Genomic DNA, 114,133 nt, shown 5'->3' with positions numbered 1-114,133 from the left:
CGAGCAAGGATTTCCCGAACACGGCGAGGCCGAGCGAGGCGACGAGCGAAGAGAACATGGCAATCTTCAACGTCCGGACTGCCCGGGTATACGCCTCCTTGAACCGCTTCCCGCCGACGTCGCGGGCAATCAATAGCTGTGTCCCTTGGGCGATGGCGACTGTGAACAAAAATGCGAGCATCGATAAGTTCATCACGTAGACGCGAGCAGCGAGGGAGGCGTCACCCATAGTCGCGATGAAGCCGGTGATGACAATTTGTGAAAACTGGTACGATAAGTTCTCTCCTGCCGAAGGAACACCGATTTGTAAGAGTGCTTGAATATCATCGCGTTTTGGACGAATCAACTCTTTGATCGGGAACCGCATCATGAGGCGTCGTTTGACGATCCAAAACAACAATACCATGGCCGACAAACGAGCGATGACGATGGCCCAGGCGACACCGGCGACACCCGTCACCGGGAGACCGAACCAGCCTGTCACGGCGAGCATGGCTCCTGCTGCCGTGATGACATCGATCAAAAGCGTCGCGAGCATGGCGTGTTTCGTCATGCCGTGGCTGCGTAACACCGCGCTGAGCGCCATGATGAGCGCTTCGGTGAAGAGCGATAAGCCGACGATCTGCAAGAACAACAAGCCGTAGTCGAACAGCTCATCCGACAGACCGAACAAGCGAAGGAACGTCTCGCCGAACAAGAAGACGACGACGACCATGACGACGCCGAGCCACATGTTCAAGCTGACGGCAGAGCGGGCAAAGTCCCGGCTCTTCTTCATTCGACCGGCACCGATCGCCTGACCGATCAAGATCGTCGCGCCGACCGAGGTGACGCTAAAGACGATTAAGAAGACGTTCAACAATTGGTTGGCGACGCCGACCGCGGAAGCGGCAGCATCGGAATACTGGGCGAGCATGAGCGTGGCGATGATCCCGGTCCCCATGTGGAGCGCGAGCTCGATGAAGATCGGCCACGAGATTTTAAATAGGCTGAGCTGTTCGGTGTCTTTGGTTGGCATGAATGTTCCCCTTTTGTTCAAAAATTCTTTATATGAAATATTTATCTTTTAAAAATTACAATGGTCATGTTACTCCTTTTGAAATGAAAAAGAAAGGGGGTTTACTAAATTATTTCCAACAAAAATAACCACCCAAGCAAATGGGTGGTCAAACGCCGTCATTTTAGTTTCAGAATGGAAGTGCCATACGGTGCAAGTTCGATTTCAAGTGAGTCTACGTCCCGGTCGTTCAGTAAATCGTGGGCACCACCTGTATGCCAGAGCGGGTTGAGCGTAGACACCGTATCTGAGTTATTGAAGTAGATCAAATACGTCTCGTCTTTCGAACTCCGTTCGACGATGAGGGCGTTGTCTTCATCGTCGACGAGGTTGAACCGGTACGATCCGCCGTTCGCGAGCACCGGGTGATCTTTGCGGAGCTGAATCAATTTCTGGACGAAGCGGAACAAGTTACGGTCTTCCTCGGCCTCGTCCCACGGCATGCAGCGGCGGCAGCCCGGATCTTGCTCGCCTTCGAGCCCGATCTCATCACCATAGTAAATACATGGGCTACCCGTATACGTGAGCATCGAAGTCATGAGGAGTTTGAACTTCCCTTTATGCCCTTTTGCCCGAGTGAGGGCTCGTGGGGTGTCATGAGAGTCGATCAAGTTGAACGTCACTTCGTTCACGTTCATCGTGTTCATCATCTCGACACGCGTCAACTCGTCCCGGAACTGTGACGCCGTCGTCCGATCGAGCGCGAAGTAGTTTAAGCTCGCGTTCGTGAACGGATAGTTCATGACCGCATCGAACTGGTCGCCTTGAAGCCACGGTTGGGCATCGTGCCAAATCTCACCGAGGATGTACGCTTCGGGGTTCGCTTCTTTTACAGTGCGACGGAAGTCACGCCAGAACGCGTGGTCGACCTCGTTCGCGACGTCTAAGCGCCAACCATCGATGCCGAACTCTTCGACCCAATAACGGGCCACATCTAATAGATAAGCTTTCAACGCCGGGTGTTCGGTGTTGATCTTCGGCATGTTCTTCTCGAAAGCGAACGTATCGTAGTTCGGCTTCGGTGCCGTCTCGATCGGGAAGTCGCGGAGATAGAACCAGTCCCGATACTCTGAATGAGGCCCGTTCTCGACGACGTCTAAGAACCAAGGATGGTTGTAGCCGACGTGATTGAATACCGCATCGAGCATGACTTTGATCCCGTTCTCATGAAGCAAGTCGACCAATTGTTTGAACTGCTCTTTCGTCCCGAACTGCGGGTCGATTTCCATATAATCGAGCGTGTCGTATTTATGGTTCGTCGTCGCTTTGAAGATCGGGCAGAAGTAAATGCCGGTGATCCCGAGTTCGACGATGTGGTCCATATGATCAATGATGCCTTGGAAGTCGCCACCGAAGAAGTTTGTGATCGTTGGCTCGGTGCTGTTCCAGGCGAGCGTCCCTTCAGGATCGAGTGACGCGTCTCCGTTCGCGAACCGGTCAGGGAAGATTTGATACCAGACCGTGTCCTTGACCCATGACGGGGCGTGGAAAATGTCGATCGGGTTGATGAACGGGACACAGAAGTAATAACCCGTATCGTCGAGCGGTTTATCTTCGAACCAGCCTTTTTCCGTATAGACGGCCGTCTCGTTGCCGTCATGGAGCCGGAACCCGTAACGGAGGCGACGGAACGGCGGCTTGATCGCGATGAACCAGTAGTCGTATTGGTCGTCGTGGCCGATTCGTTCCATTGGTGTCTCGAACGTGCGCCAGTAGCTCGGCTTGTCCGGGTCAAAGTTCCACATCGCCGGGTCTTCTGAATGCCAGTCGTATGGATCATTCCAAATTAAGTCAATAGATTGGATATCATTTCTTTTCGTATGAAACCGAATATGGATCGTTTCCCGGTCGTATTTATAAACGAAAGGGGACATGGCGCGATGATAAATAGCTTCTTTGATCAAGTGAAATCGTTCCTTTCTCGATTGGGGATTGTAACCATTTTACACTGTCTGTTCCGAAAAGAAATGACAGTTGCGAAAACGTTTGCTCAAGCAAAGGGTAATAAAGCGTTTACATTTTGTCAATCACTGTTCACGACAATTATTGAACAATTGAACGTATAAAAGTTAAAAAAGAGATAAATGGGATACCTACGAGAAAAAATCGAAAAAAAAAGTCTTGTAAAACGCTTACACAACTGTATAATAAAAATTGAGGTGAGGATGCAAACGTTTTCACTGAATGACTGATTTCGTAGCGGAGTTGATTAAAATCAGTCGTTCAGTACGTGTGCGCAAATCTGACCATACTAATTTCCTTGGGGAGGTTTTTCATCATGAAGATGAAAAAAATGGTAGCAGGACTTTCAACAGCAGTATTAGCATTCGGTGCACTTGCTGCATGTGGTGGCGGTACGGATAACGGTTCTACTAACGAAGGCGGTTCTACTAGCGAGAACAAGCCAGAAAAAATCGTAATTTGGGAAGATATTGAAAAGTCGGAAACGACGAAAGAAGTTGCGAAAGCGTTTGAAGAAGAACACGGCGTCGCAGTAGAAGTCGTCGAAGTTCAAATGACGGACCAAAAAGACAAGTTGGCGCTTGATGGCCCAGCTGGTAAAGGTCCAGATATCGTTCTCGTACCGCATGACCAAATCGGCACGATCGCTGACCAAGGTCACTTGGCACCGCTCGCTGACGAAGGTGCGCTCGAAGCGTTCACAGATGCTTCGAAATCGGCTGTCATGTTCGACGGACAAGCTTACGGCTATCCTAAATCAGTTGAAACACCAGTCCTCATGTACAACAAGGATTTGGTTTCAGAAGCTCCTGCTTCAATGGACGACCTTTACAAGTTGTCTACAGATCTTAAAGACAAAGGCGAGTACGGTTTCCTCGGTCTTTGGGATAACTTCTACTTCGCTCACGGTGTAGTTGCAGGTTTCGGCGGTTACGTCTTCAAAGAAGACGGCGGCGCGCTCGACCCAACCGACATCGGCTTGAACAACGAAGGCGCAGTCGAAGGATTCGACTACATCGGCAAATGGTACCAAGAAGGCCTCTTCCCTAAAGGATTGATCGGCGAGTCTGGCGGCCAAGCGATGGACCAACTCTTCACTGAGAAGAAAGCACACACAGTTATGAACGGACCTTGGGCTGTTGCTGGTTACGAAGATGCTGGCATCAACCTCGGAGCGGCGGCGATGCCGACACTTCCGAACGGTGAGCCAATCAAGACGTTCATGGGTGTGAAAACATATGCACTCTCTGCTTACACTGAGAACCAAGAGTGGGCTGAAATGTTCCTCGCAGAACTTACAAACGAAGAGAACGCATTGAAAATGTTTGAAGCATACAACGAGATCCCACCGGTAGCAGCACTCGAGTCGAATGAGACAATCACGGCGAACGAAGTTGCGAAAGCGGTATTCGATCAAGCGACAAATGCAATCCCAATGCCTAACATTCCTGAAATGGGACAAGTTTGGGAGCCAATGGCACAAGCGCTTCAGCTCGTAGCGACTGGCAAGCAAGATGCACAAAAATCAGCTGACGATGCTGTTAAAGTCATCGAGCAACAAATCCAAGCAAACAACCAATAAGGATGTGAAATGACGGGGTACGCCAAATGGCGTTCCCCCTCATTTTCTGAAATTGAGCAAACGCTTGCTCGATTGATTTGCTCAAATTGAAAGGAGAAATTGAGGATGGCTTCAATTCCGAACCCAAAAACACCGGAACAACGACCGGACAAACCGACCAATCATGCTCGGAACGCCGCATTACTCTCGATCATTCCGGGAGCGGGGCAGTTCTATAACAACCAACGTGCGAAGGCGATCGCGTTCTTTATCGTCATCATGTCTTATTTTGCAGTAAACTACGATCTGTTTTTCAAAGGGGCGGGCGCCGGACCTGGTGACCGTGGTGGCCTTTGGGGATTGATCACGCTTGGCGAAGTAGCAGGACCTCGTAACGACCACTCCATCTTCTTGATGGTAGAAGGTATTGTCGCAATAATCTTACTGTTCTTCGGTATCGCGTTCTACATTTGGAACATTCGTGACGCTTACCGAGTCGGTCGCATTCGTGATCAGCACCTAAACGTGCCAACGTTCCAAGTGCAACTTCGCAACTTGCGCGACCATGGATTCCCATACTTGATGTTGATCCCGTCGCTTATCTTGCTCGTCTTCACAGTCGTGTTGCCGCTGATCTTTACGTTCTTGATCGCGTTCACGAACTATCGTTACAACAACGCGCCACCGGCAAAACTCGTCGAGTGGATCGGGTTCGAAAACTTTACGCGCATCTTTGAAATCGACATTTGGCGCGACACGTTCGTCGGCGTTCTTGGTTGGACGCTCGTCTGGACGGTCGCTTCAACGGTCGGTGTCATCGCGATCGGGATTTTCCTTGCCGTTCTGTTGAACCAAGAAGGACTTCGGTTCCGTCGCTTGTTCCGTTCAATCTTGATCTTGTCATGGGCCGTACCAGCGTTCATCACGATCTTGATTTTCCGCTCGATGTTCAATGAGTCGTTCGGTGTGTTCAATACGACAATCCTGCCGGCCTTCGGTCTCGATCCGATTAACTGGATGACCGACCCGACAGCGACACGTAGTGCGCTCATCTTGATTCAATGGTGGCTCGGTTTCCCGTTCATCATGACGCTCATGACCGGTGTCTTGCAGTCGATCCCGGGTGACTTGTATGAAGCTGCGACGATTGACGGCGCGAACATCTTTGATAAGTTCCGTCTGATCACATTGCCGATGCTCTTGTTCGCAACAGCACCGATTCTCATCACGCAGTTCACGTTCAACTTTAACAACTTTAACATCATCTATCTCTTCAACGGTGGTGGGCCGGCTGTCCCAGGACAAACTGCCGGTGGTACCGACATCTTGATTTCATGGATTTACAAATTGTCGCTCGGGGCCAACCCGCAATACGGACTTGCGGCTGCGATCACGCTCATCTTGTCATTCTTCATCATGACACTAGCCGTCATCCAGTTCCGTCGGACAAAATCTTTCAAAGACGAGGATATGATCTGATATGAAAAAACAAAAACGAATCAATTTGGCGTTCTCTTATGTCATCTTGACGCTTGCGTCGATCATTATTCTCTATCCGATGCTTTGGGTAATGGGAACGTCATTTAACCCGGGTCGTACGATCACGTCGACGATCATCCCGTCAAACCCAACGCTCATTCACTACAAAAACTTGTTTGATCTAACAATTTCGGATTATAGTCTATGGTATGTGAATACGTTGAAGATCGCGTTCATCACGATGGCGCTCGCTGTAGTTTTAGTTACGATTACAGGTTATGTGTTCTCGCGTTATCGTTTCGTCGGACGGAAGAACTCGCTCATCTTGTTCCTCGTCTTGCAGATGGTCCCGCAATTCGTTGCCATCATCGCGATTTTTGTGTTACTCAACATGCTCGGCCTTCTTGATACGCATACAGCGCTGATCTTGCTGTACGCCGGTGGGGCGATTCCGATGAACACGTATCTGGCAAAAGGTTACTTCGATACGATTCCGAAGGAGCTCGATGAGGCTGCTCGGATGGATGGTGCCGGTCACCTCCGTATCTTCTGGCAAATCATTTTGCCGCTCGCGAAGCCAATTGTCGCAACGATTGCCTTGTTCAACTTTATGGGCCCGTTCAACGACTTTATCTTGGCATCGCTCGTCCTGCGTACACCTGAGAAGCAGACGCTAGCGGTTGGACTTTACAATATGATCTCGCGACAATTCGACAACAACTTTACGTTGTTCGCGGCAGGCGCCGTCCTTTCGGCCCTCCCGATTGTCCTCTTGTTCTTCATATTCCAACGTTACTTCGTCTCCGGTCTCACTGCTGGTGGTACGAAAGGTTAATACTCAAAAAGGGGGAAGCGATATGAGGCGAGGCGTCGTGCTCGTTCTCCTGTCGCTTCTTTTGTTTCCTACAGTCGTCGGAGCGAAAGAAGCAGCAACATGGGAACAAGAACGCATGTACTTTATTATGGTCGACCGGTTCGTTGACGGGAATCCTGACAACAACGACCAAGTCGACAAGGATGATCCAAAAGCGTTTCACGGAGGCGACATTCAAGGTGTGATCGAGAAGCTCGACTACATCGAATCGCTCGGATTTACGTCGATTTGGTTGACGCCGGTGTTTCAGAACATGCCGGACGGTTACCACGGCTACTGGATCAAAGATTTTTATGACATCGATCCCCAGTTCGGGACGAAAGAAGATTTGCAAGAACTCGTCGATGAGGCGCATAAGCGCGATATGAAAGTCATTCTTGACTTCGTCGTCAACCATGTTGGTCCGAAACATCCGTGGGTCGAGGAACGACCGGACTGGTTCCATGACGAGTTGCCGATCGTGCTTTGGCAAGACCAAGAGCAAGTCGAGACGCACTGGTTGTTCGACTTGCCGGACTTTAAAACGGAAGACCCGGAAGTGAAAGACTATTTGATCGACGCCGCTACTTATTGGATTGAAGAGACCGGCATCGATGGCTATCGACTCGATACGGTCCGCCACGTCGACAAACCGTTTTGGAAAGATTTTGTCGAAGCGGTGCGGGCGGTCGATCCTGACTTTTACTTGTTGGCCGAAGTGTTCGACCCGAATCCACAATACGTCGCCGAGTACGACAATTTAGGATTTAACAGCGTCACAAACTTTACGTTCTATGACCGCGTCTCGAAGACGATGACGCAAAAGCACGCCAACGTTGACGAGATCGACGTGGCGGCAAGCTACGCCGAGACGTTTTTCAACGATCCGAACCAAATGGCGACGTTCCTGGACAACCATGATGTCGAGCGGTTCATGCACGTCGCTGGACTTGGTGGAGCCGAGTCGGCAGAACGGCGACTTCGCCTAGCGCTGTTCACGCTCTATGCGTCGCCTGGTATGCCGATTTTATTCCAAGGGACAGAAAACGCGCAAACCGGTGGGGCCGATCCGGCCAACCGGGTGATGACGGATTTCCCAGGGAATGAAGAGTTACATGAATACGTCGCGACGATGAACCGGATGCGGGAAGACTATCCCGTCTTCGCCACTGGAGAGCAACGAATGATTGCCTCGAAAGACGGCATGGCCGTGTTCGAGCGTCGCGACGGCGATGAGGTCGCCTTGTACGCCATCAATATGAACGATGAGGATACAGAGATTGAATTCGAGGTAAGCGAAGTCGGTGAAGATCAACGGCTCCGCGGTCTCTTGTTCTCACAACTTGTCACGGAAAAACGTGGCACGTTCACTATCAAGCTCGCTGGCGAAAGCGCCAACGCCTATGTCGTCGAAGAATCGGAAGTGAACATGTGGACGATTGGTCTGCTCGTCGTCGCGATTCCGCTGTTCTTGACGGGTCTGGTCATGTGGAAGCGCCGCAAGAGCGTGAGCTGAATACCCTGTCGCAGGGAACAATGAATTAACGGAAGCAAGGGGGAGCACCATGCAAATCACGATCAAAGATGTCGCCAAACACGCCAACGTCGCACCGTCGACAGTGTCCCGCGTCATCGCCAACAGTCCGCGAATTAGCCAGAAAACGAAAGAACGTGTTCGTAGTTCGATGGAAGAACTCGGGTACCATCCGAACATCCATGCAAGAAGTCTCGCCAACCGCTCGACACAATCGATTGGTCTTGTCATGCCGAGCGCGGCGACGAAAATACTCCAAAATCCGTTCTTCCCGGAAGTGTTGCGCGGAATCAGTACGAAAGCCCATCAAAACGGTTATTCGTTGTACATGACGACCGGTGTGACCGAAGAAGAAGTGCTGTCGGGTGTCATCGAGATGGTCCAAGGTCGCCGGGTCGACGGTGTCATCGTCCTGTATTCACGCGAAGACGATAAAGTCGTCCAATATTTGCGCCAGACGAAGTTCCCGTTCGTCGTCGTCGGGAAGCCGTTCGGGGACGCCTCGTCGATCACGTACGTCGATACGGACAACTACTTGGCTGGCCGTGAAGTGACGAAGCACTTGTACAACCTCGGTCACCGCCGCATCGCTTTCATTGGCGGATCGGATAAATTGGCCGTCACGCAAGACCGTCGCAACGGGTACGCGACGGCGCTTATGGAAGCCGGGATCCCGGTACGGGAAGACTACATCGCTCGTGCCGAGTTCATGACGAAAGGCGGCGCTAAAGCGGTCCGGGAGTTGCTTCACGTCGATGAGCCACCGACGGCTGTCGTCGTCAGTGATGATATGATGGCGCTCGGTGTCATCAGCACGCTCAGTGAGATGGGTCTAAAAATCCCTGAAGACGTCGCTGTCGTCAGTTTCAATAACGTCTATATCGCCGAACATTCGAATCCGCCGCTCACGTCAGTCGAGATCAACATCTTCGGTCTCGGTTTCGAGGCGACGAACTGCCTGATCGAACAAATCGGCGATAGTGCACCACCGTACGGGAAACGTGTCATCGTCCCGCACTATTTAGTCGTCCGCCAGTCGTGTGGTCAAAAAAAGAATAGCCATGCGGCTGAATGAGTTGAAACCTTCCGTTTTCGTACGGAAGGTTTTTTTGTGCGGATTCTGATGCATATATAGGAAGAACGTTCAATCCGACAAAAGTCCTGGCGTTACAAACAGATTACAGTTGTGCGAGAAGCGGTTGAAAACAATGCGCGAGGGAACACTTATACTACCGGCAGAACAGCAAATCACAATAGAGCAGCCCGGCCAATAACCAAAAAATATAGAATTTGAAAGGGAGATACAATCATGGATAACAAACGTTACGTAGGGACTTACTATCAAGAAGCAGAGCTTGTTTCAAAAATTGATGAACTTCGCGCGGCGGGACACCGCGAGGACGACCTGTACGTTGTTGTAAAAGATAAATCGAACCTTTCGATGGTTCGCGGCGAAACGGATGCAGAAGTAAAAGAAACGAAAGCATCGTGGCTCGATCGCTTCTTCGGAGTCGCAGACGGCGGCGATGAAGTGCGCCATACGTTTGATAAACTCGGCTTCTCAGAAGAGGAGACGGCACGCCACCATCAAGATATCGAAAAAGGCGGCTTCGTCTTGTTATTAGATACAGACGACGGCGTCTTGGACAACGGTCGCAACGACACGTTCGAAGGCGGTCGCACGTCAGCGGGCTATGGTTCTGAAGGGAACGAGGCTGGAAACATGACGGCACGTGACCCGCTAACAGCGGCAGGAACGGGTGTCGGAGCAGCCGGCACTGGGCTTGACGCCACGGGAACGAATCATGATTCAACGCGTCACCATGACATGGACGAGGACATTCGCAACCGTACCGACTTGACGGACGAGCAAAAGCTTGAGCTTCACGAAGAGCGCCTCCAAATCAATAAAGAACGCGTTCAGACAGGTGAAGTCCGAGTCGAAAAAGAAGTCGTCGAGCATGAAGAGCGGGTCGACGTCGAAGTCGAGCGTGACGAAGTACACGTCGAACGACGTCAAGTCGACGGGGACCGTGAAGCGACGGGCCATTCGTTCGATGCGACGACAGATCGCGACGAGATTCGTGTGCCAGTCACAGAAGAGCGCGTCGATGTAACGAAGAAAGACGTCGTGGCCGAAGAAATTATCGTCGGCACAGACAAAGTGAAAGATACAGAGACGGTACGCGAGACGCTTCGTAAAGAAGAAGCCCATATCGAAGGCGAAAACAGCCATCAGAAACATGACGCTGACCATAAGCGCCGTGATGAGCGCGACCGGATCTAATTAGATGACCAAGCACCTCGACAAGGATGGCTCTCTCTGAGGGACCATCCTTTTTTTCGCCAATTCATCTTACAGGAGGAACGAATGTTATGAAACATGCCATCATCTCTGAAGTATTTGACCAGCCCGAGGTGTTGCTAAAGCGGACGGTCGATTTGAAGCAAGAAGGATATAAAGAAGAAGACATGTTCGTCTTCGTCAAACGAACTGAAACGGCTGACGCCATCCGACGCCATTCAAAACTATACGTACTCGTCGCGGATGAGCCGGATACGGTGGCGTCTCTCGTCACGTCAAGCGAACGCCCAATCGAGCGCTGGCTCGGCAGTATGCGGTTGACGCGCGAGCAGCGGGAACGATTCGTGGGTGAAGTAGAGCGAGGGCGGTTGTTCCTTTATGTCGATGCGGATCAAAACGAGGAGATGGCGGACATTAAACGATCGCCGCGCGCCTCTTCCAAGGAGCACGAAGAACAGACGCTTGAACTGCACGAGGAGCGACTCGCGGTTGAAAAAGAAACGGTGCAGACAGGTGAACTCGTCATCGACAAGCATGTAACCGAGACCGAACAGACGATTGAAGTACCGGTTCGGAGGGAACACTTACATGTAGAGCGCCATGCTGGTTCTGAAGATGTGATTGAAGACTACGACTTCGACAAACCCGGCATCCGGACGATTGACGAAGGGGACCAGCTACGTATCCAAGTCATCGAAGAGCGCGCCTTCATCGTCAAGCGTCCGGTCGTAGTCGAAGAGATCGTCGTCCGCAAGCAAGTGGATGAAGATACGAAGACGGTCACCGAGACGCTCCGTAAAGAAGAGATCGATATTAGGCAAGTGGGACAAGGCAAGATCACGATCGAGGACAATCCAACATCTAGAAAGGATGATAAATGATGAGTAACAAACGATTTGTTGATACGTACAAAGACGAGGCGGCACTCGTCTCAAAAATTGATCAACTGAGCCAAGACGGGTACGACGAGAAAGACCTTTACGTCGTCGCGAGAGACGAGGATAACGTGTCGCTCGTCAAACGGAACACTGACGCGAAAGTCGAGGAAGCGAGCGCTTCTTGGATGCAGAAATTCGCGGGCGTCGCCGAAGGAGAACAGGAAGTGAAACGGGCGCTCCTCGATCTCGGTTTGGCTGATGACGACGTCAACAAAGCGTACGGGGACATTATGGACGGTGGGTATGCCCTCATTCTCGATGAGCCCGATACCGGATTCAACGATGGCGACAACCCGGCCTTTGAAGGTCATGAAGCGAACGCCGCCTTCGGTCGCGATTCAGACGTGTGATATAGACATACCTACTTTGGCCCAATGCGCCAGGGTAGGTTTTTTTTCGTTCCAAAAGTGACAAAAAAAGAATGAAAAACTTTTATGCAAACGATTGCATTCTCGGTGTAGTCGTGTAAAATGAGAGGTGAGATTAAAAATACAGCGCTTTCATAGACAAGCGGTTGCACGATTCGGTTGTCTACTGACAAGTAGCCTTGTAGAGAAAAAGGAGTGGCAGACAGATGAAACGATTGTTTGCAGTCGACGAATGGAAAGTAACGGAAGAAGGGCTTCACTCGAACGAGAACCGTCTCGCAGAATCGATCACCTCGCTCGGTAACGGGCACATGGGGATGCGCGGGAACTTTGAAGAAGATTATTCAAACGATACGCACCAAGGATTTTACGTGGCGGGCGTCTACTATCCCGACAAGACGCGTGTCGGTTGGTGGAAGAACGGATATCCGGAATACTTCGCCAAAGTATTGAACGCGACGAACGTGGCCGGCCTGCGTGTCGCCATCAACGGGACGCCTGTCGACTTGGCGAAGTGGGAAGTCAAAGGCTTCAGACGCGAACTCGATATGCAGCGCGGTGTCCTCACGCGGACGTTCACGCTCGTGAACGGATCCGAGGAGACGAACGTCGAAGTCGTCCGCTTCTTCTCGATCGTCGACAAAGAGATTTTGGCGATTCGCTACAACGTCACGCCGGTGAACTATGAAGCGGAAATCGAATTCACTCCTTATCTAGACGGGGACGTCGTCAACGAAGACTCGAACTACGATGAGAAATTCTGGTTGCCGGTCGAACACGGCGTCGAAGAACGGTTCGGTTTCGTCACGACAAAAACGAAGAAACTTGATTGGCACGTCACGGCGTCGATGATCGCCGACGTCGAAGACGCACGCTGTGAAGTGCTCGATGCGACCGACCTCTACGTCGCTAACCGTTTCACGGTCAAAGCGGCAGCGGGTGAGACGGCAACGGCGTACAAGTACGTCTCGGTCGTCACGAACCGTGACCATGAAATTGACAATTTGCAAGGAGTCGGCATGCAGCGCGTCGAAGCCGCGTTCGAGAAAGGGTTCGAGACGCTCTTGGCGGAACAGACGGAAGCTTGGCTCGCCCGTTGGGAAAACGCGGACGTCCGCATCGACGGCGACGCGGAAGCACAACAAGGCATCCGTTTCAACATCTTCAACATGTATCAAACGTATACGGGTGAAGACTCACGTCTCAACATCGGACCGAAAGGGTTCACGGGCGAGAAGTACGGTGGCGCCACGTATTGGGACACGGAAGCGTATTGCCTCCACTTCTACTTGGCGACGACGAAGCCGGAAGTGTCGTGGAACTTGCTCAAATATCGTCATAATCAATTGCCGCAAGCGAAAGAGAACTCGGTCAAAAACGTCGGGATGAAGGGCGCCTTATATCCGATGGTGACGATGAACGGGGAAGAGTGCCACAACGAGTGGGAGATCACCCATGAAGAGATTCACCGTAACGGTGCGATCGCCCATGCGATCTTTAACTACACGAACTTCACGGGCGACAAGTCGTACCTAGGTCAATACGGACTTGAAGTATTGGTCGAGATCTCGCGTTACTGGGCTAGCCGCGTCAACTTTGTACCACACAAAGACGTGTACATGATCCTAGGCGTCACAGGTCCGAACGAATACGACAACAACGTCAACAACAACTGGTACACGAACTTGATCGCCGCTTGGACGCTCGAGTACACGCAAGAAGTGTACAACTACTTGAAAGAAGCAGAACCGGCACGACTCGACGAGTTGACAGCAACGCTCAACTTGACGGATGCGGAACTCGCGAAGTGGGCTGATATCCAAACGAAGATGTACTATCCGAAAGACGACCTCGTCCCGGACGTGTTTATGCAGCAAGACGGGTTCATGGATAAAGAACAGATCTTAGTGAAAGACCTCGATCCGAAACACTTGCCACTTAACCAAAATTGGTCGTGGGACCGCATCCTCCGCTCGAACTTTATCAAGCAGGCGGACGTGCTCCAAGGCCTGTACACGTTCAGCGACCGCTTCACGCTCGAGCAAAAACGTGTGAACTTCGACTTCTATGAGCCGCGCACGGTGCATGAGTCGAGCTTGTCGCCTTGTGTCTACTCGATCGTGGCAGCTGAAGTCGGTTATGAAGACAAAGCGGTCGAGCTGTACCAACGCTCAGCCCGACTCGACCTTGATAACTACAACAACGATACAGAAGACGGTCTTCACATCACATCGATGGTCGGTTCGTGGATGGCGATCGTCCACGGCTTCGCAGGAATGCGCGCCCTCGAGACCGAACTCACGTTCAGCCCGATGATCCCGAAAGATTGGGACGGTTACTCGTTCAACGTGCTCTGGCGCGGCCATCACTTGACGGTCACATCGACGCGTGAACAAGTGACGATCAAACAGACAAATGGAACGGACGTTACGATTCGTGTGTACGGAAACGCGGTAACGGTTCCAGCGAATGATTCAGTGACGATCGAGACAGTGAAAGCGTGACCAAACGTATCAGGTCAACAAGTCGGCTTCGGCCGGCTTGTTTTTTTGTGATACAGGCGGGCACATCGCAGTATTTTTGTTGTAGGCATGGCTTTGAATGTATGTTATCTTGATGCTTAGCTAATTTTGAAAGGGGAGACAGAACTTGACGGAATCCGTTAAAGAACACGCGCGCATCGGGATCGTTTCGATCATCGGGGGAGTGTTCGTTGCATTATCCATGACATTATTCTTAATCCCAGCGGGGGTTTACTCGACTGGGTTTACGGGCTTGGCCCAAATTTTCACGACCTTATTTGCCGGTACGCCGTTTGAGCTCGGTGAAGGCATTTGGTTCTTCATCTTGAACGTACCGCTCTTGATCGTCAGTTATTATATGCTCGGAAAGAACATGATGATCCATACGTTGATCAGCGTCGCCTCGGTCACCTTGTTCATTCGCGTGCTTCCGCAAACACCTCTCCTCTCGGACGATCCGCTGTTGAACGCCGTATTCGGCGGGGTATTGCTCGCCATCGGGTCAGGCATCACGATTCGGTTCGGTGCCTCGACCGGAGGGTTTGATATCGTCGCCCTCATCCTAGCGAAGTTCACGAACAACTCGGTCGGCGTCTACTTGTTCCTCATGAACATGATGATCGCGCTTGGGGCCGGTGCTTTGTTCGGATGGCCGACGGCGCTGTATACGATCGTCTTCTTGTACGTGACGTCGAAAGTCATCGATGAGATTTACACGAATACGCAGCGGCAGACGCTCTTCATCGTCACGAATCATCCGGACGAAGTGACGCAAGAGTTGCACCAACACGTGTTCCGCGGCATCACACTCATGCCGGCGATCGGTACGTATTCGAAAGTCGAGAAAGCGACGCTCATGATGGTCGCCCAACGCCACGAAGTCCGTGAGATCACACGTATCTGCAAAGATGCCGATTCACACGTCTTTATTAACGTCGTTCCGACTGAAGACGTTGAAGGGGCGTTCCGACGCTAAACAATTTAGAAACGTCAAAAAACCCGCTGAACGGTTTTCAGCGGGTTTTTGTTATGATTTGATGCCAAATTTCTCTTCGAGGTAGATGGCGATGCCGTCATCCATGTTCGAAGCGGTCACTTCGTTGGCGACGACTTTGAGCTGGCTGATGGCGTTGCCCATCGCGACGCCCGTGCCGACGTAGTCGAGCATTTCGAGATCGTTCTCTTCATCGCCGAAAGCGATGATGTTCTCACGGCTGATGTTCAAGTGCTTCGATACTTCGCGAAGGCCGAGCGCCTTCGATGTATTTTGGCTCATTACTTCGATCATGTGCTCGGGCATGCGCCATTGACGGTTCAAGACGGCTTCGGCGTGCACTTTGTTCAAGCTGGCCCGGACGTTGTCGACGTGTTCTTTCGTCGCGTGGATCAAAAGCGACGTCGGCTCGTCTTGCAAGTGCTTGAGCAAGTCACCAGACGTGACGCTGAGTGCCCGTTCGGCGTAAGGACCGTAAAATTCTTGCGGATCTTTATGGAAATAGACGTGGTCGGTCACTTCGACGACGATGTTGTGTGCTTTCGTCTCCGATACTTCTTCGATGATGTCGTGTGCTGTTTTAAGTGGGATCGGACGGTGTGTGACCGCGTAGGACGTATCTTTCGGGTGATGGACGAGCGCTCCGTTGAAATTGATCAAAGGCGTCGTCAAGCCGAGTTGTTCATAATACATGATCGAGTGGCGATGGGGCCGTCCTGTTGCGATCATGACTTCATGGCCGGCATCACGAGCCGCTTGAAGAGCGCGGATGTTCCGTTCGCTGATCGTCTTGTCATCTCGTAACAACGTACCGTCTAAATCGACTGCGATTAAATAACGTGACATAAGTCATCCTCTTTTCTACATTGTGTACTATTTCTCTGACCGTACCATATTTCACGTTTCGACGGAAAGAATATACAATCGAGGTCGCATATTGTACGGCAACAATGATATACTATTGCCGTATGGAATTTTATGAATCATCTGTGAGATGGAGGGGACTTTCGATGCGTTACTTAGTCACATTGTTCTGGGCGATCTTGCTTTCGAATACAGCAGTCTTTATCATTTCAGCTGTCGATGGCGTGACGTTCAATGCGGTGCTCGCAACAGCCTTTGGCGTGGTCATCACAATCTTTATCGCGCTCTTGGATACACTTAACCAAGACATGGGAATCAACGACGTCGCCCAAGAAAAGTAAGACGTCCACAACCAAACTGGCTCATATCCGAGTCAGTTCTTTTTATACACATTTAGGAGGGATCGACCATGAAAAACAGTGCCAAACGCGCCAACTTCATTACGTTCGCCATCATCGGTGCCATCATCGTGATCGGGATCGCGCTCTTATTCTTCTTGAATAATGCGAATGAAGAGACCGGCGTCAACGCCGTGTCAGCGAACGAGCTCGAACAGAAAATTGACGAAGAAGAAGAGGTCGTCGTCTATTTCTGGCAGACGGGTTGCGAATATTGTGAGCAAGTCAAACCGTATGTCGAACCACTCATCGAGGAGTATGACGCGGTCTCGATCAACTTGGCCGATCATGACGTCTGGACGACTTATGGCATTAACGGAACACCAACGATGATTCGTTTTAAAGACGGTCAAGAAACGGGTCGTGTCGAAGGGGCCGTCTCGGAACAACAATACGAAACGTTCTTTAAAAACGAGGAGGCCGCACAGTGATCAAAAGCCGCTTGTATCAGACGTTGTTTGAATTGAATGCGACACCGTTCATCGCCAAGCGGCTCCGTCAGTTCGCCGAGTCGAAAGCGAGCCGCGCGTTCATCCCGTCGTTCGCGAAAACGTATCAAATCGATATCGCTGAAGCGGCAGAGCCGATCGACGCCTATCCGAGTCTGCACGCCTTTTTCACGCGCCACTTGAAAGACGGGGCGCGCCCGATCGATGCAAACACGGACACGGTCGTATCACCGTGCGACGGACAACTGTCGATCGTGTCCGCCATAACAGACGAGAGTCGGTTTGAAGTGAAGGGGCAGTCGTATACGCTCGCCGAGATGCTCGGTTCACAGTCAGAGGCGAGACGGTATGCCGGCGGGACGGTTTGCGTGCTCTACTTGAGCCCGCGTGACTACCACCGTGTCCATGTCCCGCTCGCAGGCCGAGTGCTCAGCCATTACGAGCTCGGCGACCGTTCGGCGCCGGTGAATGAACTCGGTTTGACGGAGACGGTCCGCCCGTTGTCACGTAACTATCGCCGTGTCACACGCTTTGAGAGCGTGGCCGGACGTTACGAGCACATCATGGTCGGCGCTTTGAACGTCAATACAATCGAATGGACCCATGACGGCGAACGTGTCGATAAAGGGGCCGAGGTCGGTTACTTCTCGTTCGGCTCGACCGTCATCCTCTGTTTTGAGAAAGATCGTGTCGTCATCGACCCGGCGAAAATTGGTCCGGTCCGGCTCGGTGAAGTCATCGGTTCGATTCAATCGAACGCTTGACTGGTAAGTGAATAGACAACAATTTTCTGGCCGGTCAAACGAGACACTAGTCGTTTGGCCGGTTTTCGTATAACATAGAAGGGATATCAATACTTGTATAAGCTGTTGAATCGCTTTAGCTAATTGGAGGAATACAAACGTGTTTAATCGACTTTATCCGAAACAGTTCGTCGCGTCAGTATTTGACATCGACCTTGAAGACTTGAAAGACCGTGGTGTCCGCGTCATTTTGACGGACCTTGATAATACACTCGTGGCCTGGGACGTCCCGCACGCACCTGAGCTTCTTTTGCTATGGCTCGAGAAAGTGAAATCACATGGACTCGATGTCATCGTCGTCTCGAATAATAACGAGAACCGCGTGCGCACGTTTACGGAACCGCTCGGTCTTCATTATGTGGCGCGTGCGAAAAAACCGTTGCCGTCTGGGTTCAAGCAAGCACTTGCCAAGTACGGCTATTCAACCAAAGAAGCGATTTTCTTAGGCGATCAAATCTTCACCGACGTGCTCGGCGCCAATATGGCAGGCATTCACGTCGTTCACGTGCAGCCTGTCGTCAAGACGGACGGTCTCGTCACGAAGTTCAATCGCATGCTGGAGAAAGTCGTATTCGCGCATATGAAGCGTCGCGGGAAGTACGTGTTGATCACGAAAAAAGTGGAGGAAATCGCAGTCGATGCGAAGCGGGCCAAAGTGGCCGTCGCTGAAAAGATCGGCGAGGCGATGCACTCACGTTCAGAAGATTCACATAAAAAAGATAAATAAGGGCCTCGAACGCATAGGAAGAAGGAGGCTGTCTTGTACGGCGCGTAAGACGTCGGAATTAACGCTTCAGGAGTAGCGGCGAGGCGCTACGAAGAATGAAGAAGAGGAAACTTAAAGGACAGCACATACGAATATGGAAGAAACGAAACGTTATTGCGCCGGTTGCGGCGTTCTCATTCAAACAGAAGACCCGACAGCAGTCGGTTATGCACCAAAATCGGCACTGGATCGCGAGATCGTCATTTGCCAACGCTGCTTCAAATTGAAGCATTACAACCAGATCCAAGACGTCGAATTGACGGACGATGACTTCTTGCGCATCTTGAACGGGATCAGCGCCAAAGAAGCGCTCGTCATCAAAATCGTCGATATTTTTGATTTCAACGGAAGCTGGCTCCCGGGACTTCAACGTTCGGTCGGATCGAACGATGTCTTGTTAGTCGGGAACAAAGTCGATCTACTGCCGAAGTCGGTCAACCCGAACCGTATGGCGAACTGGATGAAGACCGAGGCGAAAGAACTTGGCTTGACGCCGGTCGATGTCCATTTGATCAGCGCTAAAAAAGGTCACGGCATCGACGAACTAGCAGAGAAGATCGAGTACTATCGCAAAGGGAAAGACGTCTACGTCGTCGGTTGTACGAATGTCGGGAAATCGACACTCATCAACCAAATCATCAAGCGCTTCGGTGCTGAAGATGAAGCGATTATCACCGTCAGTCATTTCCCGGGAACGACGCTCGACTTGATCGACGTCCCGCTCGACGATGATGCGAACCTGTACGATACGCCAGGGATCATCAACCGCCATCAAATGGCGCATTACGTCGACGCGCGCGATTTGAAGACGATCACACCTAAAAAAGAGATCAAGCCGCACGTGTTCCAATTGAACCCGCAGCAAACACTCTTCTTTGGTGGTCTGGCTCGTCTCGATTATCTGGAAGGCAATAAACGTTCATTCGTCGTCTACATGTCGAACGAGTTGAAGACACACCGGACGAAGCTCGACAAAGCAGATGAGCTTTATGAAAACCATATCGGCAAAATGCTTAACCCGCCGAACGAGAAGACGTTGCAATTGTTGCCGCCGCTCGTGCGTCATGAATTTAGTCTCCGTGACGGCGTCAAGACGGATATCGTCTTTAGCGGACTCGGTTGGGTCGCCATCCACGGAAAAGGTGGACGGATTGCCGCTTGGGCACCAAAAGGAGTCGTCGTCACATTACGCGAGGCGCTCGTATGAGACTGGCCGTCATCGGTCACCCAATCGCTCATTCGCTCTCTCCCTCCCTGCACGAGCAGTGGCTGAGAGCGTCTGGGCTTTTCGGGCGGTATGACGCGCTCGACGTCACAGCGGACGAGCTCGCCCCGTTGTTTCAGGCGATGCGGGACGGGGACTATGACGGGTTCAACGTCACGATCCCGTACAAGGAAGCGGTCATCCCGTTGTTAGACGACTTGGAGGATTCAGCCAAGTCGGCCGGTGCCGTCAACACCGTCTATAAGCGGGACGGCCGTTTGATCGGCGCGAACACGGACGGCGTCGGTCTTGTGACCGCACTCGACCCGTACACCGACTGGTCTGGTCGTGTGCTCGTCATCGGGGCGGGTGGAGCGGCCCGCGGGATCATCAGCGCGTTGCCGACCCGAAACGTCACGGTCACGAACCGGACGATCGACCGGGCCGAGCGTCTCGCGAAGACGTTCGGCATCGAGTCACAACCGCTCGGTGATGTCGACGTCGCCCGCTACGACGTCATCATCCAAACGACATCGGTCGGCATGGATGGAGTACAATCCCCGCTTCCGTTAAATGGATTACGACAAAACACCGTCATTTGTGATATCATATATCGTCCACTCGTCACACCGTTTTTAAGCGATGCCACAATCCGAGGCGGTAAAACCGTGAACGGGACTGCCATGTTCGTCGGGCAGGGAGCGTTGGCGTTCGAACGCTGGACAGGTGTGAAACCGGATCAAATTGTCGGAATGAAGTTAATTGAAAGCTTATTGGAGGAATAAAAATAATGTTATCAGGTAAACAGAAGCGATTTTTACGCGCCGAGGCACACAACCTCTCGGCCATCTACCAAGTCGGAAAAAACGGCGTCAGTGAAGCGATGTGCAAAGACATCGGCGATGCGCTCGAAAAGCGTGAACTGTTAAAAGTCCAAGTTCTTCAAAACTGTCTCGACACGCCGAAAGACGTGGCTGGAGAGTTGGCTGAAGGAACGAAGGCAGAAGTCGTTCAAGTCATTGGAAAAGTCATCGTCTTGTACAAACAGGCGAAAGAGAAAGAGAATCGCCAAATCAAGCTTCCATGAGTCGCATCGGGCTGATGGGGGGCACGTTCGACCCACCGCATCTCGGTCATCTGTTGATCGCCGAGCAGGCGAGAGAACAACTCGAGCTCGACGAGGTCTGGTTCTTACCGGCAGCAATCCCGCCCCATAAGGCCGGGTTCAGCCGGGCGGACGACCGGATCGAGATGACGCGACGGGCCATCTCCGGTCACCCGGATTTCAAGCTCAACTTGATCGAGTTCGAACGAGCTGAACCGTCATACACGGTCGAGACGATGAAACGGTTGCGGGAACAGTATCCGGCTGACACGTTCTTCTTCTTGATCGGGGCCGATTCACTCGACGCGCTCGAGAAGTGGCACGATTATGAGACGCTGACTACGCTCGTCACGTTCGGTGCGGTCGCCCGGCCCGGAAGTCGTTACCGGATCCCGAGCCGAGCTGACGTCCGTACGATCGACATGCCGCAGCTTGAGATCTCGTCGACCGACATTCGGGAACGTGCGAAACGGAACAAGTCGATCACGTATCTCGTCCCATGTGAAGTCGAAACTTATATCAAGGAGCACGATTTGTATGACGTATGAACAGGCACAGGCATTGATTGAACGAACGTTGCCTGAGAAACGGTACATCCATACGCTCGGTGTCGTCGAGACGGCAGAACGTCTCGCCCGAACGTACGGAGAAGACGTAGACCAGGCCCGGCTCGCGGCAATGTTGCACGATTATGCGAAGTACCATGACCGTGACGAGATGCGTCAAATCGTCTTAGACGAGCATCTCGACCCGTTGTTGCTCGAGTTTGATGACGAACTGCTTCATGCGCCGGTCGGAGCGGTCTTGTTAGACCGCGCCTACGACCTCGACGCTGAAGTCATATCGGCCATCAAAAACCACACGACCGGCGAACCCGGCATGTCGCGCCTCGATCAAATTTTATTTGTCGCGGATGCGATTGAACCGAATCGTCGGTATCCCGGTGTCGACGTGTTGCGCGATTTGGCAGACGTTTCACTTGAAGCGGCCGTCGTCGCGACACTGCGCCATACGATTAACTATTTATTGAAGAAGTCGGTGCGGATTTTCCCGCAGACGATTACGACATATAACTATTATTTGAACACACCTTAGGAGGGTCTATATGACTGTAAAAGAAGAACTTGAATTGATTGTAAAAGCTGTTGACGATAAACGTGGGGAAGACATCGTCGTCCTCGACATGGAAGGTATCTCACCGATCGCCGATTATTTCGTCATTTGCCACGGTAACTCTGAGAAGCAAGTCGAAGCGATCGCACGTGAAATCAAAGACGTGGCGGGCGAGAATGATTTGCCGCTTAAAAAATTCGAAGGCATGGACTCGGCACGTTGGGTGCTCGCTGACCTCGAAAACGTCGTCGTCCACATCTTCCACCGTGACGACCGTGACTACTACAACCTTGAAAAATTATGGGCTGACGCGCCGCACGTCGACGTGGAAGTCGGCTAATGACGTACGAAGGGTTCGCCTACGTATACGATGAGTTGATGAAAGATGCCCCGTACGCGGATTGGGTCGCGTTCGTGCGGCGCCACGTCGCGGACGGTGCATCGCTTGCCGACGTCGGATGCGGGACGGGCTCAGCGACGATCCGGCTGGCCGAGCATTACGACACGATCGGTCTCGACTTATCTGAGTCAATGCTCGAAGTCGCCCAAGAGAAAGCGCTTGAAGCGGGCGTCACGCTGCCGCTCTGGCAACAAGACATGCGTGAGCTCGAACTGCCGGCTCCGGTCGATGCCGTGACGATCCTTTGTGACTCGCTTTGCTACCTTGCAGACGAGGCCGACGTCGTCGACACGTTCGAGGCGGTATATGAGCAACTGAAGCCGGGCGGGACGTTCATCTTTGACGTCCATTCACCGAACAAGATGGAGACGCTCTTCAACCAGAAGACGTACGCGTCGAACGGGGAAGACTGTTCTTACATCTGGTTCGCTGACCCGGGCGAGAAGCCGCTCTCGGTCATCCACGATTTGACGTTTTTCGTCGCGCTCGAGGATGGCACGTACGAACGCGTCGAAGAGACGCACGAGCAGCGGACGTATGAGCCAGGGCAGTATATGCAATGGCTCATCGGTGCCGGCTTCCACGTGAAATCGGTCACGGCCGACTTCACGGATCAAGCTCCGGGCCGAAACGCCGAACGAATTTTCTTCGTCGCCCAGAAATAAACGAGACCCCACCGCGAGAAGCGATGGGGTCTTTGTCATATGGAAAAATGTATGTATTTGTTCGATGAGACGCGGAAATGGGAATAAGTCCGTAGAGACATTTTACAGAAAGAAGGCACGTATCATGAAGCTGACACGAGGACGACTGTTAGAATTCGGATTCGTCTTGTTCATGGGAATTATTCTCATCACGTCCATCATTCAAGGAGCGTGGTTTAACGCGAGTGTCGCCGGGGCGGGGATCGTCTCGGGACTGATTCCGTTCATGTTGGAGAAGGCGTTTAAAACCGAGTTCGATGCCAAGATGAAAATCGCCTATATTATTTTCCTGTTCGCCTCGCAATATTTGGGTTCGATCGTCGGATTATACAGCAATGGATGGTGGGACACGTTTTTGCACGTGTTGAGCGGGATATTTTTGGCGTTTCTTGGTTTTGACTTCTTTAGTCGTCTCGATGAAGACACACGGCTCGAGATGCCGAAGCGCTTTCTCTTCGTTTACATCGTCGTCTTCTCGATGGCGGGCGCGGCGTTATGGGAGATGTATGAGTTCACGTCAGACATTGTGTTGCAGACGACGATGCAAGGGAACGGGAACGATGACACGATGGTTGATATAATTGCCGGATCGCTCGGTGGGATCATCGCTGCCTTATTGGTGACAGAAATCCATCGGAAAGAGCAGATTAAAAAGAAGAATGGAACCACCTAAAAATAATAGCGCTTACAAAACGTTCGAGACGTCTCGAGCGTTTTATTTGTAATAATTATTATCTTTTAATATTATTAATTTAGTAATAATGATTATTAAGAGGAGGCAACAATATGGATCAACATCGTCATCTAACTACTAACCAAGGCGTTCCAATCGGGGACAACGCCAACTCCATCACAGCCGGCCGCCGCGGCCCAACGCTTCTCGAAGATTATCAGCTAATTGAGAAACTCGCCCACTTTGACCGTGAGCGCGTGCCGGAGCGGGTCGTTCATGCCCGTGGTGCCGGAGCACACGGTGTCTTCAAAGTTAAAAATAGCATGAAACGATATACGAAAGCCAAATTCTTGCAAGAAGTTGGCCAAGAAACACCAATTTTTGCCCGCTTCTCGACGGTCATCCACGGTCTCGGTTCACCGGAGACGCTTCGTGACCCGCGTGGATTCTCAGTCAAGTTCTACACCGAAGAAGGGAACTATGACTTCGTCGGAAACAACTTGCCGGTCTTCTTCATCCGTGATGCGATCAAGTTCCCAGACGTGATTCACTCGCTCAAACCGGACCCACGGACGAACCTTCAAGACCCGGACCGTTTCTTCGACTTCATGTCGCTCACACCGGAATCGACGAGCATGCTCGTGCACTTGTTCAGTGATGAAGGCATCCCGGCGTCGTACCGTCATATGCGCGGTTCATCGGTCCATTCGTTCAAATGGGTAAACGAATTTGGGAACACGGTGTACATAAAGCTCCGTTGGGTTCCGAAGCAAGGCATTAAAAACTTGTCGATGGACGAAGCAGCCAAAGTACAAGCGGAAGACTTCAACCATGCGACGCGCGACTTGTTCAACGCGATCGAAGAAGGCGACTTCCCGGAATGGGACCTTTACGTCCAAATCCTCGACCCGGCCGACATGGACAACTTCGACTTCGACCCGCTCGATGCGACGAAAGACTGGTTCGAAGACGTCATCCCGTATCAACTCGTCGGCACGATGACGCTCAACAAGAACGTCGACAACTTCTTCGCCGAGACGGAATCGGTCGGGTTCAACCCGGGCGTGCTCGTCCCTGGGATTCAACCGTCTGAAGACAAGATGCTGCAAGGCCGTCTGTTCTCATACTCAGACACGCAACGTTACCGCATCGGGGCGAACTATCTCCAACTCCCGATCAACTGCCCGTTCGCGCAAGTAGCGAACAACCAACGTGACGGCGCGATGCCGTTCAAACAACAGACGAGCCCGGTCAACTACGAGCCGAACCGTTATGAGGACACACCGAAACCGGATGCGGCTTATATCGAAACCGAGCAACCGATCACAGGAGTAACGGGTCGTCAGAAAATCGAGAAGACGAACGACTTCGGGCAAGCGGGCGAAGTGTACCGCCGCTACTCGCAAGACGAGAAAGATGGTCTCGTGCGTAACTTGGTCGCCCACATTAAAGAAGTCCGTCATGAGAAGACGGTCCTTCTCTTGATCTGCAACTTCTATCGTGCTGATCGTGACCTCGGGGAACGCCTGTCGAAAGAATTGAACGTCGATATCACGCCGTTCTTGAGTCAAGTAACGGAGTAAACGTTAGGAAGCAGAGTCGGCAAAACGCCGCTCTGCTTTTTTGCGTATACTAGGGAGTGGGGGTGATGAAATGAATGTGCGAAGTGCCGGGTATTTGCTAATCGAACGAACAAATCGAGCAGCGTATATGGACGAACGACTGATTCCGAAGTTGGTGCAATCTGCAAGTGTATGCATTTGTGAGCAACATCCAACGCTTGATGTGCTTTGGGGGACGTCAAAACATAGTAAAGATACGTATCGAGAACAATTGCGACTTACCGAAAAAGAGTACCTCATACTCATGGAATGGGTAGATTTGCATCAGGAGAGTGGGGAACTCGGATACCCTCAAACGTTTCAGACGATTGAACTCACAAAGAAATTTAGGGACCGCTTCTTCTCTCACATCGAACTCGACATCATTGAGCTCGGCCTGCCTGAGTCTTATGTTTCTGACTTTTTAGCAGAGGGGGAAGAAGGAGACAGCCCCGAGCGATACGGTGTTGAACGTTTCATTTTGCGACACGAACGCAATGAGCCGCTCGGACGATTTCTCGGTTACGAAGTGCTCGGGTATGAGAAAGGCACGTTTCATTCCTATCTATGTAATAGGTTAGAGCAAGATTTCGCCGAACGATTCCCGTTTCAGTTGAACGAGCGCGGCTTCATCCCGACGCTTGAAGAAGCGGAACGCTATTGTACATACAGTAATCAAGAAGACGTTGGGACTGAGCCTGTCTTGTGGTTGCCATGGGCCATCTTTAAAGTGGAGTGAGGTCTCTATCATTGTCGGAAACCTTCGCTCTGTGCCAAGATAAGAAAAAAGGGGGAAGCTGCATGAATCAAATCATCGAAACATTACTGAACCATCGCTCCGTCCGCTCGTTCACGGACGAGACGCTGACCGACGAGCAGATCCGTCTCATCGTCGAGAGTGCCCAACGCGCTTCGACGTCGAGCTTCATCCAGGCGTATTCGATCATCGGCGTGACCGACCCGGAGAAGAAGGCACGCCTCGCCGAGATCGCCGGCAATCAGCAGTACGTCGTCGACAACGGCCACTTCTTCGTCTTTTGTGCTGACCTTTACCGGCACGAACTGATCGGGCAACTGCAAGAAGCCGCCGTCAATCCGACGCTCGAGACCGATGAGAAGTTGCTCGTCGCCGTCATCGACGCCGCGCTCGCGTCACAGAATGCTGTCGTCGCCGCCGAATCGATGGGGTTAGGCATTTGTTACATAGGCGGGATCCGCAACGATATGTCGGCGGTCAAAGAGTTGCTCGGTTTGCCGGAGCGGGTGTTGCCGCTGTTCGGGCTCGCGGTCGGTGTCCCGGCGCACGTCGAGGATCAAAAACCGCGGCTCCCACTCGAGCATATCTATCATGAGAACACGTACGACGCTGATCCGATTCAACTGAAGCAAGAGCTCACAGCTTACGACCAGACGATTCACGACTACTATGTGGCACGTGGATCGAACCAACGAAGCGATACATGGACGGGCCAGATGGGACGGATGTTGTCGAAGCCGACCCGGCTCGATGTGAAAGACTTCTTGAAGACGCAAGGCTATTTGAAGCAATGAAAAAACCGCCGGCTTGAACTACCCCATTAAAAGTTGGATTTTCATGTCCAACTTTTTTGGTTCAGTTCAACTGGCGGTTTTTAGTTGGTTTTGGTATCGAGCCACGCTTTATCGATTGCACCGAACTGCTTGGCGACGATGACACCATTTTCATCGAGCACATACGTCGTCGGCATCGCTTGGATCCGGTAGGCGTTCCCGACGGCACCGTCCTCATCGTAGACGACTTGGAACGCGTCTTCATAAGGCGCGACGAACGACCGCGCCTCGTCGACGTCACGTTCGCTCGTCGTCGTGTTGACGGCGACAATCGTCACGTCATCTTGCTCGCGGGCAAACTTGGCCATGTCTGGCATCTCGGCCCGGCACGGCGGGCACCAAGACGCCCAAAAGTTGACGACGACACGCTCTCCGCGTAAGTCTTCTAAGTTAAGCGTCGTCCCGTCCGTTCGTTTCAATTCAAAATTAGGCGGAACTTGACCGATGTTCAGTCCTGCCGCTTGAGACGAGTCGGCAACGAGCGTTGGTGTCTCATCCGGTAAGCTCGCGTTGATGATCGCGAGCGCGACGAGGACACCGAGACCGGATTGGACGATGCGGCGTGACGGTTTGGCGACGTACCCGGCGAGTCCGACTAAAGCTGCGAACGGGATGAGCCACAGCAAATTCACCGTTGTCGTCGCATACGTGCTCACGAGCCAGATAGCAAACGCACCGACCGTCGTCCATAGCAAGGCACCGACCGATGGCGAGCGCATCCAGCGCCACGTCACAACGATTAAGCCTGCGATGAGCAGGGCAGTGTACAGATGGAGCGGTTGAGCGGTCGCGATAAACGGGAGCGTTCCGTACTTCGGCACGACGATCGTCACACCGAACCATAAAAGTAGGGCTGAAAATAGCCAATAGCCCCGAAGCCCGGGAGCAAGCCGGAAGACAAAAAATCCGATCGTTGCAATGGCGACGAGGATCGACCAGATACCGCCCGTCGCGTACAGCGATAGCGCCAAACTACCGGTCGAGGCGAGGCCGATGATGATGGCGCTCAGTTTCCAGGCGAGAAACCCGGCGAACCACGTCCCGAGGACGGCGTCGCGGTCTTTTTCCGTTAATCCGATTTTTTTGAAGCCGATGTAGAGACCGAGCAGACTGACCATGAAGACGAGCAGGTCGAGTCGCACGTTCAGTGGACCGATTGCAATCACGATATCCCTCCTAGAGAAAAAGCGCCCAAACGAGTGGGCGCTTTCTTTGTTTTTAGTATAGCATTAGCCGATTTGTTCTGCGTTGAGGACGGTCTTCATCGCAGCATAGCCACCGAGGATGTTTTGAATATCCTTGTAGCCGAGCGATTGAAGGACGCTCGCGGCCATACGTGAACGGACGCCTGACGCACAGTGGACGGCGATCGTCTTGTCTGTCGGTAGACCGTCGTGGTCACGCATGAGTTTACCGAGCAAGATGCGCTCTGCTTTCTCATAGTGACTCGCGTTCCATTCTGTCGCGTTGCGGACGTCAAGGACGAACACGTCGTTCTTCTCAGCTGATTCGATCGCTTGTTCAGCCGTCACGTCCGTGTACGTTTCTGTCAATAGTTCTTGACCGAGCTCTTCGACAGGGACGATGAAGCGGAGACGGTCTAGACCGATTGATTGAAGGTCTGTCTGCACTTCTTCGACGTCTTCCGCGCTCGCGATGAGCGTGATGTCTTTGTCGAAGTTAACGAGCCAGCCGGCCCATGAGACGAATTTTGTGTTGTAAGGGATGTTGATCGTCCCAGGGACGTGACCTTGCGCGAAGTCTTCGCCTCTACGTGTGTCGACGACTTGCGTCGCTTCGACGAGTGTGTCGAGACGGTCCGTGCCGACGACTTCTGGACGAGCGATCTCGTTCGTCACTTGGATGCCTTCTTTGTTCACTTTTTTCATCATCGCGAAGTAGTTCGGCGGTTCTGGTTGGTCTGTCGTCAACTCTTTGATGAATGCGTCTTTGTCCGTCATTTGGAGCGCCCAGTTCGTCGCTTTCTCATAACCGACCGTTGACGTTGGGATCGCGCCAAGCGCTTTCCCACAAGCGCTGCCGGCACCATGGCCAGGCCAGACTTGAACGAAGTCAGGGAGAGCCTTGAACTTGTTAAGCGAGTGGAACATTTGCTCGGCACCGATGGCCGTCGTTCCTTTCACGCCGGCCGCTTCTTCGAGCAGGTCAGGGCGTCCGATATCGCCGACGAAGACGAAGTCGCCTGTGAAAATACCCATCGGTTGCGTTTGGTTGCGGTCATAGAGCAAGAACGAGATGTGTTCCGGTGTGTGGCCTGGTGTGTGCATGACTTCGAGCGTGACGTTACCGACTTTGAACGTGTCGCCGTCTTTGACGAGTTTCGAGTCGATGTCTTTCGCGAACGCATATTTCCATGACGCGTCACCTTCATCTGACAAGTAGGCTGTCGAGCCAGTGCGTTTCGCAAGTTCGAGCGAACCTGAGACGAAGTCGGCGTGGATGTGTGTCTCAGCCGTCGCGACGATCGTCATGCCTTCTTTTTCAGCTTCTTGCAAGTACGGTGTGATGTTGCGAGCCGGGTCGATGACGACCGCTTCGCCGGTCATTTGGCAACCGACCATGTAAGATGCCTGTGCTAATTTTTGATCATAGAAATAACGTAATAACATATGATATACCCCCTAGAATAGTTGACTGTAAACGTTAGTTGTTGTGCTGCTTTATATTTAGAAGTGATTAAACCGTTTCGCCTGTCCAGCTCATCATGCCGCCGTCGACGTTGATGACGTCAAAGCCGAGTGAGTCGAGGTAAGCTGACGCGTTCATGCTGCGTCCGCCTGCCGCACAGATGACATGAATCGGTTTCGTGCGGTCGAGCTCATCGACTTTCGCACTGAAGTCAGACAACGGTACGTTTTTCGCTTGTTTGATGTGTCCGCCTGCAAATTCATCCGTTTCACGAACGTCGATCAAGTTGAGCGTTTCATCCGTGCTTAGCAATGTTTCTAATTCAGTCGTCGTAATCGTCTTCATGTGGTATTAATCCCCTTTTCTAATCAAGTTATGTTTAAAGTGAGTAACTTTCGTTGTTTTTAATATACCCCCTAAGGTATACTCAATGCAAGGAAAAGAATTGGAGGTCAAAAATTGCGTAAATTAACGATCATCTTATCGATTTTAGTGATTGTGACTGTCGGAATCGTAGTTTTCACTTCGAAAGAGGATGGAATCACCCAAATCGACGTCGAAACACTACAAAACAGATTGGAAAACGAAGAAATAACCTTGTTGGACGTCCGTGAACTAGAAGAATACGAGGGGGGGCATATCGAAGGAGCGGTGAACGCACCACTTTCTTCATTAAATGAAACCGAATTACCTTATGCGAAAGATGAACCGATCTATATCATTTGCCGCAGTGGCAATCGAAGCGCCCAGGCGGCCGAGTTGTTGCAGGATCGAGGTTATACGGAAATTTATGACGTCTCAGGCGGTATGATCGCTTGGGAACAGAAATAAAACTTACTTATCTAATAGGGTAGGAAACTGGAGGAGCTAGTATGGAGTTAGAGTTTATCATCACAATCTTTTTGATCGGCTTTATCGGATCATTCATCTCAGGGATGGTCGGGATCGGCGGGTCAATCATCAAATATCCGATGTTGTTGTACATTCCGCCGCTTCTTGGCTTCGCGGCGTTCAGCGCCCACGAAGTATCTGGGATCAGCGCGATTCAAGTGTTCTTCGCGACGATCGGTGGGATTTATGCGTATCGTAAAGGCGGCTATTTGAATAAACAACTCATCCTGTATATGGGTGTCGCCGTCTTGATTGGAAGTTTCATCGGGGGCTACGGCTCGACGCTGTTGTCGGAGAACTTGATCAACGTCGTCTATGCGGTCCTCGCGACGATTGCGACGATCATGATGTTCTTGCCGAAAGCGAACGTCGAAGACTTGCCGCTCGACCAAGTCACGTTCAATAAACTGATCGCGGCCAGTTCGGCGTTTATCGTCGGGATCGCAGCCGGGATCGTCGGAGCGGCCGGAGCGTTCATCTTGATGCCAATCATGCTCGTCGTGCTCCGTATCCCGACGAAGATGGCGATCGCGAGTTCGCTTGCGATCACGTTCATCTCATCGATCGGGTCGACAGCAGGTAAGATCATCACCGACCAAATCGTCTGGGAGCCGGCCTTCGTCATGATTATCGCGAGTTTGATTGCGGCACCGATCGGGGCGAACATCGGGAAAAACATGAAGACAAAGTCGCTCCAGATGATTTTGGCGTTGCTCATTTTAGCGAGTACGGTCAAGATCTGGATGGACATCATCGGCTAAATGAATCGTGTTTCAAAGGCTATCGAGTTCACTCGATAGCCTTTTTTAGATGAAGATTGCAATAAAAATGTTAAGTTTGTGTAGCATTGTAAACGTCAAAAAGTTGAATTAAGTTCAAAAGAACGTTAAAATACTCTTTATACGTCTGTACGTTTGTTAGTCGACGCACTAACTTACCATATGAAAATGACCTAAGGAGTGTTTGAATGAATCACACGAATCAATCGAAAGGGAAATTAGAGCGGTTCCGTCACGCGGCAAGCGACTCGTTCCGGACGCATCGCCTGTTTTGGATGTTTACGATCCTGTTATGGACGAAGTCACTGATTGCGTATCAGTTCTTCTTTAACATGCCACCTGAGAACGCGGTCCAAGCGTTCATTCTGTTCATCAACCCGTTAAGTTTCACGTTGTTCTTGTTTGCCTTTAGTTTCTTCTTCGGAGGCAATAAACGGAAGTGGGCGCTATACGGTCTTTACACGGTGTCCTCGCTCATCTTGTTTGCGGATACGACCTACTACCGTGAGTTCACGGACTTCTTGACTGTGCCGTTATTGTTCCAATCGTCGAACCTAGAGACGTTATCGTCGTCATTCCTGTCGTTGCTTGAATGGAAAGACTTGCTTCTGTTAGGAGATCTCGTCGTGCTTCCGTTCTTGCTCTGGAAACTAAAAGAGACAGGCAAAGCGTCACAACGCCGCGTGTTGCTCACGTTCGGTGCAGCTGCCGCCGTGTTCGGCTTTAACCTTGTCCTCGCAGAGACAGAGCGCCCAGAACTGTTGACGCGTTCGTTCGACCGTGAACTGCTTGTTAAAAACTTAGGCACGTTCAACTTCCACGTCTATGACGCGATGCTTCAAACGAAGACATCGGCGCAAAAAGCGCTCGCGGACGGTTCTGAACTCGATGAAGTCGAGAACTATACGCGTCAGAACTATGCGGCGCCGGACCCGGACATGTTCGGGAAGTATAAAGGCAAGAACGTCATCGCCATCTCGCTCGAATCGACACAGAGCTTTACGCACAATATGAAAGCTTCGAACGGCGAGTACATCACGCCGAACTTGAACAAGTTGATCGACGAGTCTCACTTCTGGCCGAACTATTACCATACGACCGGTCAAGGGAAGACGTCGGACTCTGAGTTCGCGCTCGACAACTCGCTGTACGGATTGTCGCGTGGCGGCGTCTACTTCACGAACGCCGACAACGAATATGATGCGCTTCCTAGTGTCATCAAAGAAGACAACTACTATTCGGCGGTGTTCCACGCCAACAACAAATCGTTCTGGAACCGCGACCAGATGTATCAAAACATCGGAATCGATGAGTTCTTTGATGAGAAGAGCTACGATTTAGGCGACCCGGCCAACATGACGGAATGGGGTCTCCTCGACGATGAGTTCTTCTTACAGTCGGTACCGATGCTTGAAGAACTGCCGGAACCTTACTTCGCGAAGTTCATCACGCTGACGAACCATTTCCCGTTCACGATGCCGAGTGCGGACCATGAACTCGTTCCGAAATTCGAGACGAACTCGACGACGCTCAATAACTTCCCGCAAGCGCTCGCATATCAAGACTATGCCCTCGGGTTGTTCATTGATGAGTTGAAAAAGAACGGGACATGGGACGATACGATCTTCGTCGTTTACGGTGATCATAACGGTATCTCGACGAACCATAACGCTGCCATGGCCGATTTGCTCGGAAAAGACGAGTTGACGCCATATGACGTGGCAAAACTTCAGTCAGTCCCGTTCGCGATTCACTTGCCTGGTCAAGACAAAGGTGAAGTCCACGAGACGGTCGGGAGCCACGTCGATATGAACCCGACGATTCAGCATTTGCTCGGGTTCGATACGTCTGATCAAATCGGGTTCGGTAACGACTTGTTCGCGCCAGAACGCAACGATCGCGCCATCTTCCGTGACGGTACGATCGTGACAAGCGACTATTTGTTCACCCAGTCAACGTGTTATGACGCCGAGACAGGAGAAGTCGTCGATGACGCGAAAGTATGTACGCCACTTGAAGACGAGGCGAACAAAGTACTTGAGATGAACGATAAGATCATCTATTCGGACTTGCTCCGCTTTAAAGAAAATAACTAAACACGCGAGAGAAAAGATTTTAAAAATCTTTTCTCTCTTTTTTGTTGTCTGAAAAATAAATCGGCGGCAAAATCGAATCGACTATGGTGAAAATCTGGGTATGTGAGGTAAGCGGTTACATGGTTGGTGTAAAGGGGGATACGAAGTCGGAGCAGCGAGGGGACGTGACGAGAGAGAACGAAGTGTGTCGTTATATCCTTATAAAAATGAACGAATCCGCATGCGGACATCTAGGAAAAAGTTGAGGCTCATCGGTTGTCATCGTGCTCATTCTCGGGTAACATCTGAGTTGTTGTGAAGTTATGAACGAACTGTGAATACGGCTTCTATAATTTGATTAAATTGATTTCTGTGAGAGTCAGAAATCAATTTAAAAATTTTTATAGAGAGGTGTGTTCATTTGGAAAAATTGAATACGGTAAAACAAGAATGGCTCGGGAATCCCCGTGCTGAAGTGATGGCAGGGATCGTTGTGGCCCTTGCACTCATTCCGGAGGCAATCGCCTTCTCACTGATCGCTGGATTAAATCCGATGGTAGGACTATATGCGTCCTTTATCATCGCGATGGTCATTTCGATTACAGGAGGACGCCCCGCGATGATTTCGGCCGCGACGGGCGCGATGGTACTCCTTGTCGTCGATCTCGTAAAAGATTATGGACTTCAGTACTTGCTCGCTGCAGGGATACTAGCTGGTATTATCCAGATCGTGCTTGGTTTTCTTGGTATAGCTCGTTTAATGAAGTTCATCCCGCGTGCGGTTATGGTCGGCTTCGTTAACGCCCTTGCCATTTTGATCTTCCAAGCCCAGCTTCCGCAATTTGGAGGCGAGACGTGGATCATGTGGGCCATCGTTGCAGCATCGCTTGCGATCATCCTTGTTTTCCCGCGCATCACGTCAGCAATCCCGGCGCCGCTTGTCGCCATCGTGGCGATGACGTTGCTCGTGTTCTTTATGGGACTTGAGACGAAAACGATCGGAGATATGGGGACGATCACGGCAACGCTGCCGATGTTCCTCTTGCCTGACCTCCCGCTCACACTCGAGACACTTATGATCATCTTGCCTTATTCGTTCTCGCTCGCCTTTGTCGGTTTGATTGAGTCGCTATTGACGGCTCAAATCGTCGATGACATGACGGGTACAGATTCGAATAAGAACCGTGAATCAAAAGGTCAAGGGATCGCCAACATCATCGCTGGTTTCTTCGGTGCGATGCCAGGATGTGCGATGATCGGACAATCGGTCATCAACGTCTCGTCTGGAGCACGGGGTCGCTTGTCGACGTTCTCGGCAGGACTTGCGCTCCTCATCATGATCATGACGATGAGTAACATTTTAATGCTGATTCCAGTCGGGGCGCTCGTCGGTGTCATGTTCTTCGTCGCCTATGCGACGTTCGACTGGGGCTCACTCAAAACGCTCAAGACAGGTCAAAAGACCGATTCGCTCGTCATGGTCACGACGGTACTCGCGACCGTGCTTACGCACGACTTGTCGATCGGTGTCATCACCGGAATCGTGACGGCCGCCGTCATCTTCGCCGCGAAAATTTCGCGTGTCGAGCTGAAGCGCCACCAAGACGGACAACGTGCACACTATGAAGTGAACGGACAGCTGTTCTTCGCGTCTACGTCTGACTTTGTCAACCAGTTCGATGTCGAAGCAGATGTCGAAGCAGACGTGAAACAAGTCAGCATCGACTTCGCCAACACCCATCTTTGGGACGATTCGGCCATCGGGGCCATCGATAAGGTCGTCTTCAAATATCGGACGGTTGGAATCGAACCAAAACTGTTAAACTTAAACAAAGATTCAGAGAAGCTGTTGAACACGCTGGCGCTCCATCTTCGTCAACAAGATGCGAACGTCGGCCACTAAAAGGGGGAACTTACAATGAGTAAAATCTTTCTAGCGATTGATGGTTCAGATCATTCGATGCGTGCCACCCAAAAAGCGGTCGAACTCGCCAAAGTGACATCATCTTCAATCGATGTCGTCCATGTCGTGTCACCGAAAGAATCAAAAGAAAGCGCCCTTCAATCGACGGGTAAAATCGATCTTGAAGTGAGACGGAAACAACGTCTTCAAGTGTTTTTCGATGCGATCACCGAAGCGGGCGTTTCGTACGAGTATATCGAACTCCGCGGCGAACCTGACGTTGAACTCGTCAACTACGCCAACCATGAACCGTATGAATTCGTGGTCGTCGGCTCGCGCGGCCTCAATACGTTCCAAGAGTTCGTATTGGGCAGTGTCAGCCACAAGCTTGCTAAACGTTCGTTGTCACCTGTGATCATCGTTCGTTAACAGACAGCGCCACGAGACTTTCGTGGCGCTTTTGCTGTATAGAAAAAGGAGGAGCTTATGACATTGAATTATACGGGAGAACGGGTCATCCCAGATCAAATGGACCCGCTGAACGGTATGTTACTTGAACATATTGCCCGTTATCATTTTTCATTGTTGTACATGGACGGGCGCGTGCTCGACTTTGCGAGCGGTGTCGGATATGGCAGTCAGTTGATTGCGAAAAATTTGAAGGGGCAAGTCGATGAGGTCGTCGCCCTCGATTTATCAGAAGAGACGACACGTTATGCACGAGGCCGATATTATCATCCGAACGTGACCTATGTCGTCGGGGATGTGCTCGATCGAACCTTACCCGAACAACTCGGCACGTTCGACTGTATCGTCAGTTTTGAGACAATCGAGCATGTGGACGATTTTGAAAGGTTCATGGCGAACGTTTGGGAGTTGCTTAAACCGGGTGGTACGCTCGTCTTGTCGACGCCGTTCGGTCAAGGAGTCGGTAAACCGACGAACGAGCCGTTTCACGTCCATCAATTTACAGAACAAGAGTTTACAGCGTTGTTCGATCGGTTCGCCTCGACCGAGTTCTATTACCAACGGGGCGTGCTCGTCGAACCGAAACGACCTGAGCGTCATTATCCGATCGGGATCGCTGTCGCTACAAAATAATAATTGAAAAGGCGATGGAAGTAAAAATCGTCTTACATAACAGAGGAAAAGGAGCAAGATGATGCGAAGACTTCGAAAACCATCCTACTACGGATGGTATATGGTCATGATCGCGGGCCTCGGTGTATTTTTCTCGGGTCCCGGTCAGACGTACTTTATCTCAGTTTTTATCGACCAATACATAACCGATTTTGGCTGGTCGCGCTCTGAAGTATCGAGCGTTTATTCGGCCGCGACGCTCGCCTCGGCCGCCTGTTTATTTTTCGTCGGTCGATTGATCGACCGCTTTGGGCAACGGGCGATGATGGTCATCGCCTCGATATTGCTGGCGGTCGCTTGTCTGTTCAACAGTTACGTCACGAACTTGACGATGCTCTTCTTCGGCATCTGGATGCTCCGCCTGTTCGGGCAAGGGTCGATGACGCTCATCCCGAACACGCTCGTCCCGCAGTGGTTCATCACGAAGCGTGGCCAGGCGCTCAGCTATATGGCAATCGGAGGGTTCTTGAGCTCGGCCGTCTTTCCACCGCTCAACGTCTGGCTCGTCGGTTTGATCGGTTGGCAAACGACGTGGCAAGTGTGGGGACTGCTCGTGCTCGTCTTGTTTACACCGCTCGCTTATCGTTTCGTCCGCAACCGCCCAGAAGACATCGGACTTTTGCCGGACGGAGGGACGAATCCTCATCCGAGCAATAAATCGACGACGACACCGATTCATATCGACGTCGATTTCACGTTCCAAGAAGCGCTCAAGACACGTGCTTTTTGGCTGATCTTGTCGTGCATCGGCATCCCGGCGCTCGTCAACACAGCGATCACGTTCCACTTGATCTCAATTTTTGAAGAGCAGAGCCTACCACCGGTGACGGCCGCGATCGTTTTGAGCTTGATGGCGATCCTCGGCTTCCCGGTGACGTTCATCGCGGGACGGATCATCGATGTCGTGAAAATCAATTATGTATTGATCGGTATTTTTGTGACCGAGATCATCTTTATGATCATCCTGCAATATACGTCGACGTTCTCAATCGCGATGCTGTTCGGGGTGATCTGGGGCATCAGTAACGGCTTTGAGCGCATCGCTTTAAACTATGTTTGGCCATACTACTTCGGTCGGGCCGCGCTCGGCAGCATCAGCGGCCTGGCGACGTCGGTCATGGTACTTGGCTCGGCGGTGGGACCGTTGCCGTTCGGGATTGCCTACGACTTGTTCGGCAACTACGAGTCGATCATTTGGTATTCGCTCGTCTTCCCGGTCATCGGCATCCTCGCGGCCTCATTCGCCGTCAAACCGACGCTCGTGCGCTAACCGAGTCGACGTTCGGCTCGGTTTAGTCGCCGGATCACGAAGGAAGCGGCGACGAGCACCGGCAATTCAATCAACGGCCCGATGACCAAGACGAGGGCGATGAGCGGCTCGTTCGGGAATGCGGTCGTCGCGATGGCGAGCGCGATCGGTGAATTCCGCGCGAGCGTCGTCATTTGTAGACTCGTCACGGCCGCGTTTTCACGCAACAGTTTCTTGCCGACACGGCGGCTTATGGCAAAATTGACGATGAAAAATAAAAGCAACGGTGCAATTAACAATCCGAGGATCGAGACGTGCTCGATCAAGAGCCGCCCTTGTGAGGCAAAGATCGACGTGACGGCGAGACTTAACAAGATGATTGGCCATAAGCTGACGCGCGCGAGCCGCTGCAACTGGTTCGACTTGGTGAGAAAGTACCTCAGTCCAATCGCTGAGCCGAGCGGGATCGCTAAAACGGCTAGACTATGTAGGAACACCGAAACTGAGATCACGCTCGACGTCCCTGTCAAAACATAAAGATAGACCGGTAACAGCGCGAGTTGAAGTATAAGGTTGAGCGGCAAGATGCTGAGCGAGGCGACGACGTCGCCTTTCGCGAGACCGGTGAAGACGATATACCAATCGGTGCATGGCGTGACCATGAGCATGATGAACCCGATCCAAAGCGCCGGGTGGTCGGACAAGAAGACGCTCGCGAGTGCAAATGCGAAGACGGGTGTCCAGACGAAGTTGAGGACGAGACTCGTGATCGTGAACGTGCGGTTTGAAAACGAATGCCGGATTTGGGCGAACGGGATTTGAATGAACGTAAAGAATAGCATCGCCATAAGCAATGGAACGATCGCACCGTCCGCGATTCGACGCAGCGTCTCGATCGTCCCGAACGCGAGACCAGTCAAAACAGATAGAAGTATGAATATGGGGTATAATTTCTCGAATCGACTCAAAGGGCCACCTCTTTTCCATTAGCAAAAACGTACCACAAAAAAACCCGATGAACGAGTCATCGAGTGATGAAATAGTATAGCAGTCCGAGCGCCACGAATGAGACCGGGAATAGGACGATATACGTCCAAGACACGAGCGACCAGCTTTTCTTTTGGCTATAGTCTGATTTGTCTTTTCCGAGACCGACCATGATCGTGAAGACGAGGGCGATCAAGCAGACGACTAGCGATAATCCGATTGTGAGATACATCATACCACTTCCTTTAACGTTTCTATACCTAGAATACCGTATCATCAAACAAAAAAACCTCTGAAATGTTGGGATTGTGTGTCCGACAGTCAGAGGTTTTGTCACGTTCATAGAGAGGGGCAGGTCATTCCGCGAATGTCTTGCTGCGGAACATGAACGCCGTGATGATATAGAAGGCGATGATGTGGATCAACACGTAAAACGCTGAGAACCAAATCGTCACGTCCATCGTCTCCATGAAGCCTGGACTTTGATAATAAATGGACAAGTCCGTGTGCAAAAAGACGATCCATTTAGCAATGGCCGGCTTCCATGCGATGAGGAGGCCGCCGATCATCGTCGAGACGAAGTTCGCGAGTACGGTAAAACCGATGACGACACCGACCGATTTGAAGACGACCGAGAACATGAGCGTCAAGAAGATGACGAACACGCCGCTCGACACGCTGAGTAGGACGTTACGGAACTGTTCGAACGTCAAGTTCCCGTCAAGCGTCAAAGCGAAGCCATACGTCACAGCAAGGATGAACACGAACTGGGCGAGCATGATCAGGATTGCGGCAACGAGTTTCGACAGCAAGATCCGGTCACGGGAGTACGGGCTCATGAGCAAGTGTTTCAACGTGTCGAACTTCAGTTCATTCCCGATCATCTCAGCGGTGAACACGATCGTGAAGATGCCGAGGAATGTCATCGCGGCCATCGTGGCATAGTTGACGAACGTTGTCGCATCTCCCGACTCGTTTCCACTCGTGACGATGACGTACGTTAAAATGATAATCCCGGTATACATGCCGAGGGCGATCAGCGGCTTGATCGTGCGCCGCCATTTCATAAACTCATTGGCTAGTAATGAACGCATTGTTCGTTCCTCCTTCTTTCTTCGTCACTTTGAGGAATTGATCCTCGAGCGTCTCGTACTTCATCCCGATTTGGAAGACGTTGATGTCTTGATTGATGAGTCGTTTCAATAGAACCGGGATATCCGTCTCAGGGCGGGGGACGAGGAACGTCTCAGCCGATTGCTGAACGATTTTCACATCGTCAAACAGCATGGCGGCCGCGTCGAGCGCCTCGTTCATTTGCTCGCGTGATACTTTACATAGAATGACGCCTTCTTCACGCGTCGTCCCGTCTTGGACCGATTTGATTTGACCGTGGTCGATGATTGCGAACCGGTCCGTGATCAGTTCCATCTCACTAAGTAAGTGGCTCGAGATCAAGATGGCGATGCCGCGGTGCTCGGCGAGGTGCCGTAAGTAGTTGCGCAGGTCGGCGATGCCGGCCGGGTCGAGCCCGTTCGTCGGCTCATCGAGAATGAGCACTTTCGGATTGTGGAGGAGCGCACGGGCGATCCCGAGCCGCTGCTTCATTCCGAGCGAGTACTGTTTGACTTTCATGTCGAGCTTCGATTCGAGCCCGACGAGTGCCCCAAGGGCGTTCAAGTCGACTTTTTTCAAATTGGGGATCAAATTCTTGGCGTGGATCAAGTTTTCTCGACCAGTCAAGTAAGGGTAGAACGCCGGGTTTTCGACGATGGCACCGATGCGACTGAGCGCCTCTTGGCGGTCGGTTGATACGTCGAACCCGTCGACGGTAACGGAGCCGTGCGTTGCCGGCATTAGACCGGTGATGATACGGATCGTCGTCGTCTTTCCGGCACCGTTCGGACCGAGGAAGCCGAAGATTTCGCCGGGCGTGACTTCGAAGCTGACGTTGGTCAGAACGTTCGTCTGGCCCAGTTTTTTGTGGACATTTTGGACGGATAACATGTTGTCACCTTGCTTTCGTTGAGATTTATTTCCAAGCTTGCTAACATTGTATACGACAAGACTGAAAGAAGGTTTCACCTTTTTTTGAAACAATTGAATCAAACGACAACTTTCACAATTAGTCGATAAGTAAAACTTATTGAATTAGTATGGACGAATTGTGAATTTGAAAGGGTCTTTCGACCTGGAAAGGTGTAGTATGAAGAAGAGAGTAAGAGGCAAGATTTGGCTCTTTTCACGGCCTGAATCAGATGGATGAACTGATTCGTGCGGCCTTAAAAAATGAAAGCGTTCACACATCGGGCGCATAGGAACGGACAGGGGGATTTATTCAATGGGAGAGTCGTCGAACGGTCGCGAGCAATCGCAAACATTTTATGGTCCAAACTTAGGCTACATCGTTGAATTGTACGAGCAATATTTGGAAGACAGAGAATCGGTCGATGCGGAGACGCGTCGTTACTTTGATGAGAACGGTTCACCCGAACAAGCGGTACCGGTCGCACCGGTCGCTTCATTTGATTTGGAGAAAATCGTGGCGGCGACTCGGCTCGTCAACGATATCCGGGCGCTCGGTCATAAAGCGGCTGATATTTATCCGCTCAAGGACCATCCGCGTGAGCACGGGTTGTTTGTGTTCGACCGTTACGGGTTGAACGAGTCAGACCTCGAGCAGATCCCGGCACACTTGCTGTCAGAAGACGTACCGAAGCCCGGCGCGAACGCACTTGAACTCGTCCGTCATTTACTCGACGTCTATACAGGGACGGTAGCCATCGAGTTGCGCCACTTGGATGATATGGAAGAGAAGCGCTGGATTCGCCGCCGCATCGAGCAAGGCGCATTGAAAGCCGCGTACTCGAAAGAAGAGAAGCTTGAGTTGTTCGAGCGTTTAGCCGAGACGGAACTGTTCGAATCGTTCCTTCATAAGACGTACGTCGGACAAAAACGTTTCTCGATCGAAGGACTCGACAGCATGGTCCCGCTCCTTGACGCGATGGTCGGACGGCTCATCTCGAGCGGTTCGGAACACATCAACATCGGGATGGCACACCGTGGACGTTTGAACGTCCTCGCCCATGTGCTCGGTAAACCGTACGAAATGATCTTTGCCGAGTTCCAGCACGCACCGAATAAAGAACTCATTCCGTCAGAAGGTTCGATCGGCATCAACTTCGGCTGGTCGGGCGACGTGAAATACCATCTTGGACTCGATCGCCGCGTGTTAGATGAGAAGAAAGAAGTCCGCTTGAACCTCGCCAACAACCCGAGCCACCTTGAATTCGTCGGCTCGATTGTCGAAGGTTACACGCGTGCCGCGCAAGACGACCGCTCTGCAAAAGGGATGCCGGTCCAACACGATGACAAGGCTGCTTCGATCTTGATCCACGGGGACGCCGCGTTCCCAGGCCAAGGCATCGTCGCCGAGACGCTCAACATGACGAACTTGACGGGCTACCGGACAGGCGGCACAGTTCACGTCATCGCCAACAATACGATCGGCTTCACGACCGACCCGAGCGACTCGCGCTCGACACGTTATGCGAGCGATATCGCCAAAGGCTACGAGATCCCGGTCTTTCACGTCAACGCCGACGACCCGGAAGCGTGTGTCGCCGTCGCGAAATTGTGCAGCGAATACCGTGCCAAGTTCCATAAAGACATCCTTGTCGACTTGGTCGGCTACCGCCGCTATGGACACAACGAGATGGATGAGCCGATGAACACGAACCCGGTTCTATACAAAGCCATCAAAGAACATCAATCGGTCCGTCACGTCTATGCCGATCTTCTCGAAGCAGAAGGCGTCATGACGAAAGAAGACAAAGCGACGATCGAACAATCGATTGAAGATCGCTTGAAGTCAGCGCGCGACCTCGTCCCGGCTGAGGAAGAAGATGCGGACATCGTCTTGCCGGAAGCAGTCTATAAAGGATTCCCTTACGTCGATACGGCAGTCGAACGCGACTTGTTGCAACAGTTGAACGATGAGCTGCTCGTCTGGCCTGAAGGGTTCGGCTTGTTCCATAAGCTTCAAAAAGTACTCGACCGTCGTCGTGACGCGTTCGGGGATAACGGGAAGATCGACTGGGGCCATGCCGAGACGCTCGCCTACGCCTCGATCATCTCGGACGGGACACCGATCCGTTTGAGCGGTCAAGATTCAGAGCGCGGGACGTTCGCGCAACGTAACATCATGTTGAACGACGTCGAGACCGGCAAGAAATTCTCGCCACTCCACGAGTTGTCGACGGCGAAAGCCTCGTTCACGGTGCACAACAGCCCGCTCTCGGAAGGCTCGGTGCTCGGCTTTGAATACGGCTATAACGTGTTCGCACAAGATACGCTCGTGTTGTGGGAAGCGCAGTACGGTGACTTTGCCAACTCGGCCCAAGTCATGTTCGACCAGTTCATCTCGGCCGGTCGTGCGAAATGGGGTCAAAAATCGGGTCTCGTCATGCTATTGCCGCACGGTTACGAAGGACAAGGTCCGGAGCACTCGAGCGCGCGGATGGAACGTTATTTGACGCTCGCCGGTGAAAAGAACTGGACGGTCGCTAATTTGTCGACGGCTGCCCAATACTTCCACATCTTGCGTCGTCAGGCGAAGATGCTTGGTACTGAGCAAATCCGACCGATGATCATCATGACACCGAAGAGCCTGCTTCGTCATCCACTTGCAGCCTCAACGGTCGAAGAGTTGTCAGATGGCAGCTTCTGTCCGATCGTCGAACAAACAGGTCTTGGCGAACAGCCGGACAAAGTCGAACGGCTCGTCTTCTGTTCAGGGAAGATGGCGATCGATCTGCAAGAAGCGACGATGAAATCAGAGGAGTCACTCGACTTCCTCCACATCATCCGCGTCGAAGAAATCTATCCGTTCCCGGTCCGTGAGATTCGCGACGTCATCAGTCGCTACCCGAACGCCAAAGAGATCGTCTGGGTACAAGAAGAACCGAAAAACATGGGAGCTTGGACATACATCGAGCCGCGTCTTGAAGCGGTGACATCGAACCGTCTGAACGTCCGTTACATCGGGCGCCGTCGCCGGTCAAGCCCGGCTGAAGGAAATCCGACAGCACACAAACAAGAACAAGCACGCATCATCCGTGAAGCCTTATCCCGTGACGCCGTCTCAAGTGCGGCTGGAGCGAGCACATACCAAAAAGATCGTAAATAAGTTAAGGGGGAACTCATTGTGATCGAAATTAAAGTACCGGAATTAGCAGAGTCCATTACGGAAGGAACGGTCGCGTCTTGGCTCAAGCAGCCAGGCGACCATGTTGAAAAAGGGGAGGCCATCGTCGAGCTCGAGACAGACAAAGTCAACATCGAAGTGCCGTCCGATGAGTCGGGAACGTTAGAAGAACAACTCGCCGGGGAAGGCGACACGGTCCAAGTCGGTCAAGTCATCGCCCGCTTAAGTTCAGGTTCAGCCGGCGGCACGGCCGTCGCGACGAAGACGAAGACGGAAGCAGCGACAGAAGCTGCTCCGGCTCCAGCCGAGACGAAAACAGAAAAAGTCGGCGAAGCGAAAAAAGTCGAGCGTCGTGAAGAGCACGTAGCAAGCCCAGGTAAAGGCCCGATCGCTACACCGGCGGCACGCAAGCTCGCTCGTGAGCGCGGGATCGACCTCTCGGCCGTTCAGACGAACGACCCGATCGGCCGCATCAACGTCCATGACGTGTCGAACCACAACGCAACACCGACTCCAAAGCCAGAAGCACCGAAAGTACCGGCTGCGGCACCACAACCGGTCGCGAGCGGCAAAGACGAAGAGCGCATCAAGATGACGCGTCGTCGTCAAACGATCGCGAGCCGTCTCGTCGAAGTCCAACAGACGGCGGCGATGCTCACGACGTTCAACGAGATCGACATGACGGCGGTCATGGCGCTCCGGAAACGTCGCCAAGAGAAGTTCATTAAAGATAACGACGTCAAACTCGGCTTCATGTCGTTCTTCACGAAAGCGGCCGTCGCGGCTCTGAAACGGATGCCGTATTTGAACGCTGAGATTCAAGGCAACGAGATCGTCTTGAAGAAATATTACGACATCGGCATCGCCGTATCGGCACCGGACGGACTCGTCGTCCCGGTCGTCCGGGAAGCGGACCGTAAAAACTTTGGCGAGATCGAGAAGGATATCATCCATCTTGCCGACAAGGCGCGCAACAATAAGCTCGGGCTTAGCGACCTGACTGGCGGCACGTTCACGATCACGAACGGCGGCGTGTTCGGTTCACTCTTATCGACACCGATCTTGAACGGACCGCAAGTCGCTATCCTCGGAATGCACACGATCCAACTTCGTCCGATCGCGATCGACGCCGAGACGATGGAGAACCGTCCGATGATGTACGTGGCGCTCTCATACGACCACCGCATCGTCGACGGTCGTGAGGCCGTGACGTTCCTCAAACACATTAAAGATATGATTGAAGATCCAGAACAGTTGTTGTTCGAAGCGTAAAAAACAGGTCCATGTCGCAAGTGACATGGACCTTTCTTATGCAAGCAGCGTCTCATCGAGCGTGATCTGGTTCTTGCCGCTCGCTTTCGAGCGGTAGAGCGCCTGGTCGGCCCGTTCGATGGTGAGATGCGGCGGCGTGTTTGAATGCCAGAGCGCAGCGCCGATACTCACACCGACAGCAGCCGTCCCGCCGTCAAACGATACGGGTGCGGACAACGCGGCGATGGCATCTTCCCCGATCTGCTGGACGTCGCGGTCACTTCGGTTGTTTCGTTCGAACAGAAGGAAGAACTCATCTCCGCTCAATCGGACCGGGTATAGCCCTTCGAGAGGCAGTTGCTTCAGCCGGTCGGCGATCTCGACTAGCACTTCGTCGCCTGACGCGTGCCCGTACGTATCGTTGACTGCTTTAAAGCCGTCAAGGTCGATATAGAAGCAGATATAGTCGTTCGTTGTCAGTTGTGCGTCATTCAAGTACTGACGGAGCGCCGTCCGGTTGGCAAGACCGGTCAATACATCGTGGTTAGCGAGTGATTCGAAGCGGACCCGTTCGGTCTCTGAATTGGTCAGCGACGTGACGAGTGACTCAAGGGCGAACGCGAGCGACTCGATCTCATGGATGCCGGATTGATGCGGGAACGTCTTCGCTTTTCCTTGCTTCATGAGCGTCGCCGTCTCAGTGATTTTTTGCAGTGGCCGCGTCACGAATAGGGCGAGCAGCCAACCGAGCAGGGCGGTCACAATCGAGGCGACGAGACCGATCCATAAGATGTTGTTTTGAAGCGACGTGACGGGGGCGAACGCCACGTCGACCGGTTGCCGGACGACAACACTCCAGCCGAGACCGGCGTAGTCGCCGTACCCTTCTCCGATAGCGACACCGGTCAAGTATGACGTTCCATCTTCCCATGTCTCGACGTGCCAACCGTCTTCGAGCGTCGTCGGGAGCGTTGTTCCGACGAGATGATCGGGACCGAGCAGCACGGTGTTGTCACGTCCACTGACGACGAACATGTCGGTATAGTCCGAGTGATGGTGCAACGTGCGGTTAAAGTGCTGGAGCACTTCTTCTCCCCATTCCCAGCTCAGGTGGGTCGCCAAGACGCCTTTAAATTCACCGTCGCGCACGATTGGGACGCTGATGTCGACGAATTGGAGAGGTTCTCCACTCGGATTGGGGAGTTTTTCAGCGAGGAGAACGGCCTCGTGGACGTCCCCGATGAACGGTTGTTGTTGCGCTTCCGAGAAGACCGGACGTTCGGCGATCGACATCCCTTCTAAAATCCCGTCCGTCGAGGCGGTGACAGTCCCCGATGCATCGGTCACCCCCATCCACGAGAAAGCAGGGATGTTCGTTTGGACCTCATCGAGAAGGGCCCGGCTTTCGCGCGGTTCGTTCAAGGCGTCGAGTCCTTGGAGCAATTGGACTTCCTGATAGCGCGACCACATATAAAAGTCGAGCTTATCGACGAGCTGGTGCGATGTCGTCGACAGACGTTCCCCGATCTCTTGTTCAAGCGACGCGGCTGAACGCTCGCTGATTGTATACGTTAAGGCGAGTGTTAGAATAAAGACGAGACTGGCAATGCTGAGCGCCAAGATTAACCCGAGGCGCATCGAGAACGATTTCATAAATAGTTCCTCCTACAATAAACATTCACTTTATTCATCGTCAAAATATGGACGACTTGAAGCAAAGTCGGTAATAAACAAGTCGATTTCGTGGAATCGGATAGCGCTTTCGCTATAATGAAAGACGAATCGATAAAAATAGAGGTGAGACGAATGAAACAAAATCAAGCATTGGTCGTCGGGACGCTCATCGCGGTCGCACTCATCGCGGTCGTGGTCGTTCTCTTGAACCGACCGGCCGAGCAGGCAGAGACGGCGGCGCCGGCTACGAACGAGCACGTGCCGACAGACGGGCAACCGACGCTCGGGGAAGCGGACGCACCGGTCTCAGTCGTCGAGTTCGGGGACTACAAATGTCCGTCTTGTAAACAATGGGGCGAGACGATCTATCCGCAGCTAAAGGCGGACTATATCGATACGGGTGACGCGAGCTTCAGCTATATCAACGTCTTGTTCCACGGACAAGAGTCGATTTTGGCGTCACTCGCTTCAGAATCGGTCTATAAGCAAGACCCGGATGCGTTCTGGGACTTCCATAAGGCACTCTATGACGCGCAACCGGCGAGCCAGCAGCACGACGAGGCGTGGGTCACGGTCGAGCGATTGAAGCAGATCGCAGGCGAGACGACGTCGGTCGACATGGCGAAGTTCGAAGACGACTTGAGTGAAAACTCGAGCGTGCTCGAACAGGTGAGTCTAGATGACGGATTCGTCAAAGAATACGGGGTCCAGTTCACGCCGTCGATCATGATCAACGGCGTCATGCTAGAAGACCCGTTCGACTATGAGGCGATCGAACGATTGATTGAACAAGGGGCACCATGAAGCAGTCGTTCTTGAGCCGCTACGGCTTGTATCTCGCTTGGCTCGTCGCGCTCACGGCGACGCTCGGCAGTTTATACTTCAGTGAGATTCGCGAGTTCGTCCCGTGCGAACTGTGCTGGATCCAACGTATCTTCATGTATCCACTCGTCTTCGTGCTCGGTATGGCTGTATTCACGAACGATCGTCAAGTGAAGAAATATGTATTGCCGCTAGCAATCGGCGGCGGTATGATTTCACTTTACCATTATCTCGTGCAAAAAGTACCCGGTTTTGCCGACATCAAACCGTGTGTCGAAGGCGTGCCGTGTAACGTGCAGTACATCAACTGGTTCGGCTTCGTGACGATCCCGTTCCTCGCGCTCACGGCGTTCACACTCATCACGCTATTATTGCTCAACATAAAAACGGACAAGTAAGGGGATGGAACGTTTGAAAAAATGGATGCTGATCGGGCTTATGAGTTTACTCACTGTGCTCGCCGCTTGCGGCAATGAGATCGAAGACCCGCTCAACTGGGAGATCGAATCGTTCGACTATATGAACCAGGACGAGGAGATGGTCAGTCTCGATGACTTGAAAGGGAAAGTGTGGATGGCCGACTTCGTGTTCACGAACTGTGAGACGGTTTGCCCACCGATGACGTACAACATGACGAAGCTGAATGAAGCGCTCATCGAAGAAGGCGTCGAGGACGTCCAGTTCGTGTCGTTCAGCGTCGACCCGACCGTCGACACACCGGATAAGATTAAACAGTTCATGTCCGGGTATGACTTGGCGCAAGCCGACTGGCAGTTCTTGACCGGCTATTCGCAAGACGAGATCGAGGCGTTCGCGCAAGAGAACTTCAAGGCGCTCGTCCGCAAGCCCGACGAAGGCACGCAAGTCGATCACGCGACTTGGTTCTATCTCGTCGATCAAGACGGAAAAATCGTCAAGGCGTACCAAGGGTTCCAAGACGTACCGATCGAGGATATCGTCAACGATATTAAAATTTTACAGAAATCTTGAGGGCGACGCGATGTCGTCCTTTTTTGCGTATTCAAAAACAGGGGAATCCGGCATGTTGCCGTATAATAAGCAATAGAGGAGAGGATATTTTTGAAAAAAACACTACTCGTTTCATTGATGGGTTTGGCTGCTGTGACGGGTACAGCACTCACACAATATAAGCCACTCGGACGCAAGCCAAAAGCGCTCCAGTCGCCGAATCTTGTCAACGGCAAGTTCCGCAATCAGCTTGAGACACCGATGCGGTTTTCAAGCGATGATATGATCTCGATGTCGAAAGAATTTTTGCATCCGGACTCGCTCCGGAAGCCGAGCGTTCGGTTGCCGGTCGTCCCGATCGACTTCACCGAGACACTTGGCTCGAGCTTCACCCGCATCTATTGGCTCGGCCATTCAGCGATGCTCGTTCAAATGGACGGCAAGACGATGCTCGTCGACCCGATGTTCGGCCGGAGTCCGTCACCGCTCCCGTTCGCGAAGAATGAACGGTTCAGCGAGGACTTGCCGTTCGAGCTCGACGATTTGCCGTCAATCGACGTCGTCTTGCTGACGCATGACCATTACGACCATTTGGACTATGCGACGATTCAAGCGATCAAAGACAAAGTCGCCATGTTCATCGTCCCGCTCGGCGTCGGCAGCCATTTGAAACGTTGGGGCGTCGGGGCAGAACGCATCGTCGAACGCGATTGGGGCGATACGTATCAGTTCGGGACGTGGACGTTCGTCTGTGCGCCGGCCCGTCACTTCTCCGGTCGATCGCTCACCGACCGCAATGCGACGCTTTGGGCGTCATGGGTCGTCATCGGTGAGACGGACCGCTTGTTCTTTAGCGGTGACGGCGGTTACGGTCCTCACTTTAAAGATATTGGGGACGAGTACGGACCGTTCGATTTCGCGGCACTCGAATGTGGGCAATACGATGAGCGTTGGCCGGATGTGCACATGCAGCCACGAGAGACGGCTCAGGCGTTCCGCGACGTGCGGGCCGATAAGATGTTGCCGATCCATTGGGGCGCGTTCACGCTATCATTCCACGCCTGGTACGACCCGGCCGAACAGATGACGCAGTTGTTGCCGCAAGAACACGTACTTACTCCGATGATCGGGGAACGGATCACGCTCGACGGTCGTAACGACACAAACACGTGGTGGCGTGACATCGAGGACATGAACAAGCGCTGACCGAATTCGGTCAGCGCTTGTTTTGTTAGGACGAGATCCGTTCGGTCTCGTCCGTTTCGATATAAAGCTTGTGTTTCCGCGTATAGACGAGGAAGGAAGCGGTCATCGCGATCGAACTTACCCCGAACAAGACGACCATGAGCTGCAGACCGATCAAGTCGAGGAAGAAGCCGGTGACGAGCAGGACGACTTGAAAGACGATGCGGTCGAGCATGTTCCGGAACGAGAAGAAGCGTCCGTGATAGTCTTTCGGCATCCGCGTCTGGAAAATCGTCACCGCGGTCGGGAAGAAACAACCGACCGAGAAGCCGAACAAGACGAACGCTGCGATCGAGACGACTGGGATGTCGGCGAAGTACAGCATGAGCTGAGCGATCCCGATCAAAAACGAGAACGTGAACAAGATTGAGAATACGGAGAACTTCTCACCGATCCGTTTGATGACGAACGCGCCGACCATGAAGGCGATCCCTTCCGCCGTATAAATCCAGCCTTTGATCGCGGTCGAATCTTGCAGCTCGCTAATGTTGATGACGAGCAAGTTGAACCCGCCGATGAAGAGGAGCGGGATGAGTGTCATGACGAGCGTCATGAAGATGACCGGAATCGACTTGATGATCGGGAAGACGTCCTTGAATCCGCCTGACGACTTCGTATCGACTTTTCGGGCGGACGGTGTCGTCGTCTCGTCGATGTTCAAGAACCACGTCGCGACAGCGAGCAACAAGTAGGCGACGAGCGAGAGCGCATAGACGTCCCGCAGTGAGATGAGCGTGAGCAGAATCCCGGCGATCGCCGTTCCGATGACGCGTGATAACGTCGACACGTTCATATGGACCCCGTTCAAGGCGAGCAGCTCCCGTTCCTTGACGATGAGCGGGATGGCTGCTTGGAGCGCCGGGAAGTAAAACGCGGCCGACCCTTGCAAGAAGACGAGGAAGACGACCATCCACAGGACGCTTCCCGTCTCGATGGCGACGAACATGAAGAGGACGCTCAGCGCCCGGACGATGCTCGAGATGAGCATGATTTTCTTTTTCGAGCCCTGATCGGTGAGACGACCGGCGAGCGGTCCGATGGCGACGCCAGCGAGCAGCCCCCCGGCGAGGATGAGCGCCTTGACGAAGTCGGACGGGACTTTCTCCTGCATGAACTCCAAGTTGCCGATGATGCCGAGCCAAAGCCCGAGACCGGCGACGAACTCCCCGGTCAAGATGATCCAGACGTTCCGATTTTTCCACATATGTTAAGTCCTCGATTCTTATCAGTTAATAATAATTATGCTTGAGAATGATTCATTAAGCCACAAAAAAGAAGCCGGGATTTTAGCTTCTTCTCCCATTCATTAATTCGTGTGAACTGATTATATAAACACTCTGATTTCGTAATACCATGTGTGTAAAGGAGGGTGATTGTATGGGAACGATATCTGTGCGACTCAATGAGGAGGATGAGCGTCTCATTAGAGAATATGCGAAAACCAAGAACCTGGACCTCTCCACGCTTTTTCGGGGCGCTGTCCTGGAACGAATAGAAAATGATCTAGACTTAGAACTTTATCATGAAGCGATGAACGCGCATCAAGAACATTTTGAGGCAATTTCATTCGAAGGCATGATGGGTGATTTGAACTTTGAGACTTAACCTAAAAAAGCATTCGCCCGTGTTCGGACGAATGCTTCTCTGTCGTTGTTTTGAAGTCAAATATCGCAGTTATCGTCCGTGCACGTCGCACCGCCCGAGAGCACTTGAAGTGTCGGTGCCGATTCGGCCCATGTTTTCTCGAGCACTTGTGTGAACGCCTCGGTCGGTTGGGCGCCTGAGACGCCATACTTGCCGTCAAAGACGAAGAACGGGACACCGGTGATGCCGAGGTCGCTCGCGCGTCTTTCTTCAGCACGAACCTCTTCCGTGTACACGTCTGAAGCGAGTACGTCTTTCACGGCGTCAGCATCGAGCCCGACGCTTGTCGCGATCTCGACGAGGACGTCGTGGTCGCCGATATGTTTCGCCTCGATGAAGTACGCTTTGAGGAGCGCTTCCGACAGCTCCTTCTCTTTACCGACCGTCTTCGCATAGTGCGTCAACCGGTGCGAGTCGAGCGTGCCGGTGACGACCATGTTGTCAAAGTCATAGTCGAGTCCGACTGATTGAGCTTGAGCGGCGACTTGGGCCGTCGTTGTTTTCGCCTGCTCGAGCGGCATGCTGTATTTCTTCGCGAGCACTTCATAAATCGAACGTGAATCGGTCGTCGGGGCGTTCGGGTCGAGTTCGAAGCTCTTAAACTCCACTTCGACCTTGTCCGCGTGTGGGAACTGTTCGAGTGCTTCTTCTAGACGGCGCTTGCCGATATAACAGAACGGACAGACGTAATCTGACCAAACTTCAATTTTCATAGTGAATCCCTCCTACAGTCAGTGTAGGATGTCTTGAAATTGAAGTAAATGAATGTGCTCACAAAAAAAGCCCTCACGAGGAGGACTTAAAAGACGTACCAGAACACGCAGACGAAGTGGGCGAAGCTGCCGAACAAGATGAACAAGTGGAACACCTCGTGGAAGCCCCAACCGCGCCAGTTGACGAACTTCGGCTTGAAGCCGTAGATGAGACCGCCGACCGTGTACATGAAGCCTCCGAGCAAGAGCCAAAAGATGCCGCCGTTGCCGATCACGCTATGGAGCGGTCCGATGAAGAAGACCGACAGCCAGCCCATGCCGATGTAGAGAGCAGTCGACAAGAAGCGTGGGGCGTGGAACCAGACAAGTTTGAAGATGATGCCGAACAAGGCGAGGACGTGGACGATACCGAACAGCACCCAGCGCATCGGGCTTTCGAGCGCGAGCAGTGTGAGCGGGGCGTATGTCCCGGCGATCAAAGCGTAAATCATCGCATGATCGATTCGTCGGAAGAACGCGATGACTTTCGGCGAGGCGATGATGCTGTGGTACAAGCCAGACGACAGGTAAAGAAAGACGAGACTGATTCCGAACAAAATCGCCGCCATGATGGCGAGCGGTGAGCCGAGCAGTGACGCTTTCACCGTCATCGCGATCAAGGCGATGAAGGCGAGTACCGCTCCGGCGAGATGGGTCAGCGCGTTAATAGGTTCCCGAAAAATCGAATTCATGCAAAAACACTCCTTATGACGTCATGTAGTATCCATAACTACATGATAAGCGGTATGGGCAAGAAGAACAAGGTTTTTGTTTCGACAAACGACGATTGTCCGTATACTGAAAGTGAGGTGATTCGATGAAACCGAACGAGATTGTACGGACGGAAGGCACGCTCCCGAAAGCGGTATTGCCGACGATTGACTTATATATGGACCAAGTCATCCAACTGTTCGAGCAGCATTACGGCAAGATGAAACGTAATGAAGACGAGACGATTTTAACGAAGACGATGATCAACAACTACGCTAAAGGCAAGTTGTTCCATCCCGTCAAAAACAAGAAGTACACGAACGAGCATTTGATGCTCCTCGGGTTGATCTATGAGATGAAAGGGCTGTTGTCGATCAACGACATCAAAGAGACGCTCCGGCCGCTGAATGAATCGGACGAGGCGTTCTCGCTCGAAGACTTTTATGACGCCTATCAGGCTCAGAAAGAACAAAACTTGCAGGCGTTCGAGACGCAAGCCGAGACGCTGCTCGCGAACGTGAAAGCGACTGAAGCGAGTGAAATCCAACAGTCGCTCGCCATTGCCTCGGCCGTGCATATGAGCCACTTGTACCAACGGCTCGCCGAACGGTTGATCGACGAAAGTAAATAAAAATGTCCCCTAGACTCCGTTTGTAGTCTAGGGGACATTTTGTCATTTTAGATGTTCGCGTTCGAAGCGCTCACCTTTGTTGTACATTTTCACGACGAGAAGTGGTGCTAAATAACTGATGGTCACAAGAATGAAAAGCGTCCATAAGAGATTATAATCTAACATTAGACGCTCATACGTGAACGACAAAAACAAAATGACGGTGATATGAACTAACGGGTGGAGGTTTCTGAGCAAGGCGTTGAGCACACTACTGATGAACACAGTCAAAATCACGAGCATGAACAAGAAAAACGCAATCAACAACCACATGTAGTCCATACGTCACCACCAAGTTAATTGTTGATGTACTTCTCGAACACGTCACCGAAATCTTTCCGGTTCCATTCGTGATAGTGGCCTTGGAGCCAGTCGAACGATTGTTGCGACAAGTCTTTGAACGTCGTCGCGACGTTCATGTCCCCTTGACGGAGGCCGCTCAGAACTGACACGGAATGCGTGAGCGACGCGTTGGCGAACTCGAGCATTTTCCGGCCTTCGCGTTGTTTCTCGGCGATGGCGAGGAGTGATTTGTACAAGTCTTTGACGTGCTCGATTTGCTTTTTGTTTACGTCGATCGAGTATGGCTTATCGCCGATTGTGAACTTGATCTCAACGTCTAAGTCGACCGTGCCGGCCGTCTCGAACATGACGTGTTGGAGCGGATGTTGCGCGTACGGATAACGATACAAGACGCGCTTCGAACTGATGGCGCTCGCGCCGTCGAGATGGATCATCGCGAGGTTCGTGAAGCAGTACTCATCCGATTTCGACTTGATCAAGAAGTAAATCTTCTCGTTGTCCTCATGTAAGACGTAATCGTCGGCATCGGCCTTGTCGAAGTCTTTCGGGTCGATGACTTCACCGATATCGCTAAAGCCTGTCAAATCAGAAGCTAGTTTTTTGAACATGTAGAGTCTCTCCTCAGTAGTGGATTTTGTGCATCTCGACCGGGTCGGACCCGGTCCGCTCGTTCCGGTTGAGTCCGTCGATCGCTGCCATGTCTTCTTTCGTCAACGTGAAGTCGAATACCTGTATGTTTTCACGAATCCGACTCGGTGTGACCGATTTTGGAATGACGGCGACACCGTTTTGAAGATGCCAGCGCAAGATGACTTGGGCCGGGGACTTGCCGTACTTGCTCGCGATGTCGACGATCGTCGCATCCTCGAGCGCCTCACGACCTTTCATGAGCGGACTCCACGCTTGGATCTGGATGTCGTAGCGCTTGCAGTACGCGATCAATTCTTTTTGGGACAAGTATGGGTGGATCTCAACTTGATTCACCGCCGGTACGATCGCACACGATTGGATGATCTGTTCGAGGTGTTGAATCTCGAAGTTCGAGACGCCGATGGCCCGTACTTTGCCTTCCTCATACAACTGTTCGAGCGCTTTGTACGTCTCGACGAACTTACCGAAGCGCGGCATCGGCCAATGGATCAAGAACAAGTCGACATAGTCGAGACCGAGACGGTCGAGGCTGTCTTGAAACGCCTGGAGCGCCTCGTCGTAGCCGTGAAACTCGTTCCACAGCTTCGTCGTCACGAAGATGTCTTCGCGCGGGACGCTCGACTCACGGATCGCCTGCCCGACGCTCTCTTCGTTCTGATAGATGGCGGCCGTGTCGATCAACCGGTAGCCGGCGTCGAGTGCCGCCTTGACCGTGTCGACCGTGACCGTCCCGTCTTCAACTTTGTACACGCCGAGCCCGAGCATCGGCAGTTTCACATCATTATTGAGTGTTGTCCATTCCATAATTTGATTCCCTCCCTCTCACATCTAACGTTACCGAAAATCACGACAAAGTGAAAGCGAAACCTACAGCCGAATGCTTTCTCCGTGCGCCTTAATCACGATTTGATCGCGTTCGAGTTTGGCCGCGGCGACGAGGCGGTCATACGGCTCCTCGACCGGCTCGTATGATAAGACGAACGTGTCCCAGTGCATCGGGAAGAACCGTTTCGCTCCGCTCTGTTTGAACATCGTCCACGCTTGCTCCGGGGTGCAGTGCGCTTCCTGGAACGAGTCCGGTTGATACGCACCGATCGGGAAGAAGGCGAGGTCGATCGGTTCTTTGCTCGCGAGCCCGTTGAACGCTTCGGTGTACGCCGTGTCGCCGGCGAACAGCATACGGACGCCTTTATATTTCAAGACGTAGCCGTTATAGCCCATATGTTTGTCCCACGGGAAGCGGTTGCCCCAATGCGCGACCGGGATCGCTTGGACGTTGAGTCCGTTCGCGAGTGTCAACTTGTCGTGGGGATGCATCTCGAGCGTCTGTAGGCTCGGATAGTGACGCAACAGTTTGCTCGTCCCCGGTGCCGAGATGACGACCGTGTCACGGGTGATGAGCCGCTTCAAACTTTTATGGTCGAAGTGGTCCATATGGGCGTGGCTGAGCAAGATGACGTCGACGTGACCGATCTCTTCGATCGAGAGGGCAGGGGCGGTATGCCGTTTCATGCCGAACGTGACGGGACCGACGTGGACACCGATCCGTTTTGAGAATACCGGGTCGGTCAAAATTTTGAGGCCGTACCAATGGATGAGCACGGTCGAGTGGCCGATCCACGTGGCGCTCACGCTCGTCTCGTCGAAAATGGACAAGTCAGGTTTGATCGGCGCCTCTTTAAAGTCAGGACGCGGTAACCGCTGTTTCAGTCGTGTATAAAAGAACGTGCCGACGCTTGCCAAGACAGCGCTCGGGACGAGTAAGTTGCGTAATTTCATGTGAGTCACCTCGATATATAGGATAGTTTCATCTTAACGCTGACGACTAAGACATGCATCCGCCCATAGGCGTAGAAACGATGGGAGATTGTGGGTTTGTTGGTTGCGAATCCGCTTACATTTTGGTAAGGTGGCAGTAGATTAGGAAAGGAAGGTACCGCGTGCTATGAAAAAGTCACACTCACTCAACTGATGAAACGAATCATCACTGTTCGTCTGAACAGTCACGGGTGAAGTGTGTCCAATCTCAAGCTGCGGGGTGACCCTTTTTTTCCGCTTGACCGGAGATCTTCACACCATCGCTTTCTAGCGAATGGTGTTTTTTGTTTCATCGCGTATCGGACAAACAAGCGAGGTGAGACAACTATGTTATCTGTACATCAAGTCCGGTTCGACTACGACCAGCAACCGCTATTCGACAGCGTCTCGTTCGATGTGGCAACAGGCGAACGGGCCGTCTTGTTCGGCCAAAACGGGTCAGGGAAGACGACGTTGTTCAAATTGCTCGTCGGTGAACTGAGCCCTCAGGCCGGTCGAATCGAAGTAGCCGGAAAAGTCGGTGTCGTCGAACAGACCGTGTTTGTTGGGGATGGGACGACGCTCGCGTACGTCATGAAAGGTGACAGCGAACGGTTCCGCTTATACGAAGAAGTCACATCGGGCGACACGGAGCGCGTGCTCGCGGTGTATGACGAGGCGATGGCGTGTGACGCTTTCGGACTCGAGGCCGAGGCGAACCAAGCGTTGAAACGAATCGGCATGGATGGAATGGGATTAAGACGGCTTTCTGACTTGAGCGGCGGCGAACAGACGCGGGCACAATTGGCCCGGCTCATGATGCGTCACGTCGACGTCGTCTTGCTCGACGAGCCGACGAATCATCTCGATGTCGACTCGATCGACTGGCTGACGCGCTGGGTGCGTGAGTTTCCGGGCACGGTGCTCGCCATCTCCCACGACCGCCAGTTCATCGATGACGTCGCAACGGTCATCCTTGAACTGAGTGACGGCGAGGTCGTCCGCTATCCGGGCAACTATAGCGCCTATAAGCAGCAAAAAGCCGAGGAACGGGTGCGTGACGAGCGGGCCCACGCGCGCTATGTGGCGCGCAAGTCGGAACTGCTCGATATGATCGCCCAGTACAAAGGCTGGCACTTGAAGGCGAAAGCGACTGCGAGCGTCCGCAGTCCTGGTGCCCAGAAAGGAGCGGCGAATCTTGCCGTCAAGATGAAAGCAAGGGAACGAAAACTCGATCAGCTCGAACAAGGGCGTCCCAACAAACCGAAAGACGCGGGGCGCGTTTCGGTCCGCTTCGAAGCGGAACCGCTTGAGGCGAAGACATGGATCACGGTCGAGAACGTCGCGTTCGGATATGACGAGCCGTTGTTCGAGCATCTTTCGTTCACGTTCAATCGGGGCGACCGTCTGTCGATCGTCGGACCGAACGGGAGCGGCAAGACGACGCTGTTGAAGCTGCTTTTAGGGCAGCTTGAGCCAAACGAGGGTGCCGTGCATCGCCATCCGAAACTGAAAATCGGCTACTTCTCACAGACGCTCGAGAGGTTGCCCGAGGATGGGACGCTGCTTGACGCACTATTATCCGCGAGCGACATTCCGGAGACGGAAGCGCGGACGCTCCTGGCCCACTTCTTGTTCCGTCGTGACGACGTCTATAAACCGATGCGTGAGGCGAGCATGGGCGAGAAGTGTCGGATCGCATTCCTCATCCTTTACTTCTCAGACGCAGACATGCTCGCGCTTGATGAACCGACGAACTATTTAGACGTCGCGACACGCGAACAAATCGAGGCGGCCTTATCGATCTACCGGGGCGGTCTCATCCTCATTTCGCACGACCGGACGTTCCATCAGCTGACGGACCGGACGATCGAGCTCGGCGAGACGGTGCGAATTTTAGAAGCCGGACAAGACACGCCCCCCATCGACGTCGAAGCGACGATTCAGACGCTCGAGGCGCTGACGAATGACGAACAAAAATTTGTTGACGAGGCAGGAAACGTGAAGCCGTTTGACGAATCGGAACAGATGAGACGAAACGAGTAGGAGTGGAGAATAATGAAGGAAGAAGTTCGGTCATCACGGGCCGCGTCAAGGAAACGAAAACGGTTGTTACGGTTAGCGACGGCGGTCTTGTTGATCGCTTCATTGATCGGTGTCATCGCGTTCGCGGCGTACATCGATTCGCAAAAGCAGACGGCACTGCCTGAGTCGGACAACATCTCGACGGAAGAAGTCGATAGCGGGACAGAGGCGGAACCTGAAGAGGAAGCGACTGAAGAAGAGCCGAGTGAGGACGTCGTCTACATCGCGACGCCGTACACGAAAGTGTATGCTGATGATCGTGTGACCGTTCTATATGAGGCGGATCTTGGAGACCGGTTCGAACGGCTCGAAGCCGTCAGTGGATTCGTCAAACTTCAGTTGAACGACCGGACGACCGGATGGGTGACGGAAGAGCGCGTGACCGAGGAAGCGACTAGCGTCTCGGACGATGAAGTGGAACAGGCGTGGCAAACGGTCGTGCCGACGGCTTCAGCGTCTGCCTTGGACTGGCTCGGACAGGACGTGGCGACGGTCCGGTCGACACTCGGGGCACCGGCGTCCGTCCAGCGCGACCAAGTGAACGAGTACCACTTCTACAATGGCTTCTTTTTAATGGTGCGTGACCAACGAGTGAAAGCGATCGATTGGGACCGTCAGACGGCCGTGACGCCTGAACTTGAGGCGGCGAGCGCCCAAAGCGCGGGCAGTTGGTATGACGGGGAGACGCTTCAATTGAAGCTGTTCCCGTATAACGGGGTCATGCGGGTCCGAATTGAACAAAAGTAAATGCTGGCGTCGAGAGGGTGCATCCTGTCGGCGCTTCTTTTTTTGAATTCATTCAAACGAACGTTTGAATGATGGGGAGAAAAGGGATATAATGAAGGGAGAGAGGAGCGATGACGCATGGAACAACATGATCATGGCCACGAAGGCCACCACCACACAACGAATCAACGAGCATTATTCCTAGCATTTCTGTTGATCGTCACGTTCATGGTCGTCGAAGTCATCGGCGGTCTGTGGACGAACAGCCTCGCGCTCTTATCGGACGCGGGGCACATGCTCGGCGACGCGGCAGCGCTCGGGCTCAGTTTCTTGGCGGTCCGGTTCGGCGCCCGGAAGGCGACACCGAACCAGACGTTCGGGTACCGCCGCTTTGAGATTTTGGCGGCGTTCGTCAACGGATTGACGCTCCTTGTCATCTCAGGTTATATCATCATCGAGGCGTATAAGCGCTTGTTCGCGCCACCAGAGATTTTAAGCGGCGGCATGCTCGCCATCGCCGTCATCGGGTTGCTCGTCAACGTGCTCGCGGCGTGGATCTTGATGCGTGGCGAGCGGGACAACTTGAACGTCCGGAGCGCGCTCCTGCACGTGTTCGGAGACTTGCTCGGATCGGTCGGGGCCATCACGGCGGCGCTACTCATTCTAATGTTCGAGTGGACGCTCGCTGATCCGATCGCCAGTATGTTCGTCGCACTCCTCATCTTGGTGAGCGGGTACCGCGTGACTCGGGACGCCGTCCATATTTTGACGGAAGGGGCGCCTGACAAAGTCGACGTCGTGGCGATGCAGCGTGACCTTGCGACCGTCGAAGGCGTCAAAGAAGTGCATGACCTCCACGTCTGGTCGATCACGTCTGAGGAGTACGCCGTCACGTGCCACGTGTTGATTGATAAAACGACAGATGATCAACGCGTGCTGCACGATGTGACGGAGCGGATGAAGCAGTACGGGTCGTTCGGTCGTTCGACCGTTCAAATCGAACGAGAGACGGCACACTGCGAGGAACGAACGATCTGGTAAACGCACGAGCGGTCCCTGACAAGAGTCGGGGACCGCTTTTGTTATGGTTTCAGGACGACTTTGACGCAGTCGTCGAGGTGGTCATTGAATATCTTGTAGGCGTCAGCGGCTTGTTCGAGCGGCAGGCGGTGGGTGATGATGTCGGTCGGATCGAACTTCTTGTCGACGATCATCTGGAACAGCTCAGGCATGTAGTGGATGACCGGAGCTTGACCAGTCTTAAGCGTGACGTTGCGCGTGAAGAAGTCACCCATCGGAAACTGGTTATAGTTCATCGGGTAGACACCGGTCAATTGGACCGTACCGAACTTGCGGACAGCTTCTTTGGCGACTTTGATGGCGCTGAGCGTTCCGCCTTGGATCATCAGCTTTTGCTCGACTTTCTCGATCGGGGTTTTCTTCCCGTCGATACCGACACAGTCGACGACGATATCGGCGCCACCACCCGTGATTTCCCGGATGTATTTGCCGGTCTCGACCGGGTCTTTCAACAAAACGGTTTCGACGTTGTTTGAGAGTTTGGCTCGGTTCAATCGATAGATCTCCGGGTCGACAGCGATGACGCGTTTTGCGCCGCGCACCCAGGCGAGTTTTTGTGTCATCAAGCCGACAGGGCCCGACCCGAGAACGACGACCGTGTCACCGGCCTTCATCCCAGCGTTGTCCAAGCTCCACCATGCGGTAGGGATGACGTCGGAGAGGAACAACAGTGCCTCATCCTCGAGCTCGCACGACTCTGGGATGACGAGCGGCATGAAGTTACCATACGGTACTTTCAAGTATTCGGCCTGACCACCCGGGTGGTTCCCGAACTGTTCAGTGTAACCGAACAGTCCGCCCGCATCTGTGTGCGGGGCGTGGTTCGAGTTGTCGCACTGGCTCTCCATTTCATTCTCACAATAGAAGCAATGGCCGCAAGAGACGTTGAACGGTAAGACGACGCGATCGCCTTTTTTCACTTTCGTCACGTCTGGTCCGATGTCTTCGACGATGCCCATCGGTTCGTGTCCGATGATAAACCCGTGCCGGGCCGGCATGTTGCCTTGGTAAATGTGAAGGTCAGACCCACAGATGGCCGTCGACGTGATCTTGACAATGATCTCTTCTCGGTTCTCGATTTCCGGGTCCGAGACATCTTTCACTTCGATGTTTTTCGTCCCTTGATAAGTAACAGCACGCATACGTTGGTTACCTCCTTTTTTGAAAGACAGGTGAACGACGACATGGTTACTGTACCCGTATGGTGCGAGCATGAATCTACCCGCGAACGGGAATAGAAAAAAGGACTCATAAAGGAGTCCCAGTGCCCGCGATGTCGATGACGACGATCTCGGGTGGATTGAAGATACGCGGTACGCTGACTGTGTAGTTGAAGCCGCGGCCGATGATATGGGTGAACGAATCGTGTTCATACAGGCCGCCCGCATATTTTGGGAAGAAGCCTTGGTCAGGCGCGTAAAGCCCGTTCAACAGATAAGGGATACGGACCTGGCCGCCATGGGCGTGGCCCGACAAGACGAGGTCGAACGGAAGCTCGGCGTACGTCTCGACTTGTTCCGCCCGGTGGGACAAGAGCAGGCTGAACGTGTCGTCCGTTTCGACGTCGTCAAGTGCGGTCAAGACGTCTTGCTCCCAGTTCCCGTATATGTTTTCGGCGTACGTGCGAAGCGGGTCCTCGACGCCGCCGATGATGAGCTCGACTCCGTTGACGGTCACGGTCTCAGCTTCATTCTCGAGCACGATCACACCAAACGAACGAAACACGTCTTTGACGTCGTGCCGGACGAAATCACTTGATTCATCAATTTCATGGTTGCCGGTGACGAAATACATCGGGGCGATTCCTTGTAGCCCTTCGATCAGTTCGAAAGCGGCGTCTGGCGAGCGGTATCGATCGAGCAAATCACCGGGAAGCGCGATCAAATCAGGTTGCTGCTCACGAACTTTTTCAATCAGATTTTTTTGGTCCTCACCATACGAATAGCCGTGCAAATCCGAGAGGAGGATGACGCGTAACGATTGACCAGTTTCGAGCTTATCGGTCGTCAGCTCGTACTCTCTAATCGTCAGCCCGTTGTAAAGGGCGGCGAACAGAAAGACGACCACGATGCCGAACGTGATGTACTTTCGTTTTCCTTTTAGCATTGTGTCGCCTCCTCGGTCGGATGTTTGTCTTTTCATTCTACTCTGTTAATAGGTGTGGGCGCAAAAAAAAGCCCACTCATATTTGAGCGGGCAGGGGATTAGGCGACGTTTGTCGTCAATTTGACGTCGACGTTGCCGCGTGTCGCTTTCGAATACGGGCACACTTGGTGCGCTGCTTCGACGAGACGCTCAGCAGTTGCTTGGTCGACACCTTTGATTTCGACTTCGAGCTCGACCGAGATGAAGAAACCTTCGTCGTTCTGGTTGAGTGTGACGTGGCCAGTGACGCTCGTGCCATCTGTCTTGACGCGCTCTTTACCGATGACGAGGTTCAACGCGCTGCCGAAGCAAGCTGCGTATCCGGCTGCGAACAATTGCTCAGGGTTCGTCGACTCTTCTGCTTGTTTCGATCCTGGCATTGCGACGCTCAAGTCGATGACGCCGTCCGTAGATGTGACGCGACCTTCGCGGCCACCGAGAGCTGTTGCTGAAGCTGTGAATAGTGGTTTCATAATTTAATTCCTCCGTTTCGTTTTTAACAATTAAGTTGTGCACAATTTAATTATAGGGCAGTCAAACAGATATTCAAGTGATATGCTTGACCTAAGACTTTAGCCGGAGGAATTTATATGAAAAGTTCGTTAACATTAGAGCATCAGATTTGCTTTCAGCTCTACACCGCCTCAAAAGAATTGACACGTTTGTATCGGCCGATCTTAGAGCCGCTCAAACTCACATACAGCCAGTATTTGGTCATGCTCGTTTTATGGGAAGAAGATCACATCGATTTGAAACAGCTCGGGGAACGGTTGACGCTTGATTCGGGCACGCTGTCACCGCTCATCAAACGATTGACCCAACTCAGATACGTGGAGAAAATCCGGGCGACCGATGATGAGCGCCGGGTGTTGGTGTCGCTCACTGCATCGGGTAGCGCACTTCGTGAGCAGGCCGAGGACGTGCCGGTCAAAGTGAGTGGTATGCTAAATATAGACGAAGCGACTTATTTCGCTTATATGGAGATGCTCATCGATATCAAATCGCGTCTGCGTGAATTCGGTGAGCGACAGGGCTAGGTTCTCACGAAAGGAGACGATATGTTTCGTAAACTGTTTATTCTATTGATTGGGATTGGTCTATATACGGCTTGGAACTATGAGGTGCCGAACGTATCGGCGCCGACGAGCGTCCAGGTGAAGTCGACGGAAGTGGTGGAAGAGCGCGTCGCGACCGACGCTCCAAAGTTCGCGAGCCAATATGCCGGTCACGACTGGTATTTGCTCGAGAAAAATGGCGACCGGACGCTTGAGCTCGTCGACGAGGATGGTGCCAAAAAAGGGCAATACCAATTCGAGTCGGGCAGTACGTTCGAAGGGCTCGTCCTTGATCAGACGACACGACAACAAGTCGAGAACATCGGCTTCGACGAAGTGACGTCTTACGATAAAGGGTTGAAACGTTACTTGATCCCGGACGATCCTTCGTTCTCGGTCTATGCGATGAACGGCAATTACGTCACGATGTTCTTTGACCAACATGACGAAGGCAAGCTGAAAGGCATTCTTTCCGTTGAACGGAACGTCGAGGAGTCGAGCGACGGTTATTATGGAGACGTCTCGGCCGAGAGCATCGTGTCCAACGAGACGCTCATGCGCATGCTCATGAACTGGGACCGTCAAAAGTTTGGTTTATCCGCACTCGCTGACTATGAGCCGCTGCTCCCGGTCGTCCGGGCCCATAGTGAGAACATGGCAGTGAACAACTTCTTCAGCCACACCGACCCCGAAGGACGCGACCCGTTCGAACGGATGAATGAGGCCGGACTTGCCTACTCGCTCGCCGGGGAGAACTTGGCGATGGGACAGATGAGCGTCTTTCACGCTCACTGGGGGCTGATGAACTCGCTCGGTCACCGCGAGAACATCTTAAAGCGGGACTTCACGCACGCCTCGGTCGGCCTTGTCTATAATGAAGACAACAGCCCATTCTATACGATCAACTTCATCACACCACGATAAAAGGATGGTCTACCCTAGAGGGGCGGACCATCCTTTTTAGCGGTCAGAGCAGGCGTTTCAAAGCTCGCTCGATCTCGTCCGGTGTCGTCTGCGGTGAGAACCGTTCGATGACGTTGCCTTTCCGGTCGACGAGGAACTTCGTGAAGTTCCACTTGATCGCTTTCGAGCCGAGCAGGCCAGGTGCTTCTTTCGATAAGTATTGGAAGAGCGGGTGGGCGTCTTTGCCGTTGACGTCGACTTTCGAGAACATCGGGAACGTCACGCCGTAGTTCAATTGACAGAACTCGCTGATCTCTTCGTTCGAGCCCGGGTCTTGGTTGCCGAACTGGTTGCACGGGAAGCCAAGAATATGGAAACCTTGACCTTGATAGCGCTCAAATAGCTTTTCAAGGCCGTCTAATTGAGGTGTGAAGCCGCACTTGCTCGCCGTGTTGACGATCAAGAGGACGTCCCCCTCGTATTTGGATAAAGGCTGCAGCTTGCCGCTCATGTCGGCTGCTTCGTACTGATAGATCATCATCTGATTCCCCCTTTTTATGTTCATTATAGCAAGCCGTTCGATTGCGAACGACTTTGAAGCGGTTGTCCGCAATCAAATTGTCACGAAACGATGAGGTCGCTGTTACAATGAAATCAAACGGAACCCGTATAATGAATCGTTGTAGAGAGGAAAGGTGTTATGTACATATTGAAAAATGAATTTATTTGGATCGCATTGATCCTGATCGGCTTGTTCGTCTCGAGTGCGACGCCGTACTCTGACCAAAGCATCGTCTCGCCGCTCGAACGCTTCGATTGGACGTGGGCCGAACCAGCCCTCTCGAACGTCGACTTCGACTATGCCGGCAGCCCGGTCTCGCTCGAAGACAAAGGAACCGTCGGCTTGATCGAATTTTTAATTCGGAAAGCGGCACACTTCACGGTCTTCTTCGTCTTAGGTGCGTTGTTCGTCAAAGCCGTGTCGCGGACGAGACTGAACGCGTGGCTCGTGTTGTTGTTCGCTTGGGCGCTCGCGAACACGGTCGCCATCTTTGATGAGTTTCATCAGAGTCTGACCCCGGAACGCACCCCGCTCATTCAAGACGTCGTATTAGACAGCTTCGGCGCTTGTTGCGGCGTCCTGCTCTTTGGTGGCTATTATTTGTTCGTCAGAAAGCGTAACAAACACCAACGGAGAGGTTATGTATCGGTCAGGTAGATAAAAAATAGTATAGGTCATTATTTGAAAAGCGCTTTCATAAGGCGTTTTTCTTTTTTACTAAATTCATATTTTGTGACAATTTGTGGATTGAGCCCGTTAAATACCCACGTTTTATCGAGGATAAAACCTAAATCAGGTCAATGTAATGCGAATGAAATATAAGTGTAAAATAACTTTAGGTTTAGATTGCTATAATGAGTCACAGGGCGAGACGGATTCTCGCAAAACTATACAGAACTCATTCATCTATTATCCTATAGAAATTCACACGACTCAGCGGAGGTAAGCACATTGATTAACTTGAAGAAACTTGCAGCAACCGTCACTTTAGGCGCTCTTCTAATCAGCGGCACGACACCTGGTTTTGCAGCGTCACTTACAGACAAGCAAAAAAAGGTCCAACAGCAGCAACAAAAGAATAGCACTGAGCAGAGCAAAGCGAACTCTTCGATCCAATCACGCGAACAAGCGATCAGCAAAGAGCAGCAAGAAATCAACAAGCTAGACGCTGAACTCCAAGACGTCATCAACGACGTCGCACAAAAGAAAGCTGAGATTCGTGCTACGCAAGAAAAAATTGCCGCGCTTGAAAAACAAATCAAGCAGTATGAAGCAAAAATGAAAGCACAAGAAGAACTTATGAAAGAGCGCATGGCAACGATGCAAAAGAACGGCGGCGGGTCGATCGACTGGGCCGAGTTCATCTTCGGATCAAAAGACTTCGGTGACTTGCTTACTCGTATGATCACAGCAGGTACGATTCAAGAGAACGACAAGCAAATTTTTGAAGAGTACCAAGCGACGAAAGAAAAGCTTGCGACAGCACAGGCTGAATTGAAAGCCGAGCGCGACGCTCTCGTTAAACAAAAGCAAGAACTTGAAGCACGTAAAACAGCGCTCGACAAGAAAATGAAAGAGCGGGCGGCTAAAGTCAAGAAGCTCAACGCTGAAAAAATCAAGTTCGAATCGAAATTGATGAGTTTGAAAGAAATGGAATCAACGCTCCAAGCACAAGAAGCTTCAATCAAGGCAGAAATCGAAGCACAACGTCGTGCGGCTGAAGAAGCGAAACGTAAAGCGGCTGCGGAAGCGGCGGCAGCTGCAGCAGCAGCGAAACAACAAAAGCAACAAGGTTCGTCAAGCAAGCCGAGCGCGTCAGCGGCAACACCTGTAGCGGCGGCACCGGCAAGCGGCGGCATGTTCCAACGTCCTGCTAGCGGTCGTCTCACACAACCTTTTGGACCTGCAAGTGGTGTGAACGGTTATACGTTCCACAACGGTCTTGATATCGCGGCACCGGTCGGCACACCGATCTATGCAGCGCAAACAGGTACGGTCACGACGGCAGGATGGGGCGGCGCCTACGGGAACCACATCATCATCACGCACGTCTTGAACGGACAAGTTTGGACGACGGTCTACGCTCACTTGAGCTCGGTGTCGGTATCGGCTGGCCAACGTGTCTCGCAAGGTCAGAACATCGGCGGCATGGGTAGCACAGGTAACTCGACTGGTTCGCACTTGCACTTCGAGATTCACCGTGGCGGTTACTCGTACTCGTCTTCGAGCGCGGGTAGCACGGTCAACCCAGCTTCATTCTTCTAAACGTATACAAAAAGTGATCGACGAACGCGTCGATCACTTTTTTATTGCCCGATAAGCGATAAACGTCAGCAAGGCGGCCCCGATGACGCTCAGCAAGAGCGTGTCGAGATTCGGGTCGGCAAAGACGCTCATGCCACCGACGATCAGCATGTAGGCAACGATCGAGCCGACGAAGACGGTCGACACGACCGAACGGACTCGTTTCGGGATTTGCTTCCACCAGTTCCTCATAAAAATCGCCTCCACCTATTAGTATAGGGGAGGCGGGATGATTCATCTAGCGAGCCGGATCCACGAAGATTCCATGATCGGCCGGTAGCCGACTTCTTGATAAATCTTGTTTGATGTCGGGTTGGTCAAATCGGTGTAGAGCGTGCAGAACGATTTCGTTTCGAGCAATCGACGACTGAGAGTGGCGACGAGACTGCGAGCGTATCCGTTTCCGCGTTTCGCAGGAGCCGTGTAAACGAAAGACACCGTGATGCCATTCAACGTCGGGCGGGAGCGCTTTGCGCACGAAACGGGTATGCCGTCGACTTCCCAGATGAAGGCGTCATCGTTATCAATCATTGAAGTGACGACAGAGACCATTCTTTCGTCATGTGATGGTTCGAGTCCCGAGTCTTGTTCAAAGGCACGGTACCACGTCTCTAAAAGAGGCTGGTCGGACTTGGTCGCCTGGCGCATCGACCCGCCGGCCAGAACGATGTCGTTGACGCGGTCTAATCGATAGAGCCCTTGCGACATGAACGTCGACGCTGCTTCATCCGTCCGTTTCTCCCACATGGCACCGAACGTCTCGGCATGTGTCTTTTCGGAGACGACTTCTGTGAACGGGATGTCTAGCTGTAGTAGAGCCGGGATGACAGCCGCGTGGATCAATGTTGCCTGAGACGTGTCGACGACGACGTAATTGAGCGGGTGCGGCGGTGTGACTTGCATGATGGCGAGGAGCTGTCCATCGTCTTCGACCGTCAACTGATGGTAGGTGTCGTATAGGTCTCGCTTAATATTTTCAAGGATGCCGATCATCAAGCTGTTCTCGGCCTCTTTTTTCAACAATTCCGGCATGACGCGTTCCGAAAACGCGAACGGGTCGTTCCAAACTTTCACTTCCAAAGTCGACACCCTTTCTGTATATGTATGAAAAACGGGCAAACCGTAAGGCCTGCCCGTTGTCTAGCTCGTAACTCGTTAAGCGATGTCTTCGCGCGCTTTCGCGTCGTCGAGCAAGTTCGTGTTGCGTTTGAAGTAATGGACGATTTTGGCGATGGCGCCGTCACCTGTGACGTTCGTCGCCGTACCGAAGCTGTCTTGCGCCAAGTAGAGCGCGATGACGAGGCTTTGCATCGTCGCATCGAATCCGAGGATCGACCCGAACAATCCGAGTGATGCCATGACGGCCCCACCAGGAACACCTGGCGCCGCGATCATCGTCACGCCGAGGGCGAGGATGAACGGGAGGACGATCGCGTATGACATCGGCATGCCGTTCAAGTACATGAGGGCGACACCGACCGATGTGAGCGTGATCGTCGAGCCTGATAAGTGGATCGTCGCGCAGAGCGGGACGACGAAGTTGGCGACGCCTTCATCGACGTTGTTCAATTTTGCCTGACGAAGCGTGACCGGGATCGTCGCGGCTGACGACTGTGTGCCGATGGCTGTGAAATAAGCCGGCATCATCGTCTTGAGCAGTTTGAACGGATTCTCTTTATTGAGCCCGCCTGCGATTGAATATTGAATCATGAGCATCGTCGCGTGAAGGACGATGATCGTGACGAATACGAGCGAGAACACCGACAAAATTTCGGCGACTTGACCGGCGTACGTCATGTTCATGAAAATTCCGGCGATGTGGATCGGCAAAAATGGAATGATGACTTTACTAATGAGTAGTTCGATAATATCGCGGAAGTCCATGGCGAGGTCGAGTGAGCGTTTGCTCTCGATCGCGGCGATCCCGATTCCGATGACGAACGCGAGAATGAGCGCCGTCATGACACCGAATACCGGTGGAATCTCAAACTCCATGAAACCTTTCAAGAGTGCTTCTTCTGGGTTTTCAGCTGATGCCGTGCTGCGTGCTAAGATCTGCGGGAACAGGTTGCTCGTCGCGAAGTAGGCGAGTGTACCGGCGACGATCGTCGATACGTAAGCAATCGCGGCCGTCAAGCCGACTAGTTTCCCGGCGCCTTTTCCAAGTTCCCCGATACCTGGAATGATGAAGGCGAGAATGATGAGCGGGATGGCGAAGCCTAAGAATTGTCCGAAGACCGTGTTGAACGTGACGAACGTCCGTACAATCCAGTTCTGGCTTTCTGGTACGATGCTACCGACTAATATCCCGAAAGCGATAGCGATGATGATGCGGCCTAGAAGACCAATCCTTAATTTCAAATAAATCATCCTTTCTAAATGTTTGAATTGTTGCTATTTTCGCACATTTCCCTGCGTGTTGCCAGCCTATCTTCGAATTTTAGTGAAGATTGACGTTTGACAACTTCTGAACAGGGTATCACAAAATGTTAGTGGGAAAAAGGAAGGGGTCTTCTCCTTTTCCTAATATACAAACGATGTTATGATTAATTTGGAACAGACGTAAAGGAGGGGTGACACGTGCAGGTACAACGAACAACGATTCACATTGCGGGGCAAGACTATACGATTGTTAGCGAGGAGTCAGCCGATCATGTGAGGGAAGTGGGCTTTCTCGTCGATAGTAAGATCCGCGAGATTCGTGAACAGTCCCCTCAGCTAGACGCTCGTCAGGCAGCGGTCCTCGCCGCCATCCAAATTGCGAGCGATCACGTCAAAACTAAACGAAATACGGGAGAATAAATCAATCCATGGTTACTCTACTTATACTGTTTTTCTTGTTTATCGGGATCATTAACGGCTTCCGCCGTGGAGCGATCCTCCAGCTCGGCCATTGGGTCGCGCTCATCATCAGTTTCTTTGTCGCCAACGCCTATTACCGGGATCTCGCCGAAGCGTTCAAGCTTTGGATCCCATATCCGTCACAACTTGACGGGACGTTACCGGGCGGTGTGCTCGACTTGAACTCACTGTCAGGCATCGAGATGACATTCTATAACGTTTTTTGGTTCGTCATCTTGTTCCTGATCACGAAGCTCGTCTTGCATCTCATCTTGTCGATGCTCGACTTCTTGACGGACTTGCCGATCTTGCGCCAATTGAAAGGCATCATCGGTGCCGTGCTCGGATTCTTCGAGTCATACGTCATCACGTTCTTCATCCTTTGGGTGATTGCGTTCGTCCCGATGGCGGGCGTCCAAAATGCGGTCGACAACTCGTCGCTCGCGACGTTCATCATCCAGGATACGCCATACCTATCTGACTGGTTCTCGAATAAGATGCTGTGACACGACAGGCCGGAATGCAAGCAAGCGCTTGTGTCTCGGTCTTTTCTGTATGAAAAAGGGGGAAATACGATGAATAAAGTTGAGGCGATGATGCTTTTAGAGAAAATCGCGCAATATATGGAAATCAAGGGTGAGAACCCGTTCAAAATCAACGCGTTTCGTAAAGCGGCGACGGCGCTCGAGAACACCGAGCTCGAACTCGACGACATTGATGATTTGACGACGATCTCAGGTATCGGTAAAGGAACGGCAGCTGTACTCGAGGAATGGCGCCAGACGGGACGGAGCGAGGTGCTCGAGTCGCTCCAAGAAGAGATTCCGTACGGCTTGATGAAGCTGCTCAAAATTCAAGGGCTCGGCGGCAAGAAACTGGCTCAGCTAAGAGAGGTCGGCGTCGTCGACCTCGAGTCGCTCATCCGTGTATTGGAAGACGGCACGGCGTCAGAATTGCCGCGTTTCGGCACGAAGAGCGTCGAGAAGTTGCTCGCAGCAGCACGGAACTTGGAATCCCGTCCGGAACGCCTGTCGTACGCGATGATGCGCCCGGTCGTAGAAGAGATCAATACGGTGTTAGAAGGCGAGTCGCTCGTCCTCCGGCATTCGGTAGGGGGCAGTTTCCGCCGGGCCGAGGAGACGTGCAAAGACTTGGACTTCATCATCGCGACCGAGGAGCCTGTCGCTTTGCGCGACAAACTGCTCGCGCTCCCGTTCGTCAATGAAGTCATCGCAGCCGGTGAGACGAAAGTGTCGCTCGTCTTAGAGCGCGAGGAGATGGTGTCGGTCGACTTCCGGATGGTCGATCCCGGTGCTTTCGCGGCGACGCTCCACCACTTCACCGGCTCAAAAGACCATAACGTCCGCATGCGCCAACTCGCGAAAGCTAAGGGTGAGTCGATCTCCGAGTACGGGGTCGAGACCGCGGACGGCCTATGGCAGCCGGAGACGGAAGCGGAGCTGTTCGAACGCTACGGCCTCCCGTTCATCCCGCCGGAGCTACGGGCAGGGAATCTTGAGTTCGAGCACGACATCTCGAAGCTCGTCACGCTCGACGATATCAAGGCCGACGCGCATATGCACACGGTCTGGTCGGACGGGAAGTTGACGGTCGATGAGCTCGTCGCCGCGATGAAAGCGCGAGGTTACGAGTGGATCGCCATCACCGACCACGGCAAGTATATGTCGTTCGTCAATGGGTTGACCGAGGAACGATTAGAAGCGCAAGGGGAAGAGATCCTTGCCGCGGCGAAAAAACACGATATGCACGTCTTGCGCGGTGTCGAGATGGACATCCGCCCAGACGGGACGCTCGACTACGAGCCTGAGTTTTTAGCGACGCTCGACTACGTCGTCGCCTCGATCCATTCAAAGATGGACCAAGGTGTCGACGAGATCATGGCGCGGCTCGAGAACGCCTGCCGTTCGCCTTACGTCAACGTCATCGCCCATCCGACCGGACGCTTGATCGGACGTCGTGACGGCTACCCGATCGACGAGGAGCGCTTGATCGCCCTCGCGAAAGAGACAGGGACAGCGCTCGAACTGAACGCCAACCCGAACCGTCTCGATTTGACCGCCTCGACGCTGAAGAAAGCGAAGGCGGCCGGTGTCAAACTGATGGTAAACACCGACACCCACCACCCTGATATGATGGAAGATATGGCACTCGGCGTCTTGCACGCAAGAAAAGCCTATCTCGAACCGTCAGACATTATTAACTGCCTCACGTTCGAAGAAGCGACAGCGTTCTTCGACGCGAAGCGACAGAAAGGAACATGCTAGATGGATCACGCGTTACGCGTATTAGAATATGAAAAGTTACGTCAACAGCTCGCCGTGCATGCGGCCAGCTCGCTCGGGAAAAACCGGGCGCTCAACATGCAGCCTGACTACTCGTACGACCGGGTACTCGCCAACTTGAACGTCACGCGCGAGGCGACCGAGGTCGTCCGGCTCCGGGACCGTTTGCCGCTCGGCGGTCTCTCAGACGTCCGCGCCGAAGTGAAACGGGCCGCCATCGGCTCGGTGCTCTCGACGAGCGAACTGCTCGCCGTCGCCGCCGTCATGTACAGCGGCCGCCAAGTGAAAAACTTCTTTGAGAAGTTGCACGAGGACAACGAAGACATCCAAATCCCGCGCCTCGACGAATATGCCGAGCGCTTGACGAAGCTGATCGAGGTCGAGCAATCGATCCGTCACGCCATCGACGACCAAGGTACGGTCCAAGATTCGGCGAGCTCGCAACTGCGCGGTCTGCGGACGCAACTCCGCAGTTACGAAGGCAGTGTCCGCTCGCGGATCGACAACATCCTCCGCAACAACGCCAAGATGCTCTCAGACGCGATCGTCACGATCCGGAACGACCGCTTCGTCGTCCCGGTCAAGCAAGAGTATCGCCAAGCGTTCGGCGGGATCGTCCACGACCAGTCGGCGTCAGGGCAGACGCTCTTCATCGAGCCGCAAGCGATCGTCTCGATCAACAACGAGATCCAAGAAGTCCGCTTGAAAGAACGCTCGGAGATCGACCGCATCTTGACCGAACTGTCAAATCTCGTCGGCGGCGTAGCCGATTCCGTCGTGACAAACCTCGACGTCTTGGCCGAACTCGACTTCGTGTTCGCGAAAGTCGCGTACGGTCATCAACTGAAAGCGACGGAACCGAAGTTGAACGACGCCCGCGAGATCAAACTGAAGCAGGCGCGTCATCCGTTCATCCCGCAAGACGAGGTCGTCCCGATCACGGTCGAGCTCGGGGAAGACTTCACGTCGCTCGTCATCACCGGACCTAACACGGGTGGTAAGACGGTCACGCTCAAGACGATCGGGTTACTGCAACTGATGGTCCAGTCAGGGCTCTATGTCCCGGCCGAGTTCGGTACAGAGCTCTCGGTGTTCGACGCCGTCTACGCCGACATCGGTGACGAGCAGTCGATCGAGCAGAGCTTGTCGACGTTCAGCTCGCACATGACGAACATCGTCAGCATGCTCGACAAAGTCGACTTCATGTCGCTCGTCCTATTCGATGAGCTCGGTGCCGGGACCGACCCGCAAGAAGGGGCCGCGCTCGCCATCGCGATTCTTGATGAAGTGAAGCGGCGCGGGGCCCGCGTCGCGGCGACGACCCACTATTCCGAGTTGAAGGCGTATGCCTATAACCGAGAAGGTGTCGTCAACGCCTCGATGGAGTTCGATATCGAGTCGCTCAGCCCGACGTATCGTTTGTTGATCGGTGTGCCGGGACGCTCGAACGCGTTCGAGATCAGCCGACGCCTCGGTCTGTCCGAACAAGTGATCGATAAGGCACGGAGCCACGTCGGCACCGACGCCGAGTCGGTCGAATCGATGATCAACGAGCTCGAGTCGGCGAAACAACGCGCCGAGCAGCTCGAGCAAGAACTGATCGTGAAACGTCACGACTTCGAACAAGAGCAAGCGGCGTTCGAGGCGAAGATGAGTGAATTCGAGACCGAACGCGACACGATGTACGGCGAGGCCGAGGCTCGTGCCGAGAAGGCCGTCGAGAAGGCGAAGCGGGAAGCGAACGAAGTCATCGACCGGTTGAAGAAGCTGCGTGAGCAAGGCATCGTCAAAGAGCACGAGATCATCGCCGCGAAGAAACAGCTCGAATCGGCGAAACCGACGCTCCAAGATAAAAAGATCCAAAAAGTGAAACAAAAAGCGCAACAAAAACGTACGTTCAGTAAAGGCGAAGAAGTGAAAGTGACGACGTTCAACCAAAAAGGGTATATCGTGAACCAGATCAACGACAACGAGTACAACGTCCAAGTCGGGATCATGAAAGTGAACGTCAAAGCGGACGACCTTCAAAAAGTCGGACCCTCGAAAGAACAAGCGCTCCAGTCGAAAGGCAGCTCGCTGAAGCGCCAGAGCTCGACGAAGTCGGAGCTCGATCTTCGCGGCGTCCGGGTCGAAGAAGGACTCTCGCGCCTAGACAAATATATCGACGAGGCGCTCGTGTCCGGATACGACAACGTCCGCATCATCCACGGGCTCGGTACGGGCGCGATGCGACAAGCGACGCAAGAGTATTTGAAAGGACATCGTCACGTGAAGAGTCAGCGCCCGGGTGGTATGGGTGAAGGTGGACTCGGGGTCACGGTCGTCGAATTGAAGTGAGGGACGCATGATGATGGGGAACGTAACGTTTGGCGTGATGCTCGAGTCGCTCGGATTGTACTCGATTGCCGGTCTGATGATCGTCGTCGGGCTCGCCATCTTCGAGATGACGACGCCGTACAGTAACTGGCGCGAGGTTCAAAAAGGGAATATCGCCGTCGCGCTCGCGACCGGGGGCAAGGTCGTCGGCCTGGCCAACATCTTCCGTGTCGTCGAGAGCCATCACGAGCGGATGGTCGACGTGTTGGTCGGAGGGAGCTTTGGCTTCTTCTTACTGCTCGTCACGTATTGGTTGTTTGAATTTTTGACGCCGTCGCTCAAAGTGAACGAGGAGATCGGGAAAGGCAACATCGCGGTCGGCTTGCTCGCGTTCATGCTCTCGATCGGGGTCTCGCTCGTCGTCGGCGCGGCGTTGGTGAGGTGAAGACATGGTATATGAGAGACTAGCAAAAATTCTGTTTATCGGAGCCGGGCTATTTTTAGTGGCAGCGGTGTTATGGTTTGTCTTTTATTGAACATAAAACTGGGACGCTCCCGAGGCGTTCCTTTTTTATTTGTGTCAGCAGCATGGAGCTGGTGATAAATGTTTCCCCAAACGGACTTGCAGGAAAGAGTATAGGAGCGAGAGCTTAAGGCAAAGCATATATCGAAGGCGAAGAGGTGTGGATAAATGGACAATGGTGCAAAATTTTTCGAACTGTTAGTGGTGAATGGAGTTAAATTACCAGGTGTGAAAGTAGACCGAACGGAGTTTTTAGCCACAAGTTTTAGCAAGCATGTGACCCCGAATCAATTAGCAGCCCTTCTTGAGAAAGGGCCTGTTCAAGCGAACATCCCTAAAAAATTGATCAGACGAATCGCGAAGAAGACCGTTCGGAATCGGACGATGAAAAGTACATCAGCGTCGTTTGCCGCAGGATTACCAGGTGGCGTCGCGATGGCGGCCACTATTCCGGCTGATACCGCCCAATTTTTTGGGGTGGCACTCCGATTGGCTCAAGAAATCGGTTATTTATACGGGTATGAAGATTTTTGGGATGAGAACCGGTTGGATGTTGATCGGGTGAACGGAGAATTGATTTTGTTTCTCGGTGTGATGTTCGGTGTCGGGGGAGCGACGGCCACCATTAAAGTACTGTCTTCGCAATTCTCGAATCAAGCATTGAAGAAAATTCCGAATCGAGCCATGATGCGGACGATTTATTATCCGATTCTTAAGAAAATGGGAAGTTACATCGGGGTGAAGATGACGAGAAGATCGTTTGCTCAAAGTGTGTCTAAAGTGATTCCGATCGCAGGAGGTGTGCTTTCGGGTTGGATCACGTATTCATCGATGCGGCAGATGGGGAACAGACTGTTCACTGCACTTGAAGAAAGTATCGATCTCTCTGATGAGGAACTTGTAGCCAGTTTCAAAGAGATGAAACAAGAAAATCCGGATATTATGGATGGGGATTTTGAAATGTTAAGGGAGAGTGTCTGAGTGTAGGGGACGAACAGCATAGTTACCAGTCGAAATGATGCGACGATGCTGTTGACGTGGTGCGAGGGGCGTGACCGAATTTTAATACGTTTGAACAAGAGTTTCACGTCTTGGCATACGACGATCCGATCGTCCGCGACTTGGGGAAAGTCGGGAATACAGGGGGTTGTGGTGGAAACCATAGATGAAATTTCCTAAGAAAATCTAAATAGATGCGAAGGAGAATCGATGATGAAAAAGTTACTTTTATCCGTCTCTCTGTTTGCAGGAGCAACGATGGCTTTAACCGGTTGCGGAGGAATGGGCACGGTTGAAACGATTGACGACAGACCCGTCATTCATTTCGATGCCTCTTCAATCATTTCGTCAGCACGCGACCATCAAACCAAGATGCTCATGTTATCGAGTATGCCAACAGATATCGTCGCAATATCCGGAGCGGTTAAAGAATTGCAGGGGATGAAAGCAGACACTGACAAGTATTTGGCCGAACTTGAAAGACTACAGCATGAAGACCCCTCGGCCGATGAGTTCAAAGACATCGTTGTTGAATATTTAGAAGCGGAAAACACGTATATCAATCAAACTATCGAGGAGTTATACGGTGGAGGCACGAACAGTCCAAGTCGCTTCTCGATGGAAACTCTTTACTCGAGAGCAAGCGCAAAAGTCTCCGATTTCCGGTATGAGCCGAAGTGAAGAGATTCCGTTCCATAAAGACTCTGTATAAAGATACCTGTAAGAATAAACTCGTAAAGAATCCATCTCTTACAAGACAGAGTATTATTGGACGTAGTGAAGGAGAATCGAGCAGAATGGGGAAAAGGGTTAAAAGAAAGTACGGAAACGAGTGAGAAAGGAGTGGAGATGATGAAACAGTTCGAGATCGAGTTTCATTTAATCAACGAGGAGATTTTGACGTATACGGTCGAGGCAGAGAGTCGCTATGCGGCACTTGAAGCCATCTATCAGTCGTTCCGGCATGCTTCGGACGGCTTCGTCCAGTTCGAGGATGAATGGATCATTTTCCTTGATCATGTCGTGTATGTGAAGGCGTTTGAGATTGTGGAGTAGGAGGCAGCTATGGTGAAACATAATAAGTTGGTCCGAGACCGAGTACCTGAACTGATCCGTGCGGACGGAAAACGAGTCATCGTCAAACAGTTGAATCAAGCCGAACACTTTGAACAGGCACGCCTGAAGCTATATGAAGAACTGAAAGAGTATGAAGAGACGAATATCGATGAGGAATGTCTTGAAGAGCTAGCGGATATTCTTGAGCTCGCTTATGAGCTCGGTAAAATGCATGGGGCTTCGTTTGAAGAGATGAATGCGATTCGTGCAGAGAAGCGGGAGCGGAAGGGTGGATTTGAGAAGGGGTTATATTTGGAGGAAGTTCTGGAGTGACAAAAAATCACGCATCCGAAAAAGGATGCGTGATTTTTTAATTCATTGGCGGGACTTTAAGATGATGATGCTCTTGGTTGCTTAATTCCTCGGCATTTATTTTATATTGTCCTACCGCCAAGCAATGTGCTTTCTTTAGGCCTCTTAGGTCTTCAAGTGAGACTGCGCCAATACGATTAGCAATCACTTTTAATTCGCTGTCAGCTGGTGCAAAGTAAATCTTTGTAGCGGCATTATCCAAAATCGCAAGTTCTTCTTTATCGAAGTTGCTGAACGATTGTGTGGCGAACCAAGCCGACCAACCGAACTTCCGACCTTCTCTTAAGATTTTCTCAGAAGGAGAACCTTTACGGAAAGATAGGTTCTGCGCTTCATCCAAGATGACCGGCATCGGTCGGCTTTCTGAACCAGATAAAGAATAATACCATAAATCCCAAAGAATAAACTCTGCTAGTAACTTTTTGATTTCATCTTGGTCATATCCCTCAAGTTGGATGACCGTCACTCCGTTGTTGTTGTCAAAAATCTTACTCCAATCGTTGTCCGATTCATAATCAAATGGATCCATATCGACCATTTGGGTGAGGCGGCTGATTACAGATTGGACTGTAGATTTTGAGGAAGTCTCGAGACTTTCTAACTCTTCGATGAGCAATTCCATTCGCATTTCTTCCCCATACTTCTCAATCCCGTTTTTCGTCGCCATATAAATGGCGTTTTTTTGTTGATCTCCTAAACCTCTGTAGACGGATGCGAATACGGCTGCCACTCTTGTGGCGACGGAAGTAATCTTTTCAGGTTCTTTCCGTCCGCTAATTTCTTTTTCCCGTCTCTTGAATGGGTTCAATGGGAATGACTCGTGGTATACGATGCGTTCCGTCAGTTTTGACCCCATACGATTTATAAATGTTTCATCGAGTTGCCCTAAAGTATAACTGTTTGAGTAGTCGATGACCAAAGCGGATTGATTCTGTTCAACCAATTGCAAGAGTAGGGACTGGACGAAGTACGTTTTTCCTTGACCGGATCGACCACCAATCAACAGATGTCTGTTTGACAAGCGCGAATGTCCATACTCCCAATAGTAGTTTTTATTAAACTCGCTACCTAATAACAATCTGATAGCATTAAAACTATTTCCTGTAGGTGTGACAGGATTGATTGATGGAATCACTGGTTGAGGTTCTGTTGTTTTTTTGCCGTTATCTGTTGAAACTTTCACAGCGACTTTTGCTCTATCTGTTTCGTCACTAACTTCTTTCGCGATTCGAAGTCTAGGCGTATGAGAAGAGGTCGCTTCATTTTTGATAGTAGACGTACTGCCTTTTTCTTTTTGTTTTGCATTAAGCGAGTCTAATGATTCTGTTAACACTTCATATCCATATTGTTCAGGTAATTCGAGAATAACGACCCCTTGGTTTCTCGAATGGCGAACAGAGTCCGAAGACTTCTTGAATGAAACGAGAACGCCATTTCCGAATTTCGCACGTTTCTCGTCGACAATTTCAAAATCATCGTTCATCAATCGGTCAATCAATGAAGCATCTAACCGATAGTCTTTGCTTGGCCAGATATCATTTTCCTGCATTTTTTGTGCGTTGTTGATAAAGAGTCTCGCAAAATAGTTGCGTAGGAATTTCGCATCAAACGTCATTAAGTCGAGCAAATGATCGTTTAAGCGAGCCTTCAGCTCTGAGATTTGTGAGATACCTTTTGTGATGACCGAGTTATCGTTCAATCCGATTTTAACTTCGACCGGGAAGAAGTGCACTTTCAAACCTGATTGATTGATTTCAAGACCAATCATCAATAAATCATCGCTACAGTTGCCTCTCCGTCCGATAGTCTTACCTGAAAATAATCCAGCTCGCTTACTCAATTTCACATTACCGGTTACTCGAACAACTTCTTCCATAGAGATTGGCACCCAGATTGTATTGTCTTCATTGAACAGTAACAGCGTTTCTTTAATCGCTGAAACAATGCTCATCTTCTCGCGCTTGTCGTACCCTCTCCCTTGAACAGCACGAAGTAACCATTCACCATTAAACGTATTGAAGGCTCGAATTGTTTCCTCGATTTGATTTTGAGTAGAGGTGACGCCTTGAGAACTGATGAATTCTTGGATGACATTGAAATATTGATCCGATTTGTCAGTAACAGTGATTGCGTCATATCCGTTCGTAGACGAGTACTGATCACTATAATGAATGATAATCAAATTGTCGGAAGACGACTTGAAGAAATCAAGCCCGACCGGCGGATCGATGAAGGTTACCCAATGAGAAGAACCGTAGATTTTTTCAAGCGCACCTTTATCAGCTACATCAATATGCATCGTCAACGAAACATTTTTCATGTATGAACTATGTCCGCCATCTTTCATGTTTGCTGTCAGTTCATTGTAATGATAGCCGAATCGTGTCATGAGACTTCGAGTAACGTCAGCTCCTGCAGTACCAAAGCCAACACGGTACCCGGTTTCATTGCTTTGGACTGAAGAAACGGTAGTAAACAGCCCGTCTAAATTCATGCTGCTGGCCAACTCACTCATTGGTTGACTAACGACCCGAGATTCGTTCCCCATCTTATAGAATGAGATATGGGCATAATGTACAGGGGCATCAAAATTTAACTTGCGATACAGGATAGACTGCTGGAGTAGATGCAATACTTCGTCTGGCTCAAATTCATGAATAGACAAATCAATCCCGAATTCGTCTTTGAATTGTTCGCCCGTTTCGATATCGTTCAATTTATCAAACGCACTCAAACCAGAAGCGTCTGGAATGTACAATGATACTTCTAATGACTTGACCGCATCCAGGGTCCCTTTAGAAGAAATTTGTTGTTTGAACCATGAAATAATTCCTTTTAAAATTTCGTCGTCGTTTGTTACGTTGATGACATTCACACAGAGTGGAGCGGAGTTCTGAATCGAGAATAAATAATCATAATGTTCAGTGAAGTGATTCATTTTATCTTCGACCACTTTTGCTAAATAAGAATTGGTTTCACCTACACTTACACGTTCTCGCAATGTGTATTCATGCCACTCTGGCAAAGGAGATTGATCTGTCGGTTTAAGAAGCATTTCATGCATATTAAATGCATATGGCACGGTGTAGCTTGCTTTCAATTTCTTTAAGATGTTCGAATCAATGTCTTCAGACCCTAAAGCTTCGTTCACTTGCCATTGGTATGCGATGTTCAGAGGAGAAAATGGCGTCAATAACAAGCCGTCGATTGTCTCGATTTGTCCTAAACGATATAAGTTTCGTTGTTGAATGGTCATCAGTGCCTGAGAAGGGATGTTCTCAATTTCAGTCAAATACTCGTTCACAAATGTATAAGCCGCAGCTTGTACCTCGGCATCATAGTACAACAATGAAGGAATTGTGCCTTTGTTTTTGACCGTATTTAAAAATCCGTTATAACTTTGCTCAACAGAAGTAGGAATATCTAGATGGATGTTTTCAAAAGAATCATCAGATAATTGTTTTCCATACCGTACGTGATTATCCAACCACTCCTGCTCCATTTTGAAATAGTTTCTGTCAACGGAACGCGTTGAATAGGTACGTTGACCGTTATGGATTGTTTTAAAGTCTGAATCAATCAAAAATGATGTTTCGTCTTTTCGTTTTCTCGTCCAAATGCTAAGTCCGTCTAAGGGCGTGGTTTTTAACATATCATCTTTAATAGAAAGAGGAATTTCGACGTCATTTAACATGATCGAGAATCGAATGCGTGACTCTCCTTCGTCTAAAACATTAAGCGGGAGATTGATTACATCATGTTGATCAACCTCTAACGCCTCAGGGGAGTCAATGGTGACTTCAAGGCTATCCCCCGTACCATCGCCAAGTTCTATCACATTGTGACCATCTAGAATCAAGCGGATAGCTTGCTGACTTTTAGATGTTGTATCAACCAAGTATCTTGTTTGATACGGTGTTAAAAATTCAGGTGTCAATGGTACTACAGCGATATTGAATAAATACGTGGTAGATGACTGACCTTCATGTTTATACCGGACTTTTGAAAAAGTGACTTGATTTGAATCGACTTCCACTGAAGTGATGAGTGAATAACCTGAACTTGTCGTATTCTTCGCACTCTTGTTGTCTAAAAATTGTTTTGATGTATAGCGGTCAAATGGGAGATGAATCTGAATATCATTAGCATGTTCTGGAGCAAAGAGGATAATATGCCAAGTACGCTGACCGGATTTTGTTTCAGATTGCGGCCGTCTCCAAAAATAATGCCCTGAAACTAATGAGCCGCTCACTTTAGCTGTCATTTTTTCCGAAACAAATTGAATGTCTCGATTCGATTTTGCTTTTTCCTCCCACTTTTTCAAGACATCATAATCCGTTTGTTGCCACGTATCTTCTTTTAATTTAGAGGCCCCATTATCAAATCGTTCTTCTAATTTTTCGCGCGAGTTACCTAATGTGAAATATCGCTCGACATCTTCGAACAGTTCATGGTTCTCTGATAAACGATTTTCGATTTGTTTATTAACTTTTTTCCAAGTAGAAGAACCGTATTTTTGTTCATCTCGTTCTCGGATGAGTGAAGATAGCTCTCCATCTTGAAAATATTGTAACGATGTATAATCTTCCATCGCTAAAGCGTCTTTATGAAGAAGGCCTAAAATATCAATGAAATCTAAGAATGAGCCATTCGTAATTTGTTTTTGATGATTGTGACGCTTTAAATAGTCTGAAACAATCATCTGTTCAGGTTTTGATAATTGACTGCTGGCCAATTGGTTATCTAAATGTTGAATGATTTTACTGATATGCAATGGACGTCCTTCAGAAGTTAAGTCGATACTACCTCCACGAATGGAGTCATTTAAATTATCAGTCAAGACTAAGAGAGAAGTATTCGCCCATTGACCAATCTGTTCACTCATCTCATTTCTTAACGTGACAAGGAAATCAATATCTGTATCGAAAGAGCTTGCCACGACTAATTTTCCAGATGAGAAGTTTAACGAAGTCGTGACGTAGTCCTCGTTCCCGAATGGGTGTTTGTACGTAAATATGTTTGCGACGTTTAATGCTGATAACGCGTCATACATCTCTTTGACATCTTGTTTCGACGGAAGATAGACGTAGTAACGATCCGTTCTTTTTTGCTTAATTTCGTTATCGAAGAAATTGAGCAATTGTTGCGTGATGAACTTATAAAATTGATTTGACATACTGTGCATCCCCACTATCGCTTTTCTTTTCAAGGTAATTCAATTTGTCCAGTAACCCGACAATTTCTTCTTTTGAATGGTGATCGAAGAATAATCCTCTTGCTTCAAGTTCGTGCCAAAGTTTGTTCAATTCAATCTTTTCTTGTTTGATTGAGCAAGCTACTAATGCCAAAAGTTGTTCCTGATTGATGGCGAGTAATGAACCTAATGATCCGCCATGCTTCTTATAAAACTTCAAAACAAAGGCCTCAAGAGCTGCCGGATATCGAGATTTTAGCTCTTTATTCAATCCAACCGAGACGGATTCAGCCAAGTCTCTGAATGCCTCGTCCAACGTTTTTGCGGAAGTGTATTTTGGTGTTTCGATTGCCTTGTATTTCGTATAAAAATTGTTCATCCAATCATAAAGTGATTGAACATAAGTATTTAAAGCTTCCTCGCCGTTTGACACCAATATTTCATTGAGGTGATGATAATATAGATTTTTTTTCGTTTGAAAAGCAGGTGTCTGACAAACGATATTTAATGCATGTTCATGTTTATAAAAGTCTTTTGCCTGTTCTTTTAACAATTTGTACCCATTCGTGTAACTGGTTCTCCAACGTGCCCCTTTTTCCCACTCCATCAAAAAGAAGAGCGGTATCATTTGTTCATGATCAAATTTAGTGAAGCGATTCGTTTGAAGAACTGTTTGAGAAATCATGATAAATGTATAGTGTACTAACAAGTGATTTAAGTTATCTAAAAAGAATTTTGGATTTTTAGATAGGTGAATCAAATCTTGTTTGAACTGTTCCTGTATATTCGGAAACAGACAAGAGTATGGACTTGTGAACGAACTTTCCTTTGAAAACTGGGTACTACGGAAAATTTGAGTCAATAAATCATTGTTGTCGTCATCAGAGAAGAGTGGTGAAAGTTCATCTTCGTTTCCTTCAATGAGGGTCCCATATACGTAGTTAATAAAATCAATCTGTCCGTTTCTTTCTTTTTTCTCACTTAACGTCAAAAGTGGTAATTGTGAAAGCCTTGAAACATCTGTTTCCTCAACTTTGCGTTGCTGACTCTGTAAAAAATGTTTGAACCATTCATTTGTTTCAGGTGAGTCGAACTTGCCGATAGACATAATCTGATTCATGTCCGTGCTGTTTTCTTCAGGAATAATAGGCTCATTGGAGAGTAGTCTTGCAAGTCCTCCGGTTATTGGCCAAAACCCGTTTTCAAACTTTGAGCGCTCAGGTTCACGAGTAGGTAAAGGTAAAACATACGTATCTTTACGTCGAGCATATCGATAACCTTTATTCTGAACTAAGAATGATTCAAGTCGTGACCAGTCTAGTGAATAGTCATTTAAATGTTGAACGTTAGTCATATTACTGTTTCACCTTCCTTACTTCAAACTTAGATTTGCTAAATTTCGGCTTAGTCAGTTCAACCATCGATCCATCATGTGTCGATACCAATAGAATCGATTTTGATTTATCAGTATATCGAATGAGTTCATCATAAAAATCGATAAATTGAACCGCGTCGCGCAAATCATTTCGGTTTGGACGATATCCGTCTTGTATTTTTACTAACAGACTATAGAGTTTATAGTCGAGATCGAATAAAATTTCTTTTCCGCCTACTTCAAAACCGATTCGAATAAATGGGCTAAAACGATAAAAATCTGAGTCTTTGTTTTCTGCACTTGCGAATAGACGTTCGTCTACAATCTCCTCAGCCTGAAACGGGTAGGCGACTCTATAATCATTATTCGCACCGTCGATATATAAATAATTTTCTCGTGGAGACCCGCGCCATAAGTAAATGACTTCTCGAATCAATTCAAATAATGATTCGATACTCTCTCCGTCACCGAGATAGTACGCCTTTAAATATTTCAAGAAATCTAGATAAGTGCGATCGGTTTCTTGTGGGTTCAATAGTGAATAACTTCGAATGAGGAACGACCCGAGTGCATTCATAGTATCTGTATTCTCCGGTGCATGATGAATGAATCGATAGATTTCTGCCATGTCACCTAAAGCATTTTTAGCAATATCTTGAGGCTGCTGTGCCAATACATATTTTGTAATCAATTGATCGAAAAAGTCGGTGCGGAACGAAACTGGATCAATTCGATGTAAAGCATTCAATATGATTGAACGATCCGGGTGACCAAAAATAAGGTTTGGGAGAGCTGCGTTCGGTTTATCTGGTTCAAGGCTTAAGTTTGATGGTGCAAGAATATCAAAAATGAAATTATAGAATGCTCGCGTTGAGATAATTAACTTTTCTTTCACCATTGTTTGGATGACGACATTTTCAACCGATTCTCTGACAGCCAAATTCGATAGAAAATCGTAATTGTCATGAATAATAGATTGGATGCCATTATTGACGTCTTCACAGTAAGCATCATAGAACGGATTGTCGTTCGACGTTAAGACCACTTTTTCTAAAATCTTCGAGAAGAACAAAGACTCGGCACCGTTTGTTCCTAAGCTATAAGTTTGGAAGCCGGCTATATTTAATAAGTGGAGTGACTTATTTGAATAGACAATGTGTTCTCCGTTTCCGAAAATGTCCGAGTCATCAATGAAGTTTCTGAGTGATTCGTATCGGTTTTCAGACGCTGCAAAGTTATAGAAGTTATGAAGAACTCCTAGGTTGATAGCAATCAGCAAATGTTTAGTTTCAGAATCCTGTTTATAAAAAGAAGATAGTACACTATCTAATGTTTCGATTGAGTTTTTTGATGGATCAAATGACTCGGTCGAATCGTTATGAATCCTGAAATCTTTGACCAAATGAGAATGTTTTTCTTTGATGTAAGCCAGTAAGTGACTCTTCCCATCTCCAACACTACCACTTAGCAAAATTAGTTGTGGTGTGGATTCATTGTCAATCGCCTCTAATGTTTCAATGAGAGAGTATTGAATCGGGCGATCGATATGCATATACTCCCGAAACTCCCCAAAGCTATCTGCATTGACGACCGATTCTTTCGAAGAAGATTGCAGCATACGAAGTTTATCTAGCAATTTGCTAGTTGTAGCGTCTCCATTAATATCTATAGAACTAACAATATCCTCGGTGACTGTATCTTTTTGGGCCAGGAGATTTTCGGTAGTGAATGAATCGTTCACGTTATCCTCTACAGTTGTGTCTTCAGGGATTGTTTCTTTGATTTCTTGAGTAGGTGGTTCTGAGAATGTAATGGGCTTTACTCTATGCTCTTCAGAGTCATCCAGTATTTCTTCTTTTGTGAAGACATCGCTGTCATAAAGTCCGGATGAATTCTCCGTCTCGTTGAGATATACTTCGCCTAAAGAGATCAATTTTTCAAAAGCTTCTAGAGTCTCAATTTTTAAAAGGTTACGCTTTGTATATAAGTCACTTAACTCTATGTAACGGTGAGCCCATTTTAACTCTTTCATCGATGCGTTTAGTTCGACCTTTAGTTTTTGCCAACCAAACTTGATGACGTGACGATCAAAGTATCGTTCAGATAGAGCTGGGCGCTTAGTGTTCTTTGCAAGCATATACATACGTTTTAAAGTTAAAGATTGGAAAATGCCGTCTAAGTAAACCATAGCCTCTGTAGGTGAATCAATCATCCACTTGTTGAATTCCTCATAAGTAAACTTTGTATCTTCCTCAGGAACTAGGTTCGTAACTAAAAAAGACCAGATTTTTTGGGTGTTCATTGTTAATCCCTTTCCTGTATAAAAATGATATTTTACAAACATTGTAACAAAATATAGAATCATAATCATCGATTCTGAGTGATTCCTTTGTAACCTTGTTAAATAATTTATATAGGGCGAAACGTAGGATGATTTATATCCTTTATTTATGTAAAATAAAGGATGAGGATTTGAAAAGGGGAGATTGCATGATCTATAACAAGTTGGTAAGGGATGAAATTCCTACAATCATTGAGCAGTCTGGGAAAATAGCAATACATAAAAAACTATCTAATGCTGAACATATGAAATTCGCAGCTCATAAACTTCATGAAGAAATCAAAGAGTATGAAGAAACGAACATCGACGAAGAATCACTGGAAGAACTTGCCGACATTTTAGAACTCGTCTATACACTCGGGAAGATGCACGGCGCGAGTATTGAAGAATTAAATCGCATCCGTGAAGAGAAGCGCGAGAAGCGGGGCGGTTTCGAAAAAGGTCTCTTCTTGGAAGAGGTCCTTGATCATGAGTGAGTTACGTCTGTACACCAGTCATTTACGAATTCCATTACAGAATCAAATCGACGCGGCGACTGAAATTTATATGGTCGTCGCGTTTGCACAAGTATCAGGTGTTCAAGAGATTGCGTCTTCACTTAAAAAGGCGGTCATGCGCGGTGCCCAAGTCCGGATTTTGATTGGGGATTACCTCTATTTGACGAACCCGGATGCGCTCGAGATGCTCATGGAAATCGATGGGGTTGAGTTGCGACTTTATCGTTCGAATGGTCAATCGTTCCATCCGAAAGCCTATTTGTTCCGTACTCAAGATAGCGGGACGTTCTTTGTCGGCTCGTCGAACTTGTCGCATAGCGCCTTGAACCGTGGCGTCGAATGGAACGTCGAGATTCCGGCAAGCATCTCAGAGGATGTGTTCGAACAATCGGTCGATGCATTCCACGAGCTGTTTTATAGTGAGTATGCTCAAATCATGAATCCAATCTCGCTGCAGCCTTATCGCGAAGAATACGAAGCGAGACAAGAGCGGATGAATGAGATGGGCAAAGTAGCTGAGATGACTCCTGTCTACATCGAGGACGACACGATCACGCCGAACACCGTCCAAGATGCCGCCTTAAAGGCGTTACGTGAAACGATGGAAGAGGGAAGAAGGAAAGCGATGCTTGTGCTCGCTACCGGTTTAGGGAAGACATATTTAAGTGCCTTCTTCGCCCGACAGTTCAAACGGGTACTCTTCATTGCCCATCAAAAAGAAATTCTGCTTCAAGCTGAGGCTTCTTATAAGAAAGTCTCGACTGAATGGAAAACGGGCTTATTGCTAGGTGGTGACTCGAGAGATGAGCAGTCAGCCGACGTGTTATTCGCTTCGATTCAAACGTTAGCCTCGAAACATCGGATGCAACAGTTCGCGCCTGATCAGTTCGATTTGATTGTCGTCGATGAATTCCATCACTCGGCCGCACCGTCTTATCGTCGTGTCCTCGATTACTTCGAGCCGAAATTCTTGCTCGGACTGACGGCGACGCCGGACCGACTGGATGGGGGAGACGTTTACGCTCTCTGTGATGACAATGTCGCCTATCAAATGCACTTTACTGAAGCAATTGAAGAATCTTACTTGACTCCTTTTCATTACGTCGGAATTTATGACGAAATCGACTATTCGCAAATCCGATTGATTAACGGCCGCCGTTATGATCAGGATGAGCTATTGGCAGAACAGTTAAAGGAAAGTGTCGCTCAAAAAATCTTCGAAGCCTGGCAGATGCATCACCAGACACGTGCGCTCGGATTCTGTTCTTCGGTCGCTCAAGCCGAATATTTAGCCGACTACTTCCGCCTCCAAGGCGTTCAAGCCGTCGCCTTACATAGCCAGACCGAATATGACCGAGCGGGCGTCATCAAACAATTGAAGCAAGGACATCTTGATATCATCTTCGCGGTCAACTTGTTCAATGAAGGCGTAGACATTCCTGAAATCGATACGTTGTTGTTCTGCCGTCCGACCGAATCGTTGACGGTCTTCACGCAACAGATTGGTCGAGGACTCCGTTTGTTGAGCGGGAAGACGCATTGCACCATCATCGACTTGATCGGGAACTACAAGAACATCGACAAGAAGTTGGCGCTCTTGACGACAAAACGACAACCAATTGTAAAAGAGCTTCCAACAAACGGGACCTTGCCCGATGGCTGTACCATCGAATTTGATTTACATGCCATCGATTTGTTGAAGCGGATGGTGACTCGAGCTTCAACCCGCCAGCAGCAGTTAGAACGGAACTACTTCATGGTGAAAGAAGAGCTTGGAAGACGACCGAGTTATATGGAGTTGATTCAACGAGGCGAGTACTCGATGGACGCCTATCGCTCTCAATGGAAGAAAGACGTGGGCTACTTCGGTTTCTTGAATCGAATTAGTGAGTTGGGAGAGGAAGAAAGTCATCTGTTTGAAGGTGCGAAATCATTGTTAGTCGAAGTTGAATACACTGACATGACGAAGAGTTATAAGATGATTGTACTATCGATCATGTTGAACCGCGGGCTAGAAGGATGGCTCGGACCACTTTCAGCAAGCGAGGCAGCTCGGCCGTTTTATGACTTCATCAATGCAATCCCGTACCGTCAACAAATCGATGGGCAGACAAAAGACTTCCAATCACCGTTCCATCAGCAAAGAATCGAAAAGTTACTGTTACGGATGCCATTTGATAAAATAGCTAAAGGACCGTTTTTTGTGTCTGAGGAAGCATTACATATCGAGCAAAACGAAGCGTATGCTCATCCTCTGGTTTACGAATGGGTCAGTCAAATCGTTGAAGTTCGACTGCATCACTACTTCAGTCGGAAAGCTTCAGAGTGAGGATGGCATGATTATGGAAGATCGACTTAAGCAATTAATTCAGTACATAGATGAGTTCGAGAGGCAGGGACCTTACAAAATGAACGTACTGAAGATAATGTTAGAGCGAGGTTATGAGGATTGGCATGCTCCAATATCGATAACTGAACTCGCAAGACCTTATTATGATTTGGTTAGCAAACAACACAGTACTTATCTTCTCAAGAATATAAGTAAGGACTTTACAACTCCTTTTTCACAAGTAAAAGTGGAAAGACATTTAAGAACACTCCCATTAAAGTATCTATCGACTACTTCTACTAGAATAAGCAATATTTCTCCACCCTTTGAATTAGTTGATAATATGTTTTATGTGAGGGAAGAATATCGTATTGATGGCAAAGCGGCTCTTGATAGAATTATTAACGTAGTGGAACAAAAGTTTGAAGAGTATTTAGAAGTATATAGTGAAAGGTGAGGGATAACTTGAAACGCGCACTACTTCGCAAAATCCAATTCGCCCTCCAGCATCACGGCGGAACGGCGTCATTGAAAGAGATCTACGACTACATCGAAAAGTCGTATTATCAACTCGAGCTCGATCGCTACAAAGATTGGAGGGCTCACGTCAACAAACAGATTCGGGCCCATTCGAGCGATTCGGCCAGCTTCAATGGCAAAGATGACTTGTTTTATGCCACGGGAAATAAAGGTATCTGGGGCCTTCGCCAACCGAATACCTAACCGAAAGCGGAACCATTTCAGTTGGTTCCGCTTTCAATGTTTACAATACGTCACACCCCCTTGTCACAGAATGTTCAATCCTGTAAACTTCGAAACAGTGTGAAAAAAATGTATAAGGGGTTACTTCATGGAAATCGTTCAGCAATTATCGCAAATGCAATTACTCAACCAATTCTGGTTACTTGTGGCCTTCATCATCCCGATGGTCATTTTATCACGGATGGTCGTGGCCGGTTCACGGTTCTCACCAATCCTCGTCATCGTCATCTTCGGCCTCGGCCTCGGCTTCGCCATGGTCGAGATGGGCATCGCGACTCCGGGTCTTCCTGAGTTCCCGCTCGTCGACTTCCTGTCGCGGACGACGATCATCGCGCTCGTCGTATCGTTCTTCGTCGGTGGGCAAGAGCTTCGTAAGATCTTAAGCAAGCAAGAGCTCGAGATGAAAGACATCGTCGTCCCATCTAAAGAAGAGATGTTCCTCGGAACAGGACGGACGCAGTTCATCTTCATCGTTCGTTCGTTCTTCTTGCTCGTCGGACTTGAAGGGTTCTTCCGCATGATGATCCAACCGGGAGCGGCAGAGGGCATCACGCTCTACTATCCGATCCTCGCGTTAATCGGTCTCGCGGCATCGTTCCTCTTGATCGACCATAAGGCACAGATCGACGACAAGCACGTTTATATGAAGAAGGGCTTGATCGAGACGGCGTTACTGCTCGTCATCTTGTTCATCTCGTACGCAATCGCCATGGCCGTTCAACCCGTCATCGCCTTGCCGCAAATCTTCTTTGCGATGCTTTTGTCATCAGCACTCGGTGCCATCTTCCAAAACTGGACGTACGGACCGACCGTCCGCGCGCTCTTGTTCGCCGGGATCCCGGTCGTATTGGCTGCCAACTTCATGGTCGGTGGTTCGCGGATCGGTGACGCCTTCGCTATCGAAGGCATGAACTCGATTCTCGTCTACGGTTTCTTCGGTCAGTTGTTCTGGATGTTCGGTGGGATCGCGCTCCTCATGTGGTTCGCCCGCACGGGGCACATCCGTAACCTCGCACCAGGTATGGCCGGTTCGCTGTCGCACAGTGGTCTCACAGGTGCATGTACGGCCGGTGACTTCGGTCAAGTGGCGGCAAAACGTGCGCCAATCATGATCAACATCCCGTTCTTCGGTCACATCTTCGTGTTCTCGATCTTGGCAGTCAGTGCCGACAACGGGGCGCTCTGGATCTGGCCGACGGCAATCATCGTCTTGGTCGGTCTCGTCTTGACGGCACTCGCGCTTAAAAACTTGCGCGGTGCGAACGGTGAGGACTTCAAAGAAGTGAAGGCGCTCATGCAGTTCTCGTTCGGTTGGCAGATGATGGCCGTCTTCGGCGGTCTCGTCATCCTCAGCTTCAGCACGATCGCATTCGACTACACGACGATGGCGCAATCGTCAGCCATCTCACACTTTGGCCTCTTCGCAGCGGTCCAAGGTGGCATGTTCGGGACAGAGGCATCGCTTCTCATCCCGCTCATCTTCTCGATGCCGTTCCTCGTGCACCCGATTGTGTTCTTCATGTTCGGGAAAGCACTCGACAACAACGGCGAGATGCCGCGCGTACCAGTTTACGCGATGGCGCTCATCGGTGTCGTCGGTGTATCGTTCGCCATTCTCGGTATATAATAAACAGCCGCTTCTACAAATGCGTAGAAGCGGTTTTTGTATGCCTGCTAGTTGGATAAGGGTTGCCAATGGTAGGGATCATGCTAAAGAGTGTACAGAAAAACGGCCGACACGAGGTCGACCGTCTGCTGATTAGTTGACTTCCGTCACATGGAGCACCGGTTTCGCCGTCACGTAGTTGGCTACGTTTTGGGCGAAGGCGATCAAGTCCGGGTTTTGGTTGTGTTTTTCGATTGCCGCTTGGTCGGCCCAGTTCTCGATCATGACGAACCGGTTCTCTGACGTCGTCGACTGATAGAGCTCATAGCTCAAGCAGCCTGCTTCTTGTTTCGACGAGTCGATGAGTTTGTTAATATCGGCTAGAAAGCTTTCGAATTCTGTTTCTTTCACATCAAAAATGGCGTTGACTAAGATCATGTTGAATTCCTCCGATTACTTGAAGTTTGTGATTGTTTCAGCGTCGAGACGGACCGATTGGTAACCTGCTTCTGCCGCTTTACCGACTGAGAGGATCATGACCGGTACGTAGCGGTCTTTGTCCATTCCGAATGCTTCTGCGAGCTGGTCTTTCTCAAACCCACCGATCGGGTTCGTGTCGTAACCGTGGGCACGGGCGACGAGCATGAACTGCATCGCAGCCAAACTTGAGTCGATTTTGACGATATCGTTCATCTCTTGTTTCGACAAGTTTTTGTAGTAAGGGATAATGGCGTCGAGTTGTTGGTCGCGTACTTCTTGCGGCATCTTGCCTTCAGCGACGGCTTGATCGTAGATTGTTTCGCCGAGCTCGTAGCATTCCATGTCACCGAAGATGAGCACCATCGCGGCCGACGTATCGTTTTGACGAACGTTGAAGCGGATGAGTGGCTTGAGCGTCTCTTTCGCTTCCGGACTCTCGACGACGACGAAGCGCCACGGTTGCATGTTGACTGACGACGGAGCCGTCGTCGCTTCTTGGATCATCTCGAGCATTTCGAGTTGTGGAATTTTGACCGTTTCGTCATAGACGCGGATCGACTTTCTGTCGAGCATTACGTCCGTTAATGTATTGTTTTCAAATGTAGTTGTCATAGTTAATCTCCTCTTTCTCTGTTCAAATAGTATTTAGCTTTTGTAGCAGGGTGGATAGCTGTTGCATCTCCGACTCCGACAATACTTTGGCGATCAAATGGTTCGTCTGATCATGGTTTTGTTCACAGTGCTGCAACTCGCGTGCCGCCGTCTCCGTCAAGCGGACGAACACTTCGCGGTTGTTTGCGACGTTCCGCTCCCGCCTGACGTGGCCTTTCTCCTCGAGGATCTTCAAGTGACGGGTGATCGCCGCATTGTCGATCTTCATCTCTTGTTGGATCTCGCTTTGCGAGCAGACGCCTTTGTCGTTGACGATCATGAGCATCTCGTAGCGGGTCAGGCTGAAACCTGTCTCACGCTCGAACGATGTCGCGACGCGCTGGTCGGCGAGTTTGATTTGGTATAGCAACCGGCTCATCTCTCGTAGCTCCATTGCGTCCCACCTTTCATATTTGACTCATCAATCATTGACAAGTCAAATGTTAGCAAGTCGACCGCTGTCTGTAAAGCAAGACGACTCGAGAAAAGACACTACCGGATTAGTCAGCAGTGTCTCGCTCGATTTTCGTCCCATCAAATCGGTATTCGCTGATGAACGTCGTCTTGTCAAACCCATACAGGCGGTCGTGGCGGTTCAAGTCGTCAATTGTTTGGAGTGAATTGAACGACGGGTCGCCAGATTGGGGTGTGCGTGACACGTTCAAATAACGCTCGGTGAAGTCGTCATCCTCGTTCGGTGTCCCGTCGAACGAGAAATGGATCGACTTCACATCGTCCTCGAGCAGACGGATGACGTCGAGCACGCGCTGTTTCTGTTCAGCGGTGTCGTTCCATGCTTCGTGCAGCATGACGGAGGCGCCTAAAAACGTCTCTGGATTCAGTTCGAAGATGGACGTCGGTTCAGGCTTTGTCGTCACGTCGCGCATTCGCACCGCGTCTTCCGGTACGTTCGCCCGGACCGTCTCTTCACGTGACAAGACGTTCGCGGTGACGAGTCGGTCGTGTAGCGTCGTCTCGGCTTCTTTTACCCAGTAGGCGGGCATCACATCGTCATGGATCGAGCCGTCCCCATACGTCCGCGCGGAATACGTCCCGCGAAGCGGTGTCGTCTCCAGTTTGAACGTCGCCTTGTATCCAGTCAGTTTCCAGTCCTGTGATACGTCGACATCGACACGCTCCCCGTACGTGTCATAGATGTAGTCTGTATAGCGCTCCGTCGCTTCGCTTCTCCCGTACATCGATCCGGCGACGAGCAAGCCGACTGCGCCAATTAACAACCTTTTCTTCATTTTCTGTTCACCTCTACTACAATGTACCCGAAAAGACCGAATCCCGTCTCGGTCCAAAGTCGTATTCTATTTATTCCCAATTCCCTGTAAACTGAAAATGCCCTCTAAGAACTATTGCTATTACGTGTACTAATACATATAATACACTTATACCACGTTTACAAGAGAGGGTGTGACCCATGTTATATAAGATCGATATGAAAAGTGCGGAACCTTTATATGAACAAATCGTCAATCAGACGAAAGCGCTCGTCATCCGCGGCATCTTACGACCGGGCGACAAAGTCATGTCGGTCCGTGAGCTCGCGACGGACCTCGTCATCAATCCGAACACCGTCAGCAAGGCGTATCAAGAGCTCGAGCGGCTCGGTTTGCTCGAGATGCATCGCGGGCGTGGGACGTTCGTCTCGATGGACTGGGTTGACCAAGACGCGTCACGCGCGCCGGTCGTCGCAGCCATCCAAAAGCTCGCCATCGATTGCCATTACGCAAACGTGTCGCTTAAAGAAGCGATGACGCTATTTGAGACAGAGTATAAGAAAGTAGGGGAGAACCATGCTGACAGTACAGCAACTGAGTAAGAGAATCGACCGCCAAACCGTGCTCGATGCGATCGACTTCTCGGTCAGACCAGGAGAGATCATCGCCCTCGTCGGTCGTAACGGGGCCGGCAAGACGACACTCCTCCGGACGATGGTCGGCATCATCCGACCGGACACCGGGGACGTCCGCTACGGGCCATCGAGCATTTTTGAGAAAGCTGAATTGAAGCGGGACGTCATCTTCGTTCCGGATTCAGCCGACGCGCTCAAACATTACACCGTCAACGAGGCGATGGATTTATACGCCTCGATCTATCCGTCGTTCGACCGGGCGGCGTTCACCGAGACGCTCACGCGCTACAACATCGGTAATAAAAAGATCCGTCAGTTGTCTAAAGGGCAGAAAGCGATGGTGACGCTGTCGCTCGCCTTCGCCGTCAAAGCGAGCTATTACCTGCTTGATGAACCGACCGATGGACTCGATGTCGTCGCCAAGGCCGACGTCTTGAAACTGATGATCGCCCAAGTCGAGGCACGCAACTGCTCAATCATCGTCTCGAGCCACCAGCTGCACGAGCTCGAGCGGATCGCCGACCGCATCATCATGATCGAGAAGGGACGGGTCAAAGCGATCATGTCGCTTGAAGAGGCTCGTGAGTCGAGCGTCAAGCTGCAAGTCGTCTTCAACGACCAAGTACCGGTCGAACTGCTCGAACGAAAAGATATCGAAATCATCAACGTGACGGGACGCGTCGTCTTGTTCATGGCGAAAGAACGGACACAAGAGCTCGACGCGTTCGTCGACGCCCACGACCCGATGCTCGTCGAAGAGATCCCGATGTCGCTCGAAGACATTTTCCGGGTCCAATTAGGAGGTGAGGCAAGTGTCATTTAACGTGTTGTTGAAAAAAGATTGGAAACAAGTGTCGTTGTTATGGATTTTGCTCGTCTTCCTTGGGATTGTCGCGTACACGCTCCCGGTGTGGACACAAATGCAGTCGTTCGATGAACAAGTTCAGGACATTCAAATGAATCCGGACAAGTATGCCGAGTGGTTTAATGGTGATGCGTCGAACGCATCAGTTGAAGAGTTGTTCAACCCGCAATATAGTTACTGGATTGGCGATTTACAGACACTCATCCCGTATGTTGGAGTCATCTTTCTCTATATCATCTTCGGCTTCTTGATGGCGTCTGTCTTGATTGGCAGTGAACGCAACAGCCAAATGTCTGACTTTGCGATGTCCCTCCCGTTCAACCGGAACCAGTTGTACATATCGAAATGGTTGATTGGGACGAGCGGCATCGTCGTCTCGACACTCCTTGGTGGACCGCTCATGCTTTGGATGATCCATGCGTCACGCTATTCGTTCTTAATTGAAGGACATACGTTGAAAGTCGCAGCGCTCGTTGGTTTTATGCTATTGACCGGAATTGCTGTTTTCTCGTTGGCGTTATGGATGGGTTCGTTTGGCGGGGAGGCAATCTCGCAAGTGCTCTGGTCGGTCGTCGCACTATTGTTCCCTGTCGGCATCTTATTGCTGATTCAAGGATCGGTCATATCGTTCACTCAAAATACAGAGCGCGTATATAGTGTATTCGAACGTGCGATTGAAAGTGTGTTCTTGCGCGTGATTTCACCGCTTGCGAATGTAATTAACGTCGACACGTATAACTTATATACAGACAACAGCGTGTGGCAAGAGTTCCTAGCCGTTGCTCCATTAAGCGTACTTGCTTTTATTGTCCTATCGTTTGGACTCGGACTCCTTACATTCAACCGGGCCCCGCAAGAGAACAACGGCCGCTTCTTCATGTTCTCGAACTGGCTCTGGTTCGTTCACCTGATGATGGTGCTTTGTTTCGCCATGCTTGGTGGGATTATCTTAGCGAATATCGCGTATTCGACGAACAGTATTCTTTACGTCATCGGCTTCTTGATCGGCGGCTTCCTCGCCCACTTGCTCGCCAAACGCCTGCTCTACCGCTTCAACCTGCAACTCAAATCTTAAGGAGGACGTATCATGAAACGGTTCGGTCTGGTGCTCGTCGTATTACTGTTTGTACTTTCTGGGTGTAGTGATCCCTCGAAGCGGCACCCGAGTGCCTTTCAATACGAGGGCACATACGTCGGCGATATCAACGCCGTCGTCGGGATCGCCAAGACGTTGCCGATGCACGACTGTTATAAGTCGATCGAGCTGCAGACGAAAAAACGTCCCTATGGCTTGACCGTCCGTTATCATGATCCGGAGATTGAGCGCATCGAGCAGGAGCGGCTTGCCATCCGTAACGCGGCGACGTATTTCACGCTCGTACAAAATACGGAGATCGTCCGTTTCGCGTTCCCGAACCGGACGTACGCGTTCTCTCGCCCCGAGATGGAGGCGTGGCTCGGGATCGACTTCTCGACGATCGAGAAAGAAGAAGAGTTGATTGCCCGCTTGGATGAAAAAATTGGGAATGAAGAGCAAACTGAAGCGTACTTCAGACGCGTCTAAAGTGTATGGATTTTTGAATCCATGCACTTTTTTTCGATATTTTCTGAAAATTATCGGGTAAAGGGTAGATGAAAGCGTTTTCTTAGCATTATAATGGAATTAACTGAATGACTATTCATTCTAAGGAGGAGAATCAATGGAAAAACCGTGGTTACAAGATTATCCAGCTGACATGCCTGAAACGATCGACTACGAGGTGAAACCACTCTATGAGGCACTCAGCCGCGCCGCTAAAGATTTCCCGGACCGGACCGCCGTCTCGTTCATCGGCAAGGATTTGACGTTTGCCCAAATCGATGATGCGGCCCACCGTTTGGCGACGATGTTGCAGTCGAGAGGGTTGCAAAAAGGGGACCGGGTCAGCCTGATGCTCCCGAACTGCCCACAGTACGTCATCTCGTTCTACGCCGTCCTGTATGCCGGTGGGACCGTCGTCCAGACGAACCCGCTCTACACCGAGCACGAGCTTGAAAACTTGATCACCGATTCCGGCGCGAAGATCGTCATCACGCTCGATCTCCTCTATCCGAAGTCGCTCCGGGTGAAAGAAAAGACGGACATTCAAACGATCATCACGACGAGTATCGCCGACTACCTGCCATTCCCGAAAAACAAGCTGTACCCGATCAAAGTGAAACGCGAGAACAATATCGTCATCGATACGACGGGTTCGGTCGCGTTCAAGGACTTCAAAAACTTTGGACCGGTCAAGCCGATCGAGATCGACCCGAAACAAGACGTCGCCGTGCTCCAATACACGGGCGGGACGACCGGGCTGCCGAAAGGGGTCATGCTGACACATTTCAACTTGACGGCGAACGTCGACCAAATTTCGAACTTTTTCTATAAATATAACCGCGGTGATGAGAAGCGCGTCTTGAGCGTCGTCCCGTTCTTCCACGTCTACGGCATGACATGCTGCCTCAACTTCGGGGTGGCGAACGGGTATGAACTCATTCTCGTGCCACGCTTTGACGTCACTGACGTCTTGAAGACGATCAACAAGAAGAAACCACACTTCTTCCCAGGAGCCCCGACGATGTATGTCGGCATCTTGAACGACCCGAAACTGAAAAAGTATGACTTGTCGTCGATCGAGGCATGTATCTCAGGATCGGCACCACTCCCGGTCGAAGTGCAAGAACAGTTCGAAGATGTGACGGGCGGGCGCATCGTCGAAGGATACGGGTTGTCCGAGACGTCACCGGTGACGCATGCCAACTTCTTGTGGGACAAACGCATCGTCGGCTCGATTGGGGTGCCGTTATCCGATACTTCTGCTAAAATTGTAAAGGCAGACGGCGAGACACCGGCTGAAGTTGGTGAAATCGGCGAAGTGTTCCTGAATGGACCGCAAGTCATGAAAGGCTACTGGCAAAAACCAGAAGAGACGGCGGCCGTCTTGAAAGATGGATGGCTCGCGACCGGTGACCTCGGCTATATGGGCGAGGACGGGTTCTTCTATATCGTCGACCGGAAGAAAGACATGATCATCGCCGGCGGCTTCAACGTCTACCCGCGCGAGATCGAAGAAGTGCTGTACGAACATCCGGCCGTCAAGGAAGCGGTCTGTATCGGTGTCCCGGACCCTTACCGCGGTGAGACGGTCAAAGCGTTCATCGTCACGCGGGACGGGGTGAATGTGACCGAAGACGAGCTCGACAAGCATTGCCGTGAGAAGCTCGCGGCGTATAAAGTACCAAAGCTGTATGAATTCCGTGACGAGTTGCCGAAGACGTTCGTTGGTAAGATCCTGCGCCGCGTCCTCGTCGACGAAGAGAAGGCGAAACAAGTGAAACAAAGCAGTTGACACCTCTCTTTGACATGATAGAATAATAAATGAATGAACCATCATTCATTTTTCTGCAGCAATAAGGAGCATGGGTGTCTATGAAAAAGAATGTATCAAAAAGTGACCGCATTATCGATGCGGCAGTGAAAGTGATCGCGGACCATGGTTATCACGGTGCAAAGGTGACAGCCATCGCCAAAGAAGCTGGTGTCGCGGACGGAACGATTTATTTGTACTTCAAAAATAAGGAGCATCTGTTGATCGAACTGTTCCAGACGAAGATGGGCCTGTTCATCGACTACTCGAAGCAACAGATCGAGCAGGAGACGACGGCAGGCGACAAGCTGTACCAGTTGATTGAGTCGCATCTCAAGCAGCTGTCGGTCGACTACGACCTCGCCGTCGTGACGCAAATCGAGCTCAGACAGTCGAACTTGGCGCTCCGCCAAAAGATCAGTGAAGTGTTGAAGCCGTATTTGAACTTGATCGATGCGGTCGTCAAGCACGGCATCGAGACCGGGGAGTTTGACCAGGACCTCGACTACCGGCTGGCGCGACAAATGATTTTCGGCACGATCGATGAAGTGGTCACGAGTTGGATGGCGAGCGGCTTCAAGTACGACTTGATGTCGACGTTACCGAAAGTACACCATATGTTGAAAAAAGGGCTTGCTTAACCGTAAGCCCTCTCGCTAGCTCAAAAAATGAATGGAGATTCATGAATGATGGTGCGAACAACTTAAAGGGGGAACTACGATGAATATTTTTGTGTTGCTAAAACGTACGTTCGATACAGAAGAAGCGATCCAACTTGAGAACGGGGAGATTCAAGAAGACGGTGCCGAATTCATCATCAACCCATATGACGAGTATGCGGTCGAGGAAGCGATCCGCAAGCGTGACGATCTCGGGGGAGAAGTCACGGTCGTGACGGTCGGACCGGACGACGCGGACAAAGAACTACGGACAGCGCTCGCGATGGGTGTGGACAGAGCGGTCCGCATCTCGATCGAGGATGACGTCGAGGACGCGGATCACGTGACGATTTCGAAAGTGCTCGCCGCATATTTGAAAGACCAAGCACCAGACCTCATCTTCGCTGGTAACGTCGCCATCGACGGCGGTAGCGGACAAGTGGCGCCGCGCGTCGCCGAGCTGCTCGACATGAACTACGTGACGACGATCACGAAGCTCGACATCAACGGCACGACGGCGACGGTCACGCGTGACGTCGAGGGGGACACAGAAGTGATCGAAGTCAACCTGCCGCTCCTCGTGACGGCGCAACAAGGCTTGAACGAACCGCGCTATCCGAGCCTTCCAGGTATCATGAAAGCGAAGAAGAAGCCGCTCGAAGAACTCGATCTCTCAGACATCGACCTCGACGAAGACGAGATCGGAGCGAAGATCGAGACGATCAAACGGTTCTTGCCGGAAGAGAAGAAAGCGGGACGTATTCTTGAAGGGGACACGTCGACACAAGTGAGCGAGCTCGTTCAATTACTTCGCACGGAAGCCAAAGTCATTTAAGGGGGACATCACATATGAAAGCTTTAGTACTCGCAGAAGCGCGCGAAGGCGCGTTACGGAACGTATCATTTGAAGCGATCGCCGCGGCGAAGCAACTGACGGACGACGTGACGGCGGTCGTCATTGGGGATAACGTCAAAGCACTCGCGACTGAACTCGGGGAGCACGGCGCAGCGCGCGTCCTCGTCATCGAAGACGAGCGACTCAAACATTACACGCCGGACGGTTACGGCCAAGTACTCCGCCAAATCATCGACCAAGAAGGACCGGATATGATCGTCCTCGGTCACACCGCACTCGGAAAAGACATCGCACCGAAACTCGCGGCCCGTCTTGACGCCGGCCTCATCAGTGACGTCGTCTCGATCGAAGGCTCGGGACGAGACGCCGAATTCGTCCGTCCGATCTACTCGGGTAAAGCGTTCGAGAAAGTGAAATTCAAAGATTCGGTCATGTTCTTCACGATCCGTCCGAACAACATCGACGCACTTCCGCGTCAAGCGGGGGCGAGCGTGTCGGTCGAGACGCCGGCCGTCGAATTGAAAGATCTCGCCATGATCGTCAAAGAAGTCGTCCGTAAAGCGACCGGTAAAGTCGATCTCGCGGAAGCGAAAGTCATCGTCGCCGGAGGACGTGGCGTCAAGAGCGAGGACGGTTTTAAACCGCTCGAAGAGCTCGCTGAACTGCTCGGCGGCGCGGTCGGTGCTTCACGTGGAGCGTGTGACGCGGACTACTGCGACTACGCACTCCAAATCGGTCAGACGGGTAAAGTCGTCACGCCGGACCTTTATATCGCCTGCGGGATCTCCGGGGCAATCCAACACTTGGCCGGGATGAGCAACGCCAAAGTCATCGTCGCCATCAACAAAGACCCGGAAGCGAGCATCTTCAGCGTAGCCGACTACGGCATCGTCGGCGACTTGTTCGACGTCGTGCCGCTCTTGACTGAAGAGTTCCGAAAACACCTCGTCAATAGCTGATGGGCATAACGTTTGGGGAAAGTTACCCTCCGTGGTATACTCTGAACATGAAATGCAAGAGAGTTCTTAATTGAACTGTCTCATCTTACTGGGGAGGTATTTACCAAATGGCTATTAAACACGCAACGACTCAAACGTTCGAACAAGAAGTGAAAGAGGGCGTCGTCCTCGTCGATTTTTGGGCAGCATGGTGTGGACCGTGCCGCATGATCGCACCGGTTCTTGAAGAACTCGATCAAGAGATGGGCGACCAAGTCCAAATCGTTAAACTCGACGTTGACGAGAACCCAGAAGTAGCGGGCGCTTTCCAAATCCAAAGCATCCCGACACTCATGATGTTCAAAGACGGACAACCTGTCTCGAAAACAATGGGCTTCCAACCAAAAGAAGCGCTTAAAGAGTTTATCGCGTCAGCAAAATAATAAACGTACAGCCGATCGGGAGACCGATCGGCTGTTTTTTGTTGGCTTCGTTAGGGAACAAGGAGTTTAGTGAGCGAGCAAAGAATAAGATAGGTTAAGGTTTACCATCGATTCGGGAGCGGCAACACGTTTGAGAGAGCTTACATATGCTGTCCGCATCCAATTTTTTTTAGTCGTTTTTTGTCGACTCCCTTCATATTTAACAGTTCAGGTTTTTTTAACCATGGCTAGAAAAGTGAGAAGCTTTTATCATGGAAACAGCCTGAAAATTTACGCTATACTCATGAGGAAGACGTGATGGCGTCAAATGAACTTAATATTTGATGTCATTGTTGTAAGACTCTGTTCGAAGGAGGAATTTTCTTGTCGGTGTTACATTTCGCTATCTTATTGCCGCTCCTCGCGGCACCGTTCATCCCGTTTTTGTTTCGGGCGTTGAAACGGATCCATACGGGCTGGTTCGTACTGGTCGTCCCGGTACTCCTGTTCGTCTACTTCTTCCGCTTCATCGGAATCACGAGTGCGGGAGACGTCGTGAGCGAAACGGTCAAGTGGATGCCGTCGCTCGGGATCAACTTTACCGCTTACGTGGACGGGCTTGGACTACTGTTTGCCCTCCTCATTACAGGGATTGGGGCGCTCGTCGTCCTGTATTCGATTTACTACTTGAACAAAGATAAAGAGTCGCTCGGTCACTTTTATGTGTACTTGCTTCTCTTCATGGGTGCGATGCTCGGTGTCGTCCTCTCGGATAACATGGTCGTCATGTACATGTTCTGGGAACTCACATCGATTTCGTCGTTCCTGTTGATCGGGTATTGGTATGAGAAAGAACGCTCTCGCTACGGGGCACGCAAGTCGATGCTGATCACCGTGTTCGGTGGTCTGTCGATGCTCGGCGGGATCGTCATCTTGGAGTCGATCGTCGGATCGTTCAGCATCCGCGACATGGTCGCGAATCAAGCGCTTATCGCCGAAAGTCCGTTCTTCGTCGCCGCCATGATTTTGATTTTGCTTGGGGCGTTCACGAAGTCAGCGCAATTCCCGTTCCACATCTGGTTGCCGGACGCGATGGAAGCACCGACCCCGGTCAGTGCGTACTTGCACTCGGCGACGATGGTCAAGGCCGGGCTCTACTTGGTCGCCCGGATGAGTCCGGTGTTCCAAGAATCATCGCTCTGGCTATGGATCATCGCCTCGGTCGGGACGTTCACGTTGTTCTGGGGAGCCTTCAACGCCGTCAAACAGACGGATTTGAAAGGAATACTCGCGTTCTCGACAGTCAGTCAGCTCGGTCTCATCATGTCGCTGCTCGGCCTTGGCGCCGCGGCGCTTCATTACGACGGGATCGACGACAACATCTTCATGGTCGCGACGATCGCGGCCATCTTCCACTTGATCAACCACGCCACGTTCAAAGGGTCGTTGTTCATGATGGTCGGGATCATCGACCACGAGACGGGCACACGTGACATCCGTAAGCTCGGCGGTCTCATGACCGTCATGCCGATCACGTTCACGATCGCTGTCATTGGCTCGTTGTCGATGGCAGGGTTACCGCCATTCAACGGCTTCCTTAGTAAAGAGATGTTCTTGAAGGCGACGACGAAAGTGTTCTCGATGGACTTCTTCGCGCTCGACACGATCGGGATCTTGATCCCTGTCGTCGCGTTCATTGCGAGCGTGTTCACGTTCATCTATAGCTTGATCATCTTTACACGGACGTTCATGGGGAAAGCCAAGTTCGACGAATTGCCGAAACAGCCGCACGAGGCACCAATCGGGATGCTCATCCCGCCGGCAATTTTAGCTATCCTCGTCGTCGTCCTCGGCTTCGTTCCAAACGTATTGTCGAACTCGCTCATCAAGCCTGCCGTCGAGTCGATCTATCCGACGCTCGTCGCGAGCGGGCAAGAGGTCAAAGTCGACATCTACTTCTGGCACGGACCGACTCCAGAGCTATTCATGACGCTCGGGATTATCGCCCTCGGGACGCTCATGTTCTTCATGATCAACAAGTGGATGGGGATCTACAACCATATCCCGAACCGGTTGACGCTGAACGGTATGTACGACGGGTCGCTCGTCTGGTCGAACAAAGCGGCTTATCGTTTTAAAGACAATTACATGACCGGCTTCATCCGGTCCTACTTGATCTACATCTTCCTGTTCTTATCAGGGATGCTGTTGTTCTCGATGTACTGGTTCGACTTGTTCAACTTCTCGTTCGGCGAGATGGAGGCTGTCGCGCCGTATGAATATGTGCTCGGGGCGGTCATCATTTTGGCGGCGCTCGCGATTCTGTTCATGGGCTCACGCCTGCCATCGATCATCTTGCTCGGGGTCATCGGCTATTCGGTCGCCTTGTTCTTCGTGTTCTTCGGTGCGCCGGACCTCGCCTTGACGCAGCTCGTCATCGAGACGGTATCGGTCGCCTTGTTCTTGCTCGTGTTCTATCACATGCCGGAGATCAGCCGCAAAGAAGTTCGTATCAAATTTAAAGTGGAGAACGCGATCGTGTCGGTCATCGTTGGGGTGACGGTCATGTTGCTCAGCTTCATGGCACTGTCGAACCGATCGTTGTCTTCGATCTCTGAGTATTATAAAGAGAACGTCTACGACTTAGCAGCCGGAAAGAACATGGTCAACGTCGTCCTTGTCGACTTCCGGGGCTTTGATACGCTGTTCGAGATCGTCGTCCTCGCCGTTGCGGCAATCGGGATCTATACGATGATCAAATTTAGAACGACAGAACGCACGAAAGGAGCAGATGAACATGAATCGGAAAAATGATCAAGTGAATGACGTCATTTTACAGACGGCCGCGGTGATCATCTTCTTCATCATCATCATGTTTTCAATCAACCTATTCTTCGCCGGGCACTATTCGCCAGGCGGCGGGTTTGTCGGTGGATTGATGACGGCTGCTGCTCTCGTGTTGTTACTGCTCGCGTTCGACTCGAAGACGCTTGCGAAAGTCTTACCGTTCGACTATCGAATCATGACGGCACTCGGTCTTGTCATTGCGATGCTAACATCGCTCCACAGCATCTTTTGGAATCGTCCGTTCCTGACACACGCTTATGACAAGTTCGATTTGCCGCTCCTTGGTGAGCAGACACTTCACACGGCCATCGCCTTTGACTTAGGCGTCTACCTTGTGGTCATCGGTGTGACGATGACGATCATTCAAACGATTGGAGAGAGTGAATAATGGAAATCTTCGTTAGCATCATCATCGGGGTACTGACGATGAGCGCGGTCTACATGATTCTCTCAAAGAGTTTGTTGCGCATCATCATCGGTACCGGCCTGCTCAGTCACGCAGCCCACTTGCTCGTCTTGACGATGGGTGGACTGAAGACGGGAGCGGCACCTGTCCTCGTCGACGGGGTCACGGAATATACTGACCCGCTACCGCAAGCGCTCGTCTTGACGGCGATCGTCATCAGCTTCGGTGTGACGGCGTTCTTCTTGGTACTCGCTTATCGGACGTACCAGGAGTTGACCACGGATAATATTGAGGAAATGAAAGGAACGGAATCGAATGATTAACTTACCGATCTTTCCGATTGTCATCCCTGCACTTGCGGCCGTCATCCTGATGTTCGCACCAAAACAGGTACGCCTACAACGTGTGATGGCACTCGGGGCTTTACTTGTCACGTTCGCTGTATCGGTGTTGCTCGTCTTCACCGTATCGCAAGACGGTATCTTGACCGTCAACCTCGGGAATTGGCCCGCACCGTTCGGAATCACGCTCGTCTCGGATATGTTGTCGGCGCTTCTCGTCACAACATCGACGTTGATCGTGTTCTTCATCGTCTGGTTTGCGACGCATTACTTCTCGGACGCTTATGAATCGAACTACGTGTACGTCGCGATGTTATTTTTACTCGTCGGTGTCAACGGCGCCTTCACGACGGGCGATATTTTCAACTTGTTCGTCTTCTTTGAAGTCTTCCTCATCTCTTCGTACGTCTTGATCGTACTCGGTGGGAAAGGTGTCCAGTTGCGCGAGTCGATCAAATACTTGCTCGTGAACGTCATCGCGTCGGCGCTGTTCGTCATGGCCGTCGCACTTCTTTACGGCGTCGTCGGGACGCTCAGTCTCGCTGACTTGGCACAGAAGATCCCGCTCGTCGAAAATCAAAACGTCATCACCGTCATCGGTGTCTTGTTCGTCATCGTCTTCGGTATGAAAGGGGCGCTCGTCCCGTTGCACTACTGGCTGCCTGGATCGTACGTCGTTGCCCCGACGCCGATTCTCGCTATGTTCGGTGCCTTGCTCACAAAAGTCGGCGTCTATTCGATCTTACGGACGTACACGCTCTTGTTCGACACAGGGTCGTTCATGCAGACGTTCTTGATCGTGCTCGCCGTGCTGACGATCGTCATCGGGATGACCGGGGCGATCGCATATAACGATGTGAAGTTGATCATCATCTACAACATCATGATCGCGGTCGGCGTCATCCTTTACGGGATCGCCCTCAATACGCAGACGTCGCTCGAAGGGGCGCTCTACTATTTGATGCACGACATGCTCATCAAGGCCGCCTTGTTCATGCTCGTCGGGATGATGATCGGGATCACCGGTTCCGGTCAACTTCGCGACATGGGTGGATTGATCACCCGGTTCCCGCTGTTCGGATGGACGTTCTTCATCGCCGCGTTGTCACTCGCCGGCATTCCGCCGCTCAGTGGCTTCTTCGGTAAATTGTTGATCGTTCAAGGCGGGGTGGCCGACGGCGACTTGTTCGGCCCGCTTCTCATCTTGCTGTCGAGCTTGTTCGTTCTGTTCTCGGTCATTAAGATTTTCCTCTATGGGTTCTGGGGAGAAGAGAGACGCGTCTATGACGGTCCGCTCGTCCCGTATATGAACCGACTCATCGTGCCGACGTTGTTACTCGTCGCAGTGGCCGTCGCGTACGGATTCGGGGCCGAGGCGATGCATCCGTTCATTACCCAGGCAATCGAACCGCTCGTCGACCCGGAAATCTACATCGATGCCGTGATTAAGGAGTGATTTAGACATGGCTTACCAACTACTCATCAACTTTTTCTTGGCGTTCATCTGGATGTTCTTCTCCGGTACGTTCACGACGAGCGGGTTTCTCATCGGTTACTTGCTCGGACTGCTCGTCATCTTCATGATGCGGCGGTTCTTCAAATCTGAAGGTACGGGCTTTTACTTCACACGTGTGATCAAGCTGTTCAAGCTGTTCTTGATTTTTGCACGTGAGCTCGTCATGGCGAACTTCGAGGTGTTACGTCTCGTCTTGAGCCCGAAATTGAAGATTCAACCTGGTATCTTCCGATATGAAACGTCACTGCGCACGGGTTGGAAAATCAGCCTGTTGTCGATGCTGATCTCGCTCACACCAGGGACGCTCGTCGTCCAAGTCTCGAAAGATAATAAAATACTTTATATCCACGCACTCAACATGCCGGATAAAGAGGCGCTCAAACGCGACATCTACAATAACTTTGAATCAACGATTAAGGAGGCGACGGAATGAGCATATTAGATATTTTAATTTACATTGCGCTCGCCATTCTCTTGTTTGCCATGCTCGGCATGCTGTATCGGGTCATCAAAGGGCCGACGACCGCTGACCGTGTCATCGCGCTCGACTCGATCGGGATCGCGTTGATCTCGGTCGTCGCGCTATTGTCGATCTTGCTCGACACGACGATGTTCTTCGAGGTCATTCTTTTGCTCAGTATCCTCGCCTTCATCGGTACGGTGGCGTTCTCGAAATTCTTAGAGAGAGGGGAAATCATTCATCATGACCGCGACAACGATCTTTGATATATTGACCGGCGTTTTCACGATCATCGGGGTGTTCTTCACGGTCGTTGCGGCGATCGGCCTCATCCGTTTGCCAGACGTCTATTCACGGACGCACGCGGCATCGAAGTCGGCGACGCTCGGCGTCATGTTCGTCTTGTTCGCGGCGGTGCTCCACGTCTGGGTCGACCAACGTATCTTCGACGCACGTCTCTTGCTCGGCTTGTTCTTCGTCTTGTTGACCGCACCGGTCGGCGGACACTTGCTCGCTCGGGCGGCTCACGCTAAAGGCGTCCCGCTCTGGGAGAAGTCGTTACAGGACGCGCTCAAAGAAGATAAGGAAAAAGGGATCGAATGACGAAAGGCTCTTCCATACGACATGGAAGAGCCTTTTTTTACATCAAGTGTGTCAAATCAGAGGCGGACGTCGGATAGGCGAACTCTAAGTGCTTAACGTGTTGATGGCTGATATTGTTTTGTATAATAAACGAGAACAAGTTGATGAGCTCGGGCGCGTGTTGCCCGATCAAGTGAGCGCCGATGACGCGGCCGTCTTTGCTGAGTAAGACGCGCGAGAAGGCGGTCGCGTCATTGACCCGTTCATACGTAAGAAAGTGGGACATGTCATTGTCCCTGCATTCATAGTCGATCCCGAGCGATTTCGCCTCGTCGACCGTCAGACCGACTTTGGCGATTGGCGGCGTCGTGAACACGACCGTCGGGGCCGGACGCTCCGGCAATGGACGTGTGTTGTTCCGCAACAGGTTAAGGGCGGCGATCCGTCCTTCTTGCCCGGCAAACGGAGTGAGCGCCGGGTTCGGACTTTTGGCGACGTCGCCGGCCGCATAGACGTTCGCATTCGTCGTCTGTAAATAGTCGTTGACGGTGATCCCGTCCTTGTCCGCCTCGATGCCGGCCGCATCCAACCGTAGCCGCTCGATGCTCGGGATACGACCCGTGGCGTTAAGGACGAGCCCTTCTAGGGTAGAGTCATCTGATAATGTCAAGATGTTCCCGTCGAGCTTGACGGGCTCAAGCCCGAACCGGACGTCGATGCCGATGTGGACCGTCTCATCGATGAGCCGTTTCACAATTTTTCGGTCGAACTGTTTAAGCGCCCGCGACCGGATGAGGAGTGTGACAGCGCTGCCGAACCGGCGGAGAATGTGCGCGAACTCGAACGCGATGTATCCGGCACCGACGATGGTGATCCGCTCGGGCACGTCCTCGAGGTCGAACACGTCGTCGCTCGTGATGGCGTCTTCACCGCCTGGGATGTCGAGCGGGCGCGGGAGTTGGCCGGTCGCGATCAAAAACTGATGCGCCGAGATCTCATGGCCTTCGATGACGATCGAGTCCTCATCGATAAAGTGGGGCTCGCCCTCGTATAAGTCGATGTCATCTTCTTTCCACTTGTGCATCTTCGTCGTCGGGATGGCGAAGCGGTATTCATCGACACGTCGCTTGAAGGCGTGCCAGTCGAGCGTGATGTCACCTTTGACGCCGAGCGGTTTCATGCGTTCGACTTTGGCGATGAGTTCCGCCCCTTCCGCGAGCATCTTTTTCGGATCGCACCCGCGTTGTGGGCACGTCCCGCCGAACGTCCAATTCTCGACGATGGCAATCCGTTTACCGGCGTCGCGTAAAACGCTCGCGGCTTGACTCGCTGCCGAACCGCTGCCGATGATGATTACGTCATATCGTTTCATCAAAAACCCTCCCTCTGAGACTACACCGATTTTTTCCCGTCTTGGAGGAAGCTAAACTGAGGTGATAAAATTTGAGTCAAACTGACCACATTAAACATAAATTGGCGCTGCTCCCGGACGAACCGGGCTGTTACTTGCATAAGAACGAGTATGGCGAGATCGTCTACGTTGGGAAAGCGAAAAACTTAAAGAATCGCGTCCGCTCTTATTTTACTGGGGCACACGATATTAAAACGATGCGTCTCGTCGCCGAGATCCGTGACTTCGAATATATCGTCACGGCGAGCGAGCTCGAGGCACTCTTGCTCGAGATGACGCTCATTAAAAAACACGACCCGAAATACAACATCCGGTTGAAAGACGACAAATCGTATCCGTATATTAAAGTCACGAACGAGCCGTACCCGCGGCTGCTCACGACACGTAAGTTGAAACGGGACGGCGGCCATTACTTCGGGCCATACCCGAACGCCTACGCCGCCAACGAGACGAAACGGTTGCTCGACAAGCTGTATCCGCTCCGGAAATGTCAGCCGATGCCACGGAAGCTCTGTCTGTACTACCACATCGGCCAATGTCTCGGTCCTTGTGAACTCGCTGTCGACACCGACGAGCAGAAGTCGATCGTCCAAGAGATCCGCCGTTTCTTGAACGGGGAGACGAGCGAGACGCTCGCCAAGCTTCAAGTCGATATGCACCAGGCGGCCGAGGATATGCAGTTCGAGCGGGCGGCCGAGCTCCGCGATCAAATCCGGGCCGTCGAATCGATCATGAACAAACAGAACATGATCACGGCCGACCCGACGGCGCGCGACGTCTTCGGCTATACGCTCGACCGGGGCTGGATGTGCGTCCAAGTGTTCTATATGCGCGGCGGCAAGATGATCGAACGCGACGTCTCGTTGTTCCCGCTCCACGGGGAACCGTCAGAAGAACTCGAGAGCTTCATCGTCCAGTTCTATGAGCAGAACGTGTTGCCGAAAGAAGTGCTCGTCCCAGAGATTGTCCGGATCGACTTGTTAGTCGAGGCGCTCGGGACGAAAGTGATGCAACCGAAACGCGGGGCGAAACGACAGTTGCTCGAGCTCGCGACGAAGAACGCGGGCATCGCCTTGAACGAGAAGTTCGAACTGCTCGCGCGTGATGAAGAGCGGACATTGCTCGCGATGCGTGAGCTCGGTGAGGCGATCGGTATCCCGAACTTGTCGCGCGTCGACATCATCGATAACGCCAACATCCAAGGGGCTGACGCCGTCTCGGCGCTCGTCGTCTTCGAGGACGGCAAGCCGCTCAAGAAAGAATATCGGAAGTACAAGATCCGGACCGTCCAAGGACCAGACGATTACGAGACGATGCGCGAAGTCGTCCGTCGCCGTTTCCGGCGATTGTTGACCGAGGAGAAACGTCTGCCGGATCTTCTATTGATCGATGGGGGACTCGGCCAGTTGAACGCCGCCCTTGACGTGTTGCAGAATGAGTTCGGCCTCGATTTGCCAGTCGGATCGCTGAAGAAGGATGACCGCCACCGGACGAGCCAGCTTCTGTTCGGTGAAGGCGGCGGTGTCGTCGAATTGAACCCGCGGTCAAGCGCGTTCTATCTGTTGCAACGGATGCAAGACGAGGTTCACCGTTTCGCCATCACGTTCCACCGCAGCTTGCGGACGAAGAAGATGACGCAGTCGGTGCTCGACGATATCCCGGGTGTCGGACCGAAGCGGCGTCAGCAACTGATCCGTCATTTCGGGTCGATGAAACAGATCCGTCTCGCCTCGCTCGAACAGTTGAAGGAAGCAGGCCTGCCGGAGAAGTTGGCTGAGACCGTAATCCAATACGTCCATGAGGAGACAGATGAATGAGAAAGAGCCGATGCGACCGCATCGGCTCTTCTTATTCGTACGTATCTTTTTGGTCTAATTGGACGGTGATGTGGACGGCCTGACGCCCCGGGTCGGCATAGCCTTCGGCGACGCATTGGAAACGACCGGCAATCTGTTCGGCCAAAAATCCAGCCTCAAGCTGGTAATACCCGTTCGCTTTCGCTTGGGTCGCAGGCGGAGGAGTGAGTTCGAACACGAACTTGCTCTCTTTTTCTTTCACGAGCGTCAACTCTCCCCAACCGGCTTCCGAAAAGAACGCAGTCAGTTCTTCATTCGGCATCGTCGGGAATTTGCGGGCGACCCGTTTTCCGGACCAATAGATGACTTGGGCGTAATCGTCCCCAAGCAAATCTGTCAACACATAGTCGCGAAGCAGTTCGATCGCGAAAGTGGGTTGGCTCATCGTTTCCATCTTATTCCATCACTCCAATCTTTCTATACTATTATAACGACAAATTTGGATTTGGTCACCGGGTATTTTCTAAAAGAATGTGGGACAAATCGGCTAGGTTATCTTGTCATACAAATTTCACAAGAGTAGAATAGGAGACAGAAAGCTATATTTACATTTGAAAACGCTTTTATTTACAAAACGAGCCAAGGGCTCGTGAAAAGGGGGAACTAGAATGGCAGCGCGTCGTGACTATTTCAGTCGTAAAGTCCATTCGCTACTTGGGGTCATTCCTATCGGCCTGTTTTTGATCGTCCATTTGTCGGTCAACTACTATATCGTCGATGGGGTGGAATCGTTCAACAAGGCAGCAAAATTTATGGAGAGCTTACCGTACTTGTACTTCCTTGAAGTGACAATCATCGCTTTGCCGATGATTTTCCACGGTGTGTACGGCGTGTATTACGCCTTCCTCGGTTCGATCAACACGAACCGATACTCATACGCGCGGAACTGGATGTACATGATCCAACGCTTCACGGGCGTATTCCTCGTCATCTTCATCGCGTGGCACGTTTGGGAAACGCGCTTGGCGAAGTTGCGTGGCGTCGAGGTCAATGCGGAGATGATGCAAAACATCGTCGACAACCCGCTCATGCTCATCTTCTACATAGTCGGGATCCTCTCGGCTACGTTCCACTTCGCGAACGGTCTCTGGTCGTTTGCTATCACGTGGGGAATCACACAGTCGCCGCGTTCACAACACTTCATGAGCTACGTCTCTGGAGCCGTGTTCTTGGCACTATCTTTTGTCGGCATCCGTTCAATCTTGACGTTCGCAGGCATCTTGTAATAGGGGGAAATGTATATGGCAAATCAAAGTTTGATCGTCATCGGTGGCGGTCTAGCTGGACTCATGGCGACAATCAAGTCGGCAGAGATGGGTGTTCCGGTTAAACTATTCTCGCTTGTACCGGTCAAGCGTTCACATTCAGTTTGTGCTCAAGGCGGCATCAACGGAGCCGTCAACACGAAAGGGGAAGGGGATTCTACTTGGCAACACTTCGATGACACGGTTTACGGCGGGGACTTCCTTGCCAACCAACAGCCAGTCCAAAAGATGGCAGAAGCGGCACCGAAGATCATCCACATGTTCGACCGGATGGGCGTCATGTTCAACCGGACGCCAGAAGGTCTGCTCGACTTCCGCCGCTTCGGCGGCACGCTCTATCATCGGACGGCTTACGCCGGCGCGACGACAGGGCAACAGCTCTTGTACGCGCTAGACGAACAAGTCCGTCGCTTCGAGGCGCAAGGTCTTGTCGAGAAGTATGAGGGCTGGGAGTTTCTCCGTGCCATCGTCGACGAAACGGGTATCTGCCGCGGTGCGGTCTGTCAGGATTTACGCTCGATGGAAATTAAAGCGTTTCCATCGGATGCGGTCATCCTCGCGACAGGCGGCCCAGGTGTCATCTTCGGCAAATCGACGAACTCGGTCATCAACACAGGGCAAGCGGCTGGAGCGGTTTACCGCCAAGGTGCCGTCTACGCCAACGGGGAGTTCATCCAAATCCACCCGACGGCGATCCCAGGGGACGACAAGCTTCGGCTCATGAGTGAGTCGGCGCGTGGAGAAGGTGGACGTGTTTGGACATACAAAGACGGAAAACCTTGGTACTTCCTTGAAGAGAAGTATCCGGACTACGGAAACCTCGTACCGCGTGATATCGCGACACGTGAGATTTTCGAAGTCTGCGTCAACCAAAAGCTCGGCGTCAACGGCGAGAACATGGTCTATCTCGATTTGTCGCATAAAGATTCGAAAGAACTCGACATCAAGCTCGGCGGTATTCTTGAAATTTATGAGAAGTTCGTCGGCGACGATCCGCGTAAAGTACCGATGAAGATCTTCCCGGCCGTTCACTACTCGATGGGCGGACTATGGGTCGACTACGATCAAATGACGAACATCCCAGGGCTGTTTGCAGCCGGCGAGTGTGACTATTCGATGCACGGGGCGAACCGTCTCGGCGCGAACTCACTCTTGTCTGCCGTTTACGGCGGGATGGAGGCCGGTCCTGCGGCGGTCAACTATATGCGCGGTCTCGACCAAGCGACCGAGAGCGTGCCAGAAGCGCTCTTCAACTTCAACGAACGTGAAGAAATCGAGCGGTTCAATGACATTCTCGCGATGGAAGGTACGGAGAACGCCTACCAGATTCACCGGGAACT

The 114,133-nt window shown here is 51.3% G+C and carries 114 protein-coding genes (2 of these 114 only partly in view); 80 read left to right on the top strand and 34 right to left on the bottom strand.

Annotated features, from left to right (window positions below):
- On the bottom strand, positions 1 to 1,018 hold the 5' portion of the coding sequence (locus EVJ21_RS04385) for an MATE family efflux transporter (protein WP_131489954.1). 341 nt of this gene lie to the left of the window's left edge; 1,018 of the gene's 1,359 nt are visible here — the first part of the coding sequence; its start codon is at positions 1,016 to 1,018; its stop codon lies off the left edge, out of view.
- 158 nt (positions 1,019 to 1,176) lie between these two features.
- Entirely contained in the window at positions 1,177 to 2,961 is a 1,785-nt protein-coding gene (locus EVJ21_RS04380; RefSeq protein WP_131489953.1) for a glycoside hydrolase family 13 protein, read from the bottom strand.
- A gap of 374 nt (positions 2,962 to 3,335) precedes the next feature.
- Here EVJ21_RS04380 and EVJ21_RS04375 point away from each other — a divergent pair, with 374 nt between their 5' ends.
- From EVJ21_RS04375 to EVJ21_RS04330, 10 genes are all read left to right on the top strand, one after another.
- Positions 3,336 to 4,601, top strand: coding sequence for an extracellular solute-binding protein (locus EVJ21_RS04375; RefSeq protein ID WP_131489952.1), 1,266 nt, complete (start codon positions 3,336 to 3,338; stop codon positions 4,599 to 4,601).
- 105 nt (positions 4,602 to 4,706) lie between these two features.
- Positions 4,707 to 6,059, top strand: coding sequence for a carbohydrate ABC transporter permease (locus tag EVJ21_RS04370; RefSeq protein ID WP_131466120.1), 1,353 nt, complete (start codon positions 4,707 to 4,709; stop codon positions 6,057 to 6,059).
- 1 nt (position 6,060) lies between these two features.
- A complete protein-coding gene (locus tag EVJ21_RS04365) occupies positions 6,061 to 6,894 on the top strand; it encodes a sugar ABC transporter permease (RefSeq protein ID WP_131466118.1) in 834 nt (277 codons plus the stop codon).
- A 22-nt stretch (positions 6,895 to 6,916) separates the two neighbouring features.
- Positions 6,917 to 8,428 (top strand): alpha-amylase family glycosyl hydrolase, encoded by a 1,512-nt coding sequence (locus EVJ21_RS04360; RefSeq protein WP_131489951.1) that lies wholly within the window; start codon positions 6,917 to 6,919, stop codon positions 8,426 to 8,428.
- Positions 8,429 to 8,477: 49 nt separating this feature from the next.
- On the top strand, positions 8,478 to 9,521 hold the full coding sequence (locus EVJ21_RS04355; protein ID WP_070327828.1) for a LacI family DNA-binding transcriptional regulator: 1,044 nt from the start codon (positions 8,478 to 8,480) through the stop codon (positions 9,519 to 9,521).
- Positions 9,522 to 9,755: 234 nt separating this feature from the next.
- Positions 9,756 to 10,733, top strand: coding sequence for a YsnF/AvaK domain-containing protein (locus EVJ21_RS04350; RefSeq protein WP_131466114.1), 978 nt, complete (start codon positions 9,756 to 9,758; stop codon positions 10,731 to 10,733).
- An 89-nt stretch (positions 10,734 to 10,822) separates the two neighbouring features.
- Positions 10,823 to 11,632 (top strand): YsnF/AvaK domain-containing protein, encoded by an 810-nt coding sequence (locus tag EVJ21_RS04345; protein WP_161568939.1) that lies wholly within the window; start codon positions 10,823 to 10,825, stop codon positions 11,630 to 11,632.
- The gene (locus tag EVJ21_RS04340) at positions 11,632 to 12,039 is read left to right on the top strand and encodes a general stress protein (protein WP_233589621.1); all 408 of its coding nucleotides are present in this window, start codon (positions 11,632 to 11,634) and stop codon (positions 12,037 to 12,039) included. The genes EVJ21_RS04345 and EVJ21_RS04340 overlap by 1 nt, the downstream gene beginning before the upstream one ends.
- 224 nt (positions 12,040 to 12,263) lie before the next feature.
- Positions 12,264 to 14,561, top strand: a complete 2,298-nt coding sequence (locus EVJ21_RS04335) for a glycoside hydrolase family 65 protein (protein ID WP_131489949.1) — start codon at positions 12,264 to 12,266, stop codon at positions 14,559 to 14,561.
- A 145-nt stretch (positions 14,562 to 14,706) separates the two neighbouring features.
- On the top strand, positions 14,707 to 15,555 hold the full coding sequence (locus tag EVJ21_RS04330; RefSeq protein WP_131489948.1) for a YitT family protein: 849 nt from the start codon (positions 14,707 to 14,709) through the stop codon (positions 15,553 to 15,555).
- Positions 15,556 to 15,606: 51 nt separating this feature from the next.
- On the opposite strand, the gene EVJ21_RS04325 is transcribed toward EVJ21_RS04330, so the two are convergent.
- Positions 15,607 to 16,419 (bottom strand): Cof-type HAD-IIB family hydrolase, encoded by an 813-nt coding sequence (locus tag EVJ21_RS04325; RefSeq protein WP_070327821.1) that lies wholly within the window; start codon positions 16,417 to 16,419, stop codon positions 15,607 to 15,609.
- 164 nt (positions 16,420 to 16,583) lie between these two features.
- Here EVJ21_RS04325 and EVJ21_RS04320 point away from each other — a divergent pair, with 164 nt between their 5' ends.
- The 15 genes from EVJ21_RS04320 (at position 16,584) to nfsA (ending at position 27,204) form a co-directional block, all read left to right on the top strand.
- The gene (locus EVJ21_RS04320) at positions 16,584 to 16,778 is read left to right on the top strand and encodes a YjzD family protein (RefSeq protein WP_070327820.1); all 195 of its coding nucleotides are present in this window, start codon (positions 16,584 to 16,586) and stop codon (positions 16,776 to 16,778) included.
- Positions 16,779 to 16,846: 68 nt separating this feature from the next.
- A complete protein-coding gene (locus EVJ21_RS04315; RefSeq protein ID WP_071399264.1) occupies positions 16,847 to 17,266 on the top strand; it encodes a thioredoxin family protein in 420 nt (139 codons plus the stop codon).
- Positions 17,263 to 18,048 carry a phosphatidylserine decarboxylase gene (locus EVJ21_RS04310; RefSeq protein WP_083273994.1) on the top strand — a complete coding sequence of 262 codons (786 nt, stop codon included), beginning with the start codon at positions 17,263 to 17,265 and terminating at the stop codon, positions 18,046 to 18,048. Before EVJ21_RS04315 ends, EVJ21_RS04310 begins: the two co-directional genes overlap by 4 nt.
- Before the next feature lie 139 nt (positions 18,049 to 18,187).
- A complete protein-coding gene (locus EVJ21_RS04305; protein ID WP_070327818.1) occupies positions 18,188 to 18,814 on the top strand; it encodes a YqeG family HAD IIIA-type phosphatase in 627 nt (208 codons plus the stop codon).
- Positions 18,815 to 18,947: 133 nt separating this feature from the next.
- Complete coding sequence (yqeH, locus tag EVJ21_RS04300) at positions 18,948 to 20,060, top strand: ribosome biogenesis GTPase YqeH (protein ID WP_016508207.1); 1,113 nt, start codon at positions 18,948 to 18,950, stop codon at positions 20,058 to 20,060.
- On the top strand, positions 20,057 to 20,842 hold the full coding sequence (gene aroE / locus EVJ21_RS04295) for a shikimate dehydrogenase (RefSeq protein ID WP_071399265.1): 786 nt from the start codon (positions 20,057 to 20,059) through the stop codon (positions 20,840 to 20,842). Before yqeH ends, aroE begins: the two co-directional genes overlap by 4 nt.
- Positions 20,843 to 20,847: 5 nt before the next feature.
- Entirely contained in the window at positions 20,848 to 21,144 is a 297-nt protein-coding gene (yhbY, locus tag EVJ21_RS04290) for a ribosome assembly RNA-binding protein YhbY (protein ID WP_016508126.1), read from the top strand.
- Positions 21,141 to 21,710, top strand: coding sequence for a nicotinate-nucleotide adenylyltransferase (locus EVJ21_RS04285; RefSeq protein WP_070327816.1), 570 nt, complete (start codon positions 21,141 to 21,143; stop codon positions 21,708 to 21,710). Before yhbY ends, EVJ21_RS04285 begins: the two co-directional genes overlap by 4 nt.
- Positions 21,700 to 22,257, top strand: coding sequence for a bis(5'-nucleosyl)-tetraphosphatase (symmetrical) YqeK (yqeK, locus tag EVJ21_RS04280; protein ID WP_070327815.1), 558 nt, complete (start codon positions 21,700 to 21,702; stop codon positions 22,255 to 22,257). Before EVJ21_RS04285 ends, yqeK begins: the two co-directional genes overlap by 11 nt.
- Before the next feature lie 10 nt (positions 22,258 to 22,267).
- Positions 22,268 to 22,615 carry a ribosome silencing factor gene (gene rsfS / locus EVJ21_RS04275; protein WP_070327814.1) on the top strand — a complete coding sequence of 116 codons (348 nt, stop codon included), beginning with the start codon at positions 22,268 to 22,270 and terminating at the stop codon, positions 22,613 to 22,615.
- Entirely contained in the window at positions 22,615 to 23,340 is a 726-nt protein-coding gene (locus EVJ21_RS04270; protein WP_131489947.1) for a class I SAM-dependent DNA methyltransferase, read from the top strand. Before rsfS ends, EVJ21_RS04270 begins: the two co-directional genes overlap by 1 nt.
- Positions 23,341 to 23,464: 124 nt before the next feature.
- Positions 23,465 to 24,052, top strand: a complete 588-nt coding sequence (locus EVJ21_RS04265) for a DUF2238 domain-containing protein (RefSeq protein WP_131465606.1) — start codon at positions 23,465 to 23,467, stop codon at positions 24,050 to 24,052.
- 113 nt (positions 24,053 to 24,165) lie between these two features.
- Positions 24,166 to 25,635 (top strand): catalase, encoded by a 1,470-nt coding sequence (locus EVJ21_RS04260; protein WP_131489946.1) that lies wholly within the window; start codon positions 24,166 to 24,168, stop codon positions 25,633 to 25,635.
- A 70-nt stretch (positions 25,636 to 25,705) separates the two neighbouring features.
- Complete coding sequence (locus EVJ21_RS04255; RefSeq protein WP_131489945.1) at positions 25,706 to 26,392, top strand: hypothetical protein; 687 nt, start codon at positions 25,706 to 25,708, stop codon at positions 26,390 to 26,392.
- Between the two features lie 62 nt (positions 26,393 to 26,454).
- Positions 26,455 to 27,204, top strand: a complete 750-nt coding sequence (gene nfsA / locus EVJ21_RS04250) for an oxygen-insensitive NADPH nitroreductase (protein WP_131489944.1) — start codon at positions 26,455 to 26,457, stop codon at positions 27,202 to 27,204.
- A gap of 80 nt (positions 27,205 to 27,284) precedes the next feature.
- Here nfsA and EVJ21_RS04245 read toward each other — a convergent pair whose 3' ends face one another.
- From EVJ21_RS04245 to EVJ21_RS04235, 3 genes are all read right to left on the bottom strand, one after another.
- On the bottom strand, positions 27,285 to 28,409 hold the full coding sequence (locus EVJ21_RS04245; RefSeq protein WP_131489943.1) for a TlpA family protein disulfide reductase: 1,125 nt from the start codon (positions 28,407 to 28,409) through the stop codon (positions 27,285 to 27,287).
- A gap of 63 nt (positions 28,410 to 28,472) precedes the next feature.
- Positions 28,473 to 29,873, bottom strand: coding sequence for an MBL fold metallo-hydrolase (locus EVJ21_RS04240; protein ID WP_070327806.1), 1,401 nt, complete (start codon positions 29,871 to 29,873; stop codon positions 28,473 to 28,475).
- Between the two features lie 67 nt (positions 29,874 to 29,940).
- Positions 29,941 to 30,237, bottom strand: coding sequence for a rhodanese-like domain-containing protein (locus EVJ21_RS04235; RefSeq protein ID WP_070327805.1), 297 nt, complete (start codon positions 30,235 to 30,237; stop codon positions 29,941 to 29,943).
- Between the two features lie 114 nt (positions 30,238 to 30,351).
- On the opposite strand from EVJ21_RS04235, the gene EVJ21_RS04230 reads away from it, so the two are divergent.
- The 7 genes from EVJ21_RS04230 to EVJ21_RS04200 all read left to right on the top strand — a co-directional run bounded on the left by EVJ21_RS04230 (position 30,352) and on the right by EVJ21_RS04200 (position 37,950).
- Complete coding sequence (locus tag EVJ21_RS04230; protein ID WP_236633423.1) at positions 30,352 to 30,723, top strand: rhodanese-like domain-containing protein; 372 nt, start codon at positions 30,352 to 30,354, stop codon at positions 30,721 to 30,723.
- 41 nt (positions 30,724 to 30,764) lie between these two features.
- Entirely contained in the window at positions 30,765 to 31,544 is a 780-nt protein-coding gene (locus EVJ21_RS04225) for a sulfite exporter TauE/SafE family protein (RefSeq protein WP_016508199.1), read from the top strand.
- A gap of 206 nt (positions 31,545 to 31,750) precedes the next feature.
- The gene (locus tag EVJ21_RS04220) at positions 31,751 to 33,658 is read left to right on the top strand and encodes an LTA synthase family protein (protein WP_131489942.1); all 1,908 of its coding nucleotides are present in this window, start codon (positions 31,751 to 31,753) and stop codon (positions 33,656 to 33,658) included.
- Positions 33,659 to 34,058: 400 nt separating this feature from the next.
- Entirely contained in the window at positions 34,059 to 35,540 is a 1,482-nt protein-coding gene (locus EVJ21_RS04215) for a SulP family inorganic anion transporter (protein ID WP_131465591.1), read from the top strand.
- Positions 35,541 to 35,555: 15 nt separating this feature from the next.
- Entirely contained in the window at positions 35,556 to 35,969 is a 414-nt protein-coding gene (locus EVJ21_RS04210; protein WP_070327803.1) for a universal stress protein, read from the top strand.
- Between the two features lie 57 nt (positions 35,970 to 36,026).
- A complete protein-coding gene (locus EVJ21_RS04205; protein ID WP_070327802.1) occupies positions 36,027 to 36,641 on the top strand; it encodes a class I SAM-dependent methyltransferase in 615 nt (204 codons plus the stop codon).
- Positions 36,642 to 36,699: 58 nt separating this feature from the next.
- The gene (locus tag EVJ21_RS04200; protein ID WP_131489941.1) at positions 36,700 to 37,950 is read left to right on the top strand and encodes an MFS transporter; all 1,251 of its coding nucleotides are present in this window, start codon (positions 36,700 to 36,702) and stop codon (positions 37,948 to 37,950) included.
- Here the strand turns inward: EVJ21_RS04200 and EVJ21_RS04195 are convergent.
- The 4 genes from EVJ21_RS04195 to EVJ21_RS04180 all read right to left on the bottom strand — a co-directional run bounded on the left by EVJ21_RS04195 (position 37,947) and on the right by EVJ21_RS04180 (position 40,920).
- Positions 37,947 to 38,897 (bottom strand): arsenic resistance protein, encoded by a 951-nt coding sequence (locus EVJ21_RS04195; protein WP_236636556.1) that lies wholly within the window; start codon positions 38,895 to 38,897, stop codon positions 37,947 to 37,949. The two genes, EVJ21_RS04200 and EVJ21_RS04195, sit on opposite strands and share 4 nt — an antisense overlap.
- 56 nt (positions 38,898 to 38,953) lie before the next feature.
- The gene (locus EVJ21_RS04190) at positions 38,954 to 39,148 is read right to left on the bottom strand and encodes a hypothetical protein (protein ID WP_236633421.1); all 195 of its coding nucleotides are present in this window, start codon (positions 39,146 to 39,148) and stop codon (positions 38,954 to 38,956) included.
- Positions 39,149 to 39,272: 124 nt separating this feature from the next.
- The gene (locus tag EVJ21_RS04185; protein ID WP_070327797.1) at positions 39,273 to 40,010 is read right to left on the bottom strand and encodes an ABC transporter permease; all 738 of its coding nucleotides are present in this window, start codon (positions 40,008 to 40,010) and stop codon (positions 39,273 to 39,275) included.
- Entirely contained in the window at positions 39,988 to 40,920 is a 933-nt protein-coding gene (locus EVJ21_RS04180) for an ABC transporter ATP-binding protein (protein ID WP_131465585.1), read from the bottom strand. Before EVJ21_RS04180 ends, EVJ21_RS04185 begins: the two co-directional genes overlap by 23 nt.
- A 334-nt stretch (positions 40,921 to 41,254) precedes the next feature.
- Here EVJ21_RS04180 and EVJ21_RS04175 point away from each other — a divergent pair, with 334 nt between their 5' ends.
- Both EVJ21_RS04175 and odhB read left to right on the top strand, forming a co-directional pair.
- On the top strand, positions 41,255 to 44,101 hold the full coding sequence (locus tag EVJ21_RS04175; protein WP_070327795.1) for a 2-oxoglutarate dehydrogenase E1 component: 2,847 nt from the start codon (positions 41,255 to 41,257) through the stop codon (positions 44,099 to 44,101).
- An 18-nt stretch (positions 44,102 to 44,119) separates the two neighbouring features.
- On the top strand, positions 44,120 to 45,391 hold the full coding sequence (gene odhB / locus EVJ21_RS04170; protein ID WP_131489939.1) for a 2-oxoglutarate dehydrogenase complex dihydrolipoyllysine-residue succinyltransferase: 1,272 nt from the start codon (positions 44,120 to 44,122) through the stop codon (positions 45,389 to 45,391).
- 36 nt (positions 45,392 to 45,427) lie between these two features.
- Here the strand turns inward: odhB and EVJ21_RS04165 are convergent, their stop codons facing one another.
- Positions 45,428 to 47,023: a diguanylate cyclase domain-containing protein gene (locus EVJ21_RS04165; protein WP_131489938.1), complete on the bottom strand. Its 1,596-nt coding sequence runs from the start codon at positions 47,021 to 47,023 to the stop codon at positions 45,428 to 45,430.
- Between the two features lie 153 nt (positions 47,024 to 47,176).
- Here EVJ21_RS04165 and EVJ21_RS04160 point away from each other — a divergent pair, with 153 nt between their 5' ends.
- The 4 genes from EVJ21_RS04160 (at position 47,177) to EVJ21_RS04145 (ending at position 50,041) form a co-directional block, all read left to right on the top strand.
- Positions 47,177 to 47,848 carry a DsbA family protein gene (locus tag EVJ21_RS04160; RefSeq protein ID WP_131489937.1) on the top strand — a complete coding sequence of 224 codons (672 nt, stop codon included), beginning with the start codon at positions 47,177 to 47,179 and terminating at the stop codon, positions 47,846 to 47,848.
- Positions 47,845 to 48,264 (top strand): disulfide oxidoreductase, encoded by a 420-nt coding sequence (locus EVJ21_RS04155; RefSeq protein WP_070327791.1) that lies wholly within the window; start codon positions 47,845 to 47,847, stop codon positions 48,262 to 48,264. Before EVJ21_RS04160 ends, EVJ21_RS04155 begins: the two co-directional genes overlap by 4 nt.
- 4 nt (positions 48,265 to 48,268) lie before the next feature.
- A complete protein-coding gene (locus EVJ21_RS04150; protein ID WP_131489936.1) occupies positions 48,269 to 48,856 on the top strand; it encodes an SCO family protein in 588 nt (195 codons plus the stop codon).
- 90 nt (positions 48,857 to 48,946) lie between these two features.
- Positions 48,947 to 50,041 carry an MBL fold metallo-hydrolase gene (locus tag EVJ21_RS04145; protein ID WP_236633728.1) on the top strand — a complete coding sequence of 365 codons (1,095 nt, stop codon included), beginning with the start codon at positions 48,947 to 48,949 and terminating at the stop codon, positions 50,039 to 50,041.
- A 25-nt stretch (positions 50,042 to 50,066) separates the two neighbouring features.
- Here EVJ21_RS04145 and EVJ21_RS04140 read toward each other — a convergent pair whose 3' ends face one another.
- Entirely contained in the window at positions 50,067 to 51,284 is a 1,218-nt protein-coding gene (locus tag EVJ21_RS04140) for an MFS transporter (protein WP_131465575.1), read from the bottom strand.
- 173 nt (positions 51,285 to 51,457) lie between these two features.
- On the opposite strand from EVJ21_RS04140, the gene relB reads away from it, so the two are divergent.
- Positions 51,458 to 51,685: a type II toxin-antitoxin system RelB family antitoxin gene (gene relB / locus EVJ21_RS04135; RefSeq protein ID WP_131489935.1), complete on the top strand. Its 228-nt coding sequence runs from the start codon at positions 51,458 to 51,460 to the stop codon at positions 51,683 to 51,685.
- 56 nt (positions 51,686 to 51,741) lie between these two features.
- Here the strand turns inward: relB and EVJ21_RS04130 are convergent, their stop codons facing one another.
- Positions 51,742 to 52,437, bottom strand: a complete 696-nt coding sequence (locus EVJ21_RS04130; protein ID WP_131465571.1) for a DsbA family oxidoreductase — start codon at positions 52,435 to 52,437, stop codon at positions 51,742 to 51,744.
- Positions 52,438 to 52,523: 86 nt separating this feature from the next.
- Complete coding sequence (gene trhA, locus EVJ21_RS04125; RefSeq protein ID WP_070327786.1) at positions 52,524 to 53,168, bottom strand: PAQR family membrane homeostasis protein TrhA; 645 nt, start codon at positions 53,166 to 53,168, stop codon at positions 52,524 to 52,526.
- 125 nt (positions 53,169 to 53,293) lie between these two features.
- On the opposite strand from trhA, the gene EVJ21_RS04120 reads away from it, so the two are divergent.
- Positions 53,294 to 53,818 carry a DUF1836 domain-containing protein gene (locus tag EVJ21_RS04120; RefSeq protein WP_070327785.1) on the top strand — a complete coding sequence of 175 codons (525 nt, stop codon included), beginning with the start codon at positions 53,294 to 53,296 and terminating at the stop codon, positions 53,816 to 53,818.
- A 42-nt stretch (positions 53,819 to 53,860) separates the two neighbouring features.
- Here the strand turns inward: EVJ21_RS04120 and EVJ21_RS04115 are convergent, their stop codons facing one another.
- The 4 genes from EVJ21_RS04115 to EVJ21_RS04100 form a co-directional block, all read right to left on the bottom strand.
- Positions 53,861 to 54,139, bottom strand: a complete 279-nt coding sequence (locus tag EVJ21_RS04115; protein ID WP_131457522.1) for a hypothetical protein — start codon at positions 54,137 to 54,139, stop codon at positions 53,861 to 53,863.
- A 14-nt stretch (positions 54,140 to 54,153) separates the two neighbouring features.
- Complete coding sequence (locus EVJ21_RS04110) at positions 54,154 to 54,768, bottom strand: PH domain-containing protein (protein ID WP_131489934.1); 615 nt, start codon at positions 54,766 to 54,768, stop codon at positions 54,154 to 54,156.
- Between the two features lie 13 nt (positions 54,769 to 54,781).
- Entirely contained in the window at positions 54,782 to 55,615 is an 834-nt protein-coding gene (locus EVJ21_RS04105; RefSeq protein WP_131457518.1) for an aldo/keto reductase, read from the bottom strand.
- A gap of 63 nt (positions 55,616 to 55,678) precedes the next feature.
- Positions 55,679 to 56,590 (bottom strand): MBL fold metallo-hydrolase, encoded by a 912-nt coding sequence (locus EVJ21_RS04100; protein WP_070327781.1) that lies wholly within the window; start codon positions 56,588 to 56,590, stop codon positions 55,679 to 55,681.
- Positions 56,591 to 56,956: 366 nt separating this feature from the next.
- Here EVJ21_RS04100 and abc-f point away from each other — a divergent pair, with 366 nt between their 5' ends.
- From abc-f to EVJ21_RS04085, 3 genes are all read left to right on the top strand, one after another.
- Positions 56,957 to 58,654 carry a ribosomal protection-like ABC-F family protein gene (abc-f, locus tag EVJ21_RS04095; protein ID WP_131489933.1) on the top strand — a complete coding sequence of 566 codons (1,698 nt, stop codon included), beginning with the start codon at positions 56,957 to 56,959 and terminating at the stop codon, positions 58,652 to 58,654.
- Between the two features lie 12 nt (positions 58,655 to 58,666).
- Positions 58,667 to 59,440, top strand: a complete 774-nt coding sequence (locus tag EVJ21_RS04090; protein ID WP_131489932.1) for a hypothetical protein — start codon at positions 58,667 to 58,669, stop codon at positions 59,438 to 59,440.
- Between the two features lie 117 nt (positions 59,441 to 59,557).
- Entirely contained in the window at positions 59,558 to 60,460 is a 903-nt protein-coding gene (locus EVJ21_RS04085; protein ID WP_131489931.1) for a cation diffusion facilitator family transporter, read from the top strand.
- A gap of 41 nt (positions 60,461 to 60,501) precedes the next feature.
- Here EVJ21_RS04085 and EVJ21_RS04080 read toward each other — a convergent pair whose 3' ends face one another.
- From EVJ21_RS04080 to EVJ21_RS04070, 3 genes are all read right to left on the bottom strand, one after another.
- The gene (locus EVJ21_RS04080) at positions 60,502 to 61,641 is read right to left on the bottom strand and encodes a zinc-dependent alcohol dehydrogenase (RefSeq protein WP_131489930.1); all 1,140 of its coding nucleotides are present in this window, start codon (positions 61,639 to 61,641) and stop codon (positions 60,502 to 60,504) included.
- Positions 61,642 to 61,747: 106 nt separating this feature from the next.
- Positions 61,748 to 62,605 (bottom strand): metallophosphoesterase, encoded by an 858-nt coding sequence (locus EVJ21_RS04075; protein ID WP_131465559.1) that lies wholly within the window; start codon positions 62,603 to 62,605, stop codon positions 61,748 to 61,750.
- Positions 62,606 to 62,703: 98 nt separating this feature from the next.
- Positions 62,704 to 63,117 (bottom strand): organic hydroperoxide resistance protein, encoded by a 414-nt coding sequence (locus EVJ21_RS04070; protein WP_083273990.1) that lies wholly within the window; start codon positions 63,115 to 63,117, stop codon positions 62,704 to 62,706.
- A 117-nt stretch (positions 63,118 to 63,234) separates the two neighbouring features.
- On the opposite strand from EVJ21_RS04070, the gene EVJ21_RS04065 reads away from it, so the two are divergent.
- Entirely contained in the window at positions 63,235 to 63,681 is a 447-nt protein-coding gene (locus tag EVJ21_RS04065) for a MarR family winged helix-turn-helix transcriptional regulator (RefSeq protein ID WP_131489929.1), read from the top strand.
- A gap of 21 nt (positions 63,682 to 63,702) precedes the next feature.
- A complete protein-coding gene (locus EVJ21_RS04060) occupies positions 63,703 to 64,623 on the top strand; it encodes a CAP domain-containing protein (protein WP_131489928.1) in 921 nt (306 codons plus the stop codon).
- Between the two features lie 43 nt (positions 64,624 to 64,666).
- On the opposite strand, the gene EVJ21_RS04055 is transcribed toward EVJ21_RS04060, so the two are convergent.
- Complete coding sequence (locus EVJ21_RS04055) at positions 64,667 to 65,143, bottom strand: glutathione peroxidase (RefSeq protein WP_131489927.1); 477 nt, start codon at positions 65,141 to 65,143, stop codon at positions 64,667 to 64,669.
- Positions 65,144 to 65,302: 159 nt separating this feature from the next.
- Here EVJ21_RS04055 and EVJ21_RS04050 point away from each other — a divergent pair, with 159 nt between their 5' ends.
- Together EVJ21_RS04050 and EVJ21_RS04045 are read left to right on the top strand one after the other, a co-directional pair.
- Entirely contained in the window at positions 65,303 to 65,821 is a 519-nt protein-coding gene (locus EVJ21_RS04050) for a VanZ family protein (protein ID WP_131465557.1), read from the top strand.
- Positions 65,822 to 66,115: 294 nt separating this feature from the next.
- Complete coding sequence (locus EVJ21_RS04045) at positions 66,116 to 67,429, top strand: murein hydrolase activator EnvC family protein (protein WP_070327771.1); 1,314 nt, start codon at positions 66,116 to 66,118, stop codon at positions 67,427 to 67,429.
- Positions 67,430 to 67,462: 33 nt separating this feature from the next.
- Here the strand turns inward: EVJ21_RS04045 and EVJ21_RS04040 are convergent, their stop codons facing one another.
- The 3 genes from EVJ21_RS04040 to EVJ21_RS04030 all read right to left on the bottom strand — a co-directional run bounded on the left by EVJ21_RS04040 (position 67,463) and on the right by EVJ21_RS04030 (position 69,838).
- Positions 67,463 to 67,660, bottom strand: coding sequence for a hypothetical protein (locus EVJ21_RS04040; protein ID WP_233589617.1), 198 nt, complete (start codon positions 67,658 to 67,660; stop codon positions 67,463 to 67,465).
- Between the two features lie 42 nt (positions 67,661 to 67,702).
- Positions 67,703 to 68,542: a GNAT family N-acetyltransferase gene (locus EVJ21_RS04035; protein ID WP_236636171.1), complete on the bottom strand. Its 840-nt coding sequence runs from the start codon at positions 68,540 to 68,542 to the stop codon at positions 67,703 to 67,705.
- Positions 68,543 to 68,623: 81 nt separating this feature from the next.
- Positions 68,624 to 69,838, bottom strand: coding sequence for a dicarboxylate/amino acid:cation symporter (locus EVJ21_RS04030; RefSeq protein WP_070327768.1), 1,215 nt, complete (start codon positions 69,836 to 69,838; stop codon positions 68,624 to 68,626).
- 210 nt (positions 69,839 to 70,048) lie between these two features.
- On the opposite strand from EVJ21_RS04030, the gene zapA reads away from it, so the two are divergent.
- The 9 genes from zapA to EVJ21_RS03985 all read left to right on the top strand — a co-directional run bounded on the left by zapA (position 70,049) and on the right by EVJ21_RS03985 (position 77,839).
- Positions 70,049 to 70,270 (top strand): cell division protein ZapA, encoded by a 222-nt coding sequence (gene zapA, locus EVJ21_RS04025; protein ID WP_016508139.1) that lies wholly within the window; start codon positions 70,049 to 70,051, stop codon positions 70,268 to 70,270.
- A gap of 8 nt (positions 70,271 to 70,278) precedes the next feature.
- Complete coding sequence (locus EVJ21_RS04020; protein WP_070327766.1) at positions 70,279 to 70,815, top strand: CvpA family protein; 537 nt, start codon at positions 70,279 to 70,281, stop codon at positions 70,813 to 70,815.
- A gap of 69 nt (positions 70,816 to 70,884) precedes the next feature.
- On the top strand, positions 70,885 to 72,594 hold the full coding sequence (gene polX, locus EVJ21_RS04015) for a DNA polymerase/3'-5' exonuclease PolX (RefSeq protein WP_131489925.1): 1,710 nt from the start codon (positions 70,885 to 70,887) through the stop codon (positions 72,592 to 72,594).
- Entirely contained in the window at positions 72,595 to 74,949 is a 2,355-nt protein-coding gene (locus EVJ21_RS04010; RefSeq protein ID WP_070327764.1) for an endonuclease MutS2, read from the top strand.
- A 7-nt stretch (positions 74,950 to 74,956) separates the two neighbouring features.
- Positions 74,957 to 75,373: a DUF350 domain-containing protein gene (locus EVJ21_RS04005; protein WP_083273989.1), complete on the top strand. Its 417-nt coding sequence runs from the start codon at positions 74,957 to 74,959 to the stop codon at positions 75,371 to 75,373.
- A gap of 246 nt (positions 75,374 to 75,619) precedes the next feature.
- A complete protein-coding gene (locus tag EVJ21_RS04000) occupies positions 75,620 to 76,432 on the top strand; it encodes a bacteriochlorophyll 4-vinyl reductase (RefSeq protein ID WP_131489924.1) in 813 nt (270 codons plus the stop codon).
- A gap of 231 nt (positions 76,433 to 76,663) precedes the next feature.
- Positions 76,664 to 77,131: a hypothetical protein gene (locus EVJ21_RS03995; protein ID WP_131489923.1), complete on the top strand. Its 468-nt coding sequence runs from the start codon at positions 76,664 to 76,666 to the stop codon at positions 77,129 to 77,131.
- A 171-nt stretch (positions 77,132 to 77,302) separates the two neighbouring features.
- On the top strand, positions 77,303 to 77,506 hold the full coding sequence (locus EVJ21_RS03990; protein WP_131489922.1) for a hypothetical protein: 204 nt from the start codon (positions 77,303 to 77,305) through the stop codon (positions 77,504 to 77,506).
- A 9-nt stretch (positions 77,507 to 77,515) separates the two neighbouring features.
- Positions 77,516 to 77,839 carry a nucleoside triphosphate pyrophosphohydrolase gene (locus EVJ21_RS03985; protein ID WP_070327760.1) on the top strand — a complete coding sequence of 108 codons (324 nt, stop codon included), beginning with the start codon at positions 77,516 to 77,518 and terminating at the stop codon, positions 77,837 to 77,839.
- Positions 77,840 to 77,876: 37 nt separating this feature from the next.
- On the opposite strand, the gene dptH is transcribed toward EVJ21_RS03985, so the two are convergent.
- From dptH to dptF, 3 genes are read right to left on the bottom strand one after another with little or no spacing between them, the layout of a single operon-like run.
- Positions 77,877 to 83,054, bottom strand: a complete 5,178-nt coding sequence (gene dptH, locus EVJ21_RS03980; protein WP_161568079.1) for a DNA phosphorothioation-dependent restriction protein DptH — start codon at positions 83,052 to 83,054, stop codon at positions 77,877 to 77,879.
- Positions 83,035 to 84,426: a DNA phosphorothioation-dependent restriction protein DptG gene (gene dptG, locus EVJ21_RS03975; protein ID WP_070327758.1), complete on the bottom strand. Its 1,392-nt coding sequence runs from the start codon at positions 84,424 to 84,426 to the stop codon at positions 83,035 to 83,037. Before dptG ends, dptH begins: the two co-directional genes overlap by 20 nt.
- A gap of 1 nt (position 84,427) precedes the next feature.
- Positions 84,428 to 86,749, bottom strand: coding sequence for a DNA phosphorothioation-dependent restriction protein DptF (dptF, locus tag EVJ21_RS03970; RefSeq protein ID WP_161568080.1), 2,322 nt, complete (start codon positions 86,747 to 86,749; stop codon positions 84,428 to 84,430).
- Between the two features lie 188 nt (positions 86,750 to 86,937).
- Here dptF and EVJ21_RS03965 point away from each other — a divergent pair, with 188 nt between their 5' ends.
- The 5 genes from EVJ21_RS03965 (at position 86,938) to EVJ21_RS03945 (ending at position 92,003) form a co-directional block, all read left to right on the top strand.
- Positions 86,938 to 87,264, top strand: a complete 327-nt coding sequence (locus EVJ21_RS03965) for a nucleoside triphosphate pyrophosphohydrolase (protein ID WP_131489920.1) — start codon at positions 86,938 to 86,940, stop codon at positions 87,262 to 87,264.
- Positions 87,257 to 89,614, top strand: coding sequence for a DEAD/DEAH box helicase family protein (locus tag EVJ21_RS03960; protein ID WP_131489919.1), 2,358 nt, complete (start codon positions 87,257 to 87,259; stop codon positions 89,612 to 89,614). The genes EVJ21_RS03965 and EVJ21_RS03960 overlap by 8 nt, the downstream gene beginning before the upstream one ends.
- A gap of 13 nt (positions 89,615 to 89,627) precedes the next feature.
- Complete coding sequence (locus tag EVJ21_RS03955; protein WP_131489918.1) at positions 89,628 to 90,071, top strand: hypothetical protein; 444 nt, start codon at positions 89,628 to 89,630, stop codon at positions 90,069 to 90,071.
- 8 nt (positions 90,072 to 90,079) lie between these two features.
- Positions 90,080 to 90,337 carry a hypothetical protein gene (locus EVJ21_RS03950; protein WP_131489917.1) on the top strand — a complete coding sequence of 86 codons (258 nt, stop codon included), beginning with the start codon at positions 90,080 to 90,082 and terminating at the stop codon, positions 90,335 to 90,337.
- 127 nt (positions 90,338 to 90,464) lie between these two features.
- Complete coding sequence (locus EVJ21_RS03945) at positions 90,465 to 92,003, top strand: hypothetical protein (protein WP_131489916.1); 1,539 nt, start codon at positions 90,465 to 90,467, stop codon at positions 92,001 to 92,003.
- Between the two features lie 132 nt (positions 92,004 to 92,135).
- Here the strand turns inward: EVJ21_RS03945 and EVJ21_RS03940 are convergent, their stop codons facing one another.
- The 4 genes from EVJ21_RS03940 to EVJ21_RS03925 form a co-directional block, all read right to left on the bottom strand.
- Positions 92,136 to 92,420, bottom strand: coding sequence for a putative quinol monooxygenase (locus EVJ21_RS03940; RefSeq protein WP_131465525.1), 285 nt, complete (start codon positions 92,418 to 92,420; stop codon positions 92,136 to 92,138).
- A gap of 15 nt (positions 92,421 to 92,435) precedes the next feature.
- A complete protein-coding gene (locus tag EVJ21_RS03935) occupies positions 92,436 to 93,074 on the bottom strand; it encodes a nitroreductase family protein (RefSeq protein WP_131489915.1) in 639 nt (212 codons plus the stop codon).
- 22 nt (positions 93,075 to 93,096) lie between these two features.
- Positions 93,097 to 93,507 carry a MarR family winged helix-turn-helix transcriptional regulator gene (locus EVJ21_RS03930; protein WP_131489914.1) on the bottom strand — a complete coding sequence of 137 codons (411 nt, stop codon included), beginning with the start codon at positions 93,505 to 93,507 and terminating at the stop codon, positions 93,097 to 93,099.
- 106 nt (positions 93,508 to 93,613) lie between these two features.
- The gene (locus EVJ21_RS03925) at positions 93,614 to 94,363 is read right to left on the bottom strand and encodes a hypothetical protein (RefSeq protein WP_131457448.1); all 750 of its coding nucleotides are present in this window, start codon (positions 94,361 to 94,363) and stop codon (positions 93,614 to 93,616) included.
- A gap of 179 nt (positions 94,364 to 94,542) precedes the next feature.
- On the opposite strand from EVJ21_RS03925, the gene EVJ21_RS03920 reads away from it, so the two are divergent.
- The 16 genes from EVJ21_RS03920 to mnhG all read left to right on the top strand — a co-directional run bounded on the left by EVJ21_RS03920 (position 94,543) and on the right by mnhG (position 108,282).
- Entirely contained in the window at positions 94,543 to 94,944 is a 402-nt protein-coding gene (locus tag EVJ21_RS03920; RefSeq protein ID WP_016510027.1) for a GntR family transcriptional regulator, read from the top strand.
- Entirely contained in the window at positions 94,919 to 95,800 is an 882-nt protein-coding gene (locus EVJ21_RS03915; RefSeq protein WP_131465519.1) for an ABC transporter ATP-binding protein, read from the top strand. Before EVJ21_RS03920 ends, EVJ21_RS03915 begins: the two co-directional genes overlap by 26 nt.
- A complete protein-coding gene (locus EVJ21_RS03910) occupies positions 95,790 to 96,917 on the top strand; it encodes an ABC transporter permease subunit (RefSeq protein ID WP_131489913.1) in 1,128 nt (375 codons plus the stop codon). Before EVJ21_RS03915 ends, EVJ21_RS03910 begins: the two co-directional genes overlap by 11 nt.
- 12 nt (positions 96,918 to 96,929) lie before the next feature.
- Entirely contained in the window at positions 96,930 to 97,406 is a 477-nt protein-coding gene (locus EVJ21_RS03905) for a DUF4825 domain-containing protein (protein ID WP_131465517.1), read from the top strand.
- A gap of 136 nt (positions 97,407 to 97,542) precedes the next feature.
- Positions 97,543 to 99,216 carry an AMP-binding protein gene (locus EVJ21_RS03900; protein ID WP_131489912.1) on the top strand — a complete coding sequence of 558 codons (1,674 nt, stop codon included), beginning with the start codon at positions 97,543 to 97,545 and terminating at the stop codon, positions 99,214 to 99,216.
- 80 nt (positions 99,217 to 99,296) lie between these two features.
- Positions 99,297 to 99,875 (top strand): fatty acid metabolism transcriptional regulator FadR, encoded by a 579-nt coding sequence (locus EVJ21_RS03895; RefSeq protein ID WP_070327744.1) that lies wholly within the window; start codon positions 99,297 to 99,299, stop codon positions 99,873 to 99,875.
- A gap of 79 nt (positions 99,876 to 99,954) precedes the next feature.
- Positions 99,955 to 100,728, top strand: a complete 774-nt coding sequence (locus EVJ21_RS03890; protein ID WP_070327743.1) for an electron transfer flavoprotein subunit beta/FixA family protein — start codon at positions 99,955 to 99,957, stop codon at positions 100,726 to 100,728.
- Between the two features lie 14 nt (positions 100,729 to 100,742).
- Entirely contained in the window at positions 100,743 to 101,708 is a 966-nt protein-coding gene (locus EVJ21_RS03885) for an electron transfer flavoprotein subunit alpha/FixB family protein (protein ID WP_131457438.1), read from the top strand.
- Positions 101,709 to 101,815: 107 nt separating this feature from the next.
- Positions 101,816 to 102,130, top strand: coding sequence for a thioredoxin (gene trxA, locus EVJ21_RS03880; RefSeq protein ID WP_070327741.1), 315 nt, complete (start codon positions 101,816 to 101,818; stop codon positions 102,128 to 102,130).
- Between the two features lie 363 nt (positions 102,131 to 102,493).
- On the top strand, positions 102,494 to 104,923 hold the full coding sequence (locus tag EVJ21_RS03875) for a Na+/H+ antiporter subunit A (protein ID WP_131489911.1): 2,430 nt from the start codon (positions 102,494 to 102,496) through the stop codon (positions 104,921 to 104,923).
- Positions 104,907 to 105,344: a Na(+)/H(+) antiporter subunit B gene (locus EVJ21_RS03870; RefSeq protein ID WP_131489910.1), complete on the top strand. Its 438-nt coding sequence runs from the start codon at positions 104,907 to 104,909 to the stop codon at positions 105,342 to 105,344. The genes EVJ21_RS03875 and EVJ21_RS03870 overlap by 17 nt, the downstream gene beginning before the upstream one ends.
- Complete coding sequence (locus EVJ21_RS03865) at positions 105,344 to 105,685, top strand: Na(+)/H(+) antiporter subunit C (protein WP_071399343.1); 342 nt, start codon at positions 105,344 to 105,346, stop codon at positions 105,683 to 105,685. Before EVJ21_RS03870 ends, EVJ21_RS03865 begins: the two co-directional genes overlap by 1 nt.
- Positions 105,678 to 107,159 (top strand): Na+/H+ antiporter subunit D, encoded by a 1,482-nt coding sequence (locus EVJ21_RS03860; RefSeq protein WP_131465515.1) that lies wholly within the window; start codon positions 105,678 to 105,680, stop codon positions 107,157 to 107,159. Before EVJ21_RS03865 ends, EVJ21_RS03860 begins: the two co-directional genes overlap by 8 nt.
- Before the next feature lie 7 nt (positions 107,160 to 107,166).
- Positions 107,167 to 107,652 carry a Na+/H+ antiporter subunit E gene (locus tag EVJ21_RS03855; RefSeq protein ID WP_131465514.1) on the top strand — a complete coding sequence of 162 codons (486 nt, stop codon included), beginning with the start codon at positions 107,167 to 107,169 and terminating at the stop codon, positions 107,650 to 107,652.
- Positions 107,649 to 107,945 carry a Na(+)/H(+) antiporter subunit F1 gene (locus EVJ21_RS03850; RefSeq protein ID WP_201738989.1) on the top strand — a complete coding sequence of 99 codons (297 nt, stop codon included), beginning with the start codon at positions 107,649 to 107,651 and terminating at the stop codon, positions 107,943 to 107,945. Before EVJ21_RS03855 ends, EVJ21_RS03850 begins: the two co-directional genes overlap by 4 nt.
- The gene (gene mnhG / locus EVJ21_RS03845) at positions 107,923 to 108,282 is read left to right on the top strand and encodes a monovalent cation/H(+) antiporter subunit G (RefSeq protein WP_016510023.1); all 360 of its coding nucleotides are present in this window, start codon (positions 107,923 to 107,925) and stop codon (positions 108,280 to 108,282) included. Before EVJ21_RS03850 ends, mnhG begins: the two co-directional genes overlap by 23 nt.
- A gap of 37 nt (positions 108,283 to 108,319) precedes the next feature.
- Here mnhG and EVJ21_RS03840 read toward each other — a convergent pair whose 3' ends face one another.
- On the bottom strand, positions 108,320 to 109,633 hold the full coding sequence (locus EVJ21_RS03840) for a dihydrolipoyl dehydrogenase family protein (protein ID WP_131489909.1): 1,314 nt from the start codon (positions 109,631 to 109,633) through the stop codon (positions 108,320 to 108,322).
- Positions 109,634 to 109,704: 71 nt separating this feature from the next.
- On the opposite strand from EVJ21_RS03840, the gene uvrC reads away from it, so the two are divergent.
- The gene (uvrC, locus tag EVJ21_RS03835; RefSeq protein ID WP_131489908.1) at positions 109,705 to 111,489 is read left to right on the top strand and encodes an excinuclease ABC subunit UvrC; all 1,785 of its coding nucleotides are present in this window, start codon (positions 109,705 to 109,707) and stop codon (positions 111,487 to 111,489) included.
- A gap of 31 nt (positions 111,490 to 111,520) precedes the next feature.
- Here the strand turns inward: uvrC and EVJ21_RS03830 are convergent, their stop codons facing one another.
- A complete protein-coding gene (locus EVJ21_RS03830; protein WP_236633419.1) occupies positions 111,521 to 111,913 on the bottom strand; it encodes a YslB family protein in 393 nt (130 codons plus the stop codon).
- 223 nt (positions 111,914 to 112,136) lie between these two features.
- Here EVJ21_RS03830 and EVJ21_RS03825 point away from each other — a divergent pair, with 223 nt between their 5' ends.
- Both EVJ21_RS03825 and sdhA read left to right on the top strand, forming a co-directional pair.
- Entirely contained in the window at positions 112,137 to 112,754 is a 618-nt protein-coding gene (locus EVJ21_RS03825) for a succinate dehydrogenase cytochrome b558 subunit (protein ID WP_071399350.1), read from the top strand.
- Positions 112,755 to 112,769: 15 nt separating this feature from the next.
- Positions 112,770 to 114,133, top strand: the 5' portion of a protein-coding gene (gene sdhA / locus EVJ21_RS03820; protein WP_070327732.1) for a succinate dehydrogenase flavoprotein subunit. Its footprint extends 394 nt past the window's final position; the window shows 1,364 of its 1,758 coding nt (coding positions 1-1,364); its start codon is at positions 112,770 to 112,772; its stop codon lies beyond the right edge, outside the window.

The organism is Exiguobacterium sp. SH0S2 (assembly GCF_004337185.1).
In the GTDB taxonomy this organism is placed as follows: Bacteria; Bacillota; Bacilli; order Exiguobacteriales; family Exiguobacteriaceae; genus Exiguobacterium; species Exiguobacterium aurantiacum_A.
This window is presented reverse-complemented; position numbering and strand designations above follow the sequence as displayed.

What these genes read in the sequence shown, in the direction of transcription:
- EVJ21_RS03930 (WP_131489914.1), bottom strand. Translation starts at nt 93,507, where the DNA reads ATGGAGCTACGAGAGATGAGCCGGTTGCTATACCAAATCAAACTCGCC.
- EVJ21_RS03895 (WP_070327744.1), top strand. Translation starts at nt 99,297, where the DNA reads ATGAAAAAGAATGTATCAAAAAGTGACCGCATTATCGATGCGGCAGTG.
- EVJ21_RS04115 (WP_131457522.1), bottom strand. Translation starts at nt 54,139, where the DNA reads ATGGACTACATGTGGTTGTTGATTGCGTTTTTCTTGTTCATGCTCGTG.
- abc-f (WP_131489933.1), top strand. Translation starts at nt 56,957, where the DNA reads ATGTTATCTGTACATCAAGTCCGGTTCGACTACGACCAGCAACCGCTA.
- EVJ21_RS04355 (WP_070327828.1), top strand. Translation starts at nt 8,478, where the DNA reads ATGCAAATCACGATCAAAGATGTCGCCAAACACGCCAACGTCGCACCG.
- EVJ21_RS04365 (WP_131466118.1), top strand. Translation starts at nt 6,061, where the DNA reads ATGAAAAAACAAAAACGAATCAATTTGGCGTTCTCTTATGTCATCTTG.
- aroE (WP_071399265.1), top strand. Translation starts at nt 20,057, where the DNA reads ATGAGACTGGCCGTCATCGGTCACCCAATCGCTCATTCGCTCTCTCCC.
- EVJ21_RS04040 (WP_233589617.1), bottom strand. Translation starts at nt 67,660, where the DNA reads ATGAGGAACTGGTGGAAGCAAATCCCGAAACGAGTCCGTTCGGTCGTG.
- EVJ21_RS04030 (WP_070327768.1), bottom strand. Translation starts at nt 69,838, where the DNA reads ATGATTTATTTGAAATTAAGGATTGGTCTTCTAGGCCGCATCATCATC.
- EVJ21_RS03955 (WP_131489918.1), top strand. Translation starts at nt 89,628, where the DNA reads ATGGAAGATCGACTTAAGCAATTAATTCAGTACATAGATGAGTTCGAG.
- EVJ21_RS03945 (WP_131489916.1), top strand. Translation starts at nt 90,465, where the DNA reads ATGGAAATCGTTCAGCAATTATCGCAAATGCAATTACTCAACCAATTC.
- EVJ21_RS04205 (WP_070327802.1), top strand. Translation starts at nt 36,027, where the DNA reads ATGACATTGAATTATACGGGAGAACGGGTCATCCCAGATCAAATGGAC.
- mnhG (WP_016510023.1), top strand. Translation starts at nt 107,923, where the DNA reads ATGACCGCGACAACGATCTTTGATATATTGACCGGCGTTTTCACGATC.
- trxA (WP_070327741.1), top strand. Translation starts at nt 101,816, where the DNA reads ATGGCTATTAAACACGCAACGACTCAAACGTTCGAACAAGAAGTGAAA.
- EVJ21_RS04315 (WP_071399264.1), top strand. Translation starts at nt 16,847, where the DNA reads ATGAAAAACAGTGCCAAACGCGCCAACTTCATTACGTTCGCCATCATC.
- EVJ21_RS04285 (WP_070327816.1), top strand. Translation starts at nt 21,141, where the DNA reads ATGAGTCGCATCGGGCTGATGGGGGGCACGTTCGACCCACCGCATCTC.
- EVJ21_RS03915 (WP_131465519.1), top strand. Translation starts at nt 94,919, where the DNA reads ATGCTGACAGTACAGCAACTGAGTAAGAGAATCGACCGCCAAACCGTG.
- EVJ21_RS04120 (WP_070327785.1), top strand. Translation starts at nt 53,294, where the DNA reads ATGAAACCGAACGAGATTGTACGGACGGAAGGCACGCTCCCGAAAGCG.
- EVJ21_RS03885 (WP_131457438.1), top strand. Translation starts at nt 100,743, where the DNA reads ATGAAAGCTTTAGTACTCGCAGAAGCGCGCGAAGGCGCGTTACGGAAC.
- yqeK (WP_070327815.1), top strand. Translation starts at nt 21,700, where the DNA reads ATGACGTATGAACAGGCACAGGCATTGATTGAACGAACGTTGCCTGAG.
- EVJ21_RS03855 (WP_131465514.1), top strand. Translation starts at nt 107,167, where the DNA reads ATGGCTTACCAACTACTCATCAACTTTTTCTTGGCGTTCATCTGGATG.
- EVJ21_RS04200 (WP_131489941.1), top strand. Translation starts at nt 36,700, where the DNA reads ATGATGCGAAGACTTCGAAAACCATCCTACTACGGATGGTATATGGTC.
- dptG (WP_070327758.1), bottom strand. Translation starts at nt 84,426, where the DNA reads ATGACTAACGTTCAACATTTAAATGACTATTCACTAGACTGGTCACGA.
- EVJ21_RS04220 (WP_131489942.1), top strand. Translation starts at nt 31,751, where the DNA reads ATGAATCACACGAATCAATCGAAAGGGAAATTAGAGCGGTTCCGTCAC.
- EVJ21_RS03920 (WP_016510027.1), top strand. Translation starts at nt 94,543, where the DNA reads ATGTTATATAAGATCGATATGAAAAGTGCGGAACCTTTATATGAACAA.
- dptH (WP_161568079.1), bottom strand. Translation starts at nt 83,054, where the DNA reads ATGTCAAATCAATTTTATAAGTTCATCACGCAACAATTGCTCAATTTC.
- EVJ21_RS03960 (WP_131489919.1), top strand. Translation starts at nt 87,257, where the DNA reads ATGAGTGAGTTACGTCTGTACACCAGTCATTTACGAATTCCATTACAG.
- EVJ21_RS04065 (WP_131489929.1), top strand. Translation starts at nt 63,235, where the DNA reads ATGAAAAGTTCGTTAACATTAGAGCATCAGATTTGCTTTCAGCTCTAC.
- EVJ21_RS04350 (WP_131466114.1), top strand. Translation starts at nt 9,756, where the DNA reads ATGGATAACAAACGTTACGTAGGGACTTACTATCAAGAAGCAGAGCTT.
- EVJ21_RS04155 (WP_070327791.1), top strand. Translation starts at nt 47,845, where the DNA reads ATGAAGCAGTCGTTCTTGAGCCGCTACGGCTTGTATCTCGCTTGGCTC.
- EVJ21_RS03840 (WP_131489909.1), bottom strand. Translation starts at nt 109,633, where the DNA reads ATGAAACGATATGACGTAATCATCATCGGCAGCGGTTCGGCAGCGAGT.
- EVJ21_RS04020 (WP_070327766.1), top strand. Translation starts at nt 70,279, where the DNA reads ATGGTTACTCTACTTATACTGTTTTTCTTGTTTATCGGGATCATTAAC.
- EVJ21_RS04180 (WP_131465585.1), bottom strand. Translation starts at nt 40,920, where the DNA reads ATGTTATCCGTCCAAAATGTCCACAAAAAACTGGGCCAGACGAACGTT.
- EVJ21_RS03825 (WP_071399350.1), top strand. Translation starts at nt 112,137, where the DNA reads ATGGCAGCGCGTCGTGACTATTTCAGTCGTAAAGTCCATTCGCTACTT.
- EVJ21_RS03985 (WP_070327760.1), top strand. Translation starts at nt 77,516, where the DNA reads ATGGTGAAACATAATAAGTTGGTCCGAGACCGAGTACCTGAACTGATC.
- EVJ21_RS04075 (WP_131465559.1), bottom strand. Translation starts at nt 62,605, where the DNA reads ATGCTAAAAGGAAAACGAAAGTACATCACGTTCGGCATCGTGGTCGTC.
- EVJ21_RS03935 (WP_131489915.1), bottom strand. Translation starts at nt 93,074, where the DNA reads ATGACAACTACATTTGAAAACAATACATTAACGGACGTAATGCTCGAC.
- EVJ21_RS04235 (WP_070327805.1), bottom strand. Translation starts at nt 30,237, where the DNA reads ATGAAGACGATTACGACGACTGAATTAGAAACATTGCTAAGCACGGAT.
- EVJ21_RS03900 (WP_131489912.1), top strand. Translation starts at nt 97,543, where the DNA reads ATGGAAAAACCGTGGTTACAAGATTATCCAGCTGACATGCCTGAAACG.
- EVJ21_RS03995 (WP_131489923.1), top strand. Translation starts at nt 76,664, where the DNA reads ATGAAAAAGTTACTTTTATCCGTCTCTCTGTTTGCAGGAGCAACGATG.
- EVJ21_RS04340 (WP_233589621.1), top strand. Translation starts at nt 11,632, where the DNA reads ATGAGTAACAAACGATTTGTTGATACGTACAAAGACGAGGCGGCACTC.
- EVJ21_RS04210 (WP_070327803.1), top strand. Translation starts at nt 35,556, where the DNA reads ATGAGTAAAATCTTTCTAGCGATTGATGGTTCAGATCATTCGATGCGT.
- yqeH (WP_016508207.1), top strand. Translation starts at nt 18,948, where the DNA reads ATGGAAGAAACGAAACGTTATTGCGCCGGTTGCGGCGTTCTCATTCAA.
- EVJ21_RS04160 (WP_131489937.1), top strand. Translation starts at nt 47,177, where the DNA reads ATGAAACAAAATCAAGCATTGGTCGTCGGGACGCTCATCGCGGTCGCA.
- EVJ21_RS04325 (WP_070327821.1), bottom strand. Translation starts at nt 16,419, where the DNA reads ATGTCACGTTATTTAATCGCAGTCGATTTAGACGGTACGTTGTTACGA.
- EVJ21_RS03830 (WP_236633419.1), bottom strand. Translation starts at nt 111,913, where the DNA reads ATGAGCCAACCCACTTTCGCGATCGAACTGCTTCGCGACTATGTGTTG.
- trhA (WP_070327786.1), bottom strand. Translation starts at nt 53,168, where the DNA reads ATGAATTCGATTTTTCGGGAACCTATTAACGCGCTGACCCATCTCGCC.
- EVJ21_RS04370 (WP_131466120.1), top strand. Translation starts at nt 4,707, where the DNA reads ATGGCTTCAATTCCGAACCCAAAAACACCGGAACAACGACCGGACAAA.
- nfsA (WP_131489944.1), top strand. Translation starts at nt 26,455, where the DNA reads ATGAATCAAATCATCGAAACATTACTGAACCATCGCTCCGTCCGCTCG.
- EVJ21_RS04345 (WP_161568939.1), top strand. Translation starts at nt 10,823, where the DNA reads ATGAAACATGCCATCATCTCTGAAGTATTTGACCAGCCCGAGGTGTTG.
- EVJ21_RS04185 (WP_070327797.1), bottom strand. Translation starts at nt 40,010, where the DNA reads ATGCGTTCATTACTAGCCAATGAGTTTATGAAATGGCGGCGCACGATC.
- EVJ21_RS04150 (WP_131489936.1), top strand. Translation starts at nt 48,269, where the DNA reads ATGGAACGTTTGAAAAAATGGATGCTGATCGGGCTTATGAGTTTACTC.
- EVJ21_RS03990 (WP_131489922.1), top strand. Translation starts at nt 77,303, where the DNA reads ATGAAACAGTTCGAGATCGAGTTTCATTTAATCAACGAGGAGATTTTG.
- EVJ21_RS04260 (WP_131489946.1), top strand. Translation starts at nt 24,166, where the DNA reads ATGGATCAACATCGTCATCTAACTACTAACCAAGGCGTTCCAATCGGG.
- EVJ21_RS03850 (WP_201738989.1), top strand. Translation starts at nt 107,649, where the DNA reads ATGAGCATATTAGATATTTTAATTTACATTGCGCTCGCCATTCTCTTG.
- EVJ21_RS04375 (WP_131489952.1), top strand. Translation starts at nt 3,336, where the DNA reads ATGAAGATGAAAAAAATGGTAGCAGGACTTTCAACAGCAGTATTAGCA.
- EVJ21_RS04070 (WP_083273990.1), bottom strand. Translation starts at nt 63,117, where the DNA reads ATGAAACCACTATTCACAGCTTCAGCAACAGCTCTCGGTGGCCGCGAA.
- relB (WP_131489935.1), top strand. Translation starts at nt 51,458, where the DNA reads ATGGGAACGATATCTGTGCGACTCAATGAGGAGGATGAGCGTCTCATT.
- EVJ21_RS04080 (WP_131489930.1), bottom strand. Translation starts at nt 61,641, where the DNA reads ATGCGTGCTGTTACTTATCAAGGGACGAAAAACATCGAAGTGAAAGAT.
- EVJ21_RS03860 (WP_131465515.1), top strand. Translation starts at nt 105,678, where the DNA reads ATGATTAACTTACCGATCTTTCCGATTGTCATCCCTGCACTTGCGGCC.
- EVJ21_RS04225 (WP_016508199.1), top strand. Translation starts at nt 30,765, where the DNA reads ATGGAGTTAGAGTTTATCATCACAATCTTTTTGATCGGCTTTATCGGA.
- EVJ21_RS03870 (WP_131489910.1), top strand. Translation starts at nt 104,907, where the DNA reads ATGAATCGGAAAAATGATCAAGTGAATGACGTCATTTTACAGACGGCC.
- EVJ21_RS03940 (WP_131465525.1), bottom strand. Translation starts at nt 92,420, where the DNA reads ATGATCTTAGTCAACGCCATTTTTGATGTGAAAGAAACAGAATTCGAA.
- EVJ21_RS04255 (WP_131489945.1), top strand. Translation starts at nt 25,706, where the DNA reads ATGAATGTGCGAAGTGCCGGGTATTTGCTAATCGAACGAACAAATCGA.
- EVJ21_RS04100 (WP_070327781.1), bottom strand. Translation starts at nt 56,590, where the DNA reads ATGAAATTACGCAACTTACTCGTCCCGAGCGCTGTCTTGGCAAGCGTC.
- EVJ21_RS04105 (WP_131457518.1), bottom strand. Translation starts at nt 55,615, where the DNA reads ATGGAATGGACAACACTCAATAATGATGTGAAACTGCCGATGCTCGGG.
- EVJ21_RS04005 (WP_083273989.1), top strand. Translation starts at nt 74,957, where the DNA reads ATGATGATGGGGAACGTAACGTTTGGCGTGATGCTCGAGTCGCTCGGA.
- EVJ21_RS03925 (WP_131457448.1), bottom strand. Translation starts at nt 94,363, where the DNA reads ATGAAGAAAAGGTTGTTAATTGGCGCAGTCGGCTTGCTCGTCGCCGGA.
- dptF (WP_161568080.1), bottom strand. Translation starts at nt 86,749, where the DNA reads ATGAACACCCAAAAAATCTGGTCTTTTTTAGTTACGAACCTAGTTCCT.
- EVJ21_RS04050 (WP_131465557.1), top strand. Translation starts at nt 65,303, where the DNA reads ATGTACATATTGAAAAATGAATTTATTTGGATCGCATTGATCCTGATC.
- rsfS (WP_070327814.1), top strand. Translation starts at nt 22,268, where the DNA reads ATGACTGTAAAAGAAGAACTTGAATTGATTGTAAAAGCTGTTGACGAT.
- EVJ21_RS04165 (WP_131489938.1), bottom strand. Translation starts at nt 47,023, where the DNA reads ATGAAATCGTTCTCGATGCGCCTCGGGTTAATCTTGGCGCTCAGCATT.
- EVJ21_RS04270 (WP_131489947.1), top strand. Translation starts at nt 22,615, where the DNA reads ATGACGTACGAAGGGTTCGCCTACGTATACGATGAGTTGATGAAAGAT.
- EVJ21_RS04130 (WP_131465571.1), bottom strand. Translation starts at nt 52,437, where the DNA reads ATGAAAATTGAAGTTTGGTCAGATTACGTCTGTCCGTTCTGTTATATC.
- EVJ21_RS04240 (WP_070327806.1), bottom strand. Translation starts at nt 29,873, where the DNA reads ATGTTATTACGTTATTTCTATGATCAAAAATTAGCACAGGCATCTTAC.
- EVJ21_RS04055 (WP_131489927.1), bottom strand. Translation starts at nt 65,143, where the DNA reads ATGATGATCTATCAGTACGAAGCAGCCGACATGAGCGGCAAGCTGCAG.
- EVJ21_RS04265 (WP_131465606.1), top strand. Translation starts at nt 23,465, where the DNA reads ATGAAGCTGACACGAGGACGACTGTTAGAATTCGGATTCGTCTTGTTC.
- EVJ21_RS04090 (WP_131489932.1), top strand. Translation starts at nt 58,667, where the DNA reads ATGAAGGAAGAAGTTCGGTCATCACGGGCCGCGTCAAGGAAACGAAAA.
- EVJ21_RS04110 (WP_131489934.1), bottom strand. Translation starts at nt 54,768, where the DNA reads ATGTTCAAAAAACTAGCTTCTGATTTGACAGGCTTTAGCGATATCGGT.
- EVJ21_RS04360 (WP_131489951.1), top strand. Translation starts at nt 6,917, where the DNA reads ATGAGGCGAGGCGTCGTGCTCGTTCTCCTGTCGCTTCTTTTGTTTCCT.
- EVJ21_RS04175 (WP_070327795.1), top strand. Translation starts at nt 41,255, where the DNA reads ATGGGAGAGTCGTCGAACGGTCGCGAGCAATCGCAAACATTTTATGGT.
- EVJ21_RS03890 (WP_070327743.1), top strand. Translation starts at nt 99,955, where the DNA reads ATGAATATTTTTGTGTTGCTAAAACGTACGTTCGATACAGAAGAAGCG.
- EVJ21_RS04140 (WP_131465575.1), bottom strand. Translation starts at nt 51,284, where the DNA reads ATGTGGAAAAATCGGAACGTCTGGATCATCTTGACCGGGGAGTTCGTC.
- EVJ21_RS04190 (WP_236633421.1), bottom strand. Translation starts at nt 39,148, where the DNA reads ATGTATCTCACAATCGGATTATCGCTAGTCGTCTGCTTGATCGCCCTC.
- yhbY (WP_016508126.1), top strand. Translation starts at nt 20,848, where the DNA reads ATGTTATCAGGTAAACAGAAGCGATTTTTACGCGCCGAGGCACACAAC.
- EVJ21_RS03965 (WP_131489920.1), top strand. Translation starts at nt 86,938, where the DNA reads ATGATCTATAACAAGTTGGTAAGGGATGAAATTCCTACAATCATTGAG.
- EVJ21_RS03865 (WP_071399343.1), top strand. Translation starts at nt 105,344, where the DNA reads ATGGAAATCTTCGTTAGCATCATCATCGGGGTACTGACGATGAGCGCG.
- EVJ21_RS04335 (WP_131489949.1), top strand. Translation starts at nt 12,264, where the DNA reads ATGAAACGATTGTTTGCAGTCGACGAATGGAAAGTAACGGAAGAAGGG.
- EVJ21_RS04000 (WP_131489924.1), top strand. Translation starts at nt 75,620, where the DNA reads ATGGACAATGGTGCAAAATTTTTCGAACTGTTAGTGGTGAATGGAGTT.
- EVJ21_RS04060 (WP_131489928.1), top strand. Translation starts at nt 63,703, where the DNA reads ATGTTTCGTAAACTGTTTATTCTATTGATTGGGATTGGTCTATATACG.
- polX (WP_131489925.1), top strand. Translation starts at nt 70,885, where the DNA reads ATGAATAAAGTTGAGGCGATGATGCTTTTAGAGAAAATCGCGCAATAT.
- EVJ21_RS04010 (WP_070327764.1), top strand. Translation starts at nt 72,595, where the DNA reads ATGGATCACGCGTTACGCGTATTAGAATATGAAAAGTTACGTCAACAG.
- EVJ21_RS03905 (WP_131465517.1), top strand. Translation starts at nt 96,930, where the DNA reads ATGAAACGGTTCGGTCTGGTGCTCGTCGTATTACTGTTTGTACTTTCT.
- EVJ21_RS04320 (WP_070327820.1), top strand. Translation starts at nt 16,584, where the DNA reads ATGCGTTACTTAGTCACATTGTTCTGGGCGATCTTGCTTTCGAATACA.
- EVJ21_RS04085 (WP_131489931.1), top strand. Translation starts at nt 59,558, where the DNA reads ATGGAACAACATGATCATGGCCACGAAGGCCACCACCACACAACGAAT.